The organism is Nocardiopsis algeriensis, from assembly GCF_014203695.1.
In the GTDB taxonomy this organism is placed as follows: domain Bacteria; phylum Actinomycetota; class Actinomycetes; order Streptosporangiales; family Streptosporangiaceae; genus Nocardiopsis; species Nocardiopsis algeriensis.
The window spans coordinates 57,363-167,676 of the sequence record NZ_JACHJO010000012.1 but is presented as its reverse complement, the minus strand read 5'-3'; the positions used below and the strand labels follow the sequence as shown (position 1 = coordinate 167,676).

At 70.3% G+C, this 110,314-nt stretch carries 108 protein-coding genes, 5 tRNA genes and 1 pseudogene (1 of these 114 running past the window's edge); 54 read left to right on the top strand and 60 right to left on the bottom strand.

The window, feature by feature from the left end:
* Positions 1-92 precede the first annotated feature (92 nt).
* Entirely contained in the window at positions 93-566 is a 474-nt protein-coding gene (locus tag FHS13_RS19295; protein WP_343065089.1) for a DUF6188 family protein, read from the bottom strand.
* A gap of 880 nt (positions 567-1,446) precedes the next feature.
* On the opposite strand from FHS13_RS19295, the gene FHS13_RS21215 reads away from it, so the two are divergent.
* Positions 1,447-2,295 (top strand): hypothetical protein, encoded by an 849-nt coding sequence (locus tag FHS13_RS21215; RefSeq protein WP_221443192.1) that lies wholly within the window; start codon positions 1,447-1,449, stop codon positions 2,293-2,295.
* Complete coding sequence (locus FHS13_RS19285; protein WP_184293357.1) at positions 2,292-2,609, top strand: hypothetical protein; 318 nt, start codon at positions 2,292-2,294, stop codon at positions 2,607-2,609. Before FHS13_RS21215 ends, FHS13_RS19285 begins: the two co-directional genes overlap by 4 nt.
* A gap of 414 nt (positions 2,610-3,023) precedes the next feature.
* On the opposite strand, the gene FHS13_RS19280 is transcribed toward FHS13_RS19285, so the two are convergent.
* Positions 3,024-3,440, bottom strand: a complete 417-nt coding sequence (locus FHS13_RS19280; protein WP_184293356.1) for an ATP-binding protein — start codon at positions 3,438-3,440, stop codon at positions 3,024-3,026.
* Between the two features lie 155 nt (positions 3,441-3,595).
* Between FHS13_RS19280 and FHS13_RS19275 the strand changes: the two genes are divergently transcribed.
* Both FHS13_RS19275 and FHS13_RS19270 read left to right on the top strand, forming a co-directional pair.
* Positions 3,596-3,904 (top strand): putative quinol monooxygenase, encoded by a 309-nt coding sequence (locus tag FHS13_RS19275; protein WP_184293355.1) that lies wholly within the window; start codon positions 3,596-3,598, stop codon positions 3,902-3,904.
* Positions 3,901-5,109 carry a helix-turn-helix domain-containing protein gene (locus tag FHS13_RS19270; protein ID WP_184293354.1) on the top strand — a complete coding sequence of 403 codons (1,209 nt, stop codon included), beginning with the start codon at positions 3,901-3,903 and terminating at the stop codon, positions 5,107-5,109. Before FHS13_RS19275 ends, FHS13_RS19270 begins: the two co-directional genes overlap by 4 nt.
* Positions 5,110-5,473: 364 nt before the next feature.
* Here the strand turns inward: FHS13_RS19270 and FHS13_RS19265 are convergent, their stop codons facing one another.
* Both FHS13_RS19265 and FHS13_RS19260 read right to left on the bottom strand, forming a co-directional pair.
* The gene (locus tag FHS13_RS19265; protein ID WP_184293353.1) at positions 5,474-5,797 is read right to left on the bottom strand and encodes a hypothetical protein; all 324 of its coding nucleotides are present in this window, start codon (positions 5,795-5,797) and stop codon (positions 5,474-5,476) included.
* Entirely contained in the window at positions 5,794-6,009 is a 216-nt protein-coding gene (locus FHS13_RS19260; RefSeq protein WP_184293352.1) for a hypothetical protein, read from the bottom strand. Before FHS13_RS19260 ends, FHS13_RS19265 begins: the two co-directional genes overlap by 4 nt.
* Positions 6,010-6,087: 78 nt before the next feature.
* On the opposite strand from FHS13_RS19260, the gene FHS13_RS19255 reads away from it, so the two are divergent.
* Together FHS13_RS19255 and FHS13_RS19250 are read left to right on the top strand one after the other, a co-directional pair.
* Positions 6,088-6,993, top strand: coding sequence for a helix-turn-helix domain-containing protein (locus FHS13_RS19255; protein WP_184293351.1), 906 nt, complete (start codon positions 6,088-6,090; stop codon positions 6,991-6,993).
* A gap of 8 nt (positions 6,994-7,001) precedes the next feature.
* Positions 7,002-7,187, top strand: coding sequence for a DUF397 domain-containing protein (locus FHS13_RS19250; RefSeq protein ID WP_184293350.1), 186 nt, complete (start codon positions 7,002-7,004; stop codon positions 7,185-7,187).
* 384 nt (positions 7,188-7,571) lie between these two features.
* Here the strand turns inward: FHS13_RS19250 and FHS13_RS19245 are convergent.
* From FHS13_RS19245 to FHS13_RS19230, 4 genes are all read right to left on the bottom strand, one after another.
* A tRNA-Phe gene (locus FHS13_RS19245) sits at positions 7,572-7,645 on the bottom strand.
* Positions 7,646-7,668: 23 nt separating this feature from the next.
* Positions 7,669-7,743 (bottom strand) — tRNA-Asp (locus FHS13_RS19240).
* A gap of 84 nt (positions 7,744-7,827) precedes the next feature.
* Positions 7,828-7,900: transfer RNA gene (locus tag FHS13_RS19235), tRNA-Glu, on the bottom strand.
* Positions 7,901-8,128: 228 nt separating this feature from the next.
* Entirely contained in the window at positions 8,129-9,652 is a 1,524-nt protein-coding gene (locus FHS13_RS19230; protein ID WP_343065088.1) for a metallophosphoesterase family protein, read from the bottom strand.
* 121 nt (positions 9,653-9,773) lie between these two features.
* On the opposite strand from FHS13_RS19230, the gene FHS13_RS19225 reads away from it, so the two are divergent.
* Entirely contained in the window at positions 9,774-10,124 is a 351-nt protein-coding gene (locus FHS13_RS19225) for a metallopeptidase family protein (protein ID WP_184293348.1), read from the top strand.
* Between the two features lie 296 nt (positions 10,125-10,420).
* A complete protein-coding gene (locus FHS13_RS19220; protein WP_184293347.1) occupies positions 10,421-11,725 on the top strand; it encodes an MFS transporter in 1,305 nt (434 codons plus the stop codon).
* A gap of 168 nt (positions 11,726-11,893) precedes the next feature.
* Here FHS13_RS19220 and FHS13_RS19215 read toward each other — a convergent pair whose 3' ends face one another.
* Positions 11,894-12,154, bottom strand: coding sequence for a PspC domain-containing protein (locus tag FHS13_RS19215; protein ID WP_184293346.1), 261 nt, complete (start codon positions 12,152-12,154; stop codon positions 11,894-11,896).
* A 102-nt stretch (positions 12,155-12,256) separates the two neighbouring features.
* On the bottom strand, positions 12,257-12,643 hold the full coding sequence (locus FHS13_RS19210; protein ID WP_184293345.1) for a PPOX class F420-dependent oxidoreductase: 387 nt from the start codon (positions 12,641-12,643) through the stop codon (positions 12,257-12,259).
* 239 nt (positions 12,644-12,882) lie between these two features.
* Between FHS13_RS19210 and FHS13_RS19205 the strand changes: the two genes are divergently transcribed.
* Together FHS13_RS19205 and FHS13_RS19200 are read left to right on the top strand one after the other, a co-directional pair.
* Positions 12,883-14,061, top strand: coding sequence for an alcohol dehydrogenase catalytic domain-containing protein (locus tag FHS13_RS19205; protein ID WP_184293344.1), 1,179 nt, complete (start codon positions 12,883-12,885; stop codon positions 14,059-14,061).
* A 28-nt stretch (positions 14,062-14,089) separates the two neighbouring features.
* On the top strand, positions 14,090-15,892 hold the full coding sequence (locus FHS13_RS19200; RefSeq protein ID WP_184293343.1) for a thiamine pyrophosphate-requiring protein: 1,803 nt from the start codon (positions 14,090-14,092) through the stop codon (positions 15,890-15,892).
* An 82-nt stretch (positions 15,893-15,974) separates the two neighbouring features.
* Here FHS13_RS19200 and FHS13_RS19195 read toward each other — a convergent pair whose 3' ends face one another.
* The 12 genes from FHS13_RS19195 to FHS13_RS19140 all read right to left on the bottom strand — a co-directional run bounded on the left by FHS13_RS19195 (position 15,975) and on the right by FHS13_RS19140 (position 28,951).
* Complete coding sequence (locus FHS13_RS19195; RefSeq protein ID WP_184293342.1) at positions 15,975-16,829, bottom strand: SDR family oxidoreductase; 855 nt, start codon at positions 16,827-16,829, stop codon at positions 15,975-15,977.
* Between the two features lie 56 nt (positions 16,830-16,885).
* On the bottom strand, positions 16,886-17,785 hold the full coding sequence (locus FHS13_RS19190; RefSeq protein ID WP_184293341.1) for a glycosyltransferase family 2 protein: 900 nt from the start codon (positions 17,783-17,785) through the stop codon (positions 16,886-16,888).
* Positions 17,782-18,651, bottom strand: coding sequence for a glycosyltransferase family 2 protein (locus FHS13_RS19185; protein WP_184293340.1), 870 nt, complete (start codon positions 18,649-18,651; stop codon positions 17,782-17,784). Before FHS13_RS19185 ends, FHS13_RS19190 begins: the two co-directional genes overlap by 4 nt.
* Positions 18,652-18,734: 83 nt before the next feature.
* Positions 18,735-19,724: a UDP-glucuronic acid decarboxylase family protein gene (locus tag FHS13_RS19180; RefSeq protein ID WP_184293365.1), complete on the bottom strand. Its 990-nt coding sequence runs from the start codon at positions 19,722-19,724 to the stop codon at positions 18,735-18,737.
* Between the two features lie 74 nt (positions 19,725-19,798).
* Positions 19,799-20,485: an SDR family oxidoreductase gene (locus FHS13_RS19175; RefSeq protein ID WP_184293339.1), complete on the bottom strand. Its 687-nt coding sequence runs from the start codon at positions 20,483-20,485 to the stop codon at positions 19,799-19,801.
* Between the two features lie 39 nt (positions 20,486-20,524).
* Entirely contained in the window at positions 20,525-21,925 is a 1,401-nt protein-coding gene (locus FHS13_RS19170) for a PfkB family carbohydrate kinase (protein ID WP_184293338.1), read from the bottom strand.
* Positions 21,922-22,506 (bottom strand): D-sedoheptulose-7-phosphate isomerase, encoded by a 585-nt coding sequence (locus FHS13_RS19165; protein WP_184293337.1) that lies wholly within the window; start codon positions 22,504-22,506, stop codon positions 21,922-21,924. Before FHS13_RS19165 ends, FHS13_RS19170 begins: the two co-directional genes overlap by 4 nt.
* Entirely contained in the window at positions 22,506-23,765 is a 1,260-nt protein-coding gene (locus FHS13_RS19160; protein ID WP_184293336.1) for a glycosyltransferase, read from the bottom strand. The genes FHS13_RS19165 and FHS13_RS19160 overlap by 1 nt, the downstream gene beginning before the upstream one ends.
* A complete protein-coding gene (locus FHS13_RS19155) occupies positions 23,762-24,802 on the bottom strand; it encodes a glycosyltransferase (protein ID WP_184293335.1) in 1,041 nt (346 codons plus the stop codon). Before FHS13_RS19155 ends, FHS13_RS19160 begins: the two co-directional genes overlap by 4 nt.
* Entirely contained in the window at positions 24,799-25,815 is a 1,017-nt protein-coding gene (locus FHS13_RS19150) for a glycosyltransferase family 9 protein (protein WP_184293334.1), read from the bottom strand. The genes FHS13_RS19155 and FHS13_RS19150 overlap by 4 nt, the downstream gene beginning before the upstream one ends.
* Positions 25,812-27,302, bottom strand: coding sequence for an HAD-IIIA family hydrolase (locus FHS13_RS19145; protein ID WP_184293333.1), 1,491 nt, complete (start codon positions 27,300-27,302; stop codon positions 25,812-25,814). Before FHS13_RS19145 ends, FHS13_RS19150 begins: the two co-directional genes overlap by 4 nt.
* Entirely contained in the window at positions 27,299-28,951 is a 1,653-nt protein-coding gene (locus FHS13_RS19140) for a carbamoyltransferase family protein (protein WP_184293332.1), read from the bottom strand. The genes FHS13_RS19145 and FHS13_RS19140 overlap by 4 nt, the downstream gene beginning before the upstream one ends.
* A gap of 269 nt (positions 28,952-29,220) precedes the next feature.
* Here FHS13_RS19140 and FHS13_RS19135 point away from each other — a divergent pair, with 269 nt between their 5' ends.
* From FHS13_RS19135 to FHS13_RS19115, 5 genes are all read left to right on the top strand, one after another.
* Complete coding sequence (locus tag FHS13_RS19135) at positions 29,221-29,643, top strand: CBS domain-containing protein (RefSeq protein WP_184293331.1); 423 nt, start codon at positions 29,221-29,223, stop codon at positions 29,641-29,643.
* Positions 29,644-29,716: 73 nt separating this feature from the next.
* Positions 29,717-30,682 carry a glycosyltransferase family 9 protein gene (locus tag FHS13_RS19130; RefSeq protein ID WP_343065087.1) on the top strand — a complete coding sequence of 322 codons (966 nt, stop codon included), beginning with the start codon at positions 29,717-29,719 and terminating at the stop codon, positions 30,680-30,682.
* A gap of 561 nt (positions 30,683-31,243) precedes the next feature.
* Complete coding sequence (locus FHS13_RS19125) at positions 31,244-32,086, top strand: SigB/SigF/SigG family RNA polymerase sigma factor (RefSeq protein WP_184293329.1); 843 nt, start codon at positions 31,244-31,246, stop codon at positions 32,084-32,086.
* Between the two features lie 16 nt (positions 32,087-32,102).
* On the top strand, positions 32,103-33,287 hold the full coding sequence (locus tag FHS13_RS19120; RefSeq protein WP_184293328.1) for an FUSC family protein: 1,185 nt from the start codon (positions 32,103-32,105) through the stop codon (positions 33,285-33,287).
* 76 nt (positions 33,288-33,363) lie between these two features.
* Positions 33,364-34,182 carry a thioesterase family protein gene (locus FHS13_RS19115; protein WP_184293327.1) on the top strand — a complete coding sequence of 273 codons (819 nt, stop codon included), beginning with the start codon at positions 33,364-33,366 and terminating at the stop codon, positions 34,180-34,182.
* 3 nt (positions 34,183-34,185) lie between these two features.
* Here FHS13_RS19115 and FHS13_RS19110 read toward each other — a convergent pair whose 3' ends face one another.
* On the bottom strand, positions 34,186-34,842 hold the full coding sequence (locus FHS13_RS19110) for a phosphatase PAP2 family protein (RefSeq protein WP_184293326.1): 657 nt from the start codon (positions 34,840-34,842) through the stop codon (positions 34,186-34,188).
* A 699-nt stretch (positions 34,843-35,541) separates the two neighbouring features.
* Between FHS13_RS19110 and FHS13_RS19105 the strand changes: the two genes are divergently transcribed.
* A tRNA-Lys gene (locus FHS13_RS19105) sits at positions 35,542-35,614 on the top strand.
* A 511-nt stretch (positions 35,615-36,125) separates the two neighbouring features.
* Here FHS13_RS19105 and FHS13_RS19100 read toward each other — a convergent pair.
* Complete coding sequence (locus tag FHS13_RS19100) at positions 36,126-36,602, bottom strand: TrmO family methyltransferase domain-containing protein (RefSeq protein WP_184293325.1); 477 nt, start codon at positions 36,600-36,602, stop codon at positions 36,126-36,128.
* Here FHS13_RS19100 and FHS13_RS21780 point away from each other — a divergent pair.
* Positions 36,592-36,720 carry a hypothetical protein gene (locus tag FHS13_RS21780; RefSeq protein WP_281388853.1) on the top strand — a complete coding sequence of 43 codons (129 nt, stop codon included), beginning with the start codon at positions 36,592-36,594 and terminating at the stop codon, positions 36,718-36,720. The two genes, FHS13_RS19100 and FHS13_RS21780, sit on opposite strands and share 11 nt — an antisense overlap.
* 115 nt (positions 36,721-36,835) lie before the next feature.
* Here the strand turns inward: FHS13_RS21780 and FHS13_RS19095 are convergent, their stop codons facing one another.
* From FHS13_RS19095 to FHS13_RS19085, 3 genes are all read right to left on the bottom strand, one after another.
* Complete coding sequence (locus tag FHS13_RS19095; protein ID WP_246405477.1) at positions 36,836-37,276, bottom strand: MFS transporter; 441 nt, start codon at positions 37,274-37,276, stop codon at positions 36,836-36,838.
* 259 nt (positions 37,277-37,535) lie between these two features.
* Positions 37,536-37,847 (bottom strand): hypothetical protein, encoded by a 312-nt coding sequence (locus FHS13_RS19090; RefSeq protein WP_184293323.1) that lies wholly within the window; start codon positions 37,845-37,847, stop codon positions 37,536-37,538.
* A complete protein-coding gene (locus tag FHS13_RS19085) occupies positions 37,844-38,449 on the bottom strand; it encodes an ATP-grasp domain-containing protein (protein WP_343065086.1) in 606 nt (201 codons plus the stop codon). Before FHS13_RS19085 ends, FHS13_RS19090 begins: the two co-directional genes overlap by 4 nt.
* Between FHS13_RS19085 and FHS13_RS19080 the strand changes: the two genes are divergently transcribed.
* Complete coding sequence (locus FHS13_RS19080; protein WP_184293321.1) at positions 38,417-39,010, top strand: GNAT family N-acetyltransferase; 594 nt, start codon at positions 38,417-38,419, stop codon at positions 39,008-39,010. The genes FHS13_RS19085 and FHS13_RS19080 overlap by 33 nt on opposite strands.
* Before the next feature lie 415 nt (positions 39,011-39,425).
* Positions 39,426-41,447 carry a hypothetical protein gene (locus FHS13_RS19075; RefSeq protein WP_184293320.1) on the top strand — a complete coding sequence of 674 codons (2,022 nt, stop codon included), beginning with the start codon at positions 39,426-39,428 and terminating at the stop codon, positions 41,445-41,447.
* Between the two features lie 58 nt (positions 41,448-41,505).
* Here FHS13_RS19075 and FHS13_RS19070 read toward each other — a convergent pair whose 3' ends face one another.
* Together FHS13_RS19070 and FHS13_RS19065 are read right to left on the bottom strand one after the other, a co-directional pair.
* A complete protein-coding gene (locus FHS13_RS19070) occupies positions 41,506-42,270 on the bottom strand; it encodes a YqjF family protein (RefSeq protein ID WP_184293319.1) in 765 nt (254 codons plus the stop codon).
* A gap of 23 nt (positions 42,271-42,293) precedes the next feature.
* Positions 42,294-43,208, bottom strand: coding sequence for a manganese catalase (locus FHS13_RS19065; protein WP_184293318.1), 915 nt, complete (start codon positions 43,206-43,208; stop codon positions 42,294-42,296).
* Between the two features lie 475 nt (positions 43,209-43,683).
* Between FHS13_RS19065 and FHS13_RS19060 the strand changes: the two genes are divergently transcribed.
* The 7 genes from FHS13_RS19060 (at position 43,684) to FHS13_RS19030 (ending at position 49,514) form a co-directional block, all read left to right on the top strand.
* The gene (locus FHS13_RS19060) at positions 43,684-44,121 is read left to right on the top strand and encodes a hypothetical protein (RefSeq protein WP_184293317.1); all 438 of its coding nucleotides are present in this window, start codon (positions 43,684-43,686) and stop codon (positions 44,119-44,121) included.
* A gap of 297 nt (positions 44,122-44,418) precedes the next feature.
* The gene (locus FHS13_RS19055) at positions 44,419-45,258 is read left to right on the top strand and encodes an ABC transporter ATP-binding protein (protein ID WP_184293316.1); all 840 of its coding nucleotides are present in this window, start codon (positions 44,419-44,421) and stop codon (positions 45,256-45,258) included.
* A 15-nt stretch (positions 45,259-45,273) separates the two neighbouring features.
* Positions 45,274-46,128, top strand: a complete 855-nt coding sequence (locus FHS13_RS19050) for an ABC transporter permease (RefSeq protein WP_184293315.1) — start codon at positions 45,274-45,276, stop codon at positions 46,126-46,128.
* A 33-nt stretch (positions 46,129-46,161) separates the two neighbouring features.
* A complete protein-coding gene (locus FHS13_RS19045) occupies positions 46,162-47,262 on the top strand; it encodes an ABC transporter substrate-binding protein (protein ID WP_184293314.1) in 1,101 nt (366 codons plus the stop codon).
* A gap of 46 nt (positions 47,263-47,308) precedes the next feature.
* The gene (locus FHS13_RS19040) at positions 47,309-48,403 is read left to right on the top strand and encodes an LLM class flavin-dependent oxidoreductase (RefSeq protein ID WP_184293313.1); all 1,095 of its coding nucleotides are present in this window, start codon (positions 47,309-47,311) and stop codon (positions 48,401-48,403) included.
* Positions 48,400-49,077 carry an isochorismatase family protein gene (locus FHS13_RS19035; RefSeq protein WP_184293312.1) on the top strand — a complete coding sequence of 226 codons (678 nt, stop codon included), beginning with the start codon at positions 48,400-48,402 and terminating at the stop codon, positions 49,075-49,077. Before FHS13_RS19040 ends, FHS13_RS19035 begins: the two co-directional genes overlap by 4 nt.
* A 101-nt stretch (positions 49,078-49,178) precedes the next feature.
* Positions 49,179-49,514 (top strand): DUF2795 domain-containing protein, encoded by a 336-nt coding sequence (locus FHS13_RS19030; RefSeq protein ID WP_184293311.1) that lies wholly within the window; start codon positions 49,179-49,181, stop codon positions 49,512-49,514.
* A gap of 20 nt (positions 49,515-49,534) precedes the next feature.
* Here the strand turns inward: FHS13_RS19030 and FHS13_RS19025 are convergent, their stop codons facing one another.
* From FHS13_RS19025 to FHS13_RS19005, 5 genes are all read right to left on the bottom strand, one after another.
* Positions 49,535-50,293, bottom strand: a complete 759-nt coding sequence (locus FHS13_RS19025; RefSeq protein WP_184293310.1) for an iron ABC transporter ATP-binding protein — start codon at positions 50,291-50,293, stop codon at positions 49,535-49,537.
* A complete protein-coding gene (locus FHS13_RS19020) occupies positions 50,290-51,339 on the bottom strand; it encodes an iron chelate uptake ABC transporter family permease subunit (protein WP_184293309.1) in 1,050 nt (349 codons plus the stop codon). The genes FHS13_RS19025 and FHS13_RS19020 overlap by 4 nt, the downstream gene beginning before the upstream one ends.
* Positions 51,326-52,345: an ABC transporter permease gene (locus FHS13_RS19015; RefSeq protein WP_343065085.1), complete on the bottom strand. Its 1,020-nt coding sequence runs from the start codon at positions 52,343-52,345 to the stop codon at positions 51,326-51,328. Before FHS13_RS19015 ends, FHS13_RS19020 begins: the two co-directional genes overlap by 14 nt.
* 6 nt (positions 52,346-52,351) lie before the next feature.
* Positions 52,352-53,311 (bottom strand): ABC transporter substrate-binding protein, encoded by a 960-nt coding sequence (locus tag FHS13_RS19010; protein WP_184293308.1) that lies wholly within the window; start codon positions 53,309-53,311, stop codon positions 52,352-52,354.
* A gap of 240 nt (positions 53,312-53,551) precedes the next feature.
* Positions 53,552-54,430 carry an alpha/beta fold hydrolase gene (locus FHS13_RS19005; RefSeq protein ID WP_184293307.1) on the bottom strand — a complete coding sequence of 293 codons (879 nt, stop codon included), beginning with the start codon at positions 54,428-54,430 and terminating at the stop codon, positions 53,552-53,554.
* Between the two features lie 408 nt (positions 54,431-54,838).
* On the opposite strand from FHS13_RS19005, the gene nhaA reads away from it, so the two are divergent.
* Positions 54,839-56,113 carry a Na+/H+ antiporter NhaA gene (gene nhaA, locus FHS13_RS19000; protein ID WP_184293306.1) on the top strand — a complete coding sequence of 425 codons (1,275 nt, stop codon included), beginning with the start codon at positions 54,839-54,841 and terminating at the stop codon, positions 56,111-56,113.
* A gap of 102 nt (positions 56,114-56,215) precedes the next feature.
* Here the strand turns inward: nhaA and FHS13_RS18995 are convergent, their stop codons facing one another.
* Complete coding sequence (locus tag FHS13_RS18995) at positions 56,216-56,680, bottom strand: DoxX family protein (protein WP_184293305.1); 465 nt, start codon at positions 56,678-56,680, stop codon at positions 56,216-56,218.
* Between the two features lie 209 nt (positions 56,681-56,889).
* The gene (locus FHS13_RS18990; RefSeq protein WP_184293304.1) at positions 56,890-57,396 is read right to left on the bottom strand and encodes a MarR family winged helix-turn-helix transcriptional regulator; all 507 of its coding nucleotides are present in this window, start codon (positions 57,394-57,396) and stop codon (positions 56,890-56,892) included.
* A gap of 417 nt (positions 57,397-57,813) precedes the next feature.
* Here FHS13_RS18990 and ybiA point away from each other — a divergent pair, with 417 nt between their 5' ends.
* The 3 genes from ybiA (at position 57,814) to FHS13_RS18975 (ending at position 60,257) form a co-directional block, all read left to right on the top strand.
* Positions 57,814-58,380, top strand: a complete 567-nt coding sequence (gene ybiA / locus FHS13_RS18985; protein ID WP_184293303.1) for a riboflavin biosynthesis intermediates N-glycosidase — start codon at positions 57,814-57,816, stop codon at positions 58,378-58,380.
* Between the two features lie 367 nt (positions 58,381-58,747).
* Entirely contained in the window at positions 58,748-58,990 is a 243-nt protein-coding gene (locus FHS13_RS18980; RefSeq protein ID WP_184293302.1) for a hypothetical protein, read from the top strand.
* Between the two features lie 136 nt (positions 58,991-59,126).
* A complete protein-coding gene (locus FHS13_RS18975) occupies positions 59,127-60,257 on the top strand; it encodes a hypothetical protein (protein ID WP_184293301.1) in 1,131 nt (376 codons plus the stop codon).
* A gap of 110 nt (positions 60,258-60,367) precedes the next feature.
* On the opposite strand, the gene FHS13_RS18970 is transcribed toward FHS13_RS18975, so the two are convergent.
* Complete coding sequence (locus FHS13_RS18970; protein ID WP_184293300.1) at positions 60,368-61,672, bottom strand: Ig-like domain-containing protein; 1,305 nt, start codon at positions 61,670-61,672, stop codon at positions 60,368-60,370.
* Between the two features lie 275 nt (positions 61,673-61,947).
* Here FHS13_RS18970 and FHS13_RS18965 point away from each other — a divergent pair, with 275 nt between their 5' ends.
* Both FHS13_RS18965 and FHS13_RS18960 read left to right on the top strand, forming a co-directional pair.
* On the top strand, positions 61,948-62,271 hold the full coding sequence (locus FHS13_RS18965; protein WP_184293299.1) for a DMT family transporter: 324 nt from the start codon (positions 61,948-61,950) through the stop codon (positions 62,269-62,271).
* 16 nt (positions 62,272-62,287) lie between these two features.
* Positions 62,288-62,866 (top strand): TetR/AcrR family transcriptional regulator, encoded by a 579-nt coding sequence (locus tag FHS13_RS18960; protein ID WP_343065084.1) that lies wholly within the window; start codon positions 62,288-62,290, stop codon positions 62,864-62,866.
* Positions 62,867-63,051: 185 nt separating this feature from the next.
* On the opposite strand, the gene dacB is transcribed toward FHS13_RS18960, so the two are convergent.
* From dacB to FHS13_RS18935, 5 genes are all read right to left on the bottom strand, one after another.
* On the bottom strand, positions 63,052-64,632 hold the full coding sequence (gene dacB / locus FHS13_RS18955) for a D-alanyl-D-alanine carboxypeptidase/D-alanyl-D-alanine endopeptidase (protein WP_184293298.1): 1,581 nt from the start codon (positions 64,630-64,632) through the stop codon (positions 63,052-63,054).
* Positions 64,633-64,850: 218 nt separating this feature from the next.
* On the bottom strand, positions 64,851-67,091 hold the full coding sequence (locus FHS13_RS18950) for an ABC transporter ATP-binding protein (protein ID WP_184293297.1): 2,241 nt from the start codon (positions 67,089-67,091) through the stop codon (positions 64,851-64,853).
* Positions 67,088-68,008: an ABC transporter permease gene (locus FHS13_RS18945; RefSeq protein ID WP_184293296.1), complete on the bottom strand. Its 921-nt coding sequence runs from the start codon at positions 68,006-68,008 to the stop codon at positions 67,088-67,090. Before FHS13_RS18945 ends, FHS13_RS18950 begins: the two co-directional genes overlap by 4 nt.
* Positions 68,001-69,011: an ABC transporter permease gene (locus tag FHS13_RS18940; RefSeq protein WP_184293295.1), complete on the bottom strand. Its 1,011-nt coding sequence runs from the start codon at positions 69,009-69,011 to the stop codon at positions 68,001-68,003. The genes FHS13_RS18945 and FHS13_RS18940 overlap by 8 nt, the downstream gene beginning before the upstream one ends.
* A gap of 84 nt (positions 69,012-69,095) precedes the next feature.
* A complete protein-coding gene (locus FHS13_RS18935) occupies positions 69,096-70,799 on the bottom strand; it encodes an ABC transporter family substrate-binding protein (RefSeq protein ID WP_184293294.1) in 1,704 nt (567 codons plus the stop codon).
* Between the two features lie 643 nt (positions 70,800-71,442).
* Between FHS13_RS18935 and FHS13_RS18930 the strand changes: the two genes are divergently transcribed.
* On the top strand, positions 71,443-71,916 hold the full coding sequence (locus FHS13_RS18930) for a hypothetical protein (RefSeq protein ID WP_184293293.1): 474 nt from the start codon (positions 71,443-71,445) through the stop codon (positions 71,914-71,916).
* Positions 71,917-72,082: 166 nt separating this feature from the next.
* A complete protein-coding gene (locus FHS13_RS18925) occupies positions 72,083-72,694 on the top strand; it encodes a rhomboid family intramembrane serine protease (RefSeq protein WP_184293292.1) in 612 nt (203 codons plus the stop codon).
* Between the two features lie 262 nt (positions 72,695-72,956).
* On the opposite strand, the gene FHS13_RS18920 is transcribed toward FHS13_RS18925, so the two are convergent.
* The 4 genes from FHS13_RS18920 to dcd form a co-directional block, all read right to left on the bottom strand.
* The gene (locus tag FHS13_RS18920) at positions 72,957-73,901 is read right to left on the bottom strand and encodes a glycine betaine ABC transporter substrate-binding protein (RefSeq protein WP_184293291.1); all 945 of its coding nucleotides are present in this window, start codon (positions 73,899-73,901) and stop codon (positions 72,957-72,959) included.
* 52 nt (positions 73,902-73,953) lie between these two features.
* Complete coding sequence (locus FHS13_RS18915) at positions 73,954-75,183, bottom strand: ABC transporter permease subunit (protein WP_184293290.1); 1,230 nt, start codon at positions 75,181-75,183, stop codon at positions 73,954-73,956.
* Positions 75,180-76,178 (bottom strand): quaternary amine ABC transporter ATP-binding protein, encoded by a 999-nt coding sequence (locus FHS13_RS18910; RefSeq protein WP_184293362.1) that lies wholly within the window; start codon positions 76,176-76,178, stop codon positions 75,180-75,182. Before FHS13_RS18910 ends, FHS13_RS18915 begins: the two co-directional genes overlap by 4 nt.
* Positions 76,179-76,611: 433 nt before the next feature.
* The gene (gene dcd / locus FHS13_RS18905) at positions 76,612-77,193 is read right to left on the bottom strand and encodes a dCTP deaminase (RefSeq protein ID WP_184293289.1); all 582 of its coding nucleotides are present in this window, start codon (positions 77,191-77,193) and stop codon (positions 76,612-76,614) included.
* 159 nt (positions 77,194-77,352) lie between these two features.
* Here dcd and FHS13_RS18900 point away from each other — a divergent pair.
* Positions 77,353-77,426 (top strand) — tRNA-Gly (locus FHS13_RS18900).
* A 131-nt stretch (positions 77,427-77,557) separates the two neighbouring features.
* On the opposite strand, the pseudogene FHS13_RS18895 reads toward FHS13_RS18900, so the two are convergent.
* A pseudogene (locus FHS13_RS18895) lies at positions 77,558-78,196 on the bottom strand (tyrosine-type recombinase/integrase); the annotation flags it as partial.
* Positions 78,197-78,337: 141 nt separating this feature from the next.
* On the opposite strand from FHS13_RS18895, the gene FHS13_RS18890 reads away from it, so the two are divergent.
* Complete coding sequence (locus FHS13_RS18890) at positions 78,338-79,075, top strand: DUF5919 domain-containing protein (protein WP_184293288.1); 738 nt, start codon at positions 78,338-78,340, stop codon at positions 79,073-79,075.
* Positions 79,076-79,091: 16 nt separating this feature from the next.
* Positions 79,092-79,592, top strand: coding sequence for a Clp protease N-terminal domain-containing protein (locus FHS13_RS18885; RefSeq protein WP_184293287.1), 501 nt, complete (start codon positions 79,092-79,094; stop codon positions 79,590-79,592).
* Between the two features lie 270 nt (positions 79,593-79,862).
* Here FHS13_RS18885 and FHS13_RS18880 read toward each other — a convergent pair whose 3' ends face one another.
* The 3 genes from FHS13_RS18880 to FHS13_RS18865 form a co-directional block, all read right to left on the bottom strand.
* Positions 79,863-80,339, bottom strand: coding sequence for a hypothetical protein (locus FHS13_RS18880; protein ID WP_184293286.1), 477 nt, complete (start codon positions 80,337-80,339; stop codon positions 79,863-79,865).
* Positions 80,340-80,668: 329 nt separating this feature from the next.
* Positions 80,669-81,568 carry a hypothetical protein gene (locus tag FHS13_RS18870; protein WP_184293284.1) on the bottom strand — a complete coding sequence of 300 codons (900 nt, stop codon included), beginning with the start codon at positions 81,566-81,568 and terminating at the stop codon, positions 80,669-80,671.
* Positions 81,569-82,363: 795 nt separating this feature from the next.
* Complete coding sequence (locus FHS13_RS18865) at positions 82,364-82,846, bottom strand: ATP-binding protein (RefSeq protein WP_184293283.1); 483 nt, start codon at positions 82,844-82,846, stop codon at positions 82,364-82,366.
* A 1,326-nt stretch (positions 82,847-84,172) separates the two neighbouring features.
* Between FHS13_RS18865 and FHS13_RS18860 the strand changes: the two genes are divergently transcribed.
* From FHS13_RS18860 to FHS13_RS18810, 11 genes are all read left to right on the top strand, one after another.
* The gene (locus tag FHS13_RS18860) at positions 84,173-84,748 is read left to right on the top strand and encodes a hypothetical protein (protein ID WP_343065083.1); all 576 of its coding nucleotides are present in this window, start codon (positions 84,173-84,175) and stop codon (positions 84,746-84,748) included.
* 50 nt (positions 84,749-84,798) lie between these two features.
* On the top strand, positions 84,799-85,281 hold the full coding sequence (locus tag FHS13_RS18855) for a hypothetical protein (RefSeq protein ID WP_184293281.1): 483 nt from the start codon (positions 84,799-84,801) through the stop codon (positions 85,279-85,281).
* A gap of 397 nt (positions 85,282-85,678) precedes the next feature.
* Positions 85,679-86,347 (top strand): GntR family transcriptional regulator, encoded by a 669-nt coding sequence (locus tag FHS13_RS18850; protein ID WP_184293280.1) that lies wholly within the window; start codon positions 85,679-85,681, stop codon positions 86,345-86,347.
* A 71-nt stretch (positions 86,348-86,418) separates the two neighbouring features.
* Positions 86,419-87,390, top strand: a complete 972-nt coding sequence (locus FHS13_RS18845) for a tripartite tricarboxylate transporter substrate binding protein (RefSeq protein WP_184293279.1) — start codon at positions 86,419-86,421, stop codon at positions 87,388-87,390.
* A gap of 5 nt (positions 87,391-87,395) precedes the next feature.
* Entirely contained in the window at positions 87,396-87,914 is a 519-nt protein-coding gene (locus FHS13_RS18840) for a tripartite tricarboxylate transporter TctB family protein (protein WP_184293278.1), read from the top strand.
* Positions 87,911-89,416 (top strand): tripartite tricarboxylate transporter permease, encoded by a 1,506-nt coding sequence (locus FHS13_RS18835; RefSeq protein WP_184293277.1) that lies wholly within the window; start codon positions 87,911-87,913, stop codon positions 89,414-89,416. The genes FHS13_RS18840 and FHS13_RS18835 overlap by 4 nt, the downstream gene beginning before the upstream one ends.
* Positions 89,417-89,476: 60 nt before the next feature.
* The gene (locus tag FHS13_RS18830; RefSeq protein ID WP_184293276.1) at positions 89,477-90,346 is read left to right on the top strand and encodes a dihydrodipicolinate synthase family protein; all 870 of its coding nucleotides are present in this window, start codon (positions 89,477-89,479) and stop codon (positions 90,344-90,346) included.
* A gap of 34 nt (positions 90,347-90,380) precedes the next feature.
* Positions 90,381-92,090 (top strand): dihydroxyacetone kinase family protein, encoded by a 1,710-nt coding sequence (locus tag FHS13_RS18825; RefSeq protein ID WP_343065082.1) that lies wholly within the window; start codon positions 90,381-90,383, stop codon positions 92,088-92,090.
* Positions 92,091-92,265: 175 nt separating this feature from the next.
* Positions 92,266-93,012 carry a hypothetical protein gene (locus FHS13_RS18820; protein WP_184293274.1) on the top strand — a complete coding sequence of 249 codons (747 nt, stop codon included), beginning with the start codon at positions 92,266-92,268 and terminating at the stop codon, positions 93,010-93,012.
* 107 nt (positions 93,013-93,119) lie between these two features.
* The gene (locus FHS13_RS18815; protein ID WP_184293273.1) at positions 93,120-93,833 is read left to right on the top strand and encodes a hypothetical protein; all 714 of its coding nucleotides are present in this window, start codon (positions 93,120-93,122) and stop codon (positions 93,831-93,833) included.
* A 114-nt stretch (positions 93,834-93,947) separates the two neighbouring features.
* Positions 93,948-96,533, top strand: coding sequence for a glycoside hydrolase family 9 protein (locus FHS13_RS18810; protein WP_184293272.1), 2,586 nt, complete (start codon positions 93,948-93,950; stop codon positions 96,531-96,533).
* Between the two features lie 119 nt (positions 96,534-96,652).
* Here the strand turns inward: FHS13_RS18810 and FHS13_RS18805 are convergent, their stop codons facing one another.
* Complete coding sequence (locus FHS13_RS18805) at positions 96,653-97,774, bottom strand: PQQ-dependent sugar dehydrogenase (protein WP_184293271.1); 1,122 nt, start codon at positions 97,772-97,774, stop codon at positions 96,653-96,655.
* A 172-nt stretch (positions 97,775-97,946) separates the two neighbouring features.
* On the opposite strand from FHS13_RS18805, the gene FHS13_RS18800 reads away from it, so the two are divergent.
* Positions 97,947-98,384, top strand: coding sequence for a hypothetical protein (locus tag FHS13_RS18800; protein ID WP_184293361.1), 438 nt, complete (start codon positions 97,947-97,949; stop codon positions 98,382-98,384).
* 49 nt (positions 98,385-98,433) lie between these two features.
* Here the strand turns inward: FHS13_RS18800 and FHS13_RS18795 are convergent, their stop codons facing one another.
* On the bottom strand, positions 98,434-98,964 hold the full coding sequence (locus FHS13_RS18795; RefSeq protein WP_184293270.1) for a DUF1360 domain-containing protein: 531 nt from the start codon (positions 98,962-98,964) through the stop codon (positions 98,434-98,436).
* A 32-nt stretch (positions 98,965-98,996) separates the two neighbouring features.
* Positions 98,997-100,835, bottom strand: a complete 1,839-nt coding sequence (locus tag FHS13_RS18790) for a glycoside hydrolase family 15 protein (protein ID WP_184293269.1) — start codon at positions 100,833-100,835, stop codon at positions 98,997-98,999.
* 155 nt (positions 100,836-100,990) lie between these two features.
* On the opposite strand from FHS13_RS18790, the gene FHS13_RS18785 reads away from it, so the two are divergent.
* Together FHS13_RS18785 and FHS13_RS18780 are read left to right on the top strand one after the other, a co-directional pair.
* A complete protein-coding gene (locus FHS13_RS18785; RefSeq protein WP_184293268.1) occupies positions 100,991-102,016 on the top strand; it encodes an SDR family oxidoreductase in 1,026 nt (341 codons plus the stop codon).
* A 31-nt stretch (positions 102,017-102,047) separates the two neighbouring features.
* Positions 102,048-102,410 carry a DUF3140 domain-containing protein gene (locus tag FHS13_RS18780; RefSeq protein ID WP_184293267.1) on the top strand — a complete coding sequence of 121 codons (363 nt, stop codon included), beginning with the start codon at positions 102,048-102,050 and terminating at the stop codon, positions 102,408-102,410.
* Between the two features lie 356 nt (positions 102,411-102,766).
* On the opposite strand, the gene FHS13_RS18775 is transcribed toward FHS13_RS18780, so the two are convergent.
* From FHS13_RS18775 to FHS13_RS18755, 5 genes are all read right to left on the bottom strand, one after another.
* Positions 102,767-103,351 carry a hypothetical protein gene (locus FHS13_RS18775; protein ID WP_184293266.1) on the bottom strand — a complete coding sequence of 195 codons (585 nt, stop codon included), beginning with the start codon at positions 103,349-103,351 and terminating at the stop codon, positions 102,767-102,769.
* 693 nt (positions 103,352-104,044) lie between these two features.
* On the bottom strand, positions 104,045-104,830 hold the full coding sequence (locus FHS13_RS18770; RefSeq protein ID WP_184293265.1) for a hypothetical protein: 786 nt from the start codon (positions 104,828-104,830) through the stop codon (positions 104,045-104,047).
* Positions 104,827-105,096, bottom strand: coding sequence for a hypothetical protein (locus tag FHS13_RS18765; protein ID WP_184293264.1), 270 nt, complete (start codon positions 105,094-105,096; stop codon positions 104,827-104,829). The genes FHS13_RS18770 and FHS13_RS18765 overlap by 4 nt, the downstream gene beginning before the upstream one ends.
* Positions 105,093-105,323: a hypothetical protein gene (locus FHS13_RS18760; RefSeq protein ID WP_184293263.1), complete on the bottom strand. Its 231-nt coding sequence runs from the start codon at positions 105,321-105,323 to the stop codon at positions 105,093-105,095. Before FHS13_RS18760 ends, FHS13_RS18765 begins: the two co-directional genes overlap by 4 nt.
* Complete coding sequence (locus FHS13_RS18755; protein WP_184293262.1) at positions 105,320-105,511, bottom strand: hypothetical protein; 192 nt, start codon at positions 105,509-105,511, stop codon at positions 105,320-105,322. The genes FHS13_RS18760 and FHS13_RS18755 overlap by 4 nt, the downstream gene beginning before the upstream one ends.
* 229 nt (positions 105,512-105,740) lie before the next feature.
* On the opposite strand from FHS13_RS18755, the gene FHS13_RS18750 reads away from it, so the two are divergent.
* From FHS13_RS18750 to FHS13_RS18740, 3 genes are all read left to right on the top strand, one after another.
* Positions 105,741-106,625 (top strand): helix-turn-helix domain-containing protein, encoded by an 885-nt coding sequence (locus FHS13_RS18750; RefSeq protein WP_184293261.1) that lies wholly within the window; start codon positions 105,741-105,743, stop codon positions 106,623-106,625.
* Positions 106,607-106,789 (top strand): DUF397 domain-containing protein, encoded by a 183-nt coding sequence (locus tag FHS13_RS18745; protein WP_184293260.1) that lies wholly within the window; start codon positions 106,607-106,609, stop codon positions 106,787-106,789. The genes FHS13_RS18750 and FHS13_RS18745 overlap by 19 nt, the downstream gene beginning before the upstream one ends.
* A 375-nt stretch (positions 106,790-107,164) precedes the next feature.
* Positions 107,165-107,434: an AbrB/MazE/SpoVT family DNA-binding domain-containing protein gene (locus FHS13_RS18740; protein ID WP_184293259.1), complete on the top strand. Its 270-nt coding sequence runs from the start codon at positions 107,165-107,167 to the stop codon at positions 107,432-107,434.
* A gap of 289 nt (positions 107,435-107,723) precedes the next feature.
* Here the strand turns inward: FHS13_RS18740 and FHS13_RS18735 are convergent, their stop codons facing one another.
* Positions 107,724-108,887, bottom strand: a complete 1,164-nt coding sequence (locus FHS13_RS18735) for a VWA domain-containing protein (protein WP_184293258.1) — start codon at positions 108,885-108,887, stop codon at positions 107,724-107,726.
* On the bottom strand, positions 108,884-110,314 hold the 3' portion of the coding sequence (locus tag FHS13_RS18730) for a DUF5682 family protein (RefSeq protein ID WP_184293257.1). Its footprint extends 924 nt past the window's final position; the window shows 1,431 of its 2,355 coding nt (coding positions 925-2,355); its start codon lies beyond the right edge, outside the window — the gene reads right to left on this strand; the stop codon is at positions 108,884-108,886. Before FHS13_RS18730 ends, FHS13_RS18735 begins: the two co-directional genes overlap by 4 nt.

Below are 110,314 nucleotides of genomic sequence, written 5' to 3'. Positions count from 1 at the left end.
CCACACCACGATGAGCCCGTCCAAAATTGGCGCGATCGTGCAAGCCGCGTTGGCTCTGACCAATATCGAGAAGCAAACTCACTGAGATCACCTCACTGCCATCCGGACTCCCCTCCCGGCCCCACCAGAACGGGATCGAGCCCGAGACCGGAGAGGCTCCACGACTCGTAGTCGGGATCAGGGTCGACGCTCAGCCCGGTGCCGTCGTCGAAGCCGAGCCGCAGAGTGCCGCGCCCCGTGACCTCCACCTCGGTGACGGTCCTGGTGAACAGATCGAGCAGCGGGGCCAGGCGGCTGCCGGTCCCCGGAACCAGGAGCACCTGTCCGCCGTCCGCGTCCGTCATGGACAGCTCGGTTTCGACGACCAGCTCAGCGCCGAGGCGGACCCGCCCGTCGGGGCCGTGAGCGGTGAAGGTGATCCGCACCTGGTGGTCGAAGGCGGTCCGTGTGACCTGGGCACCGACCAGTTCCACAGGGATCCCCACCGCACCTCCGACCGTGCTCCACCGCGCGCCGATGGCAGCGACGACGCTGCCTGCGGGGTCGGAAGCAGTGTAGGCAGACACACGGGCACGGACGCCGTCGCCTTGGCCCCCGCAGCCCAGCGCGGCGGCTTCGCGGCCACACCAGCGGCCTCCCCCCAGCCTCGGACCCAACTGCAAGATTTGGCGCTACTTGCAGTTCGCTGGCAGTTCGCAGACACAGCGAACAGGTACCACGACCTCACTTCCCCGCAAAGGGGAGGCCGAACGGATCACCCCTCAGCAAGTCCGCTCACAGAAGCGGCGAGGGGCCCGCACGGCTGCCCGGGCGCGCCGGCCGTCGTGGTGACACCAAAAACGCCCGGAGCCAAAGGCTTCCAGGCGTCGGTACTGCTCAGTATGTGTGGCTCGGGGCGGGGGCGATCCGCTGACCTTCCGCTTTTCAGGCGGGGTAGGTGGTGGGTCGCCGTGCTGGCCCGCGGGGTGGATGTCCGCTTGGGTCCGGGTGAGTCCAGCCCCGGCCACGGGCCTTCGGCAACCACGGTTCCGGGCCGAGGCGCCCGATATCGACGCGACGGTCACCCGGGACAGTCGCACTTCGCTATCGGGTGCCTCGGGATCTGAGCACGTCATCGACCTTTGGGACCAAATGCCCTGACAGGCGTGTATGCCCTACGTCACCATAGATGTGTCGGACAGCTATGGCCCCGCTCGCCGTACGGATCTGTCCAACAGTTGCTGCGCACGGCCGTAGGCCGCTGCGACGGTGCTCGTGCCGTCGCCTTGATTCCATACAGCTCAACTCGGCAAAGGCAGGATCCTGAAACCAGGTTTTCTATAACATTAGAGAAGACAAATTTTTCAAAAACCTACCCAGATTCGACCACCCGAGCAAAAAACTTAACACAGAACATACAAGACCAGCAGCATCAGAGAAAAGAAATTATACAACAGGAGTAGAAAATTGGAAAATGAAAAGAAGAGCACAATTGAGCTAAATAATGAAATTATTTTGATCGAGAATTACATCGACTCCGCAAAAAGGAAATCTCTGTACGGAACGTTGCTGATAACACTTGGCGCATTGGGCGCCCTGGCTTTCGCCGTTGACTACTTCGCCATAAAATGGGATGGGATCGCTCCTTTTTTTAAATTCGTCATCCTTGCTTCTTTTGCGGTCGTGCTTTTTTGGGGGTCAGCGCTCAGGGCTAATCCAGGAGTAAAGATTCACGAGCCGCAGGTTGCCAACTCCATGGTGACCACAGCGAAAGATGGCTACAGGACCGTCCGCCAGCTTGAGATCGAGCTAAGAAGGGTTAGAGATGAGAAGAAAAAGAAAGCATCCACCAAAGAAACGAATGTCCAGGAGAGAAGAAAATCTTACAGGGAAGACGCAGCATTCTACGTGGAAGAACTGCGGCGGGAAAGTGCGTTCTACCGCCGGGTAAGCAATCTAGTTCAGGCTGTTGTAATCGTTGGCTCCCTGGTAGGTTCTTTTGCGGCAGCTAGTTCGTTTTTTGTAAGGGAGTATTCTTGGTTTGTTGCTGCAAACAGCTTGGCCATCGGCATCGCCTCTGGCTTTGCAGGATATTGGAAGTACAAGGAACGAAGCTTCTATGCCCAGCAAACCGCAGACCTAGTCGAGCATGAAATTGAGTCATTTGATTTGGAAGTTGGCAGGTACGAGAGTGGGGAAGAGGACAGCAAAGTTCTCACTTTTTCCAAAGAAATAATCCGCTTAAGGCAGGATCAGAAGATGAGGGAACAGAATCTCGACCAACCCTCCTCTGGCGGAGAGGAGTCTAAGAAGTGAGTTTCTCCACTATGGGGCGCTTCGGTTCCCTGTTAATGCTATTTTTCATCGTAGGCTGCAATGCAAACTATGGTGACAAGGTCAGTTATTTAGAAGAGGTTGCGCAACGGGGCGTAGAATTTCACAAGATCATTGAAGACACAGAAGGAGAAGAGGCAACCGAAGAGCGGTGTATAGAAGCAAGCAGGCTCCTAAATAGAGATCAACCCTCAATCGAAACTCGGCAAATCGAAGATAGGGAAGAGCTCAAGGAAGACTGGGAAAATCTTATAGAAAGAGTTTTCGTCGGCGCCTGCACATCTGGAAAATATTAGGGGGCGGTTGCCGTGCGCACTAGTTTTCCAACCAGAGTTTTTCTTGCACTGATTTCTTCTGCAATCACCACTGGCTGCGCCGCAGATTATGATGACAGAAGTGCATATCTACTCGAGATGGCACAGAGAGGCGTTGAGACGAACAAGCTTTTCAGGGGACAAGGACAAGAAATAACAGAAGATCTGTGCCTGGCTGCAAACTCTGCACTGAATGACGATATTCCCTCAAACAGATCATGGGGATACGGCCCTACACCCGAGTGGGAGGAACTAGTTCGCGAGACTTTCGTTAATGCGTGCGTCTCTGGCGAATACTAGGAATTCCCGAGTCACCCAGGCCCCCATCTCGCTAGATGGGAATTTAGGGATTAAGGTTTCTGCAATCCGATTCATCTATACAGATTGACCAAAAACTTACTCGTCAATAAGAAACCAGGTCTTGCGGCCGGAGAGAGTGGCGTGGCTGCCCCATGAGGTGGCCAACACGTCAACGAGGAACAGCCCTCGACCGTGTTCGGCGTCGGGTTCGGGCTGTGCCACATACGGGGCGTCCAAATAAGAACCGCCGTCGTGGACGGTTATGCGCACGCTGCGGCCGTGCTCGTGCTCGATGAGGACGCCGAATCCGGCCTCGGGCAAGCCGGACGGCGAGTGTTGAATCGCGTTGGTCGCGAGCTCGCTCGTGAGTAGCACCGCGTCGTCCACCACCGGGCAGCCGCCCAGGCGATCGGCGACGAACGCGCGCACGGCCGCGACCTGGTCGGGACGGCCGTAGAACCACCCGTGGTGGACGGTCACCGTGCTGTTGGACCTGTCTGCATGGAGGGGCATGGGGTTTCACCTCGTGCTCTAAGCGCAGAGGGCGGGCACCGAGCTGCATGACTAGTACTATTAGTGCGGCTACCGTACATGGGATGCGCTTGTGGTGCATCCGTTTGCACGCACAATAAGTACGGGTCTTGTAGTCGAAGTGAGGAGAGCGCCCCATGTTCGGACTGTCTGTGCGGTTCACGCTCAAGGACGAGACCGCCGCCGACGGCTTCGACGCCCTGGTGGCGGAGACGCTTCCGCACATCCGCCGGAGCGAGCCGGGCACGCTCGTGTACGCGGTCCACACGGTGGAGGACAGGCCGCTGGAGCGGATCTTCTACGAGCTGTACGCCGACCGCGCCGCCTTCGAGGCGCACGAGGAGCAACCGCACGTGAAACGCTTCCTGGACTCTCGCGGCGCGTTCCTGGCCTCGGTGGACGTGGACTTCCTGGACCTGGTGGACGCCAAGGGTGTGCAGGAGTGAGTACGGACTACCAGAAGGCGCTGGGCCGCAAGGTCGCCAAGCATCGCAGGCAGCGCGGACTCTCCCAGCGGGAGTTCGCCGGGCTCGTCGGCCGTTCCGAGACCTGGGTGTCCCAGGTCGAGCGCGGGGTCCGCAAGGTGGACCGGATGGTGGTCCTCGAAAAGCTGGCCGAGGTCCTGGATGTCCCTGTCTCCGAACTCGCCGCCGAGGCCCCTGTCGTCGCCGCCTCCAACGCAGAACCTCCGGGCATCAACCGCCTGCGCCTGGTCCTGAGCGAATCGCACGCCTTGGCCGCGCTGCTGAGCCGCAATCCGGTGACGGTCGATCCGGACGACCTCCGCCGGCGGGTCGATCACGCCTGGGAGCTGACACACGCCGGCGCCTGCACGGAGCTGACCGAGGTCCTGGAATCACTGATCCCCGACCTGGAGTCGGCCGCACGTTCAGTTCCCGACAGCGAGCGTCCGGAGCTGTTCCGGTTCCTCAACGCCGCCTACGGAGCCTGCTCCTCCGTGCTCTGCTGCCTGGGTGAGCACGAAGCCGCGTGGATCGCCACCGACCGCGCCATCACGGCGGCCGAGCGCGCGGAGGACCCGCTCCTCATGGCGGCCGGCGAGTTCCGCCTGTGCCTGACCTTCCAGGGCGCACAACGCCACGACCAGGTGGAGGCCACCGCGCGGACCGCGTGCGAGGCGCTGGGTGACCTCGTTGAGAAGGGCAACCCCGAGGCCATGTCCGTCTACGGGGCTCTGACGCTGCAACGGGCGGTCGCCGCAGCCCGAAGCGACAAGGCGACGATCGCCTACCGCCACGTGGCCGAGGCCAAGCGGATCGCGGATGCCGTCGGCGGAGGACGCAACGACTTCAACACCGAGTTCGGTCCGGCGAACGTGGGCCTGCACGAGGTGTCCGTGGCCGTGGACCTGGGCGACGCCGGGATGGCTCTGCGAGCGGCGGAAGAGGTGGATGTGTCGGCCCTGTCGCCCGAACGCCGGAGCCGCCTCCTGATCGATGTCGCCCGCGCCCAACTCCAGCGCCGCAACGTGGACGATGCCGTGGCCGCTCTGGAGGAGGCCGAGCGGATCGCCCCTGAACAGGTCCGCTCGCACCACCGCGTGCGGCAGGTCGTCGGTGACCTCATGGTGATCCAGGACCCCGCCGGTACGGCGCTCACCGGGCTCGCAAGGAGGATGGGCGCGCTCTGAGGAGCAGGCGGCCCCGCTGCCTCCCCGGTCCCTGTCCCGGAGCGCGGCACCCTCCCTGCTCCCCAGTGACGTAGGAGCCGCGAGGGGGTGTGAGCGGGGCGCCCCCTGTCCCTCATCGGGGCGCCCCCGCGCCGCGGGGGTCTCCACTCCCCCACGGTGCGCTTCCGCGCCGGCACAACCGGACCGGCGCGGAAGTGGGTCCCGCGCGCCCGGGGCCGGGGCTCACCCGGGCGCGCGGGGGATTGTGGGGACTATCCCTCCCGCAGCAGAGGGATAGCCCCTCCCCCCGGGTCTCCCTGCCGGGGGGTGGGGCCCGGCGGCTCCCCTGCCGCCTGGGCCCCTGGGATGCACCTGAAGGTGCGGGTCATCGGGGGGCGGGGATGGTCGGGGGGCTGCCCCTGTGGCGGAGGCGGTCCTCCAGCTGAGCCGGGGTCGGTTCGATCTCGGTCCTCCAGGGCGCGGCCTGGCTCCGCGCCGTGGCGATCCACAGGGTCCCGGTCCACGCGATCCGGTGGGTGCCGCCCCAGGTGTCGCGCAGGCGCCGCAGCGCCACGCCCGGCGGCTCCCACCGGTACCCGGCCGCGTCCTCGTGGTCGCCGTCGTGGCCGCGGTCCAGCCAGCAGACACAGGGCCGCCCCTGGGGGGTCCGGGCCTCTTCCCGACAGGTGGGGGTCGGTCGCCAGATCATGCCGCCACCTCCCCGGCGGGACGGTGGTGGCGGCCCTGGGCCGCCGGCCACAGCAGCGGGCCGGGGACGGCCGCCGCCGGGGGGAGGGGGTTCTGCGCGTAGCGGCGGACCCGGGCGGAGCGGGTACGGCGCGCGGTCGGGTAGCGCACGAGGCGCCTCCTCGATCTCGGATGCCGCTGGATGAGGGCGGCGCGGATGAGTACAGTGCCCATGCTGTATTTAAAACTTTCGATTCGCAAGACCCAGAACGATAACCGCCATAGAGAGTGTTTCGATAGAGGAGTTGCGAAATGCCCAGTTCCGGATCATCGGCGATACGATCAGCGACGTCCCTACAGGAGGTCGACGTGAGCAGCCCACCAGTCGCCAGACGCCAGCTGTCCGCGCAGATGCGAGCAAAGCGCCTGTCCGCGGGCATGACCGCAGAGCAGGCCGCCGCGGCTCTGGAGTGGTCCACTACGAAAATCTCCAACATCGAGACTGGCCGCTCAAAGCATCCGGCCGTGACCGACATCAGGCTTCTCCTGGAGCTGTACGGCGTCACCGACACGCGCGAGCGCGACGCCATCCTCGACCTCACCCGGCAGTCCCGGCACCGAGGCTGGTGGGCCCGCTACGATGACGTCCTCACTGGCGCGTACACCGCTCTGGAGGCCGGGGCGACCCGGCTTCGACTGTGGGAGCCCCAGTTCATCCCCGGCCTGCTCCAGCTCCCCGAGTACGCCGCTGCGGTCGCACAAGCGACCCTCATCCGCGACCCGGACGCGGTCGCCCGAGTGGTTGAGGCACGCGCGCACCGGCAGGAGCTCCTCACCCGCGAGGACCCGCCCGAGGTGTGGGCGATCATCGACGAGCACGCCGTCAGGCTCCTCGCGGCGACCGACACGTCTCTCTACCACCGGCAGGTGGGGCACCTCGCTGATCTGGCCGAGGACACAAACTCGGTCACGATTCAGATTCTCCGGTCCGAACGTCTGGGGTTGCACCCCGGGATGGGCGGTCCGTTCGCCATCCTGGAGCATGACGACCCTGCAGGCCCGGGGATGGCGACGGTGTTTCTGGAGACGGACACTGATGGCCTGTATCTCGACAAGCCACCGGAGATCGATCGGTACCGGGCGCTGTTCGACCGGCTCACGGCGAAGGCGATGGATCCGGACAGCGTAGGTGCCTACCTACGGTCCCTGATCAGCTAGGAGACAGCATGTACTCATCCGAAAGCGATTTGCAGTTCCGCAAGAGCAGCTACAGCAACCCGCAGAACTGTGTGGAGGTCGCCGACCTGCCCGGCGGCGACGCGGCCGTCCGCGACTCCCAGAACCCCGAGCTGGGGCACTTCACGATCCCGGGGGCGGAGTGGTCGGCGCTGCTGGGTGCCGTGCGCCGGTAGAGGGTCCAGGCAGCAGAGAGGCCCCGGGGGTGATCCCCCGGGGCCTTCCGCGTACTCATCCGCCGATGACTCTACCTGTCCGGGGCGGCCGAGACCACCCCGGGCAGCGCCGGGGACAGCAGGGAAACACCGCGTTTTACAACGTCTCCCAGGCGCCCACCGCACCGCATCCACCAGGCGAGGCCATGACGATCGGTGTGCGGTGGGCAGCACGGTCCTCCGGCCCCCTGCTGCGGAGGGGCGCGATCCACCACACACTCTTCGCCTGCGCCCACGGGAGCGAAAAGAAGCCCGCACAGCTGTCCGGGGCGCGCCTACCGCCGTGGTGACACCAAAAACGCCCGGAGCCAAAGGCTTCCGGGCGTCGGTACTGCTCAGTATGTGTGGCTAGGGGCGGGGTCGAACCGCCGACCTTCCGCTTTTCAGGCGGACGCTCGTACCAACTGAGCTACCTAGCCGCGTTCGCCGTTGCCGGCGACGGCGGTCCTGACGGGATTTGAACCCGCGGCCTCCACCTTGACAGGGTGGCGAGCACTCCTAACTGCTCCACAGGACCTTGCTTGTCGCACCAGGTTTTCGGCCTCGTGCTCCGTTGCGGTTTCCATTCTGCCAGACGTCCGACAGTGGTTGAACCGCTTCGTACCCCCAACGGGATTCGAACCCGCGCTACCGCCTTGAAAGGGCGGCGTCCTAGGCCGCTAGACGATGGGGGCCCGTGTGACAGACCAAGCATAGGGGAGGAACACCACCAACACCAAAGGGGATTCCCCGGAGGTGTCGGATCCCTCTCCGCCTGCGGGGATCCTCCCGGAGAGCCGGCCCGGGAGACCCGCCGTGATCTTGCTCCTGGTGGCACGGTCGACGACCGACGCTGCCACCAGGAGCAAGATCACGCGCAGATCGAGCCCCGTCCGCCCCCGCCCCACCCCTCCCGCGCCGCGTCAGTCGGTCGGGGCCTCCTCGGACGGCTCCTCCTCCGACTCGCCGACCGGGCGGTCGGGGTCCGCCTCGATGTGGCGCTCCACCTGGGCCGACGTCAGGCCGAGGCCGCCCAGGTCGATGTCGTCGCGGGCCTGGAGACGGCCGGTCTCCGCGTCGAAGTACAGCACCGACGCCTGGTACGGGGTGGGGCGGCCGCTGCCGTGGTCGAGGCCGCTCAGTCCCGCGCCGCCGGTGGAGCCCTGGATGAGGAAGCGCGTGCCCAGGGAGGAGAGCTCCGTGGAGCGCAGGTGCTCGTCTCCGGTCAGCACGAGGGGCACCATGCCGTCGAAGGCGTTCGCCTGCGTGCGGGTGTGCATCAGGACCACGTCGACCTCGTCGCCGGAGTCGGCCAGTTCCTCCGCCTGCTCCTCGCCGAGGGCCGCCACGCCCTCGGCCGTCGGGTTGAGCCGTGTCGCGTCCGGGGTGAAGCGCGGATCGCCCGCGCCGTAGACGGTGAGGCCCGCCACCTCGCGGACCTCGTCGTCGAGCACGACCGCGTTCGGTTGGGCGGCCACGGCGCGCTGGGTTCCGGCGGAGTCGTGCTGTCCCCGCACCCACACGTAGGGGACGTCCAGCTTGCCGATCTCGTCGGCGAAGGCGTCCTCCGCCGCGCTGCCGCGGTCGGTGAGGTCGCCCGAGTCCAGGATCAGGTCGACCCCGTACTGGTCCATGAGGGTGCGGATGATGCTCCACGACGCCGGGTTGAGCTGGATGTCGGACACGTGCAGCGCCCGGACGACCGTCTCGTCCTCGTCGTAGACCGGCAGGGTGGACGTGGCCTCGTAGAGCATGGAGACATTGCCCACCAGCCCGGCGAGCTGCTCCTGGTACTCGCTGAACCTGCCCACGACCTCCTCCGCGCTGCCCACCACCTGCGGGGCTCCCGCGATCAGACCGGTGTACCGGGGCTCGGCGATCGCGCTGGGGTTGAAGGTGTTGACGGCGAGGAGCCCCGAGCCGGCCAGCACCGCCAGGGAGACGGCCGCGCTGCCGAGGGCGCGCCACACGCTGCGGAACAGCAGCAGCCCCATCAGGGCCGCGCCGACCCCGGCGGCGACCAGCGCGCGCACGACGAGGGCGATGACTCCCGCTTTCAGGTCGGCGCCGATCCCGGCGGCCATCCGGTTGATGGCCTCGGGGTCGGCGAACATCTCCTGGGCGGCGGAGAGGCGGATGTCGGTGATCGTCGCCTCCAGGCGCAGCGGGGCACCATGGGTGTCGAAGGCGAGCCGTCCCAGGGGCGCGACGTCGACGACGGTCTCACCGTGCCACTGCGGGCTCAGCGTGAGAGTGACGTCGGCCGGCCCGATGGGGGTGACGACCTGGCCGGCGAGGGCCAGGCCGAGCCATCCGCCGACCAGGCCCGCGGCGGCGACGCACGTCCACCTCCAGGCCCGGCCCCGGCGCAGCCGCGCCAGGCGCCCCCGGAGGCGTCCGGCCGCCCCCCGGTAGTCGTACCCGCGGATCGCTTCCCAAGAGAACACTCCCCCATCATGCCGCTGACGGGGACCGTTCCCCATGTTTCCTCCCCATCCAGAGTGTTATGTCGCCTCTCCTCACATTGTTTCCACAGGCCGCTACCGCCCGAACCGGCCAGGCAGCACAATGGCAGACGTGGTGGAACTGACACGCAGGGAGTTCGAGGAGCTGGTCGCCGACGCCCTGGACGAGATCCCGGCCGAACTGGCCGCCCTCATGGACAACGTGGTGATCACCGTCCAGGAGGAGTCCCCGGAGGGCCTCCTCGGCCTGTACGAGGGAATTCCGCTCACCGAGCGCGGCGACTCCTATTTCGGCGTCCTTCCCGACCAGATCTTCATCTACCGGAACAACATCTGCGCGATCTGCGAGACCCGGGAGGAGGTGGTCGAGGAAGTGCTCGTGACCGTGGTGCACGAGGTGGCGCATCACTTCGGTATCGACGACGAGCGCCTGCACCGGCTCGGCTGGGGGTGATTTCGGTTCCCGAACCCAGGATGAATACTCTCCGCACACAAGCAGGAACTCAGTGCGCACAAAGCCTGTCCACATATTTCCCGGAAGCCCCAGCAGAGACTGCCCCGACCTGGGGAAACGCGCCTTTTCGCAGGTCGTTCGCCCCTGGCGCCCTTCCCTTTTTTCCACTACCCATAGCAACGAATCAGACACGAATTTGCCGCGACGGCTTGCGAGCCAGGCCACATTCCGGGACGGTTGGTCATTGAGACACGACACAGAGTGATTTCAACCCTGTAACAGTAAGGGAGTGCCGGATGGCCAATCCGCGCCTCGACAACGCGTCTGACAACGAGGGCTCCGAGCCCTCGGGGTCCACCCCCCAGGGCGACTGGCGCAGCAGTTACCGCGACGTCATGTCGATCGGCGAGTTCCGTGCCGTCTGGCTCGCCCACGCACTCTCGATGATCGGCGCCAACCTGCTGAACATCGCCACCAGCCTTCTCGTCTTCCAGCTCACCGGCTCCCCCCTGGCGGCCGGGATCACCATCGCCGTCACCTTCCTGCCCCCCGTCATCGGCCCCTTCCTCTCCGGGCTGGCCGACCTCTTCCCCCGGCGCCGGGTCATGATCGTGTGCGACATCGTCCGGGCCGGGTTCATCGTGCTCATCGGCATCCCCGGAATGCCCGTGTGGGCCATCTGGGCACTGCTCGTCTGCTCGGTCCTGCCCTCGCTGCCCTTCGCCGCGGCCCGGGCGGCGATGATGACCGAGATCGTCCAGGGCGAGCGCTACGTGGCCAGCACCGCCATCATCCAGCTCACGTCCCAGGTCGGAATGCTCATCGGCCTGGTGGCCGGCGGTGTCGTCGTCGGCCTGGTCGGCCCCCACCTGACCGTCATGTCCAACGGCGTGCTGTTCTTGCTGTCCGCGCTCATCGTGCTGATCGGGGTCCGCGCGCGTCCGGCACCCGACCCCGAGGGCAGGGAGCACACCGGGTTCCTGGCCATGGCCGTCGGCGGCGCCAAGCTGGTCTTCGGCCGGGCCGACCTGCGCACCCTGGCGCTGATGGCCTGGCTCGCCGGCCTGTACATGATCCCCTACGGGCTCGCCACGCCCCTGGCCGCGGAGGCGGGCGGCGGTGAGGCCTCCGCCGGTCTCATCATGGCGGGTTCGTCGATCGGCGCACTGGTCGGCGGTCTCGTGCTCACCCGCCTCGTCGCGCCCACGACCCGGATCCGGCTGCTCGGCCCGCTCGCCGTGTTCACCTCGGTCCCGCTGCTGCTGTGGCTGACCGACCTGCCGCTGTGGGCGATGGTGGGTGCCCTGATCCTGTGCGGCGCCGCGGGCTCCTACCAGTTCGTCGCCAACGCGGCGTTCGTCCTGTGCGTCCCCAAGGAGGGCCGCGCGCTCGCCTTCGGCCTGGTCGCCGCCGGGCTCCAGGTCGTGCAGGGCATCGGGATCCTCATCGCGGGCGCCGCCGCCGAGTACTTCGGGACGAGCGCCGTCGTGGTGGCGGCGGGGGTCGGGGGCATCTCCTGCGCCCTGCTGCTCGCCGTCCAGTGGTCGCGGACGGCCGCGGACACGGCCCGCATGATGGAGGAGACCGAGGCGTCGTCCTGACGGCCCGAACCACGCCGGGAGCGCCGGCACCGCCCTCCATCGGCGGAGGTCAGCGCTCCCGGCGCCCCTGCTCGCGCCCGTCCTCGCGGGGCCGCCCGTCCCCGCGGTCCCCGCCCGGGGCCGGCAGGTCGCGCCTCTTCCATCCCGGGTGCGCCCTGAGGCTCCACATCAGCTCTGCCCCGGCTTCCCCTGGAAGCTGCGGACGATCTCCTCCAGCAGGGAGTACTGCTCGCCCTCGGCCGGCATGATCAGCCAGGCGAGGATGTAGACGAACACCCCGCTGAAACCGAGGAGCGTGAGGACCACGAAGACCAGCCGGACGACGGTGGCGTCGATACCGAGGTAGTCGGCGATGCCGCCGCACACGCCGGTCAGCATGCGGCTGTCGTTGCTGCGCCTGAAGCGCTTGCCCTGGAAGTTCTGGTTCATACCTCCACACTGCCCGCCGGACACCGCACCGCACATCCGGGAACGCCCCTGGAGCGCCCCTGACATCACCCCCGAGACCCTCCGGTCCCCGGGCCTGAGGGGTCAGCGTCCGACGAACCTCTCCGGGCGCACGTAGACGATCACGCGGGTCTCGTCGTCGCTGTGCCACGGGTAGTCGGTGCCCAGGTACTTCCTGGCCATCCTGTCGATGAAGGACTTGTCCGGGTCGTCCTCCACCCGATCCACCACCCCGCGCACCTCCACGTACATGTAGGGGTCGTCGGGGTCCGTCGCCGAGACGGAGATCCGGTTGTCCCGCCTGAGGTTCTTCAGCTTCTGCCGGGTGGTGGTCTGGCTGAACACGAGGAACTCCCCGTCCCAGTCGATCCACACCGGGCTCACCTGGGGTTCCCCGTGCGGACCGAGCGTGGCCACGTGCCCGAACGAGGGCTTGCGCAGCACCGCCAGCTGCTTCTCCGTACCCACCATGCCTCCTCCTCTCGCGACGCGGACCGGGCTCGGGCCGCGATGCGAGTACACCAACCCGCCGCGCCCCCGCCAAGCACTGCGGCCGCGACGTGTCGCCCGGCGTTTCCGCGGGGGCGGCTCGGGTAGTGGCGGTTCCACGGCTGCCTCGGGGCAGCTCGGTTCTCCCCGGGGCAGTTGTCCATGACCGGGCTCCTGCGGCTCCGCGGGTGCGTCCGGAGAAGACCACACCTGGGGGAGACATGAAGGCAGTCGTGTGGAACGGGACGAGGGACGTCCGGACGGAGACCGTCCCCGACCCGCGGGTGGAGGAGCCGGGGGACGCGATCATCCGGGTGACCAGCTCGGGCCTGTGCGGATCGGACCTGCACCTGTACGAGGTCCTCACCCCCTTCATGAAGGAGGGGGACATCCTCGGCCACGAGCCCCTGGGCATCGTCGAGGAGGTCGGCCCGGAGGTGACCTCCCTGGTACCGGGGCAGCGGGTGGCCGTCCCCTTCCAGATCTCCTGCGGCCACTGCACGATGTGCGGGTCGGGCCTGCAGACGCAGTGCGACAACACCCGGGTGGACGAGCAGGGCACGGGAGCCTCGCTCTACGGCTACAGCGCGCTCTACGGTTCGGTGCCCGGCGGGCAGGCCGAGTACATGCGGGTGCGGCGCGCGGACGCCAACGCGATCCCGGTCTCCGACATCGGGCCCGACGACCGCTACCTCTACCTGTCCGACGTGCTGCCGACCTCCTGGCAGGCCGTCAAGTACGCGGACGTGCCCGAGGGCGGTTCGGTCGCGGTCCTGGGGCTCGGTCCGATCGGCGACATGTGCTGCCGCGTCGCCCGCCACCTGGGCGCCGGCAAGGTGTTCGGTGTGGACCCGGTCCCCGAGCGCCGGGCGCGCGCGGAGACCTGGGGCGTGGAGGTGTTCGACCCCGCCGACGACGACTTCGCCGAGCAGATCCGCGACCGCACCGACGGACGCGGCCCCGACGCCGTCATCGACGCGGTCGGCATGGAGGCCTCCGGACACGGCACGGCCAAGGCGCTCCAGAAGATGGCATCGCTCCTGCCCAAGGGCGTCGCCGCCAAGTTCATGGAGACGGCCGGCGTGGACCGCCTCGACGCGCTGCACACCGCCGTCGACCTGGTGCGGCGCGGCGGGACCGTGTCCCTGTCCGGCGTGTACGGCGGTATGGCGGACCCGATGCCGATGCTGACGCTGTTCGACAAGCAGATCCAGCTGCGCATGGGCCAGGCCAACGTCCTCCGCTGGGTGCCCGAGATCCTGCCGCTCCTGGACGACGCCGACGTCCTCGGGGTCGACACCTTCGCCACGCACCACGTTTCGCTGGACGACGCCCCGCGCGCCTACGAGATGTTCCAGAAGAAGCAGGACGGCGCCGTGAAGGTGCTCTTCCAGCCCTGACCCGATCGGCCCGAGAGAGGAAGTACAGATGGCGCAGAACGTCGCCAACCACCTCCTGCGGAGGCTGTCGCAGTGGGGTGTCACCGAGATCTTCGGTTACCCGGGGGACGGGATCAACGGCCTGATCTCGGAGATGGGGCGGATCGACGACGGCCCGCGGTTCGTCCAGAGCCGCCACGAGGAGATGTCCGCCTTCCAGGCGGTCGGCCACGCGAAGTTCGGCGGACGCCTGGGCGTGTGCCTGGCCACCAGCGGGCCGGGGGCGATCCACCTGCTCAACGGCCTCTACGACGCCAAGCTCGACCGGGTCCCGGTCCTGGCGATCGTGGGCCAGACCGCTCGCACGGCCATGGGCGGCAGCTACCAGCAGGAGGTGGACCTGCACAGCCTGTTCAAGGACGTCGCCGGCGCGTACCTGGAGACGGTCAACGTCCCCGAGCAGCTGCCGAACGTGCTGGACCGGGCCGTGCGCACGGCCCTGGGCGAGCGGGCTCCCACGGCCGTCATCCTCCCGGCCGACGTGCAGGAACTCGACTACGCGCCGCCCCGGCACGAGTTCAAGCACGTCCCCTCCAGCGCTCCGCAACCGGGCCCCTGGCTCGGCACGGCGCTGCCGCCCGGGTCCGAGCTGGACCGGGCCGCCGAGGTGATCGGGTCCGGTGAGCGCGTGGCGATCCTGGTGGGGCAGGGCGCCCGGGGCGCGGCCGAGGAGGTCCTGGAGCTCGCCGACGCCACGGGTGCCGGAATCGCCAAGGCCCTGCTGGGCAAGGACGTCCTTCCCGACGACCTGCCCCAGGTCACCGGTTCCATCGGGCTCCTGGGCACGCGCCCGTCGTGGGAGATGATGCGCGACTGCGACACCCTGGTCGTCGTCGGCTCGAACATGCCCTACTCGCAGTTCCTGCCGCCGTTCGGGCGGCGGGCGGTCCAGATCGACATCGACCCGTCGGTGATCGGGATGCGCTACCCCACCGAGGTCAACCTGGTCGGCGACGCGGCCGCCACGCTGCGGGCGCTGCTGGACCGGCTCCCGCAGCGGCCGGACCTGGCCGGGGCCCGCGAGAGCTGGCGGAACACGATCACGGAGAACGTCTCCCGCTGGTGGGAGGTCCTGGATGCCCAGGCCCGGGTGGAGGCCGCTCCCGTCAACCCGATGCTGGTGGTCCACGAGCTCTCCCCGCGGCTGCCCGACGACGCCGTGGTCACCGCCGACTCCGGGTCGGCGACCAACTGGTTCGCCCGGTTCCTGAAGGTGCGGCCGGGGGTGCGGGCGTCGCTGTCGGGGACGCTCGCGACGATGGGGTGCGGCGTCCCGTACGCGATCGGTGCCAAGTTCGCCCTGCCCGACCGCCCGGCGATCGCCCTGGTCGGCGACGGCGCCATGCAGATGAACGGGCTGGCGGAGCTGCTGACGGCACGGCGCTACCACCATCTGTGGGAGGACCCGAGGCTGATCGTGTGCGTCTGGCATAACAACGACCTCAACCAGGTGACGTGGGAGCTGCGCGCCATGGGCGGTTCGCCCAAGACGCCGTTCTCCCAGGACCTGCCGGAGATGTCCTACGCGGAGTTCGCCGCGAACATCGGGCTCGTCGGCATCGAGGTCGACAGCCCCGGCCAGGTCGGCGCCGCCTGGGACCGCGCCCTGGCCTCGGACCGCCCGGTCGTGATCGACGTGCGGTGCGACGCCGACGTCCCGCCCATTCCCCCGCAGGTGGAGCGGGACCAGCTGGTGGACACGGTCAAGGCCCTGCTGAGCGGGGACCCCGACCAGCGCGAGGTGATCGAGAGGGGCCTGGCCGTCAAGGCGCAGGAGTACCTCTCCCGCTGACACGCGGGCGCGCGGAACGGGTGGGGCCTCCGGCCCCACCCGTTCTCCCTTCCGCCTTCTCCCCGTGGCCCCGCAGGTCCTCTCAGCTGGGCTGGATCTCCCCGCCCACCGGTGCCAGCGTCTGCCCCGTGTAGAACGACGACAGCCGGTCGCTGGCGAAGAAGACGTAGGAGGGCGCGATCTCGTCGGGCTGGGCGGCACGGCCCATCGGGGCCTGCTCGCCGAAGCCCTGGCTCCCCTCCTCGCCGAGGGTGGCGGGGATCAGCGGGGTCCACACCGGCCCCGGTGCCACGCAGTTCACGCGGATCCTGCGCTTCATCAGCGACTGGGACAGGGACTTGACCAGGTTCATCGCGGCGGCCTTGCTCGCCGCGTAGTCGATGAGCGTGTCGTTGCCCCGGAGCCCGTTGATCGACCCCGTGACGATGATCGACCCGCCGTCGGGCATGTGCGGCAGCGCCTCGCGCAGGGTCCAGAAGACCCCCATCACGTTGACGTCGAAGGTGCGCCGCAGCTGTTCCGTGGTCAGGTCGGCGAAGTCGTCGACGGGCTTCTGCGTCCCGGCGTGTTCGACGACGATGTCGATCCCCCCGAGCTCCTCCACCGTGCGCCGGACCAGGTGCGCGCAGTCGGACTCCTCGGCGAGGTCGCCCCGGATCCCCACTCCGCGGCGGCCCTCCTCCTGGATGAGATCGGCCGTGCGCTGGGCGTCGGCGTCCTCGCTGAGGTAGCCGAACACCACGTCGGCCCCCTCCTTGGCGAAGGCGACCGCGACCGCGCGGCCGATGCCCGAGTCACCGCCGGTGACGAGCGCGCGCTTGCCCTCCAGGAGTCCCTTCCCCTGGTAGCCGCGCATCTCGTCGCTGGGATGCGGCTCCATGGGTTCGGTCCGCCCCGGATAGGGCTGGCTCTGGGCAGGAGGCTGCTTGTCCGTCATCGTGTCCTCTCCCTTCCTCTGCGGGTGCAACTGCCCATGTCGCCCCGCTCCACGCGTCATCCCACGTAGCTGCGGGCCGACGAGCGCTTCCTGGGGCCGGCGAGGGCGCGCAGCCCCCGCTCCACCCGGGGCGGCACGGGTGAACGCTCGCGCAGCACCCAGGGGAGCCCGCCCACCGCCTCGGCGACGGCCAGCGCCGTGGCAGCGTCGCACGGGGAGGAGCGCAGGACCCACCAGGTGTGGCCGAGCGCAGCCGGGAGCGGGCGGCGCAGCCACGCGGTCCACAGCGTGTTGCGGATGCCCGAACGGCGGCGCCGGCGCGGATCGCGTACGGGTGAGGCGGCGTGCCGCACGACCATGTCCTCGTTCCAGCACATCCACCATCCGGCGGCGGCCATGTCCAGGGCGAGCAGCTCCTCCTCGCCGCCCAGCAGCAGCCGCCGCGAGAAACCGCCGGCCTCCTGGAAGGCCCGGGTGCGGAACACCGTCGCGCCCGCCAGCACCCCCAGGAGGGCGGGCCCGGGGAGCCAGTCGGGCCCCTCCACGGGCGAGTACCGCAGCTCGGGGGTGATCGGGTCCTCCTCTCCCCCGGGCTCGACGAGGATCCGTGCCGTCACCGAGCCCAGCCCGGGGTGCGCGTCCAGGAGCGAGGCGGCCAGGGCCAGGGATCCGGGTTCCCACCACGTGTCGTCGTCGCAGAACGCGACGTAGGGGGTGCCCAGCGCCTCCACCGCGACGTTGCGGCCCACGGCGCCCAGGTTGGCTCCGGCCCGGATGAGTCCGACGCCGGGGTGCTCGCGCGCCACGGCCTCCGCGGTCCCGTCGGTGGAGGCGTTGTCCACGACGACGACCGGCGGGTCCTCTGGCAGCTCCTCCAGCCGCCGCAGCGTCCGCAGCAGCTCGTCGCGGCGGTCGCGGGTGATGACGGCGACGCCGATCCTGTTCTCCGTGCTCATGTCCGCTCCAGCAGCGCCAGGTCCCGCTCCACCCGTTCGGGGAGCCGCGTGCGCCGGGCGACCGCGCGCGGCAGCCGGAGCACGGCTCCCGCCAGCGCCCTGCGGCTGACGGGGTCGCGCAGGGAGCGGCCCGCGGTCCGGGCCGTGCGCTCCCACGCGACGGCGGGGCTGCGGCGCAGCCAGGCGGTGAGCAGGGCGTTGCGTTCCTGGAGGGACCTGCGCCACAGGTCGGGCGGGCGGGCCTCGGAAGGGTGGTGGTGAACGACCGCACGGGGCAGGTGGCGCAGTTCCCAGCCCCGTGCGGCCAGGTCCAGGGCGAGCAGCTCCTCCTCGCCCGCGAAGAACAGCAGCGGCTCGAACCCTCCCGCCTGTTCGAACGCCGAGCGGCGCAGCACCGCGGCGCAGGCCAGGAAGCCCAGCACGCGCGGTCCGGGCCGCCCGCCGTCGGACAGGGGGCTGCGGGCCATCTGCTCGTTGACCGGGTCGGGCCGCTCCTCGCTCCCCACGAGCACGGAGGCCGCCACCAGGGCCAGCCGCGGGCAGGCGTCGAGCGCGTCGGCCGCCGCCTCCAGGGAGCCGGGCGCCCACCAGGAGTCGTCGTCGCAGAAGGCGACGTAGGGCGTCCGCGCCAGGGCGGCGCCGGTGTTGCGGGCCACGCAGCCGGTGTTGTGCTCCTGGCGCACCAGCCGCACCCACGGAAACCTCGTCCGGACGGCCTCGGCGGTGCCGTCCGTGGAGCCGTTGTCCACGACCACCACCGGCGGCCGCGGCTCCAGCCCGCCCAGGCGGCCGAGGGTGCGGCACAACTCCTCCGCCCGGTTCCTGGTGGCCACCACGACCGTCACCCGGGGTTCCCCGCTCCCCATCTTCCTCCGCCCTTCTCCTCGGCCCTTCTCCCGGGCGCGGGGTGCGCCGGGAAGGGCTCTTCCCGGCGCACCCCGTCGGCCCGTCAGTACAGCTCGCGCACGGCCTCCGCGTTCAGGTCGCGTCCGCTCCGCAGGTCCGCGAAGTAGGCGACCGTGCGCCGCAGCCCCTCCGCCAGGCGCACCCGCGGTTCCCAGCCCAGCTGCTCGCGGGCCAGGCGGATGTCGGGGCGCCGGAAGCGCGGGTCGTCCTGCGGGCGTTCGACGAAGGTGATGCCCGACTCCGACCCGGTGGTGTTCAGGACGACGCGCACCAGCGACAGGACGCTCAGCTCCTCGTCGCTGCCGATGTTGACCGGCCCGGTCACCCCGCTGTCGGCCAGGGCCATCAGCCCCCGGACGGTGTCGTCCACGTAGCAGAGCGACCGGGTCTGCATCCCGTCGCCCGCCACCGTCAGAGGTTCGCCGGCCAGCGCCTGGTTGACGAACGTGGGGACCATGCGGCCGTCGTCGGCGCGCATCCGCGGCCCGTAGCTGTTGAAGATGCGGGCGATCCCCACGTCGGTCCCGTAGGCGCGGTGGTAGGCCATCGTCAGCGACTCGGCGTACCGCTTGGCCTCGTCGTAGACACTGCGCGGGCCGACGGGGTTGACGTTGCCCCAGTAGGTCTCGCGCTGCGGGTACTCCAGCGGGTCGCCGTAGACCTCGCTGGTCGACGCCAGCACGAACCTGGCACCGTACCGGCGCGCCACCTCCAGCGCGTTCCTGGTGCCCAGGCTGCCGGCCTCGAGCGTCTCGACGGGCAGCCGCAGGTAGTCGGGCGGCGATGCCGCCGACGCCAGGTGGAACACCGTGTCGACGGGCTCCCCCGGGTCGAACGGCCGGGTGAGGTCGGCCTCCCTCAGCTCGAAGCCGGGCAGGTCGGCCAGGTGTGCGAGGTTCTCCGCGCGTCCGGTGGCGAAGTTGTCCACGCACACCACGCGCATGCCCTCGGCCATCAGCCGCTCGCACAGATGGGAGCCGAGAAACCCGGCGCCTCCGGTGATCAGGGCGACCCCTCTCGCGGGTTCGCGCATGTCGTCCACCTCCTCGGAATGGTCGGACAAGTGGGCACCCCGGAACCGGTGCCGCCGGTGGGCCCTGCGGCCGCTCAGGGCCAGGAGGTCTCCTCGGAGGGGCACACCACCATCTCGCGCACCTCGCACCCGCGCGGCTGGCTCAGCGCGAAGACGACGGCCGCGGCCACGTGCTCGGGGTCGTTGAGCTTGGCGTCGGCCCCGGGCTTGTACTGCTCGGGCCGGCCGTCGAAGAACGACGTGCTCATGCCGCCGGGGATCAGGGTGGTCACCCCGACCTCCCCGGCCAGCTCCGCGGCCAGGGCCCGGCTGAAGCCCACCACGCCGAACTTGGAGGCGCAGTAGGCGGTGGCGTCGCTGAGCGCGCGCAGGCCCAGGGTGGAGGCGCAGTTGACGACCGTTCCACCGGAGTCCCTCAGGTGGGGCAGCGCCGCGCGGGTGACGGCCACCGTGCCGAGGAGGTTGACCCGGACGACCCGCTCCCAGTCCTCCGCCGACACGTCCTGGAGCTTTCCGCAGGCGTCGATCCCGGCCGCGTTGACCACCGCGTCGATGCGCCCGTGCTTCTCCACGACCCGCTGGACCGCCACCTCCACGTCCTCGCGGTGGGCGAGGTCGACCTGCTCGAAGGGCAGATCCGTGCCCGGGTGCTGCCGGTCGAGCACGATGGGCTTGCCACCCGCGGCCTCGACCGCCCTGGCCGTGGCCGCCCCCAGTCCGGAGGCCCCTCCGGTGATGAGCGTGTTTCCCAGTGAGCGCATGTGTTTCCCTTCTTCGCCCTCGGTTGTTGCGCGGAGTCCTCAGCGGGCGCGGAGCCCGTCGCGGCCCCGGTCCTGGATCCGGGTGATCAGACCGGTCGTGGAGTGGCCGGGCACCAGCGGCACGGTCACCACCGCTCCCCCGGCCCGTCGCACCACGGGTGTCTCCGGCAGGCTCTCGACGTCGTAGTCGCCCCCCTTGACCCAGACGTCGGGCCGCAGCCTCTCCAGCGCCCGCACCGGCGTGGTCTCGTCGAAGACCTCGACCGCGTCCACGCAGTCGAGCGCGGACAGGACGCGGGCCCGGTCGTAGGCCCCGACGACCGGACGGCCCTCGCCCTTGAGGGCGCGCACGGACGCGTCGCCGTTGATGAGCACCACCAGGCGGTCGCCGAGCCGGCGGGCGCGCCGGAGCAGGTCGATGTGGCCGGCGTGGAGCAGGTCGAAGCAGCCGCCGGTGGCCACGAGGCGTTCGCCCCGGCGCCGCGCCCGGTCGGCCACCTCGGCCGCGTCGGGGCCCTGGCCGGGCAGGGGTCGGACACTCCCCAGACCCGGGTCGGGAAGTGCGTAGGCCCCCGCCCCGCCCTCGGCGACGAAGGCCGACGCCGCCGCCACGCCGGCCCGCACCGCCTCGCCGGCACTGCCGCCGTCGGCGAGCGCGGCCGTGCAGGCCGCGGCGAAGGCGTCGCCCGCTCCGCAGGTGTCGACGGGGCCGGGGACCGGCTCGCCCGGCACGTGCCCGCGCCCGCCCGACCCGTCGGCCCAGGCCGCCCCGTTCCCCCCGAGGGTGACGGCGACCGAGCGCACCCCCCAGCGGCCGGCCAGTTCGCGGGCGCGGTCCAGTGCCTCGTCCGGCAGGTTCCCTCCGACGCCCGCCTCGGCCGCGTTGGGCGTGGCCAGGTGCGTCCCGAGCACCGGGTCGGCCCCGCGCGGGTGCGGATCCCACACGACCGGCACGCGTCCGACGCACTCCGCCAGCACGTCGCGGACGGCGCGCTGGCCGACCAGCCCGTACCCGTAGTCGGACACCAGGACGGCGGAGGCCTGCCGCAGGACGCGTTCGAGGACCTCGGCCGGCGCGGGCTCGGCCCTGCCCCCGCTGCCCTCGTCCATCCTGGCCACGGTGCGGCCGTTGGCCTGGATCCGGGTCTTGACCGGGGTCCGTTCGAGCAGCGGCATCCCCACCAGTCGGATTCCCGAGCCGAGGATCCCCGCGAGGGTCTCGGCCGCGGGATCGCGGCCCAGGGCGGTCACCAGGACGACGTCGCGGCCGTCGCTGCGGGCCCGGTGCGCGGCCAGGGCGGCGCCTCCGGGGCGGTACCAGGCCGAGGTGCCCTCCAGCACGGGCGCGGGCGCGTCGGGGCAGTCGCGGAAGGACTCGCCCCGCAGGTCGGCGTCGAGCAGCGCGTCCCCGACCACGACCACCGGTCCCCGGGCGGTCACGACCTGGCCCCTTCCCTCGGCGAGGGCACCGCGCGGGCGGCCACCTCCCGGTCCACCGCCGCGCAGAACACGTGGACGAGCGCCAGGTGCACCTCCTGCACCGTCGAGGTGCTGTCCGCCGGGACGGCGACGGTCTCGTCGCTGATCGACTCCAGGACGCTGGGCTCGGGCCCGGTCAGCGACCAGCAGGTGACCCCGAGCTCGTGCGCGGCCTTGGCCGCGGCGACGACGTTCCCGCTGGTGCCGCTGGTGGACAGGCACACCAGCAGGTCGCCCGGACGGGCGTGGGCACGCAGCTGGCGCGCGTACACCTGCCGGTAGCCGTAGTCGTTGGCGACCGCGGTGAGGCTGGAGGTCTCGGCGTGCAGCGCGATGGCCGACAGGGGCTCGCGCTCGTCCTCGAAGCGACCGGTCAGCTCGGCGGTCAGGTGCTGGGCCTCGGCGGCGCTGCCCCCGTTGCCGCACGCGAACAGCCTGCGGCCGTCCAGCAGCGCGCGGGCGGCGCGGCGGCCCCACTCCTCGACCCGGGAGGTCTCGGTCAGCTCCAGGGCGGCGCAGAGCTTCCTCAGGTGCTCGTGCATCAGTCCTCCCCCCTCCGGGGCGCGGTGGCGACGGACTCCTCCGATTCCCGCCGGGGCTCGGGAAGGCTCACTTCCTCTCCTCCGACGACCCGCAGGAAGCACTCCTCCGTGAGCCGGGCGACCTCGGCCCACGAGTACCGCTGCTGCGCCCTCGCGGCGCTGGCGGCGGCGAAGGCCCGCCGGGACTCGTCGTCGGACAGCAGCCACCGGACGGCGCGGCCCAGGCGCTCGGGGTCCCTGGGCGGCACCAGCAGTCCGGTCTCTCCGGGCACCACCGTGTCCAGGTGGCCGCCGACACGCGAGGCGACGACGGGTGTGCCGCTGGCCATGGCCTCGATCGTGGAGATGCCGAACGGCTCGTACCAGGGGACGTTGACCGCGACGTCGACCGAGCGCAGCAGCGCGGGGACGTCGGAGCGGTCGACGCAGCCCAGGAAGCGGACCCGGTCGTCGACGCCGAGCCGCTCGGCGAGCATGCGCAGGCGGACCGCCTCGGGCTCGGTCCACAGGCGCCCGGGCCGGGCGCCCCCGGCGACGACGAGTTCGGCCCCGGGCACCTCGGCCAGGGCCTCGATCACGGTCTCCACGCCCTTGCGGCGGACGAGCCGTCCCAGGCTGAGGATGCGCGGCCGGCTTCCGCGGCCGGCGGCGGGCCCGTCCGGTGAGAAGCGCTCGGTGTCCACCCCGCAGGGGACCACGGCGACCCTGTCCGGACTCACCCCCCACGAGGCGAGCTCCCTGCGCTCCTCCGTGGAGGTGGCCACGACCAGGTCGCAGCGGCGGGCCACGGCCCGCTCCACCGCGATGCGCTCCACGGGGCTGGTGTCGGCGATGCCCTGGTGGCGGCGCTTGACGACGCCCAGGGCGTGGAAGGTCTGGAGGACCGGCAGGTCCAGCGGGCCGGCCGCCTGGAGCGAGGCCAGGCCGCTCATCCAGAAGTGGGCGTGGACCACGGTGGGCCGGTCGGCGCGCCAGTAGGCGCGCAGCCGCCGCGCGAACTCGGGCATGTGGCGCGGCAGGTCGTCCTTGGGCACGGGCGCCGCCGGTCCGGCTCGCACGTGTTCGACCCGCACACCCGGACCGAGCGAGACGGTGTCGGGCCGCCACGGGTCGCTGCGCCGGGTGTAGACGGTCACCTCGTGCCCCCGGTCGGCGAGCGCCAGGGCCAGCTCGGCCACGTGTACGTTCTGTCCTCCGGCGTCCTCTCCGCTGATCGCCGCCAGCGGGCTGGCGTGCTCGGAGACCATGGCGATCCTCATGACGTCACCTCCTCGATCACCCGGTCCCAGTCGTCCAGGAACCGGGTGAGTCCGTAGCGGCTCAGGGCGGCCCTGCGGGCCGCCGCGCCGGTGCGGAGGGCGAGGTCTCGGTCCTCCACGAACGCCCGCAGCGCCTCTGCCAGTACCCCCGGGTCGGTGGAGACGGCCCCCGCCTCCGGCGGCACCGCCCGGTAGGCCTCGGTGGTTCCCAGGACGACCACGGGAAGGCCGAGCATCATGGCCTCGATCAGGGAGAGTCCGAGCGAGGTCCACCGGATCGGGTGCGCGTAGGCGCGCAGCCGGGCGAGCCCGTCGTGCATCGCGTCCTGCGGAAGGTCCTCGTGGACCCGCAGCCGGGACGGTGGCAGCCCCAGCCGGTCGGGCACCCCCTCCACGGACATGCCGAACAGGTCCAGGGGAGCCCGTTCCGCCAGGGCGGGGAGCAGGTCGGTGCCGGTGACACGCCATCGGCGCAGGGGCTCGTTGAGCACGACGCCGGCCCGGGCCTCCTCACCGGTGAAGCGGTAACCGGGATCGGGGACGCCGTGCTCGACCACGCGGACGGGGGCGCGTCCGCAGTCCCAGAAGAGCGCGTTGAAGTGGGTGACGTGGACGACCGGGATGTCGCTGCGGTCGGCCACGGGGTGGCGGGTGGCGGGCACGTCGCCGCGCGGGGTGTTGTGCTCGACGTAGACGGCGGGGACGTCCCGGCCGAGGCGGCGGCCGAGCAGGCGCTCGGCCAGGTCGATCTCGTGGGGGCGCTGGAGCACCACCAGGTCGGGTTCCCCGTCGCGGATCTCGTCGGGGGCCAGCTCGACGGCGTTGGCGGGCCAGTCCCAGGTGCGGGCGCGGCCCCGGCCGTCGGGTCCGCGGTCGGGCGTCACCGGCAGCAGGCAGGTGTGCCCGCCGTGGACGAAGGCCGTCGTCCACGATCCGTGGACGTGCCAGAGCAGGATGCGCCGCGTACGTGCGGGAACACGCGCGCCGCCCTCCTCCCCGTCGAGGATCGCGGCGGCGGAGCTGTCGTGTACGGTCATCTCTCCTCCAGCAGGTCGTCGACGGCGGACAGCACCTCGTCGGAGGTGACAGAGGCCAGGCAGGGGTGGCCGGGAACGGGGCACCTGCGGGCACGGGTCCCGGCGCAGGGCGCGTCCTGGTCGCCCAGGACGCGGACCCGGGGGCCGTGGGGGGCCCACGCGGACGCGGGCACCACGGGGGAGAAGAGCGAGACGACGGGGGTTCCGACGGCGGCGGCCAGGTGGGCGGGGCCGGTGTTTCCCGCGACCGCGACGGCGGCGCGGTCGAGCACGTCGGCCAGCTCGGCGACGGTGGTGCGCCCGGCCAGGCTCACCCCGCCCGCCTCCGCCACCTCGGCGGCGCGGTCGGCCTCCCCCTCGGTTCCGGTGACGACCACCCGCATGCCGCGCTCGGCAAACGCGACCGCGGTCTTGACCGCCAGTTCCTGCGGGAGCTCGCGGGAGGGCGCGTCGGCGCCGACGTGGACGACCGCGTAGCCGTCGGGTCCGGTCAGGTCCCTGGTGTCGGGCAGGGGGCGGCGGACGGCGGGCAGCCCGTCGTCGCCGGGCGGGAGCGGGAAGCCGCAGGCGTCGGCGAGCGAGAGCATCCGCCGCGCCTCGGGGATCCCGTGTTCCACGTGGTGGCGCACGTCCAGCAGACTGCCGGGGTAGTCCTCGCTGACCGCCCCGATCCAGGGGACGCCGGCCATGCGCAGGAGCAGTGCCAGCGGCAGCGGGGACTGGTGGAAGGAGGTCAGGACGACGGCCCGGTCGATCTCCAGCCCCGCCAGCAGGCGGACCAGCCGCTGCACCCGTGCGGGGTCGACCGGCGGCGGGTCGGCGACGACCCAGGGCGCGAGCCAGGTGACCACGCGGTCCACGCCCGGCAGCAGCCGCGCGGCCTCGGCGCCGCGCGGGCCGGCGAGGTAGACCAGCCGGTCGGCCGTGTGCGCGGCGGCGCGCACGGCCGGGCCCGACAGCAGGACGTCGCCCATGCTGTCCAGGCGGGCCACCAGTACGGTTCCACCGCTCACAGGCGCCCTCCCAGCCGTCGGACGGCCGACTCCAGGTCGGGGGCGGTCTCGGGGGCGGCCCGGCGTTCCTCGTCCAGGGTCACGGCGGTGGGGACGAGCACCCCGCGTGCCCCGGCGGCCGCGGCCGCGGCCATGTCGGAGCCGATGTCCCCGACGAAGGCGCACTCCGCGGGGTGCACCCCCAGGCGCTCGGCGGCCTCCAGGACCATTCCGGGCAGCGGCTTGCGGCAGTCGCAGCCGTCCTCCTCGCCGTGCGGGCACACGCACCACACGTCGAAGGGGCCGAGGAGCTCGTCGACGCGCCGGTTGACGGACTCCACCTGCTCTGCGTCGATGAGGCCCCGGGCGATGCCCGACTGGTTGGTGACCACTCCCACGGCGAGCCCCGCCCTCCGGGCCAGGGCCACGGCCCGCTCGGCGGTGGGCCGGGCCCGCACCTTGTCGGGGTCGCCGTTGTAGGGGACGTCCTCGACAAGGGTGCCGTCGCGATCGAACAGGATGGCGCGGATGCCGGGGCGCCGGCGGGCCCTCGCATGGCGGACCTCTCCGGCGATGCGGTGCCAGACGGCCAGGGGCGGGATGAGCGCGCTCGTCACCGCCATGTCCGCGACCTCTCCCGGCGTTGCGGGCCCCGGGCGGATGCGGCGGCGGGCGAACGCGGCGGTGCGGCCCAGCCACGCGAGGCCGAGGACGGCGGCCTCGGTCCGGTGCCCGGTGATCCCGGCCGCGGCGGCCCCGGCCAGGAGCCCCGCGGTGACAGCATGGCCGCGCAGTCCGCCGGGGCCCTCCCCGACCCGGGCGCGCCAGTCCCTCCCGTGGAGGCGGCGCATCAGCGCGTTGTCGGCGTTGCCGCGCTGGGCGGCCAGGCTGACGAGGCGGCCGCCCTCCTTCAGCGGGTGCACGCACTCGCGGTCGCCGACCGTGAGGGAGAACCCGGCGTCGAGGACGCGCAGCGCCAGGTCGGTGTCCTCGCGGTAGGCGCGCGGGAAGCGGGTGTCGAAGCCGCCGACCGCCTCCAGGGCGGTCCGGCGGTAGGCCATGTCGGCGGTGATCCACCGCGCGCCCTCCAGGCCGAGCGTGGCCCGTTCGGCGTCGGTGGGTGCCCGGCCCTCGGGGCGGGGCACCGTGATACGGCCCTGGCTGCCGCCGGTCGCGGCGGGCAGGCCGGACAGGTCGGCGCACAGCCTCTCGGGCCAGTCCGGCGGCGGTGCGACGTCGTCGTCGAGGAAGGCGATCCACTCGGCGAAGCAGGAGTGCCACCCGGCCTGGCGCGCGGTGGCGGGCCCGGCTCCGCCGGTGCGCAGGACGCGCACGCGGGGGTGGTCGGCCCCCGGCAGGGGCCCGGTCGCGCCGGGCCTCCGGTCGTCGACCACCACGACCTCGCGCGGGGCGACCTCCTCGGCCGCCTCCAGCAGCGGCCGGATCGCGCGTTCCAGGCAGGGACGCCCCACCGTGGGCACGACCACCGCGTAGTCGGGGCGGTTCATCGGCCGCTCCGTCCGCGGCGGCGGACCAGGAACGGTCCGAGGGCCAGGACGTCCACGGGCGCCGACCCGAAGCACTCCAGTGCGTCGCGCGGCGAGTCCACCATGGGGCGCCCGGCGGTGTTGAGGCTGGTGTTGACCAGGACGGGCAGGCCGCTGCGCCGCTCGAACTCCTCCAGGAGGCGTGCGGTGAGCGGGTCGTCCTCGCCGTTGACGGTCTGGACGCGGGCGGTCCCGTCCACGTGGACCACGGCCGGGATGCGCTCGCGCCATTCCGGTGCCACCTCGTGGACGAAGAGCATGTAGGGGCTGGGCAGGGGGCCGCCGGAGAAGATCTCCTCGGCCCGGTGCTCGGCCACCATGGGGGCGACGGGCCGGAACTGCTCGCGGCCCTTGACCCGGTTGAGCCGCTCGAGGTTCTCGGCGCGGGACGGGTTGGCCAGCAGGGACCGGTGTCCCAGGGCGCGCGGCCCGTACTCGGCCCGGCCCTGGAACCACGCCACCAGCGCGTCCTGGTCGAGCGCCTCGGCGACCGCGGCGGCCAGGTCGTCCGGGCGCTCGTAGGCGACCTCGGCCTCCTCGAGGACGGCGCGCAGTTCGTCCTCGCTCCACGAGCGGCCCAGGTCGGCACCGCGCATGGGCTCGACCCGGTCCCCCGCGCGGACCGCCACCTCCAGGGCGGCGCCCAGAGCGGTGCCCGCGTCGCCGGCGGCCGGCTGCACCCAGATGTCCTCGAAGGGACCCTCGCGGAACAGGCGGCTGTTGGCGACGCAGTTGAGGGCCACGCCGCCGGCCATGGTCAGGCGGCGCATGCCGGTCCGCTCGTGCAGCCACCCCGTGATCTCGAGCAGGACCTCCTCCATCACGGTCTGGAGACTGCACGCGAGGTCGGCGTGCTCGGGGCCGGGCTCGGCCCCGCGGGCGCACGGTGCGGTGAGGGACTTCCAGTCCACGCCGGAGGCGCGGATGAGGCCCTCGCCCTCGTAGCGGACGTACTCGCGCAGCCGGTCGGCCATGGAGGGCTTCCCGTAGGAGGCCAGGGCCATGACCTTGTACTCGTCGCTGGAGCGGTGGAAGCCCACGTGCTCGGTCAGCTCCTCGTAGACCAGGCCGAGCGACTCGGGCAGCGGCTGGCGCGCCAGCACGTCGAGCTTGCCGTCGACATAGACGCCCGCCAGGTGCGAGGCCGCCTCGCCCCGCCCGTCCGCGACGAACACCGCGCCGTCCCGCTCACCGCGGAAGGGCGGCGCCGCCAGTCCCGCCGACGCCGCGTGCGCGACGTGGTGGGGGACGTGGACGACCTTGGCCGGATCCAGTCCGGGAAGGGCCGTGACGAGGAAGTTCGGGACGCGCTCCACGTAGAAGACACGCAGCTGCTCCCAGTGGGAGTCCTGGCCGGGCCCGTCGGGGTCGGCCAGCGCCGGGTCGTACGAGTAGGCGACCGCGTCGAGCTCCTCCGGACGCAGGCCCGCCTTCTCCAGGCACCAGCGCATGGACTGCACCGGCAGCTCCCATGTGGAGAAGGGCACCGCTTCCTTCCCGTGCTTGCGCCGGGAGAACCGCTCCTCCTCCGCCGCGGCCACCGTCCTGCCGTCGACGACGAGCGCCGCGGCCGGATCGTGGAAAACGGCGTTGACACCGAGGACGCGCATGGCACCGGCCTCCTTCCCCTGGGGTGGTGTACTTCAGTGCGGAACGCATTGGACCGACTACCAGGCGAAGCGTTGACTAAACATGGGCGCGGGCCCGCGAAGCCCGCGTGAACAGCCGCGACACCGCTGTCCGCGATGCCTTCCGCGCGCGGGACGCGCCCTGCCCGGTGCCCGTGCACAGCGCCTGCGATTCGATGTTTGCGCTGCGGTCTCCGGGCAAGAGGGGCGGGAGAAAGGATGAAGTGACATCCGTTCACGGGGGGAACAAGATGGCAGCCAGAAGCATCGCCGACGTGATGAGCACGTCCGTGCGCACCGTCACGCCCGACGCCACACTGCGCGAGGTCGCCGAGATCATGCGCGACTCCGACATCGGTGACGTGATCGTCGCCGAGGGCGACAACCTGGTGGGGATCGTGACCGACCGGGACATCGTCGTCCGCTGCGTGGCCGAGGGCGGCGACCCCGCCACGCGCACCGCCGGAGAGGTCCGCAGCTCGCAGATGGTCACCGTTCCACCGCAGAGCGGGATCCGCGACGCGGCCGACACCATGCGCAAGAACGCGCTCCGCCGCCTGCCCGTGGTGGAGGGCGAGAAGGTCGTGGGCGTGGTCTCCATGGGCGACCTGGCCGAGGTCGCCGACCAGGACTCGGCGCTGGCCGATGTCAGCGAAGCCGAACCGAACCGCTGACGGTACTCGGGGGGGCCGGTCCGTCCCCCCGCCCGGGCACGGGGGCCCGGACGGGAACGGACCGGCCCTTCTCGTGTACCGGGTGCTGAAGCTGGGCGACTTCGCGACGGCGGTCCCGGCTCTGCGCGCCCTGGAGCGGGCCCGGCCGGAACGGCGCCGGGTCCTGGCGGGGCCTTCCTCCTACCGGAGCCTGGTCCGGCTCGCGGGGCTGGACTGGGAGGTCCTGCCCACGCCGGAGCTGCACACCCCCGCGTGGGACCGCCGGCGCCCGCCCGAGCTGGCGGTCAACCTCCACGGCCGGGGTCCCCGGAGCATCGAGGCGCTCGACGGTCTCCGGCCCCGGCAGCTGTGGACCCACGGGCACCCGTCCCTGCCGGATCGGCCCGGGCCGCCCTGGCCCGGCGACGTCCACGACGCGGACATCTGGTGCCGCCTGCTGGAGCACCACGGGGTGGCGGCCGATCCGCGCGACCTGTACTGGCCCGTACCGGAGGACGTCTCCCGGGAAGAGCGGGTGGTCCTGCACCCGGGCGCCTCCGCGGAGTCCCGCTGCTGGCCAGTGGAGCGCTTCGCCGCGGTCGCACGGCACCTGTCCCGGCTGGGGCTGGAGGTCGTGGTCACCGGTTCCTCCGAGGAGGAGGGGCGCGCCCGGCGGGTGGCGGAGGAGGCCGGGCTCGCTCCGGAGTCCGTGGTGGCCGGCCGGACCTCGCTCGAGGAGCTGGCCGCGCTCGTGGCCGGCGCACGCCTGGTCCTGTGCGGGGACACCGGGATCGCGCACCTGGCCACCGCCTACGCGACGCCGTCGGTGCGCCTCTTCGGCCCGGTACCGCCGGCGCTGTGGGGGCCGCGGGTGGACGGGGACCTGCACGCGTGCCTGTGGGCGGGCCGCCGGGGGGATCCGCACGCCGCCGCTCCCGACCCGGGCCTTCTGGCCCTGGAAACGGACGAGGTCGTGAAGCGCTGCACCGAAATACTGAGTCGGACGGAGCCGGGGTCCGCTGCGGAAGGAATTCTCTTTCCCTCCTCTGAGGTGGGATAACAGCGACTCAGGCAAAGAGATCGCCAGGATTTCTCCATGAAGGTGTTTAAGGCGCTCTCCCACAGGTAGATGGTGAAGTACCGGAGCGGCCCAGCCGCCCGGAACACAGGGGGATATGGCCGTCGCGCCCAGGTTGACCTGCAGGGGGAAGGGTCCCGGGTGCGGCGGCCTTTGTGTTCCCCGACACTCTTCTTGCTTTCCTTAGATGCTCTTTACATCCCAGGGCAAGGCTGCGTATTACCGACATTCCCCTCGGGGAAGCCAGCTATCTTCAATAGTTTCCGAAATCACACTGTGACCGCTTTTGAAGTGTTCTCAGTGGGCACGTAGAAGCAGAGCCGTCACCACCGGTCGCCGAGACGGCACCGACAGGTGACACTGCCGGCCCGGAGAGGCCCGACGGAGCGCACCGGCCCGAGCGGAGCGCACCGCGGCCCCACGGACCGGCAGACAGGGGAGACGACGAGCAGGACAGGAGCAGTGGCCATCGCCCAGCGAACCGAACCATGTGGCTCCTGTGACAAGAGTGACGGATTTTCATCAACGACACGGAGGACCTTGATGTCCGCAGTGATCGACGCCCAGCCGAGTGCCCCGACGGTTGTCCCGCAGCACCGCCCCGACTTCGGCGAGGACCAGCCGGCCGAAGAACTCCTCCGCATCATGAAGAACCTGCCTGAGGGCCACCCCTCGGCTGCCGCCCTCCAGGAGCGGGTCATGGAGCTCTACCAGCCCCTGATCCACAAGATCGCCCGCCGTTACAGCGGCCGCGGCGAGCCCTACGAGGACCTGCGCCAGACCGGCCACCTGGGCCTGGTCAAGGCCATCCGGGGCTTCGACCCCGACCGCGGCAAGAAGTTCATCTCCTACCTCCTGCCCATGGTCACGGGTGAGATCAAGCGCCACTTCCGCGACCACACCTGGGCCGTCCGTGTGCCCAGAAGACACCAGGAGAACCGCAACCAGCTCAACCGCATCAGAGGCGAGTTCCAGCAGGAGCACGCCCGGCCTCCGAAGATCTCCGAGCTGGCCGAGGCCATGGGCCTGCCCGAGGCGGAGGTGCTCGAACTGGTCCAGGTGTCGGAGTCCTACAACACGCTGTCCCTGGACGTCCCCGACCTGGGGGACGACGACGGCTCCACCTTGGAGGACCGACTCGGCCAGGAGGACGCGTCCTACGACCTGGTCGTGGAGCGCGAGTCGCTGAGGCCCGCGCTGACGTGCCTCGACTCCCGCGAGCGCACCATCCTGCACCTGCGCTTCTTCGGCGACTGCACCCAGGCGCAGATCGCCGAGGAGGTCGGCTGCTCCCAGATGCACGTGTCCCGTCTGCTCGCCGCCACCATCGAGAAGCTGCGGCAGCGGATCGGCGAGGAGGTTCCCTCCGGCTCCGGCCGTTCCTGAGAGGTCGGCAAGCGCGATGGGGAAGAGCAGGGACGGGCACCTCGCACGCGCCCGGAAACGGCTGGCCGGGGTGGCCGAATCGAGCGGACGCGAGCGCGGCGCGCTCGCGGTGGTCCTGAAGGGGACGCTCGCGGCCACCCTGGCCTGGGCCGCCTCCTACTACCTCATCCCGTCCCCCGCCCCGGCCTTCGCCCCCTTCACGGCCCTGATGATGGTGCAGGCCACCGTCTACCAGTCGGTCGTCCAGTCCCTGAGCTACGTGCTCGCGGTGGTGCTGGGGATCGCGCTGCAGGCCGTGCTGGCCGTACTCGCCGGCCCCGACATCGTGACGTTCGCCCTGGTCTCCGCCGCCGCCCTGGTCATCGGCCGGTGGCACATGCTGAGGGACCAGAGGAAACAGGTCGCCACCGCCGCCTTCTTCGCCTTCTCCGTCTACGTCGGCGCCTCGGGCCTGGAGCAGCGGCTCCTGGAACTGGGGCAGATCGTCCTGGTCGTCCTCGCGGGGTGCGCGATCGGCGTCGCCGTCAACCTCACGGTGTTTCCTCCCCTGCGCCTGCGCGGCGCGCGCTACGCGGTGCAGACACTGGCGGAGACCCTGCGCCGGCTGTGCGAGGAGATCGGGCAGGGACTGCGCGAGGGGGATCTGGACGAGTCGTCCACGTCCGACTGGATGCGCCGGACGAGGGAGGTCGAGTCCATCACCCGGCAGGCGAGGGCCGCCGTGGCGATGGCCAGGGAGAGCACCTACTTCAACCCGCGCAGGCTGCTGCACCCGATCCGGGGGCCGGGCTACGACGGGTACGACCAGATCATCGACTCCCTGGAGAGGGTCACCCACCAGGTGACGTCGCTGACCCGCAGCCTCGTCCGCTGGCGCGAGGACGACCGCAGCGACCCCTACCGGTCCTTCCTCGTCCGCTGCGGCGAGTTCCTGGGAAGGGCGTCCGAGGCCATGGGGATCCTGGAGGAGCTGAACCCCGAGCACCTGGCGCGGCAGTCGGAGGAGTTCCGCTCCGTCGTGCGGCGCGCCCGGCGCCTGGAGGAGGGTCTGGAGGAGACCGGCGGCGAACAGGGGGCCGTTCCGCTCGGCGACCCCTGGCGCCCCTATCCGGTCCTGCTCATCGAGGCCAGCCGCCTCATGGACGAGCTGGAGGGCCTCGACGACCTCCTCGCACACCACCGGGGAACGCGGCCCACCTGAACCGGCCCGGCCGGGCCGGGCATACCGAACGCCGTTCGCTATATTCGGGGGTCATCCCACCTCCGGAGGACTGCGCATGAGCGAGACGACGTTCTACCACCGGGTCGACTCCCCCGGACCGGAAACCGGCGCGGAACGCTTCCGCCCGACCGAGCACACGGTCAGCACCTGGGCCGACACCATGCAGCACGGGGCCCCGCCCTCCGCGCTCCTGGTCCGCGCGCTGGAGCGCTGCGAGCCCCGGACCGACACGCGCCTCTCACGCTTCTGCGTGGAACTCCTCGGCCCGGTCCCCATGTCGGAGATCGAGGTCCGCGCCAGGGTGGAACGCCCCGGCCGCCAGATCGAGCTGCTCACCGCCGAGCTGTGGGCGGAGGGACCCAAGGGGCCCAGGGCCGTGGCCAGGGCGAACGCCTGGCGGCTGCAGACCCTGGACACGTCCGAGGTCGCCCACGCCTCGGACGCCTCGCTTCCGGCCCCCGCCCCGGACGCGGCCCCCGGCGAGGAGATCAACGAGCTGTTCCGGGCCGCCGGCTACGTGCAGACCGTCGACTGGCACGTGGTCACCCCGCCGGGCTCCCCCGGCCCGGCCTCCGCCTGGATGCGCACGCGGGCGTCGCTGGTCCACGGCGAGGAGATGACGCCGCTGCAGCGGGTGTTCAGCGTGGCCGACGCGGCCAACGGCGTCGGGGCCCGCCTCGACGCGACGCGGTGGACCTTCATCAACACCGAGCTGACCGTGCACCTGTTCCGCGCACCGCGGGGCGAGTGGACGGGGGTGTCCGCCGAGTCCTCCGTCGGACCCGACGGCATCGGCATGACGGCGGGCGTGCTCCACGACGTGCACGGCCCGATCGGGCGCATCCACCAGAACGTGCTGGTGCGTCCGAGGTAGTCCTCAGGCCTCCTTGACGGGCAGCGCCAGGGGATCCGCCGGCGGCACCGCGAGCAGCGGCCGCAGCGCGGACCTCTCCCGCAGGTGGACCACGGCCGCCCCCACCGGCCCGCGCGCGAGCGGAACCGCCACGGCGGCGACGAGGGCGCCCACCACCAGGCCGGCGAGGACGTCGTGGGGGTAGTGAACCCCGACGAACACCCGTGAGAAGGCCTCCAGCAGCGCCAAGGGGGCGGCGACCAGCGCCCACACCCCCCGCACCAGGACGACCGCGACCGCCGCGGCCCCGGCCACGGCGGCGTGGTTGCTGGGGAAGGACCAGTCGCCCGGCGGCGGGCAGGAGGCGATCGCCGCGGCGACGTCGGCCACCACCGAGCACGGCCGCTCCTGTTCGAACACGCCCTTGAGCGAGCGGCTGACCGCGTACGCGACGGTGGTGACGGCAGGGGCCAGCAGCGCCGCGGCCATCACCCCCGCGCCCTCTCCCCTGGCCCGCCACCATCCCGCCAGGAACAGCAGCGCGAAGCCGAGGAGCAGGAGGTCCGTCCCCGCCTCGGCCGCCTCCCGCAACCATCCCGGTGCCCCGTGCGCCAGCAGCGCGACCTCCCGGTACAGGCGCTCACTGGCCGCGAACACGGCGCCCGTCTCCGTACCTTCCATCTCCCCCGCCCCCATGCGTCGTATCCCCGAGGGCCACCCGCTCCCGAAAAGGGAGCAAAGCAGAAGGAAGGGATTTCTTCCCCCTCAGGAAATTTCTCCCGGGAGCCGAGATCATAAAAGATGCGCATGCACAGGAGAAGCGAAGGCACTGTTTTTTAGGGCTCAATCAAAAAATAAATGACACACCGAGACAGCAGATCTGAACAGGCAAAACACGATAATCTCCCCTAAATACACACCGACCCAGGCCCACCCGAAATAATAGAAGGAGAGATATTCTTCCCCGACTCGCAGCGATGCCCACAAACGGGGAACGCGCGGAATGCATACGCGCAGCCGACAGGGCACGCGACGAGGGATCGGGGGGCCGATGGCCCGAACAGCGGCGCGGCTCCTCCGATGCATCACCCCCGCCGAGGGCGTGCCCCGGCCCCGCCGGCCCGGCACCTGCCTTCGGACAGCACCCGAGGATCCGGTCGGTTGCCGAACCGGAGGGGTCCCGCCGGGGCGAGGAGCCGGTGATGACTCGCGGACGGTGGCTGCGCCGTCTCCGCAACGCCTTACCGGGACGGGGAGCGGGCGCGTGGGAGCGGCGAGCGGCCGCGGGTTCCGCCGGACTGCACCAGCCACCGAGACCCCGTGTGCCTACGGTAGAGTTGGCTCCGGCGACGGCCAGGACCACACTCCGAGCCGCATCGCGGGCCTCTAGCTCAATTGGCAGAGCAACGGACTTTTAATCCGTGGGTTCAGGGTTCGAGCCCCTGGGGGCCTACCCTTACCCACCTGGGCGTTCCTCTTCTGCAAGGAACGCCCTTCGTCATCCTTCGGGTCCTTGGGAGCCCACAGGGAGCCCGGGGGTGCGGAAAGTGTTCCCGGCAGCCGCGCGACGGGAGAGCCCGCAGCAGCGGCTTCGGCTTCGCGCTTGACCACCTCGATCACCATCAGCGTGCGCATGTCCGCCGTGATGATGATCGAGGAGTACCACAGCATCGCCTGAACCACCTTCATGTCCACCCCCGCGGCAAGGGCGATCGCAAGCTCGTGGGCAGGTCTTCGCCGCTGCGGCCATCGAGCACCCGGACCTTGGCGGACACCCTGTTCAGAGGACCTTCCTACCGCACTCGCGGCACGCTCGAAGGCCGGCCAGAAGACAAGGAGTCCGCCAGGACACGGCCGGTGGAGGATAACGAAAGCCCTGATCACAAGAGGTGCCGATCCCTTGTGACCAGGGCTTCGAGAACCACGAGAGGCCCATCAGGCAAGCAATGGTCGTGATGCCTCTACTACGTGCCCGAGCGCTTCTCCCAGTACCGGCTGAGCATTTCCCCGGGCCAAGAGGGCTGGGTGGTCCCTCCGCGCGGTCCGAACTCGGTGAACCACGGAGCGATGTCGTAGACCGGTGTGCCGTCAATCGCGTCCAGGTCCTCGACATGGAGGTCGCGGCCTTCGATGCCCAGCAGGCGGGGTCGGGAGATCGCGATCCTGGCCGGGCGCCGGTGGTTGCGGTGGACGAACGTCCCCGTCTCCGGCCAGTCCGGGTTGTTCCGCGGGTGACGGGAACCGAGATGCACATCGGCATCAGAGCCTTTGCTGAAGTGCCACACGACCTCGAGGTGGCTGAACTCCTCCAAGCCCTTCAGCGCGGCCAGGGGCAGATCCTCGTTGAGGCGGATGACAGACCGAACACCGCCCCAGTAGTCGTCGCTGACCTCGGACCGGCCGCCGATGACGGTGGCAATGGGGGAGAGCGTGATCTCCACGGTGTTTCCCTTCGCGCTGGAGGCCGGATCAGGGTATATCGCGCAGGATCTCGGCCACACGGCGATCGAGCTCGCCGACCGCACGAACACCTCGGTCCCGAAACGTACCGAGGGTTGACCTCATGGTTCGTACCGTGTTCATCGCCCGACCGGAACGCACCCCTTGCATGGCATCCAGGGCTTGCGACCATGTCGAGCAGGCAGTCTCGATCTCACCCCGGGCCGCCTGGACCTCACCGAGATACCCGAGCGTCACCGCGTGAGTACGTGAGAACGCGGTCACGCAGGACGTCCCGGTAGCCGCCGGAGGGAACCGGCCGGTCTGCGTTCCTCGGTTCGTCGGGAGGCAGCCGCCACCAGATCATCAGACCGAACATCACGCAGACGACGGCGTCGACCCAGAACAGGAGCGTGAAGTCGCGTTGGGCGAGGGCCCCGCCCAAGACAGCCGCCACGGAAAAGCCGATGTTGACCGCCCAGTAGAGCAGGCCGTAGGCGCGGGAACGACGCTCCTTGTCCACCACATCCACGACGATCGCGCCAGCCGCAGGTTGGTAGAGCTGGCCAGGAACGCGGCTGCCAGGGTCGCGAAGGTCCCCTGTACGTAGCCCAGGGTCAGCAGGGACCCGCCCGTGGCGACGGGGCCAATGGCGAAGGCGACCCGGCGTTCCCAGACATCGGTCAGCACCCCGCCGACGACCTGGGAGCAGGTACCGCCCAACCCCAGAACCGCCACCACCGTACCGGCCATGGCGACGGACATGTCCTGCTCGCTGGACAGGAAGAGTGCCAGGAAGGGAACGACCATCGTTCCGGCGCGGCTGATGAGGACACCACTCCAGACGACCCAGTCGGTTCGGGGCAATCCACCGAAGAGGCCGCTGAAGACGGTGGAGAACCCTTTCCGGGGTCCGTGTGTAGCCTATTTCTCGCTCACCACGGCAACTCTCTGGGCACGGAGTGTGCGAGTTCGGAGTGGGACACGTGGATGGAACCGGGGTCCAGACAGGCGAGGAAGGGTTCCGCCCGGGGCTCCTCGCGAATCGCCCGCGCCGCCTCCTGTGCCGATTCCAGGTCCTTCCACCACACGAGGTCCATTCGTCCGCCGTCCTCCGCCGTCATGACCTGGCGGGCCAGAAAACCGGCCTGTTCCGCCAGGAACTCATCGACGGAGCGGACGGCCGCAGAGAAACGTTTCTCGGACACGTCGTCCATGAGCCGAAAGGTGACCAGTTCGAGAATCAACTGTCGTCCTGCCAATCGTTGTCCAGCTGAGCGGCGAAGCCCTCCGCATCCTCGTGGCTCGGCGCAGTGAACACGATGAGGCCGTAGCGCTGGTTGGGGATGCGGATGTTGTCCAGCGCACCGGGTTCGTGTCCGTCGCCTCCACCGACCACCATTTCCGCCCGAACCCCGTGTGGGGGCCTGGGGATCCGTAGACCCGCGTCTTCGAGGGGACGGCAGAGGAAGCGCACCCCCGCCACACGTGCGGGACCGGAGGGGGGTTCCGGCAACCGACCGTACAGTAGCGCGTCGTAGAAGTAACCGAAACCCCTGATATCCAAGGCCTTCTCCATAAGGGCGGGGACGAGGTCCCCGCCGAACCGCGTGTGAATCTCGATGAGTTCGATGGCGTCGTCACTCGCCTTGACCTCGGCATGGACGGGAGCGGTGTCGATTCCGAGGGCGGACACTATTTCCTGGAGATACGTCCCGAACCGGGAGCCGCTCTCCTGGGCGGGGTCCGGCAGCAGGTGACCGGTTTCGTAGAAGTAGGGGAATCCGCTGGTCCGCTTTCCCGTCACGGCAAGCAGATGGAAGGTACCCCGAACACAAATACCCTCCACGCTGCACTCGGCACTGGGAATGAAATCCTCCACCAACAGAGGTCGGCCCCGCCCCGCTTCAAGGGAGGGATCGTCGAACTGCTCGGTGTAGGCAGGGCCCCGGAGTTCTCATGTTTCAGATCCATAACCGAATACCTCGGCGGCCCGGAGACGGAGGAGCAGCTCATCGAGCGGCATCGGAGCTACCTCGGCCCCGATGCGAACGGAAACATGTTCCGGGTCGTGCTGCTGCCGGAAGGCCAGGTCGTGGGACTGACCGGCTTCTGGGACCGCGAATGGAACGGAGAGCCGGCCTACGAGACGGGCTACGCGATTCTGCCGGAGTTCCAGGGGCGCGGCCTGGCGGTGGCTGCGGCCCTGGCAGCCGCAGACAAGGCCAAGGCCGACGGCAGTCATCGCCTGCTGTATGCCTTTCCCTCCATCCACCACCTCGCATCGAACGCGGTCTGCCGGAAGGCCGGGTTCGAGTTCGCCGAAGAGTGCGATTTCGAGTATCCGAGGGGACACTTCCTCCCCTCGAACGTGTGGCGGATGGATCTCTCGGCGGCCGATGAGCGGTAGCCGCCTTGATGTACCGGTGGCACTGCACCACCCCGAGGTTCCCCGATATTTCCGAGCAGCGGTCTCACCGCGGACAGCGACACCTGAAGACCGTATCCGCAGTGATCCGAGGACCGCACCGAATGGTCCTGAGCACCTGAGACGAATATCCCCAGGTGGAAGGGCGTGGCGTTAACCACGTCAGCATTCTCGGGTAAATATCGTTTCCGCGTGGGATACGATGGCGCCTGCGCTTCCATGGGTCATGGGAGCAGTTCTCCGCCCGTTCATGCCGGAAAAACCGAGCATCAGCAGATCGGCCCCTCGGTCGGATCGGATCCGCTCGCGCCCCCTCCTCCGGAAGAAATCCATGCCGATCCGCGGTATCGCCCTCGCACACACGGCCTTTCTCGTGCTCTCCGCACTCTTTTCCTTCTTGGTTTCCAGAGAGCTGCTGGAGGCCACACCGGATCCGGGGGCGACGCTCGTGCAGGTGCGGGGCGACAGCACATCGGCCGGGCAGGACGGGATCTCGGAGGCGATCGCGTCCTTCGCCGCGGAACACCGGGTGAACATCGCTCTGGAAACCGCCGACGTGCGCGATCCAGGAGGCCTGCGCCACCTCCACATGGTCGTGGGAAACCCCGAACAGCCCGGCGCCTCCTGGCTCGGCGAAGGCTATCCCGGCCTCTCCCTGGACCATCGGACCGAGGTTCACCCGTGGCACGAGGCCGCTGACCTGGATCCGCGCGGTACCTACCACCTCTTCGGCGAGGAAGCCCACGCGACGGCCTTCCTCGACGCCCTGTCCGTGTACGGGCTGGACGGCCAGATCGCTCCGGAGTACCGGACGGTCGAGTGGTTCGAGGTCGTCCGGGACGCCACCCTGTTCGACGCCTTCACCGTCGCCCTCCTGTGCGGAGTGGCCGGTATCGCCACCAGCGTGCTGCTCGGCGCCCGCTCCTACGCCGTCCTGCGGTTGCACGGCGTACCGCCGTCCCGCATCCTTCTGCGTGATCTGGGGAAGCTGGCACCGTACTGGTCGGCCGCCGCCGTGACCATCGCGCTGGTCATGGCGGGGCTCCTGCATACCCACGGGGCTCTGCCTCGCTGGGGGCTGCTTCTCGAGGTGTCCTTGTTCTATCTCTCGGTGTTCAGCACCGCGGGGATCGCCGCACATGTCGCCGCGCTGGCCCTGGTGCACGCCACCGGCATCCTTCCGGCTCTCAAGGGCCGGCTGGCCGTGCGTTCGGCCGTTGTCTCCACCTACGCCGTCCGGGTTCCGGCCCTGGTCCTCGTTCTCGGGCTGACGGCGAACCTGGCGCTGAGCCTTCAGCTTCTCCATGGCCGGGGTCAGGCTCATGAAGCCTTCACCGAGGCCGGTGACATCTCCCGGTTCCACTTCTCCGAGTCGGTGGACGAACTGCAGGAGCAGGAGACCACGCGGGCGTTCGGCGAGTCGCTCCGCGCTCTCGACGCGCACGGGCAGCTTCTCCTCGCGGCTCCCGGTGAGAGCGGTTCCGTCCTGGGTCCGACGGCCGTACCCGAGGACCTGCTTCTGATCGTCGTCAACGACACGTACCTGCGAAGGCATCCTGTCCTGGACGCCGGGGGAAGTCCGTACGGCCCCTCCTCCGACGGCGGCGAGGTGCGCGTCCTGGTCCCCGAGGTCCACGCCGACCTGGCCGACGTCCTCGAGGAGGAGGTAGGACTGTGGCTGCGTGAGTCCTGGGAGGCGGACAGCGGCGTGCCCCCGCGTATCCGGGTGGAGACGGCACCCAGCCAAACCGGGCAGCGGCTGTTCACCTATGGCGCCACACCTCTGGGGACCCAGAGCGGGGTGCCCTTCGCCCAGGATCCCGTGGTGGTCGCCGTACCCAACGGTTCCGCGGCTCTGCATCCCTTCGTCCACTACCACTCCTACGCCACCATGGGTGCGGCTCTTCTCCTCGACCGGGAAGGGGCCGTCCAGGCCGTGGAGGATCAGGCACTGCCTGCCTACGTCGACAGCGTCCAACCGGTGGCACTGGCCGCCGCCGACGGGTACCGGGAGATCTCCGCCCAGGTCCGCATGGAAGCAGCGACCCTCGTCGCCGCGTTCTGCGTCCTCCTCGTCACCGGAGTCACCGTGTGCGTCGTGTATGCCCGGGCACACGGCCAACGGGTCCTGGCCCGGCACCTCCACGGTTGGCGTTTCCTGTCCACACACCGGTCGCTGGTGGCGCTGGAAGCGGCGCTCGCCGTCTCCTTCGTCGGGTGGGCCGGGTGGAACACGATGGGCAACCTGGCGTTCTTCGAGACCTCGCCAACGGCGGTTCCGAGTGGCATCGCCGTGCGGGCCGTGGTCCTGGAGCCCTTCATGGCAGCGGGGATCTCCGTGTCGGGCTTGGGGCTGATGTTGGCGGTGCTGGCCCTCTTCCATCACCGCATCGTTCGCGAGACATCGGCCGCCGCATAGCCGGGTGCCGTGCTGCGCCGGTGTCCGGTACCCGTGGGCGCCGAGCGGAGCGCAGCCCTCAGGGCCCCTCCCCTCCTGCGGGGGCGGGAACCGTGGAGGGGGTGAAGCCCGTCTCGGTGCCCGGGGACCACAGGACGGACAGCGGCTCCTCCGTGAGGGGGCTCAGCCCCGCGCTCCGGAGCAGATTCCCCTCGTAGTGCAGCAGTTCCGCCCGGTACAGCGGCCACGGGCGGTGGCGGTTGCGGATCCACAGCGTGGCGCCCAGGTGGCGGACGTGCAGGCCCCAGCGCGCGGTGAGGAACTCCTCCAGGGGCGGGGTCTCCTCCAGCCGCTCCCCCACTCTGAAGGACCACCGCGCGGCCGCGCCGGCCGGAAGGCGGCGGCGCACCGCCCCCGCGTGCCGCTCGGGCCCCTGGCGGAGGGAGACGTCGGCCCACAGGTAGGGCACACCCGCGATCGCTCGGCCGGCGGCGGCGATGTGGGCGGAGCTGACGTCCATGGTCAGGAAGACGGTGCTGCGGCGCCCGTGGCCGTCGACCGCGTAGACCCGGACGTTGACCTCGTCGAAGGAGCCCGCGGGAAGCACCCCGGCGACACGGGTGCCGGGGACGTGGAAGGCGACCAGGCCGACGTGGGCGGCGCCGTCCAGCGTGTCCGGGCGGGTGTGCGGAGGCAGGAGCGGCGCGACGTCCTCGGGGTCCACCGGCCAGTGGACGAAGAGGACGTCGCGCCAGGACTGGTGCATCAGGGCGGGGCCCGGCAGCGGAGGGGCAGGGGCCGTGTCACCCGGTTCCTCGGACCGCCACAGCCGGTGCACCCTCATACCGCTCCTCCCGCCCCTGTCCCCTAGTCCAGGGCGTCCTTGATCTTGCCCATCATCCCTTCTCCTTTGGCCGGCTTGGTGGCCTTGGACGGGCCCTGGACCGATCCCTCACCGATCCTGCCGTCGACGCTGCCGTACAGCTTCGGGTCGGGCGGCGGGGCCGAGGCCGGGCCGCCGAGCGGGTCGGGCTGGTCGAGGTAGCGCAGTTCGTGCTGCCCGTCCGGGGCGGGCCTGTGCGCCCACCGGCCCTGGGCGGCCTCGGTGCCGTCGGAGAGCCCCCAGATGGTGTTGGCGTGCTCCTGGTTCTCCTCGTCGAAGAGGGCCGTCGGGGCGATCTCGCCCTCGATGCCGTCCTCCTGGAGCTCCTCGATCGCGGCCAGCCACATGTTCTGGTGGACGGTGTCCCTGGCCAGGTTGAACTTGAGCATCTCCTTGACGCCGGGGTCGTCGGTCATGTTGTACAGGCGGGCGGTCTGGAGCCTGCCCTGGGCCTCGGCCGCCACGTTCGCGCGGAAGTCGGCGAGCAGGTTGCCGCTGGCCACGATGTACTTGCCGTTCCACGGCGTTCCGACGGAGTCGGCCAGGGTGGCGCCGCCACCGCTGACGATGGCCTGCTGGGGGTCCATGCCGCCCACGACGGCGGCCACGGCCGGGTCCTTCACGGCCTTGGCCACGGTTTCCGAGGGCGCCCCCTCCAGCAGGCGGGCGACCATGGTGGCGAGCATCTCGACGTGGCCGATCTCCTCGGTGGCCACGTCCATGATGAGGTCCTTGTACTTGCCCTCCATCCGGCAGTTCCACCCCTGGAAGAGGTACTGCATCGTGACGGTCATCTCCCCGTAGGCGCCGCCGATGAGCTCTTGGAGCTTCTTGGCGAAGAGAGCGTCGGGTGCCTCGGGTCTGGCTTCGAACTGAAGGTGCTTCGTGTGACGGAACATGACTGTTCCTTTCCGCGGCGGCCCTTCCACCGCTGGCCTCCTGCTACCCGGCGTTCCGGGTCGGACACGCTGCTTTGCGAGCTCTTGAAGCAGCTCAGAGGCCTGGCCACAAGTCCCGAAAAAGAGGACCGAAAGTCCCTTCACCCTTCTCCGGACAACTCCCCGCGGACCCGGATCCAGGAAATTCCTCGGTTCCGCCTGCGAAATACCTGAGCAGGGATCTGGTCAAAATACCCGCCGAACAGGCAAAAGACGGAACCAGGGCCTCGCCCGGGCAGCCGCGGCGGCCGGGGCTCGGGAACGCCTACCCCGTAGGGGTTTCTCCTCCGGCCACCCCCACACCTCAAACCTGTGAATAAGGTCACACCTCGATCCGACAAAGCCCAGGTAAAGACATACCGGAACGGCCGCAACAAGAGGTGCACCGCGCTCACCAGACACGAACGCCCTACATATGCACTAAAGTCTCGGTGACATGGGGGAACCAGCGACACAACCGTCCACGGACACCCTCGCCCGGCCCTCGCGCTCGGACAACTCCGAGCTGGCCCGCGTACTGTCCGCACAGCTCGGCATCGACCTGACGCCGCGAGAGTTCACTCTCGCCGACGGCACCAGGGTCGGGGTCGACGCTGCCGACGGCAACCCTCCGAAGCTCCTGGTCCAGTGCTCACCGGTACAGGGCCAGGTGAAGTCGGCGCAGCGCAACAAGGTGATCGCCGACGCCTTCAAGCTCTCGTGGCTGCGAGACACGCACTTCCCCGACGCACGCCTGCTGTTGGTCCTCGGCGAACCCCTCGCCAGGCTCTTCGGCCGCGGTGCCTGGCTGCCAAGTGCACTCGCCTCCCACGGGATCACCGTCGCACTCGTCGACGAGGGCCAGAACGTGCGGATGCTCGATATCGGTACGTGACGGAGCCTTCATGACGGGTTAACCCAAGCCCCCTAACTTCACACATCGTCCCAAGACTCCCGCGGGCCGTCGACACGTCTTCCACCCGCTCTCCACACCACTGTCCCTGGTGCAAGGTGCCCACGGACTGATCCTTGGAGGGTGTTGCCGTGGAACTCCACACCCGCGGAGCGGTGAGCTTCCGCGTCTCCCGTTCCCTTTTCCGGCGCCTCTCGGGCTGATCCCCGTGCCGGCCGAAGACATGCCTCCAATGAACACGCTGTGCAATTATGCGTTCACACAAGACGAGGAGCGGGCATGACACCCTTCCCTACCAACAGCGGGGAGAGCCGCCCCGCAAGCGACCTGATCCGGGTACGCGACCTCACCAAGACCTACGCCGGCGGGGACCCCAGCCGGCCGGCGCTCGACCGCGTCAGCATCGACATCCCCCGCAGGCACTTCGTGAGCCTCATCGGTCCCAGCGGTTGCGGCAAGTCCACCCTTCTCCGGGTCATCGCCGGCCTGGAGGGTTACGACAGCGGTGAGGCCACCGTCTTCGGCACCTCGCCCAAGGCCATGTGCGCGAACAAGGCCGTCGGTCTGGTCCCGCAGACCCCCGCCCTGCTGCCCTGGAAGAACGTCCGGCGCAACATCGCGCTTCCCCAGAAGGTCAACCGCCGCGCGGGCCGGGGCGGCGAGGACCCCGACGACCTGCTGCGCATGGTCGGCCTCGGGGAGCTCGGCCACCGGTACCCGCACGAACTCTCCGGCGGTCAGCAGCAGCGCGTCGCCATCGCCCGCGCCTTCGGCATGCGCCCCGAGGTTCTCCTCATGGACGAGCCCTTCTCCGCGCTCGACGAGTTCACCCGCGAGTCCCTCCAGCTCCAGCTTCTCGCCATGTGGGAGCGCATGGCGACCACGGTCGTCTTCGTCACCCACTCGGTGCGCGAGGCGGTCACCCTCTCCGACGAGATCGTCGTCATGTCCGCCCGTCCGGGCCGCATCCACGAGGTCCTGCCGGTCGACCTCCCTCGCCCCCGGGACACCGCGCTGGTCAACAGTCCGCGCATGCACGCCATGGAGGACCGGGTCCGAGCCTCGCTCGAGTCCGCCTGGCAGGCCGGTGCCGCCCCCGACGACCTCGTAGCGCTCTGAGCGGAAGGCAGCCACATGACCACCCAGACCCCTGCCAGGACCGTGCCGGCCCCCTCGCGTCCCGCACCTCCGGCCCGCCGTCCCCGGCGCCGGGGCAACCGCTCCCCGTTCCACCCCGCCACGTGGACGCCCGCCGTCGCCGTGCTCCTCCTCCTCGGCGCCGCCTGGACCGCGGTCGCGGCGGAGCACCCCTACATCCTCCCCGAACTGGGTGAGGTGGGCACGGCGCTCGTCACCAGCCCCCTGGTCTTCCTCGAGAACGCCTGGCGGACCCTCCGCATCGCCCTGCTCGGTGCCCTCATCGGAGCGGGAAGCGCGTTCGTGCTCGCGCTGGTGATGTCGGAGATCCCCGTCGTCCGCCGTGCCCTCATGCCGTTCGCCGTGGTCCTGAACGTGACACCGGTCGTGGCGCTGGCGCCTCCGCTGGTGGTCGCCTTCGGGTTCGGCATGACCCCCAAAGTCGTGGTCACCGCGATCATCACCTTCTTCCCGGTGCTGATCAACGTGGCCACCGGGCTGCGCTCCGTTCCTCCGCCGGTCCTGCATGTCTTCGAGACACTGCACGCCTCCCGCCTCGAGGTGCTCCTCCGGCTCAGGATCCCCAGCAGCCTCCCCTACACCCTCGCGGCGCTGCGAGTGGTCCTTCCCCTGTCCATCGTGGGCGCCGTGGTCGCCGAGTTCGTCACCGCCGGGTCCTCCGGAGGCCTCGGCACGGTGATCAGCAACGCCGCCTCGACCGCCCGCCTCGACTTCGTCTACTCGGCGATCTTCTGCCTCGCCGCGCTGGGCGTGCTCCTGCTCGCTCTCGTCACCGCGATCGAGCACCGACTTCTCTTCTGGCACGAGTCGCAGCGCCGCGCCTCGTCCTGAACCGTCCCTCCCTCATCACGAAGGAATCCCCTTATGACCTTCCCCACCACTCGCCGCCATCTGGGTGCGGCGGCAGCCACAGCCGCGGTACTGCTCACCGCCGCCTGCGGCGGCACCGCCGAAGGGGACCAGACCCCGGTGGCCACCGTCATCGACGACGAGCGCTGCGCGGCCAACGAGGAGGCCGGGAAGCTCACCTACATCTCCGGCTACTTCTACCAGGCGTCGGTGACCCAGCTGGAGGTCTTCGCCGCCGAGAGCCTCGGCTACTTCGACGCCGTCTGCCTGGACGTGGAGATCCAGGGCGGCACGGGCGACGTCATGGCCAACGCGCAGCTGGTGTCGGCGGGCACCGCGCACTTCACCGCGCTGAGCAACGAGGCCGAGGTCGTCCAGGCCTCCGAGGCCGACCACAACATCATCGGCATCGCCACCTACGGCCACGTCCCGATCTCCATCCTGCTCACGAGCCCCGAGGTCGAGGACCTCAAGGAGCTCGAGGGCCAGATCATGGGCCACCAGAGCATGACCCCCGCTCCGCTGGAGGCGATGCTGATCTCCGAGGGCGTCGACCTCGACAAGATCGAGCAGGTCGACGCCGGCTACGACCCGAGCATCCTGCCCCGGGACGAGGTCCAGGCCCTGACCGCGTTCCGCTCCAACGAGCCGCACCAGCTCGCCGCCATGGGCGAGGAGTACAAGGAGTGGCTGCCCGAGGAGTTCGGCGTCGTCGGTTCCTTCGGCGTCATGACGACCAGCCCCGAGTTCGCCGAGGCGAACCCGACCGTCGTCGAGGACTTCCTGCGGGCTCTGGCCAAGGCCTCGGACTACTGCCAGGGCGAGGGCAACGCCGAGGAGTGCGTCGGTTACGCCGCCGAGCTGGACGAGAGCGGCACCTACGACGCCGAGCACAACGCGAAGGTGTGGGCCACCGAGAGCGAGCTGGTGCGGGCCTCCACCCCCGACGACGCCATCAACGGCTACATCGACCTGAACCTGACCGAGGCCGAGGTGCAGAACCTCGTGGACAACGGCGCCCTCGAGAGCGTGCCCGACCTGGAGCCCCTCTTCGACCCGCGCTACCTGGAGGCCGTCCACGTGGCCGGCGACGTCCTCTGGTCCAGCGACGAATAGACCTGCCCCCCAGCCACACAGCACAGAAGCGAACGAGGAACCCACGTTGTCAGCACAGAGCGGGACACCCACCGCCGAAACCGAGTACGGGATCTTCCTGCCGATCGGCAGCGGCGGCTGGATCGTCTCCGAGACGGCCCCGCACCCCGAGGCGTCGTACGAGTACAACCGCAAGGCGGCGGTCCTCGCCGAGTCCTACGGTCTCGACTTCATCATGTCCATGGGCAAGTGGCGCGGCTACGGAGGCACCACCGCCCACTGGGAGCACACCCTCGAGTCCATCACGATGATGTCGGGACTGGCCGAGGCCACCGAGCGGGTCAAGGTGTGGGCGACGATCCACACCAACCTGTTCAACCCGGCCATCGCGGCCAAGATGTACACCACGATGCAGGAGATCAGCGGCGGCCGGGCCGGGATGAACATCGTCGTCGGCTCCTACGCCGACGAGTTCCGCCAGATGGGCATGTGGCGCGAGGACCTCGCACACGCCGACCGGTACCGGTACACCGAGGAGTGGACCTCGCTCCTCAAGCGCCTGTGGACCGAGCCCTCGGTGACCCACGACGGCGAGTACTTCCAGCTGGACGACTGCCGGTCGCTGCCGCACCCGTCGCCGATGCCGACCCTCATCAGCGCCGGCCGCTCCGACACCGGGCTGAACTTCCAGGCCCGGCACTGCGACGGTTCGTTCCTCACCGCCGAGACCCTGACCGGCCTGCGCGACGCCAGCCGCGACGTGAAGAAGCGGGCGGAGAAGCAGGGCCGGAGCATCCGCACGTACTCGATGCTCACCGTGGTCATGGACGAGACCGACGAGAAGGCCGAGGAGCGGCGTCTGCGGTACGGCCGCGGCGCCGACATCGAGGCCCTCGTCAACATGAAGCGCTCCTGGGGCCTGCCCCTGGACAAGGCGCTGTCCCTGACCTCGGAGCGTCCCGAGGACGAGGCCTTCCAGGCGCCCTTCGCGACCGGCTCCCCCGAGACGGTCGCCGGGCGCATCCGCGAGATCGTCGAGTCGGCCGAGCTCGACGGCCTGATGCTGATCTTCCCCGACTACCACGCCGACCTCGCGGCGTTCGGGGAGGCCGTCATGCCGCTGCTGCGTCCCGGAGGAGCCACCGGGGTGTCCGCGGAGTGACGGAGCACATCTCCGATGTGACGGGCCGCCCGCGGCCCGTTCCCGGTCCGCCGGGGGAGGCCGCGCTCGTGGTCGTCGACGTCCAACGCGACTTCGCCGACCCGGCGCACCTCCCCTGGCTGTCCCCGGCCGACCGCGACCGCGTCCTCGCGGCGGTGGAGCGTACGGCCGATCTGGTCGGGCGCGCACGCGCCGCGGGGGTGCCCGTGGTGTGGGTCCGCCTGGAGCAGGACCTGGCCGAGCCGTGGGGGTCCTCGCGGTGGCACCGGGGACTTCTCGATGCCGACCCCGACACGCTCCTGAGCCGGGAGCCGTGCGTGGCGGGTACCTCCGGGGCCGAGTGGTTCGGGGTGGAGCCGGAGCCGGAGGAGCCCGTCGTGGCCAAGCGCCGCTACTCGGGCTTCCACGGCACGGACCTGGAGCGTGTCCTGCACGGGATCGGCGCCACCTGGGTGACGGTCTGCGGTCTGACCGCGGACTGCTGTGTGGACTCCACCGCACGCGACGCCTTCCAGCTGGGGTTCCGCGTGGTGGTGGCCGCGGACGCCACCGCCTCCTACGAGGAGGACCGCCACAGCAGCGCGATGCGGGCCTTGGCCCTGCACGCGGCGGTGGTGGCGGGGTCCGAAGAGACCGCAGCCGCCTGGACCGCTCCCTCCTCCGACCGGGGTTGAGAACGCCGGGCCCGGGTAGTCGCACCTACGTGTCTGCACAGGCCAGGCCGCACGCCACGTCGGTGCGGTCCGGGCCCCACCCGATGCGGAAGGAGACCGGCATGGGCGTCAAGCACGGCATCGAGGGACTCAAGGACATCCTCGGAGAGGTGTCCTTCCCCGTGGGCAAGGAGCAGGTCGTCGAGCACGCCCTGGAGGCGGGCGCGGACAAGGAGTTGATGAGCGCCCTGCGCTCGATCCCGCCGGCGGACTACAACCAGCCCGAGGAGATCCTCCGCTCGGTGCCCATTCCCAGGTCCGACACCGACGCCCGGCCCGAGTCGGCCAAGGCCCAGACGCGGCGGGAGCACACCAAGCCGGGGATGGCCTCCTCGATGAAGGAGACCCGCCCGGTCAACCCCATCGAGGAGGAGACGGGCGAGAACCGCGGCTCCTGACCGGCCCGCCCGGGGCGGGCTCAGCGGTAGTAGACGCCCACCCGGGTGCCGCCGACCTCTTCGATGCGGACATCCAGGTCGAACACCTCCTTGAGCACCTCCGGGGTCATGATCTCCTCGGGGGTGCCCGTGTGTACGACCCGGCCGTCCCGCATCGCCACGATCCGGTCGGAGTAGGCCGACGCGAAGTTGATGTCGTGGATGACGATGACGACCGACTTGCCGAGGGTGTCGGCGGCGCTGCGGATCTGCCGCATCATCGCCACGGCGTGCTTCATGTCGAGGTTGTTGAGCGGCTCGTCGAGCAGGACGTAGTCGGTGTCCTGGCACAGCACCATCGCCACGTAGGCGCGCTGGCGCTGGCCGCCGGAGAGCTCGTCGAGGAACCGGTCGGCGAGCGGTTCCAGGTCGAGGAAGCCCAGGGCGGCCTCCACGTGCCGGTGGTCCTCCGCCGTCAGGCGGCCCTGCGAGTGCGGGTAGCGGCCGAAGCGCACCAGGTCGCGCACGGTCAGCCGCGTGGTGAAGCGGTTCTCCTGGCGCAGGATGGACAGCCGCTTGGCCATCTCCCGGCCGGGGGTGCGCTCCGTGTCCAGGTCGTCGACCGTGACGCGGCCGCCGTCGGCCTTGAGCAGGCGTCCGATGATGGTGAGCATGGTGGACTTGCCCGCGCCGTTGGGGCCGATGATCGAGGTGACCCCGCCGCGCTCGATCCGCAGCGAGACGTCGCGCAGGACGGTGTCGTCCCCGTACACCTTGCGGAGGTCGGTGAGTTCGATCAACGGGCGGCCTTTCGGAGCAGGAAGTACAGGAACAGCGCGCCGCCGGTGAACTCGATGACCACGCTGAGCGTGCCGGCGTGCCCGAGCAGGTGTTCGAGGAAGAACTGCCCGCCGACCAGCGCGCACATGCCGATCAGGAAGGCGACCGGCATGACGTGGCGGTGCTCGTGGCTGCCGGCCAGCTGGTAGGCCAGGGTCGCGGCCATGAACCCGAAGAAGGTCATCGGCCCCACCAGCGCGGTGGAGGCGGCGGTGAGCAGCGCGACGATCATCAGGGTCTGCAGTGCCACGCGGCGGTGGTCCACACCCAGGTTGACGGCGCTCTCACGTCCCAGCGCGACCACGTCCATCACCCGGTGCATGCGCCACACGTAGACGGCGACCAGCACGACGGCCGCCGCCACCCACGGCAGCAGTTCGGGGTCGGCCCGGGTCAGGCGGGCGAACAGGCGGCTCTGCAGGGCGGTGAACTCGTCGGGGGTCAGCAGCCGGCGCATCAGCTGCGACAGGCTCCCGAAGAGCACACCGAAGACGATGCCGACGAGCAGGGTCAGGTGCAGGCTGCCGATGCCGCCGGTGAAGAGCCGTTGGAACAGCAGCACCGCGAACAGCAGCATGAGCGCCGTCTGGGCGAGGAACTCCACGGCCGGCGGGAACATGTTCAGCCCCGCGATGCCGAAGACGAACACCAGGCTCGTCTGCACCAGCGTGAACAGCGCCTCCATCCCCATGATCGAGGGGGTGAGGATGCGGTTGTCGGTGACCGTGTGGAACAGGACCGTGGACACCGCGCCGGCGAACGCGACCACGACCATCGTGAGCACGACCGTCGACCGGCGCTCGATGACGTAGGCGACGTTGCCGGTCACGTCGTAGGTCAGGTAGGCGGCGGCGAAGCCGGCGGCGAGCACCGCCAGGAGGGTGATCCGCGCCCACGGCGGCAGGGAGCGGGGCCCGCGTCGGGCCGGGACCGGCGTGCCCTCGGGCCTGGCGGCGGGATCCGCGGAGGCCTCGACGGGGCCGGTGCTTCGTTCATCGAGCGCCATGGGCGTTCCTCCGCAGGAGCATGTACAGGAACACGGCCGCGCCCACGACACCGAGGACGCTGCCCACCGGGATCTCGAACGGCATCCGGATGACGCGCGAGACGATGTCGCACAGCACGAGGACCCCTGAGCCCAGGAGGCACACCCAGGGCACCCCCCGGCGGACGTGGTCGCCGACGGTCATGCTGACCAGGTTCGGGACGACGAGTCCGAGGAACGGCAGCATGCCCACGACCACCACCGTCACGCCGCTGATCACGGCGACGATGCCCACACCCACCGCCATGACGGTCCGGTGGTCGAGCCCCACGTTGACGGCGATGTCGCGGCCGAGCCCGGCCACGGTGAGCCGGTCGGCGATGAGGTAGGCGGTGACGGCGAGAAGGCCCACCAGCCACAGCTGCTCGTAGCGGCCGCGCATGATTCCGGAGAAGTCACCGGACTGCCAGACCCCCAGGCTCTGCAGGAGGTCGAAGCGCAGCGCGATGAACGTCGTGACCGCGCCGATGACGGCGCCGAGCATGATGCCCACCAGCGGCACGATCAGCGAGGACTTGAGGGCGATCCGCTGGAGGATGCCCAGGAAGAGTCCGGTGCCCAGGAGCGCCGCCACGCAGGCCGCGGTGATCTTCACCGTGAGGGGGGCGCCCGGGAAGAAGAGGGTGACGAGCAGGATGCCCAGTGCCGCCGACTCCGCCGTGCCGGCCGTGGAGGGCTCGACGAACCGGTTCTGGGTGAGCATCTGCATGATGAGGCCGGCGACGCTCATCGCCGCCCCGGCGAGCACGAGGGCGAGGGTGCGCGGGACCCGGCTGAGCAGGAAGATCTCCCGGGCCTCGGGGTCCTCCAGGAGGCGCTGGACGGAGATGTCGCTGGCGCCGACGAACAGGCTCAGGACGGAGAGCGCCAGGACCGCGGCGAAGGCGGCCGCCAGGGGCAGTGCGGCCCGAAGGCCCGGGGACCGCGTGCGGTCCCCGGGCTCGGGGCGGGAAAGCGTCGTGGCCACGGATCACTACTCGCTGATGGCGGCGTCGACCGTGTCCATGGCGTTCATGTAGGCCTGGATGCCGCCGACCAGGTAGAGCTCCTGGGAGTCCAGGTAGACGATCTGGTCCTCCTCGGCGGCGGTGGTGCGGTCGACGAGCTCGTTGTCGAGGACCTGCTCGGCCGGGGTGGCGCCCTCGGTGGCGATCGCGGCGTCGCGGTCGAGCACCAGCAGCCAGTCCGGGTCGGCCTCGGCCAGGCCCTCGAAGGACATGACCTCGCCGTGGCGGCCGTCGCTCTCGACCTCGACGGAGGCCTCCAGGCCGAGGGAGTCGTAGAAGAAGCCGTAGCGCGAGCCGGGGCCGTAGGCGCTGAACTCGCCTGCGTTGGTCATGATGACCAGGCCGTCACCGGCCTCGGAGAGCTTGGCGGAGACCTCGTCGACGCGGGTCTCGAAGTCGGAGACCAGCTGCTCGGCCTCCTCGGTCTTGTCGAAGATCTCGCCGTAGGTGCGGGCGCGCTCGGCGAGGCTGCCGGCGAGGTCGGCCGTGTCGACGCTCATGTCGATGGTGGGGGCGATCTCCTCGAGGTCGCCGGTGACCTCGGCGCTGCGGCCGCCGCTGATGATCAGGTCGGGCTCCAGGGCGGCGACGGCCTCGAAGTCGGGCTCGAAGAGGCTGCCGACGTTGGCGACGGACTCGTCCTCGGCGTACTCGGAGAAGAACTCGGGGACGACCTCGGCGCTGGGGATGCCCGCGATCTCGACACCGAGGGCGTCGAGGATGTCCAGCTGGACGTTGTCGAAGACCACCACGGTCTGCGGGTTCTGGGCCACCTCGACCTCACCGTTGGCGGCGGTGACGGTGACGGTACCGCCGGACTCGGCGGACGCCTCCGCCTCCTCGGAGGTGTCCTCGGCGGAGCAGCCCGCCAGGATCAGGGCGGAGAGGGGGATTGCGGAGAGGAAGGCCGCGGAGCGTGGGGACACGACAGGACTCCAGGGGTCGACGAACAAGCCGCACCAAGTTTGGTAAGGCTTCACTTAGTAAGGCAGTCCTAAAGTTACACGTGAGCAAAACGGGACACAACGGCGCCCCTGCTCAAAAGCTGTGGTCGTGTGTCTCCCGGCACAGAAGTCCTGAATCCACCGGCCTTCCCGGTTCCGGCACCGGCTTCCGCACGCGTGGATGTGCCCCTCGGCACAGGGGCCGGGCGGTGCCCCTGACGCTCAGTCCAGCGAGCGGAGCAGTTCGGCGACACCCTCGGGCTGCTCCAGCAGGGACAGGTGCCCCGCGCCCTCCATGACCTCCACGTCGGTGTTCAGCAGCCGGCGGGCGGGGCCGTGCAGACGGGCGGGCGAGTAGAAGGCGTCGTCGGATCCGGTCGCCACGAGCACGGGCGTGTCCTCCCAGGGGCGCAGGCACTCCATCGGCAGAGGCCCCGGCGCCAGGCTGGTCCGGCAGCTCCGACCCACCAGCGTCATCCACGGGGCGAAGGGGTGGACGCCCTCGGTCCTGTGGGCCGGACCGCTCATGTGGTTGAGCAGGCGGGTGCTCTTGTCGTCGCGGGGGTTGACCATCCACGGCAGCGAGACCCGCATCAGTTCGGGTGTCATGGCCGCGGAGGTCAGCCCCGCCGGCCCGACCAGCGCCACGCAGCGGGCCAGGTCCGACGGCTTGGCGGCCAGCACGACGGCGGCTCCGAGGGAATGGCCCAGAAGGATCGCGGGGCGCCCCGTGACCAGGGGCAGGATCTCGTTGAGCCAGCTCCCGTAGGCGTGGGCGCGGGCGGCCCGCGGCCGGACGCCGCAGCTGAGACCGGGCTGGCCGGGCAGGTCGACCAGGATGACGGGGCGGTCCCGGGCCAGGACGCGCGCGGTGTCCACGCAGGTGGCGGAGTTGAAGTTGGTGCCGCTGAGGACGACGACCGGGGTCCTGTCACCGCCCGGGGCGCTGAACGCCCGTGTGGGGCCGAGCTGGGAGTCGAGCTCGGGCAGGGCCCTGAGCTCGGGCCATGAGGCGAGCCGCTCCTCGCACCAGGCGCGGACCTCGCGGGCCCCTGCCTCGGAGCGGTAGATGCGCGCGCCCTGGAGAGTCGTGTCGGGCATCGGGGACCTGCCTGTTTCGCTTGGACGAATACGACCGCCGACCAGTCTTCCCGGCACACCTTCTGAGCACTGTACGTCTGTGCCCCGTGTCGTGCCCTCGCATGGGCACTCTCGCACACGCGTGACCGAATCGTTGTCGCATGTCCGCTTCCGGAGAAGCAGTACGGCCCCGGGTGCTCCCGTTTCCCTCCCGTTTCTCGGAAAACGCACGGGGCGTCCCGACCCGGGCCGGCCGACCGCCCGGCGGAGCCGCCCTGCCTTTGGGGTCCGCAGAGCGCCCCACACCGCGTCTGGACTGGACATTTCACCCTCCTTCCACCACCATGGGCGAGGCGCCGAGAGCGCCACAGGTGTGCCGGGAAGACTGGTCGGCGAAGTCCTCAGCCGTCGTCTCCCGGAAAGCCGTCCATGAGCATCGACCCGTCCTCCAGTGACGCACGCCCGAGTTCCCTGTCCCGGTTCGCCGATGTCCTGCGCAACGACACCGTGGGCGGCTTCCTCCTGATCGCCGCGGCGGTCCTCGGCATCATCTGGATCAACTCCCCCTTCGCCGCCTCCTACGAGGAACTGCGCTCGCTGACCTTCGGTCCCTCCGCCCTGCACCTGGACCTGTCCCTGGAGGTCTGGGCCGCGGACGGGCTGCTGGCGATCTTCTTCTTCGTGGTGGGCAACGAGCTCAAGCAGGAGTTCGTCAACGGCGAGCTGCGCAACCCGCGCCGGGCGATGCTGCCCATCGTCGCCGCCGTCTGCGGCATGGTCGTGCCGGCGGCCATCTACGTCGCCATCAACTTCGGCTCCCCCGAGACGATCAACGGCTGGGGCATCCCGATGGCGACCGACATCGCGTTCGCCATCGCCATCCTCGCGGTCGTGGGCCGCTGGCTGCCGCCGTCGCTGCGCACCTTCCTGCTGACCCTGGCCATCGTCGACGACCTCGGCGCGGTCATCGTCATCGCGGTGTTCTACACCTCCGACATCAACTTCCTGTCCCTGCTGGCCGCCGCGGCCGGGCTGGCCGTCTTCTGGTACCTCCAGCGCGGCCGGGGCGTGGCCGCCAAGCTGAACGCCTCGCCGGTGCCCAACTGGATCGTCTACATCCCCCTCGCCCTGGTGATCTGGTTCCTCGTCCACGAGAGCGGGGTGCACGCCACCATCGCCGGTGTGGCCATGGGCCTGCTGATGCGCACGCGCGCGCTTCCCGGTGAGAAGCAGAGCCCCAGCCACGGCGTCGAGCACGTGCTGCGCCCGTGGTCGGCGGGCCTGGCCCTGCCGATCTTCGCCTTCTTCTCCGCCGGTGTGGTCATCGACGACTTCGGCGCCATCGTCAGCGACCGGGCCTCGCTCGGTATCATCGCGGGCCTCATCCTCGGCAAGGTCATCGGTATCGCCGGCGGTTCGTGGGTGACCACCAAGGTGACCCGGGCCGAGCTCAACCCGAGTCTGAGGTGGATCGACATCGTCGGCATGTCCCAGCTGGCGGGCATCGGCTTCACCGTGTCGCTGCTCATCTCCGAGCTCTCCTTCGCCGACGACCCGGTCCACCTGGCCCACGCCAAGACCGGCGTGCTGGCCGCCTCCCTCATCGCCACCCTGCTGGCCACCGTTGTCCTGGGGGCCCGGTCGCGCCACTACCGCAAGCTCATGCTGGCTCTGGGCGATCAGGAGCAGGGCAAGGCCTCCTGACGCACGCGGGTCGGCACGCACGGGCCGGGGGCGGCTTTTCCCTTCCCGGCGTGGCGGTCCGGGCCGCCCGCCTCCGGCTGCGGGCGGCCCGGGAACGTACGGCTACACGGAGTCGGCCACGCGGGTCCCGCGGCTGCGGCCGCGCCTGCTCCACGGCATGAGGCTGTCGAGGGCGAAGCGGCCGCCCGCGAAGCCGAGGGCCAGGGAGGTGGCGGCCAGCACCAGCAGGAACTCGTATCCCCCGACGAGGGGGTCGCCCAGGTGGGCGAAGAAGTAGGCGTTGGCCATCATGAACGCCAGGGCGAGCCCCGCGAGGGGGAGGGCGAGACCGACGACGAGCGCGATCCCACCCCCGACCTCGATCACCGCGCCCAGCAGCGCGGAGAATCGGGGAAAGGGGATGCCGAGGGCGGCGAACCCCTGGGCGGTGCCCTCGGCGTCGGCGAGCTTGGGCCAGCCGTGGGCGATGAAGACGATACCGACCGCGACCCTCGCGAAGAGGGCGGCGGCGTCGCCGAGCACGGGCGGCAGCGCGGTGGTCCTGGAGGCGATTGACTTCTCGGCCATCGGGTTTCCTGTTCTGTGATCGGGTATCCCGGAAGGACCGCGCTCTCCCGTCGGATCGGGACCCGGCTCCCCGTCCAACATTTGAGACCGCAACCTTTTTCCGGGAAGGCAGATGCTAACCCGCGATCACCCGAGCACATAGAGTGCCGACGCCACCAATTTCTCCCGCTCCGCGTTCCTCCTGCTCAGGGCGCGCAACAGAAAGTGGTTCAGTTCCCACTCTCGGTACGCGGCGGTTCCGCGTACCGCACTTCCTTTCCGCAGGGGTCGAGCACACCGAGCACCGCCTCGGAGATGCGCCGCAACTGGTCCACCTGCTCCTTGTCGAGCACGTCGAACAGCACGCGCCGCACCTCACCGGCGTGCCCCGGCGCGGCCGCCTCCAGCACCTCCATCCCGCGCGGCGTCAGCTCCGCGACGGTGGTCCGGCGATTCCCCTCCCTGCGGGAGCGGCGGATCAGCCCTTCCTCCTCCAGACGGGCCGCCGCGTGCGAGAGGCGGCTCGGCGACGACCGCAGCAACCGGGCCAGCTCGCCCATCGCCAGCGAGCGTCCAGGCGCCTCGGAGAGCATCGCCAGCGCCTGGTAGTAGGTGTGCGGCATTCCGGAGTCCTGCCTGAGCTGGCGGTCGAGCGAGGACTCCAGCAGGCGGACGGCGGCCAGGAAGGTCCGCCAGGCCCGCTGCTCCTCGTCACTGAGCCACACGGGTTCAGCCATCGGTCCTCCGCCTCGGACACGGAAATGCCTGGGGGCACAACTTTTCTCTGGTCACCATCTGACTCTTCCGTGGAGGGCCTGCCATGACACGGCTCCCGGTGGGACCTCCGAGCGATGGGGCGTCCCTGCCCGAGGCACCCGCTCCGACACGTTCCCGACGGTCCCCGCCCACGGCGGAGGACGCCCGGCTCACCGCCGGCACGGCGGCGGACACGGCCCCTGACCTACGACTTCTGGGGTTCCCCGCAACGCTACTACGGAGTTTCCCGCCCTGCCCCGGGAGCACCGCAGCTCGCAGGGCGGGTGTGCCCACCGGCCGCCGGTCGCCGGTCGCCGGTCGCCGGTCGCCGGTCGCCGGTCGCCGGTCGCCGGGAAAAGCGGTACCGGAATGTCGGCGGCCTCTGCCAGGCTGCCCCCATGAGCGAAGGACCCGGACCCGAGGACGCACGGTCGGTGGCGGACCTGCTGGCGGTGCAGGGGCGGATCAAGTACCTGCACTTCTGGGGGCACAGGCCGCCGGCGGCAGGTGGGCTGTCGACAAGCTGCCTCTCCCAGTGGTGGCCCGCGGAGTTCACCGCGGACGGAACCTCCTACCGGACCGCCGAGCACTACATGATGGCCGGCAAGGCGCGGCTGTTCGGGGACGAGGAGATCCTGGAGGAGATCCTCCGGGCGGACCATCCCAGGCAGGCCAAGGCACTCGGCCGCAAGGTGCGCGGCTTCGTCCAGGAGGAGTGGGAGGCTGCCCGCTTCGGGATCGTGGTGGAGGGCAGCGTCGCCAAGTTCGGCCACGACCCCGCACTGCGGGACTACCTGCTGGGAACGGGGAAGCGGGTGCTCGTGGAGGCCAGTCCCCGCGACCGCGTGTGGGGCATCGGTATGGGTGCCGCCCACGACGACGCCGAACGTCCCGAGAACTGGCGGGGGCTCAACCTTCTGGGGTTCGCACTGATGGAGGCCCGGGCCCGGCTCGCCGCGGTCTGAATTCCCGACACCCCCCGACACTTCTCCTGTCGGGGGGTGTTCCGTATTTCTCCCGAGGCAGCCTTGCCGCCCACTCGGAAAACATCGAAAATTCACTTCCCTCTTGTCCGTTTTTCGGCTCGGAGCACCTCCGGACGGAGGTAGAGTCCGAAGACGCGGACAGCACGGTGCCCCGGCACCCGCGCCCGTCCCGGAGCATCCCGGGTCCCGGCTCCACGCTGCCACGGCACTTCTGCGGCCCTTCACGGGCCCCGCCGCGCGCACCGGGCAATTCGCTTCTCCATCGCATGTGTCATGTCTGCTGTTCTGTTCCGGACAGCACCGTTCTTCCCCTTTTCAGAGAACGCAGCGAACCCAGGGAATTCCCATGGCCTATTACCGCATCCAGCTGAGCAACGGCACTTCCCGCACCGTCCAGGCGGTGCGCATGCGCACCGACGCGCGCAGCCTCTACCTGGAGGAGCGCGCAGCCGGGAACTGGCGCGAGGTGCTCGCGGAGCCGCTCGCCGAGGTCCAGCGCGTCCAGCGCCGCTTCACCGAGAACAACGGCACGTGGACCTGGCTCAACGAGCGGCTCCCCGCGCCCGTCGGCGGCATCCGGGCCTGGTGACCCGCACCGTTCCCGGGGCGGCTCCACCCCGGGAACGGCACCGCCCCTTCTCCCGCCTCCCTTTCCGTGACCCGGGGCAGCGCCGTGCTCACCGAGAGCGTAGGCTTCGTGCGGGTGACAAGTGAAGGGAACGCCGATGGACCGTCGTACCGGTACGGGTAGGCGTCCCACCGTGCGGGCCGGACACCTGCGGGACCTGCTCACCGCCGCCGTCCTCCCTCTGCTGCCCGCCGCGCTGCTGACCGCCGCGGCGTCCGCGGCGTTGTCCGCCCACGAGGTCTCCGGAGACGCCTCCGCGGTCCTCACCGCCTTCACCGCTCTCGCGCTGGCGGCCCTGGCCGCAGGTGTGCCCACGGCCCTCAACGCCGCACTGCTGACCGTTGCCGGAGTGCTCCTCGGCCGGCGGGTGGCCCCGCGCGACGCCTGGCGCCGCGCGTGGCGCCTCCTGCCCTGGACCCTTCTGTGGGCGGCTGCTCTGGGCTGCCTCGGCTGGGCCGCGATCGCGTTCGTGCCCCGGCCGGCCGCCGCCGGGGCGGAGTGGGTCCTGCTTCCGGCCGCGGCGGCCCTCGCCGCGATGCTGCCCGCCCTCCTCCTGCCCGTGCCGGTGAGCGTGCTCACCGGTCGCTCCCCGCTGCGGGAGCTCCCCGGCACCTTGGGCCCCCGCCGGGCCGCACGGCTGCTCGCGGGCCTGCCCGGCCGTGTGCGCCTGCCCGAGGCCGCGGTCGCGGAGGGCCCGGTCTCGGAGGGCGCGGTCCCCCTACCGGTCCTGGCTGCCGCGCTGCTCCTCGTTCCCCTGGCCCTGACCGGTCCTCTTCCGGACACGTCGGCCCCCTCCCCCGCGGCGGAGAGCGGCCGGACGACGGTGCACATCGCGGCGGCCGACGGCTCCCGGCACCTCGAGGTCGATCTGGCCGCCCCCGGGCACAGCACCCGCACCCGGATGGGCGATCACGTGGTGGGCGCCTACTGGCGCAGCGGACCGGTGGGCGCGGGCTCCACGCTGTACCTGCGTGTGTGCGCCGCCGACGAGGCCTGCGGCGGCCCCGTGGTCGGAGCGCAGCCCGCCTCGGCGTCCGTCACCGTGGAGGTGGACGGTCCTGACTCCGTGCGCCTGGTCCTGCTCTCCTGCGGCAGCGACCCCTGTCCGGGACACTCCCCCGGCGGGACCGCGGACCTGGCGTCCCCTGGCGGCGAGGAGGCCGGGGCGAAGGCAGCCGGCACGAGGGGCCCCGCCCCGCCCTGCCCCGACTGCGCCTCCGACACCTGAGCGGTGGGGCGGGGCTTCCCCGCCGTTCCACCGGGAACGGAACGAGGGCGCCGGGAACCCTGCGGTTCCCGGCGCCCTCGCGGCGTTCGTTCGGGGTCCTGCCCCGAGGCCTACTGGGCCCCGTGGACCGGGCCGGGGGTGCCGGAGCCGTCGGTCACGTGGGCCTCACCGGTGGCGCTGTTGGCCAGCCACTCGTCCCAGGACATCTGCCAGTAGCCCCAGCCGTTGTGCCACTCCAGCTCACGGGAGGTACCGGTGGTGTCGAGGATGTCACCCATGAGGGTGTTCTCGAAGACCCACCTGGCGTTGACCATGTCCAGGTTGGTGCAGCCGTTGGAGGTGTTGGCGGTGCCGATGTTGCCGTTGTAGGACGCCTCGTGCAGGAACTCGCCGCTGTTGGTGGTGCGGACCGCGTACTGGACGTCCACGTTGTAGGCGCCGGGGGAGTCCTCCGGGATGCCCACGGTGGTGGAGTCCATGGTCAGGCTCTCGTAGCGCTCCATCAGCACGTGGACGCCCGTGGTGGTGGTGTCGAAGTTGCGGCTGCCCTTGCCGTTGCTCACGGGGATCGTGCGCTCGTGCTCGCCGTCGACGGTGACGACCATCTCGTGGTCGGGCACGTGCATGGTCATGATCAGCTCGCGCCCGATCTCGAAGTCGAGCTGGTAGTTCTTCACCCCGTAGACGCCCTCGGAGGCCTCGACGCCCGCCAGGTGCATGTCGACCTGGACGGACTGGTAGGGCTCCCAGTAGGTCTCGGGGCGGAAGACCGCCATGGTGTCGCTCGGCCAGTTCCAGGCGCCCTGGATGCCCTGCTCGGAGATGACCTCCATGGAGTTCTCGACCTCGGCCTTGTTGGTCACCGGGAGGTCGAAGTTGACGACGATCGGCATGCCCACGCCGACGGTCTGCCCCGAGCTGGGGAAGTTGGAGAGGAGCTCCAGGCGCTGCCCGGGGACGGCCTCCTCGGTGGTGAACTCGTGGACGAGCTCGCTGGTCTCACCCTCGGCGTTCTCGGCGGTGGCGGTGACCACGACCTCGGCACCCGGGCGCAGGTTCCAGTCGCTGACCCACAGCGTGCCGTCCTCGTTGAGGCTCCCGGTCATCTCGTAGAGCGACGGGTCCTCGGCCTCGCCGCCCTCGGCGCCGGCCTCGGCGGGGACGACCTGGTCGACCTTGACCTCGGTGATGGTCCCGCCCTCGGCGGTGACCTGGATGGGCGTGTTGGGCGCGAGCGCCTCGGTGCCGTCCGCGGGGGTGATCGCCAGCTGCGCCGCGTCGTCCACCTCGGGCTCGGCGCTGCTGCTGCTCTGCGTCTCCGCGTCGTTGGACGAACAGGCGGTGGCGACGAGCGCGAGCGCCGCCAGTCCGATGCCGAACCGCCGGACCACCGATGGGTGGGACTTGCCCCTCACGTCTGGACCTCCATGTTTCACCTCGAACGCCGTGGGTCTCGGGTACTAGGACGCGTCGGCACGGAAAAGGTTCAGAAATTCCGTACTTCGGTATGGAGCGGTTATCCGGCGCGGAGCACGGGCACCGAGGTCGCCGACGATACACACCTGAGCAAAGGACAAACGCACCGGATACGAGATTACGGCCAACTCCGACCCCGACACGCACGCGGGGGTCCGGTCCCGGCATAGAATCTGGAGCGTTCGCTCAGCTTTCTCTGCAGACGGGTCTCCCCATGGCATGGTTGTGGCTGCTCGGCGCGATCGCCTTCGAGGTGACCGCCACCTCCGCGCTCAAGCTCTCCGAGGGCTTCACCAAGCTCGTCCCCTCGGTCGTCGTCGCCGTCGGCTACATCGGCGCCTTCGTCATGCTCAGCCAGTCCCTCACCCGCGGCATGGACCTCGGCGTGGCCTACGGTGTGTGGGCCGCCGTCGGCATCGCCCTGGTCGCGGTGATCGGCACCGTCTTCTTCGGGGAGTCCCTCACCTGGGTCCAGGTCGGCGGCATCGCCCTCGTCATCGCGGGCGTGATGGCCCTGGAGATGGGCGGACGGCACTGACGCGGGAGGAAAACCGGTGGAGGAACCCGACGGCCGCAGACGCAAGGGGCAGCAGCGCCGGCAGCTGCTGCTGGACGCCGTCATGCGCCTGGTCGAGCGCGGCGGCACCGCCGCGGTGACCCAGCGCCGCGTCGCCTCCGAGGCGGGGGTCCCGCCCAGCGCTGTCACCTACTACTACGCCACCGTCCAGGACATGCTCGTCGACGCGCTCGTCCGGGTCAACGACGACTACGTCGAGGCCGTTCGGTCGCTGCCCGGCGACCCCGCCACCGCCCTGCGCGACTTCTCCGCGCTGCTCACCGCGTCCTCCCCGGGGGACCGGATCCGGCTGACGGCCGAGTGGGAGCTCTTCCTCATGGCCGCCCGCCATCCGGGCCTGCGGGCCGAGGCCGACCGCTGGAACCGCGCCGTGGACGCCTTCCTCTCCCGCTACCTCCCTGATCCCGTGGACCGCGCCGCGGCCGCGGCCGCGGTCGACGGCCTGTTCCTGCGCGCCTGCACCGAGGATCCCCCGCCCGGCGCCGACCAGGTGCACCGCGTCCTCAGGCGCCTGGTGCCCCTTCCGCCGCATAGCGCGCCGGCGGAACCCCGATGACGGCGGTGAACTCGCGGGTCAGGTGCGACTGGTCGGGCGGCGCACCGCGCCGGGCCCGCTCGGCGGCCGCTCCCGGTGGCGGACGCGTGTGAGGCCCGGAACAGCCGCGGCCACCGGTCCTGCGGTGCGCGGGGCCCGGACGAGGCGTCCCGTCCGGGCCCCGCGCCGTCAGGGACGGCCCGCCGTCAGCAGGTCAGCTCCCACGAGCATTCCAGCTCCCCGCCGGGCTGCGGCGCCCGCGCGCTGAGCGGGCTCACGCCCTGGGACGCCGTGTTGCCCAGGTACTCGGCCAGCCGGATCGCCACCGCGTCCTGCACCCCGGTCGGCGCCGGGCCGGTGTGGCCGTTGTTGAGGACGCTGAACACCAGCTCGCCGTCGGGCCCGGAGACGTACCCCGACAGGGCGCTCACCCCCGACATCGTCCCGGTCTTGGCCCGTACGGCACCCTGCGCCGCGGTGCCGCCCATCCGGAACCTGAGGGTGCCTCCCGTGAACTGGTCGGCCTCGCCCGCCACGGGCAGCGCCTCGCGGAACACGGGGTACCAGTCCTCGTCGCGTGCCTCGGCCAGCAGTCCGGTGACGGCGTCGGCGGTGGTGCGGTCGGTGCGCGAGAGGCCCGAGCCGTCGTGGAACACCATGCCGCTGGTGTCCACCCCGAGCCCGGTCAGGGCTTCCTCCACACCGGTGAGCCCGGCCTCCCAGGTGCCCTCCCCCGCGGTCTCCCTGCCGATGCTCTTGATCAGCATCTCCGCGTGGCCGTTGTTGCTGAGCTTGAGGAAGGGGACGAAGATCTCCGACAGCTCGGGCGAGGTGTGGCTGCCCAGGACCTCGGTCCTGCCGCGCCCGGGCACCGCGCCCGCCTCGACGTCCCCCTCCACCGTCACGCCGTGCCGCTCCAGCGCCTGCTCGAACAGGTGCCCGGCCAGCAGGGCCGGCTCCTCGACCGTGCGCAGCGCCGTCACGGGAGAGGCGCCCTCCGGGATCGAGCCGCCGACCACGACGGTGTTGGCCCCGGCCGGGCGGTCCACCCGCAGCGTGTTCGCGCTCCCGGGCGCACCGGTGACGGCCCGGTTGTCCAGCTCCGCGTAGCCCGCGGCCGCGCCGAGGTCGACCCGCGGGGCCTCCCCCCGCGTGCCCGGCGAGACGACGACCTCCGTCACCCCGGTGTCGTACCGCTCCCCGTGGGCGACGGTGAGCGCGGAGATCTGCGCGGAGTAGGCGTAGGGCTCGTCCTCGGGCCACCAGTCGTCCACGAGGCGCTCGCCGTCGAACCACGTGTCGTCGGCGTACACGTCGCCGCGCACGAGGCGGACCCCCGCGTCGGCCACCTCCTCGGCGAGCGCGTCGATGTCGTCCGCGGTCAGCGTGGGGTCCCCGCCGCCGACCAGGTACAGGCTGTCGACCGCGCCGCGGTATCCGCGCCGCTCCCCTGCCACCACCTGTGTGGAGAAGGTGTGGTCGGGCCCCAGCACCTCCAGCGCGGCGGCCGAGGTGAACAGCTTCATGTTGGAGGCGGGCAGCAGGGACTCCGCCGCGTCGCGCTCGTACAGCCGCTCGCCGGTCCCGGGGTCGAGGACGACGACCCCCGACACCGCGAGGGAGGGGTCGGACAGGATCTCGTCGAGGTCGGCGCGCAGCTCTTCGGCCGCCTCGTGGGCGGAGGCGGGCGCGGAGATCAGTGCCAGGGGGAGCACGGCGGCCGCTGCGGCGGCGCGGAGGGCGCCCCTCCGGCGCCCGGAGGAGAAGCCGGGGGCAGCGTTTCTCATGGGTCTCCTACATGTCGTACGGAAGACCACGAACCTAGCCCGATCTCACCTTGTGTCGCCACATCCACACGCGGGGCATTCGGGTCTCTTCCGCACCGTTTTCGCAGGTCACACGAAACGGACAGAAGTTCTTACACCCCGCCCATGACCACAGCTGGACATTCCGGGCACGAAAAAGGGCCGGCCCCGGGACACCCCCGGAACCGGCCCCCTCCGGGTCAGAGCAGCTCGCGCGCCTCCGAGTAGTGGCAGGCGTCGCGGTGGCCCGTGCCCCGGTCGATCAGCTCGGGCGGTTCCTCCACGCACTTGGTGCGCTCGGCCTCCGACAGCACGCCCGCGAACTTCGGGCAGCGGGTCCGGAAGCGGCAACCCGACGGCGGGTCGGCCGGGCTCGGCACGTCACCGGTGACCACGATCCGCTCGCGGGTGCGCTCCTTGACCGGGTCCGGCAGCGGGATCGCCGAGATGAGCGCCTGCGTGTACGGGTGCGCGGGCGCGCCGAACAGCTGGTCCGTCGTGCCCGTCTCCACGATCTTGCCGAGGTACATCACCGCCACGCGGTCGGCGATGTGCTTGACCACCGACAGGTCGTGCGAGACGAACAGGTACGACAGGCCCAGCTCCTCCTGGAGGTCCTCCAGCAGGTTGATGACACCCGCCTGGATGGACACGTCCAGCGCCGACACCGGCTCGTCGAGCACGAGCACCTTCGGGTTGAGCGCCAGCGCCCGGGCGATGCCGATGCGCTGCCGCTGACCGCCCGAGAACTCGTGCGGGTAGCGCGACCCGTGCTCGGGGCTGAGCCCCACCAGGTCCAGGAGTTCCCGGACCCGCGCCCGGGCCTCCTTCGCGTTCCGGCCGTGGATGCGCATGGGCTCGGCGACGATGTCGGAGACCGTCATGCGCGGGTCCAGCGACGCGAACGGGTCCTGGAAGACCAGCTGGAGGTCGCGGCGCAGCGGACGCATCTGGCGTGCCGACAGCGTGTGCAGGGCCTGCCCCTTGTAGGACACCTCCCCCGCCGTCTGCTTGATGAGCTGGAGCATCAGCCGGGCCGTGGTCGATTTGCCGCAGCCCGACTCGCCCACGAGGGCGAGTGTCTCGCGCTCGCGCAGCTCCAGGGAGATGCCCGAGACGGCCTGCACCTCGCCGATCTTGCGCTTCAGGAGGCCCTTGGAGCGGATGGGGAAGTTCTTCACCAGGTCCTGCACGGTGAGGATGACCTCGCCGGCCTTCCCGCTCCTCGCGGCGCCCTCCTCCGCTGCCTTCTCGGCGGATTCCTGGGCGGCGTCCTCGGCGACCTCCTCGAGCGCCTCCGCGGCCCTCTCCTCGGCCTCGGCCGCCTCCTCGACCGTGGCGGCGTCCGCCGCCATGCCCTTGAACAGGTCGCCGGGGCCCATCCCCTCCAGCTCCTCGCTGAAGTGGCAGGCCGCGGCGTGGACGCCGGTCTCCTCCGGGACGGCGGGGCGGCGCTCGCCGCCGCCGGCGGCGGTGAGGAGCCGCGGCTCTTCCTCGCGGCAGATGTCCCGCGCCATCGGACAGCGGGGCGCGAAGGCGCACCCCTTGGGCAGGGCGAGCAGCGAGGGCGGGGTGCCCACGATCGGGGTCAGCCGCTCGTGTCGCTCCTCGTCCAGGCGGGGCAGGGAGCCCAGCAGTCCGAGGGCGTAGGGCATGCGCGGCCGGTAGAAGACGTCCTCCACCGACCCCGTCTCCACGAGGCGGCCGCCGTACATCACACCGACCCGGTCGACGTGTCCGGCCACCACACCCAGGTCGTGGGTGATGAGCACCATGGCCGCTCCGGTCTCCCGGCGCGCCGCCTCCAGGGCCTCCAGGACCTGGGCCTGGACGGTGACGTCCAGGGCGGTGGTGGGCTCGTCGGCGATGATGACGTCCGGCTCGTTGGCCATCGCGATGGCGATGACCACGCGCTGGCGCATACCGCCCGAGAGCTCGTGCGGGTACTGCTTGATCCGCTGCTCGGGGTGGGGGATGCCCACCAGCTTCAGCAGCTCCAGGGCGCGGTCCATCGCGGCCTTCTTGCCGACCTTGCGGTGGGCCAGCACGGCCTCGGAGATCTGGTAGCCGACGGTGTAGACGGGGTTGAGCGAGGTCAGCGGGTCCTGGAAGATCATCGCGATCCTGTTGCCGCGGACCTTGCTGATCTGGGCGTCCTTGAGGCCGAGGACCTCCTGGCCCAGCACCTTCGCCGAGCCCTCGACGCGGGCGTTCTTGGGCAGCAGGCCCATGATCGCCATGGAGGTCACGGACTTGCCCGAGCCGGACTCGCCCACGATCCCCAGCGTCTCGCCCCGGCGCAGCACGTACGACACCTCGCGCACGGCCGGCAGGGGGCCGTCGTCGGAGGGGAAGGTCACGCTGAGGTCGCGCACCTCCAGCACGACGTCGCTGTCGGTCGGGGCCGTGGCCTCTGTGGTCTTCTGGTCAGTCGTGGTCATCGCCGCACCATGGTCTGTCGTGGGTCGAGGGCGTCGCGCAGCCCGTCGCCGATGAAGTTGATCGTCAGGCAGATCACCACCAGCAGCACACCCGGCGGGTAGAAGAGCCAGGGGCGGGTGGCGGCGGCCGTACGCGCGTCGTTGATCATCTGCCCGAGCGAGATGTCGGGCGGCTGGATACCGAACTGGAGGAAGGACATGCCTGCCTCCAGCAGGATCGCCACGGCGATCAGCAGGGTGGCCGCGACGATGATCGGGCCGGCGGCGTTGGGCAGCAGGTGGCGGACGATGATCCAGCCCGGCGATGCGCCGGCGGCCCGGGCGGCCTCCACGAACTCCTGCTCCCGCAGCGACAGGACGACGCCGCGCACGACACGGGCGATCTGGGCCCAGGAGAAGAAGCCGATGATGAAGGCCACCGCGTACCAGGTGGTGCCGGCCTGGGCGTTGCCCGCGACCGCGGAGACCATCACCAGCAGCGGCACGATCATGAACACGTCGACGACGCGCATCATGATCGCGTCGACGCGTCCGCCGTAGTAGCCGGCGGCGGCACCCCACAGGGAGCCGATGACCGTGCCCATGATCGAGACGGTGAACGCGACCTTGAGGGTCTGCTGGGCGCCCCGCATGAGCTGGCCCAGGACGTCGTGCCCGGCGGTGGTCGTGCCGAGGGGGTGGTCCGCGCTCGGCGGCTGGTTCGGCGGGATGTCCAGGTGGATGGTGTGGCCCCACTTCCAGAAGAGGGGGCCGATGAACGCCGTGAGCGCGATGAGGACCAGGACGACGAGGCTGATCATCGCGGCCCGGTGCCGGAGGAACCGGGACAGGATCATCTGCATCTGGGTGCGCTCGGCGCCGCCGACGCTCTCCGCGCCGGTGCTCTCGGGCGCCGCGGAAACCTTCATCTCACTCATAGCGGATCCTCGGGTCGAGCACGCCGTACAGAAGGTCGGCGATGAGATTGGCCACGATGACCATCGTGCCGCTGAGCAGCAGCCAGGCCATCAGCGCGTAGGAGTCGTTCTTCTCCACGGCGGTGATGAAGAACTCGCCCAGTCCGCGCCACTGGAAGACGCGCTCGGTCAGGATGGCTCCGTCGATGACCCCCGCGACCCCGACGGCGACGACCGTGGTCAGCGGGATGAGTGCGGTGCGCAGCGCGTGGCGGCGGATGACGACGCGGTTGGGCAGTCCCTTGGCGCGGGCCAGGCGGACGTAGTCGCTGTTGAGCACCTCCAGCATGGAGGTCCGCTGGTAGCGGCTCCACGAGGCGAAGCTGGTGAGCATCAGCACGATCGTGGGCAGCGTCATGTACTTGAAGGTGTTGCCGATCTGACCCCAGAAGTCCAGACCCTGCGCCTGGAACTGTCCGTCGCCGATCGTGGCGAAGACCATGCTCCCCGCGAGTTCGTTGAAGCCGACGCCGGCCTGCTGGATGATGCCGGCGAACCAGAAGACGGGCATCGCCAGGGCGAGGAAGCCGATGAAGGTGAGGCTGTAGTCGAGCTTGGAGTACTGGCGCATCGCGCTGACGACGCCGGCGATGACAGCCAGGCCGAAGGCGAACACCATGGCGGCCCCGACGAGGCGCAGGGTGGTGCCCAGGCGCATCATCAGGTTCTCGCCGATGTCGTAGGTGGTGCTCTGGGTGGAGGGGCCGAACTTGCCCTGGAGCAGACCGATGTCGCCGTGTCCGCCGATACCGGTCATCCAGAGCCAGTACCGCTCCGGCATGGAGCGGTCGAGGTAGAGCCTTTCCTCCGCCAGCTGGATGACCGACGGGTCCGGCGGTGGCTGCTGCATCCTGAGGTCCGAGAGCGGGTCTCCCGAGACGTCGATCAGGACGAAGGTGAGGACGGACGCGAGGATCAGGATGGGGATCGAGCTCAGGACGCGCCGCACCGTGTAAACGAGCATGGGTGTGATCCTTCAGGGGTGGACGAGGACCGGCCCGGGCCCGGGATGTGTGTGTCCCGGGCCCGGGCCATGGGCCTGGGTCGCCTACTGGGCGATGTCCCACTCACCGATGTTGTAGGTGGCGCGGTAGCTGGACTGCAGGTTGTCCTGGACGTTGGCGAGGCGGTCGTTCACGAAGAAGTAGTTCGGCTCGGCCATGATCGGCAGGACGTAGGCCTCCGGCACGACGGCGGCGACGGCCTCGTTGGCCTTCACCGCTGCCTCGTCGAGCGTGAGGGCGGTGGCGGAGCCCTCCGCGGCCTCGTCCACGTCGTCGTTGGCGAGCCCGCCGAAGTTGCTCTCGCTCTCCGAGTCCCAGAACTGGGCCGCGGAGGTGGCGAAGTAGGGGGTGCCGCTCCAGCCGAACTGGACGATGTCGTAGTCCCTCTCGGCCAGCATCGTGCCGAGGTCGTCGGTCAGCTCGATGGTGGTCTCGATGCCGATCTCGTTGAGCTGGGCCTGGATGAGCTGGAGGGAGTTGTTGCGCACCACGGTGTCGGTGCTGCGCAGGCGGAAGGGGCCGACCTGCTCGCCGTCGAGGGTGAGGGTGCCGTCCTCGATCTCGTAGCCGGCCTCCTCGAGGATCTCGGTGGCGGCCTCGACGTCACCGCTGCCCTGGCCGGACTCGGTGATGTGGTCCTCGAAGTACTGGCTGTCGCTGCCGAAGATGTGGTTGTTCTTCAGCTCGTACTCGGGGTAGGTGGCACCGAAGTTGCGCTCGGCGATCTGGTCGCGGTTGATCGCGGTGAAGATCGCGGTGCGCAGCTCCTTGTCCTTGAGGAACTCGTTGCCGAGGTTGATGTCGACGTGCTCCCAGATGTTGCCCTCGGCGATGGTGAGGGTGACGCCCTCGCCCATGTCCTGGAGCTGGGTGACGATGTCCTCGCTGTACTGGGCGGGGTTGGCGCCGTCGATCTCACCGTTCTGGAAGGCGTTGATGAAGGTGCCCTCGTCGGTGTTGTACGTCATGATGATGCGGTCGAGCTTGGGCTCCTCGCCGAACCACTCGGGGTTGGGCTCCTTGACGACCTGGTTCTCCAGGTCGCCGTCGACGATCATGTACGGGCCGCCGGAGAACTCGGGGCGGGTGTCGTGCAGCCAGGTGTAGTACTCGCCGAGCTGGTCGGGGTCGTCGATGTCCCAGCCGTTCTCCTCGGCCAGGTGCGCCGGGTAGAAGCCGCCCGCGACGTTGTGGGCGTCGAACATGCCCATCCACTCGGGGTCGGCGAGCCCCTCCTTGAGGGTGACCGTGGCGGTCTTGCCGTCGACCTCGATCTTCTCGATCATGTCGGCGGTGGTGGTGCTGCGCGGGTCGCAGGTGGTGCAGTAGCCCTCGTCGGGGGAGGCGCCCATCATCCAGGTGACGCGCAGGTCGTCACCGGTCATGGGGGTGCCGTCGCTCCAGACGGCGTCCTCGGCGAGGGTGATGCTGTACTGGAAGGGCCCGGCGTCGAGGTCGTCGTTGATGACCTTGGGCTCTTCGGCGAGCACGGTCAGGTCGTACTCGTAGGTGCCGTCGGGCTGCCACTGCCCCGTGTAGGGCAGGACGCCGGAGAGCATCTGGACGGTGTAGACGCTGCCGCCGGCGCTGCTGATCGCGGCCCAGGTGGAGGGCAGGCTGTTGATGACCCAGGTGACCTCCTTCGTGCCACCTTCGTCACTGCCGCCGCCACCGCCGCAAGCGGTCAGCGCCAGGACCGCCGAGGTTCCCGCCGCGGCGAGCGCGAGGGCCTTCCTTCGTTTGTGCATCGGTTACACCCTTGATCACTAATACGAACCCATGACGCGAACGGGCAGTTCGCACACGCCCCGTCAAACTTAGGCGATTAGTCGATCAGAAGACCATTGAGCGAAATGTCTGTATAGGCCTAATGCCGGATTCGTGACCCATCCGCAACCGGTTCGCGGCCATCGGCCCCGGCTGTCGACCTGAAACCTCGACCCTCCTGAAAGATAACGGAAAAGACACCGTCCCCACGGGAAGGCCGTCCGGCGCGCGGATCCCGGATACGGACACGTTGGAAAAACATTTTGTCACCCCAGAGAGTAAACGCTGATTACTTCTAAGTAAACGGTGATTAACCACGGAAAGTCGCCAGTCAATCACCGAAAACGAAGCGGACAATACGCTCATCTTCCTACACTGGGAACAAAAGACAACTTTTTTCTCTTCAGCCACTTGCGTGCACACTCACACCTCGGTTTTCCAATACATGGGATGACCGGATGACAGATATCTCTTTCTCCTGGAAGGCCGAAAGGCCCCTCCCCGCCGAACCACCGGCCTCCGGGGCGCCCGGAAGCGCCGTCCGTACCGTGCGGTAGCCGATAGGCTCGTGACAGGCACTTCCCGCCACCCCCGCCATCGCACCCAGTGAGAGAGGCATCCGCCGTGTCCGAGACAGTGCGCCTGGTCTGCCCCGTAGGCCGCAAACACGTAGAGCTGTTCTCCGGTTACGCTCTAGTGGCGCTGGGCGTGGTGGCGATCGCGGTCGACGTCTCCCACTGGGCCAACATCACGCTGGGCGTCCTCCTCGTCCTCCTCGGCGCCGCGGTGGCCGTGCACGGGCACACCATCAAGACGCCCGTCCTGGAGGTCTCCGACGGAGAGTTCCGCTACCGTCGCGGCGACTACGAGATCGGCGTGCCCTTCAGCGACATCGGCTCCTACTACCTGCTGCCCGGCAGCATCCGGTCCCTGGGCCTGTGCGACAGAGCGGGCCGGCCCAAGCGCTTCCCGTCCCTGCAGAGCAGGCGGACCTCGCGCACCTACCTGCCGCTGACCGGTATGACCAGCCCGGCCAAGGTCGAGTCGTTCATGGCGATGGCGGGCATCCCGCCGCGCAAGCGCTCGCTCTCCTCCTGAGCGGCCGGCAGGTCCGGCAGAGCTGACCGAATCCTCTCCGGCCAATCGGCCGAAACCCGGTCCGGCAACTGCGACTACGGCGGAACTTCAGGACAGATCAGACAAATCTGCACCACGCGGTGCACAGACATACCCGTGCAAGGCCGGGTCATCTACCCTCGATGGGGTGACGCAGTCCAGAATCACCGCCATCCTGACCGTAGCGGGGATGCTCGCGGCCATGTGGGTCTTCGAGATCCTCGACACCCTGATGCTGGGGACGCTCGACCATCAGTTCGGCCTGCGCTCCTGGGACACCGACGCGCCCTGGACCGTTCTCACCGCGCCGTTCATGCACGGCAACTTCCAGCACCTCATCGGCAACTCGCTGCCGTTCCTCGTCCTGGGCTCGCTCGTCGCCTTCAGCGGCCTGAGCCGGCTCCTGCTCACCACCCTGATCGTCACGCTCGTCAGCGGCGTGGGCGTGTGGCTGTTCACCGCGCCGCCCTCCGTCACCGTGGGCGCCAGCGGCCTGGTCTTCGGCTACTTCGGCTACACGGTCCTGCGGGGCATCATCGAGCGCAAGACCATCGACATCGTCATCATGATCTGCGTCGTCCTCTTCTACGGGACGATGATCTGGGGGGTCCTGCCCCAGTACCCGGGAGTCTCCTGGCAGGCCCACCTGTTCGGGTTCCTCGGCGGCCTGCTCGCCGCGTACCTGCTGCCCCGCCGCGAGAAGCGGCGCCAGATCAACCCGTGGACGCCCGGCGCCCAGGGCGGCTATCACGCACCCTGACCCGCCGCCACGGCAGAGGGGCCGCTCCCGCGGGAGCGGCCCCTCTCTCTGTGCGGAGGCGGACAGGTGGACCTGTGCCTGCGACGGGCAGGGGCACGATGGCCCGCCCTGTGCGCCGTGACCCTGTACCTACAGCTCACCTCGAAGGTCGAACCGAGCTACAAGTGCAAGATCATCGAGGCCGGGGCCCTCCCGCTCGACCGGTGGGTTTCCCGGCCTGCGGGCTGGGCCGTGCAGCCCGAGACGATCCGAAAGGCAGGGCCTAGAACTCCAGACCCTCGGCGTCGTCGCCCAGGACGCGCTCGACGAACTCGGGGTTCTCCGACAGCCAGACGCGGGCGCCCTCCTCCGGGCTGTCCTGGTACTCGCTGTCCTCCGAGACCGTCAGCGCCTCCAGCGTGGCCAGCTCGTCGTCGCTCATCTCCCAGCCGCCCAGCCACTCGGCGAGCTCCGGGTAGTCCTCGGTGAAGCCGTCGCGGCCCACGGCGTGGACGGTCTCGGCCTCACCCATCAGGCCCTCGGGGTCCTCCAGGTCCTTCAGGTCGTGCTTGGCGTAGGCCGGGTGCGGGCGCCACAGGGTGACGACGATGGGCTCCTCGTCGGCGATGGCCGAGTCCAGCTCGGCGAGCATCGCGGCGGTGGAGGACTCCACCAGTTCGAAGTCCTCCTCCAGGCCGTAGCCCGGCATGGCCTCCTCGCGGGTGACACGGGTCAGGCCGGCGCCGGGGTCGATGCCGACGATGCGGCCGTCCAGCTCCTCCGCGTGGTCGGCCAGGTCGGCGATGCTGTTGACGTCCTCCATGTAGGAGGGCACGGTGATGGTCAGCTTGGCGTTGTCGTACCAGGCACCGAGGTCCTCCAGCTGGTCGCCGTAGTCCTCCCAGTAGTCGGCGTGCGTGACGGGCAGCCAGGTGTCCAGGAACAGGTCCACGTCGCCGTTGGCGGCGCCCTGGTACATGGGGGCCACGTCGACGTCGGTGACCGTGACGTCGTAGCCCTTCTCCTCCAGGATGACCTGCCACATGGCGGTGGTGGCGATCGCCTCCTCCCAGGCGATCAGCGCGATGTTGATCTCCTTGGCGTCCTCGCCGCCGCCGTCGGCGGGGCCGGTCAGGTCCTGGTCTCCGCCGCCTCCGCAGGCGGTCAGCAGGAGCGCGGCACTCATGCCGGCTGCGGAGAGGGCTGTCATGCGCTTGCGGCTGTGCATGGTGGGACTTCCTTCCCTCGGGGAACTTCGTGCTGCGGGATCGGGGGCGGGCTCAGGCGGCCGCGGTCGCGGCGCCGGGGCCCTTGCGGGTGACGGCCGCGGTGAGGCGGTCCAGGAAGATCGCCAGGATGACCACGGCGATGCCGGCCTCGAAGCCGAGGGCGCCGTCGTTGCGGGTGATGCCCTGGTAGACGTCGCTGCCCAGACCGCCCGCGCCGACCATGCCCGCGATGACGACCATGGACAGGCCGAGCATGATGACCTGGTTGACGCCGGCCATGATGGTCGGCAGCGCCAGGGGCAGCTGGATCCCGGTGAGGATCCGGCGGCTGGAGGCACCGAACGCCTCGCCCGCCTCCACCAGTTCCCTGTCGATCTGGCGGATGCCGAGCTCGGTCAGGCGCACGCCGGGCGGCATCGCGAACACGATCGTGGCGACCACACCGGGGACGGCGCCGATGGAGAAGAAGAAGATGGCCGGGATGAGGTAAACGAAGGCGGGCAGCGTCTGCATCAGGTCCAGGACCGGCTTGACGATCTTGCTCACCAGGTCGCTGTAGGCGGCGAGGATGCCGATGGGGATGGCAATCACGACGGCGATCGCGCTGGCCACCAGCACCAGTCCGAGGGTGTCCATGGCGTTGGACCACTGGCCGACCGAAGCGACGAGGGAGAGCGCGAGCAGGCCGAACAGGCCCAGCCGCCACCCGGCGACCGCGAGCGCGAGCAGGCTCATCAGCAGGATCATCAGCAGCGCCCGGGGCTGGGTGACCAGCGCGGGCAGGAGGAGCCAGCCGAGCACGACGGCGATCAGCCAGCCGCCCGCCACGGCCGCGGTGCGCACACGGGCGGGCGCGTCCAGCAGGCCGATCACGGTGACGGCCGCCAGGAAGAGCAGGGAGATGCAGAACCAGGCGTCGACGTACTGCTGGTCGAACAGGTTCATCGCCCACAGGAAGAGCTGCGGCGGCAGGCTGTTGATGATCGTGTTGCCCAGTGCGAACAGGGCGTGCGCCAGGTACAGGAGCACCGCGGCACCCACGGTCACCAGCACCGGCAGGCGCCGGGTCCGCAGGAGCGGCACGGCGATCAGCGCGGCGGCGATGACGGCCAGCTGGCCGGCGGCGGGCTCGGTGAAGAACCCGGAGAGGGCGGCGACGGCCCAGCGGACGAAATCACCGACGGCGTCGAAGAACCAGGCGAAGTTGTCCTTGAGCCAGGCGTTGAGCGCCTCGAAGCCCTCACCGACGGGCAGGGCGGGCGGGAAGTCGACGGGGTTCACCGCTCACCTCCGCGCGCTCCGGAGAGGGCGGCCATGACGGAGGCTCGGGACACAGATCCGATCACGCTGCCGTCCTCGTCGACCACGCGGAGGTGCTCGGCCTCGGCCATGCCCGTGCACAGGTCGGCCAGGGTGGTGTCGGCACCGACCTCGGGGCAGTCGTCCCCGGCCTCCGCCCCCGGTTCGAGGGCGCTGGCGGCGGTGAGCACGCGGGTGCGGTCCACGTCCTCGGTGAACCGGGCGACGTAGTCGTTGGCGGGCTCGTCGAGGATCTCCTGGGCGGTGCCGATCTGGGCGACGCGGCCGTCGCGCAGCACGCAGATGCGGTCGCCCAGGCGCATGGCCTCGTTGAGGTCGTGCGTGATGAAGACGATCGTCTTGCCGAGGCTCGCCTGGAGTTCCAGGAGCTGGGTCTGCATGTCGCGGCGGATGAGCGGGTCGAGCGCGCTGAAGGCCTCGTCCATGAGGACGATGTCGGTGTCCGCGGCCAGCGCGCGGGCCAGGCCGACGCGCTGCTGCATGCCGCCGGAGAGCTGGTGGGGGTACTTGTCCTCCCAGCCGGCGAGCCCCACGAGCCCGAGGGTCTCGCGGGCCTTCTCGGCCCGCTCGCCGCGGGACAGCCCGCGCAGTTCGAGGCCGTAGGCGGCGTTCTCCAGGACCGTGCGGTGCGGCAGGAGCGCGAAGTGCTGGAAGACCATGCTGATCCGCTCGCCCCGCAGCTTGAGCAGCTCCTTGCGGCTCAGGCCGGTGATGTCGGTACCGGTGACCTCGACGGTTCCGGAGGTGGGCTCCAGGAGTCCGTTGAGCATCCGGATCAGCGTGGACTTGCCCGATCCCGACAGGCCCATGACGACGAAGATCTCGCCGGGCTCGACCTCGAAGGAGACGTCGATGACGGCGGCGGTCACGTCCAGGTCGGCGACGGTGTCGCGGTGGCTGCCGTCGGCGAGCCGCTTCACGGCGGCCGGGGCCTGTCTGCCGAACACCTTGTACAAGTGGTCTGCGCGTAGTGCTGGCACGGTCTCCTCAACGGGGCTGGTCCCGACCAGGCCCGAAACGCTGCCGGCCGGACCCCGGTCTCCTCAGGCAACCGGTCCGCGCAGAGCCCCTCTGCATGCACCCCACAGGGCGTGACCAGCACCTTGGTTCACATCGGGGCGCAACCTTACCGAGATCCCCTCGACAAGGTCGGAGACTGTGTCACTAGCAGATAACAGGTTTAAACCTCATAAAAACGGTCATCCGACCGCACAGCACCTTCCTGACCACACATAACGCATAAATGTGATCTATACCACCCATCCTTGAGGGGTGATATCGGTCACATAGTGAGGACAGGAGCGCTTTGTGACCGTATGCTGCCGCGACCGAACCGAGAGTGCCCGTTTTCGGGCATGGCAAACTCCGTCCTTCACGGAGAAGTTCGGTTCAGGACTCGATCCGGGTACGGGCGAAATTGAGGTGCGACCTCGACGGCGTCGGCCCCCGCTGCCCCTGGTAGCGCGAACCGTAGACCGCGGAGCCGTAGGAGTGCTCGGCCGGCGAGGACAGCCGGAACATGCACAGCTGGCCGATCCGCATGCCGGGGTAGAGCTTGATGGGCAGCGTCGCCACGTTGGACAGCTCCAGCGTCACGTGCCCGGAGAACCCGGGGTCGATGAAGCCCGCCGTCGAGTGCGTCAGCAGTCCCAGACGCCCCAGAGAGCTCTTGCCTTCCAGCCGGCTCGCGATGTCGTCGGGGAGTGTGACCGCCTCGTAGGTGGACGCCAGCACGAACTCGCCCGGGTGCAGGATGAACGCCTCGTCGGCGTCGGCCTCCACCAGCCGGGTCAGGTCCGGCTGCTCGACCGAGGGGTCGATGTGGGGGTACTTGTGGTTCTCGAACACCCGGAAGAAGCGGTCCAGCCGCACGTCGATGCTGGACGGCTGCACGAGCCCGGGATCGAAGGGGTCGAGTCGAACCCGGCCGGCATCGATTTCGGACTTGATATCGCGATCGGAGAGCAACACGCTCCGAACCTACCGGCACCCGCCACCGCACGGGCCCACCGCGTCGGCCACAGCCCCCCGAACCAGCGGGAACGTCCGGTTCCGGTCACCGAGTTGCCCGAGCGACCGCAAGTTGGGCTAGGATGGCAGCGTTGCAACCGGTCCCCACCGGTGGACAGCGCGGATGTAGTTCAATGGTAGAACTTCAGCTTCCCAAGCTGATAACGCGGGTTCGATTCCCGTCATCCGCTCCAGAAGGAGAACGGCCAGGTGACTCGGTGAGAACCGAACACCTGGCCGTTCCGCTTTCCCCGGGTGGGTGCCGGAGTCCGTGCCACATACGTGCGACAAGCCCGTCAGGGAACCGCTGCGGCGACCGGCGGAGGGGGTCGTCGCCGTCCCGGTTCCGCCGCTTGGCCCGTAGTTCCTCGGCGGCCCTCTCCCCCAGCCGGTCGGCGATCTCGCATTCGCGTTCGTCGCGCGCGTGGAGGTAGATCATCGCCGCCCTCGAGCTGGAGTGCCCCATCCGCTTCATCAGCTCCGGGACGGAGGCCCCGGCCTCGGCGTCGAAGGTGTTGCCTGTGTGCCGGAGGTCGTGGAGGTGGACGTCCTCCAGGCCGACGCTGTGAAGGGCGTCGGCCCAGTACTTGGAGAAGTTGCTCCGGCGCAGTTGGTTGCCGCGCACCCCGACGAACACGAACCCGTTCGGCCCCGGGGCAGCGTACTCCTCCAAGTGGCGGCGCAGGTCCGGAACGACCAGCCCCGGCAGGAAGACCGTCCGGTATCCGGCCTTGGACCTGGGCTTGCCCTTGTAGAGTCCGCCCACGTCGGTGACCGTCTCACGCACGGTCACGGTCCGGGCTTCGAGGTCGAAGTGTCGGCGGTGCAGGCCAGCCAACTCGCCCCACCGCATACTGCCGAACGTCGCCGGCAGCACGAGCGCCCGGTAGCAGGGTTTGATGGCGTCGGCCAGCTCGAAGACCTCGGCGACGGACAGCACCGGGCGTTCCTCGCTGTCCTCCAGGCTACGCCGCGCCGCCACCGGATTTCAGGAGCTTGCGAACGGTTCCACAGTCCCTCAGGAGCACGGGGCGAGATCACTACATGGCTGGACGTCTCGATAATGTGAGCGCGTCCCCAGACATCCAGCGAACCCCCGAGGTCCATGCCGAACGAGAGGTTGCGAGCCGCGTTGCTCCAGCGCGGGGCCACCCCGGGCGACCTGGCCGAGGAGATCGGCGTGGACGCCAAGAGTGCGGAGCGCTGGATCACCCAGGGGCGCACCCCCTACCGGCGCCACCGGTACGCCGCCGCGGCCTTTCTCGGCGCGGAGGAGACGTACCTGTGGCCGGAGGCACTGACCCCGGAGCAGAGCAAAGCCGCCTCACAGAGCGAGATCATCGAAATCTACCCCCACCGGGGGAGCATCCCGGCAGAGCTGTGGAAGCGCATCTTCCAGGAGGCCAGGGAAGAGATCTCCATCCTGGTGTTCAGCGGGTTCTTCCTGGCCGACGACCCGAGCATGATCCGGCTACTGGCTGAGAAGGCCAAGGCCGGCGTTCGTGTGCGCATCCTGTTGGGAGACCCGGACAGCGAGGCCGTCGCCCAGCGCGGCGAGGACGAGGGGTTGGGCGAGCTGTTCGCGTCCAAGATCCGGAACGTCATCCTGCTGTGCCGCGGACTGCGCGAGGTGGAAGGCGTGGAGTTCCGGCTCCATGGGACGACGCTCTACAACTCGATCTATCGGGCAGATGACCAGGTCATCGTGAACACCCACGTCTACGGTGCGATGGCGTCCGAGGCCCCGGTGTTCCGCCTGCGCAAGATCCCCGGCGGGACCCTGGTCGGCACCTACCTGGAGAGCTACGAGAAGGTGTGGGAGCAAGCGTCCCCTTTTGAGTGATCCAGGAGCCCAGGCCATGTTCGAAAGGTTCACCGACCAGGCGCGGAACGCGGTCGTGCATGCGCAGAACGAAACGGTCGCGCTCAAGCACAAACGCATCGGCAGTGGACACTTCCTGTTGGGGCTAGCTCAGGAGGGCAACGGTCTGTCCGCCAGCACGTTGGCAGCTCTCGGCTTGGAGTACGCGGCCGTTCGCGCACAGGTAGCGCAGCTCGGCGGACGGCAGAAGCGGATTCTTCGTCCCTACCGCAAATTCGATCGTGAGACCAAGAAGGCTCTGGAAGATTCTCTCACTGCCGCGCTGAAACGAGAGCACAACTTCATCGGGACAGAGCACATGCTTCTGGGGCTGCTGAGCGGTAAGGGCAACACTGCCTGCCAAGTCCTCCAGAACCTCGGGGTCCCTCCGGAGCAGGTCGTCCAACATGTGAACAGGACCCTCGATGAGCTGGCGAAGCACACGCAGGACCCTGGCCAGGGGCATGAAACCCTACCCAAGCTGATGGGTGAGCAGTGACCCTCATGTCACCGCACCTGGGGTGACCCTGCCGACTGAATCCGAGGAAGATTCCATGGGAAAGCGGATGGGATCAAGGCGGCGGCGCAAGCGCCGCCGGTGGTGTCAACTCGTTGAAGCAACACCCTGGCCGACCATGAAGGGAGAAGCGAACAGTCCCTCCCTGATCGAGGCTCAACGCAGCTACCGGAGCTTCGGACAACCCCTGCTCGACCTGGCGTCACAGGTCACGCCCCGAGATCCGGTTGGTCTCCTGAGGTTCCCTGCGGGTCAGGCCCTCTCACCCAGGGCTTCCAGGACTTCTTCGACCGGAGGCAGGGACAAGCGCTTGCGCAGCGCCTCGGCCTCGTCGTCGGGGACGACCTTGCGATCTGAGATCGGGTCGGTGAACCGGTCCTCCTCCCAGCCGAGGGGGATGGTGGTGAAGCTGGCGGGGCCGATGTCGTCGTAGTAGGAGAAAGGGCCGTAGTGGGCGTACCACTCACCGGCGATCAGGGGCTCGGGGCCGGGAAGAGCGAGATCCTTCTGGAGAATCGCGGCCAGCTCCGGCACACGAGTGACCAGGCCCGTCTCCATCGGGTTCGACTTGATCTCGGTGAGCACGTACACGTCACGCGCCAGCTTGCCGCCCGTGAAGATCTGGACGAGACCCCGTCCTTCACCCAAGAACGTGGGGAACCCCAGGATGAACGCCTTCATCCTGACTCCGTCGCGGGTTTCCTCGTCGATGATCCTGCTGACGATCAAGGCTTCCTCCAGTAACAGGGGGACATGTCACGGCCATCGGATTCGGCCACCTCACCCAGGCCTATACCGAGGCCTTGCAGTCCCGGCACAACGTCCTCGGTCCTGAACACCTGCTCCTGGGGGCGCTGCACGACGAGCGTCGGGCTGTCCCGGTACACCCGTGAGTAGGCACGCGGACCCTGAGGCCGCATAATCGGCGCACGAACTCAGGGCGTGTTCCACGTGCCCTTGAACAGCGGTGATCTTGCTCCCGGGGTGACCTCGGCGGGGGTCCCGTCCACCGGGAGCAAGATCGTCGACGACCGGCCGGCGTGCGCCGGAGAGTTCGGTCAGTCGAAGAGGTCCTCGGGGGCCTGGACGGTGACGGCCTTGGGCACCCAGGCCTCCAGCACACCCAGGTCGGTGCAGGACCGGATACGGGCGCGGACCTGGTCGGAGACGGTGAACCCGCGGGCCTCCAGAACCCCGATCACACTACGGGCCACCCCCTGGGCGCGGCCCTCTTCCCGGCCTTCCTCACGGCCTTCTTCGCGGCCTTCCTCACGGCCGATGCCGACGTACTTGCGGGCGAAGTCGCTCTGCCATTCGTAGGTTTCCACGGACATCAGGCCCTCCAGTTCCCGGCGAGCCGCCTCGTTGAGACCGCTCAGCACATAGTCATAGTAGAACGCACGGTTACGGTCAGCAGTGGCATCCAACGCCTCCACCAGCGCCTTCAACGTGCGCACATCACCACTGCCATGGGCACGGGCCGACAGCACCGCCAGCTCCGGCAGCTCCCGTGCCCGCTCCACCTCGGCCACCACCGGCAGGTCATCGGGACCGATCACCAGCGGACGCAGCACGAAGCCGGGATGGCCCACATCCACGGGCCGGGCACACCAACGAGCAGCGGCCTCATCGGGGCACAGCACCACCAGCACCACCGGACAGCGCAGCCTTCCCCGCAGCAGTCCCAGATAGGCGGGCCAGCTGTAGTGCTTGTCGGGATCGGCCCGGCCCTGGCTCTCGACCGCCACCCCCAGAACAGTGCGGGTCCCCTGGCGCAGCACCACCGCGCTGTCGACGTTCCATTCCTTGGGGTCGCAGTTGGTCAGGGCCTCGGAGGTGGAGGCCACCTCCGAGTATTCGGGCAGCGGATAGTCCAGGACCTCGCGCAGCAGCACCGGGGCCAGGGCGGGTTGGTTCTGGACCAACCGCAAAGGGATCTCATGGGATCGGCTGGGCATACAACTCCTTTTCTGGAAGAGAGGACCAAAGTAGGGACCAGGGCCCAAGTAGAGGTGCGGATGCGAACGCAGGATCCGAGCACGGGCGCAGGAATGGCCAAAGGTTTCCGTCTATTCCACCCTGGCCAGCGACTTTTCTCCCCGTGATCTTGTACCTACGGACACTTTCACTGCATGCGAGAGGGCAGAAAAACAGGGTGAAGTTGACCCCAGGTACAAGATCACGGGAAATAAGACACAGCCAAGAGAGAAAGCGCCGACTTCCCAGTCGGTTCGAGATCCCAGGCGCCTCAAGGGTCTCAGACCTACCCCCTGGCTGGTTCGGTTCGGGACCTTCCTCACCTCGACCAAATTCAGCCTTCCCCTCTGGCCAGCGGATTTTCTTCCCGTGATCTTGTACCTACGGACACTTTCGCTGAATACGGAAGGACAGCAGGGTGGGGTGAGGTTGGCGCTAGGTACAAGATCACGGGAAATAAGACACAGCTGAGAGAGGGAGCGCGGGTTTTCCGGTCGGATCGAAGACTCAGGTCTACCCCCGGGTTGGTTCGGTTCGGGGGCTTCCTCGCCTCGGTCGGAATTCGGCCTTCCTCTCTAGCCAGCGGATTTTCTTCCCGTGATCTTGTACTTACGGACACTTTCGCTGCATGCGGGAGGGCAGGAAAACGGGGTGAGGTTGTCGCTAGGTACAAGATCACGGGAAATAAGACACATCCAAGAAAGGGAACGCGGGTTTTTCTGGGTGTGGAGGAGGGGGTGGGGGCTCCTCGGAGAGGTCGAGGAGTCCCCACCGTGTCAGCGGGTGAAGATGTAGGGCCTCAGGCCCGGCGGAGGTGTGGTGCCGCTGGGCAGGGGGACCAGGGCCCAGGTGGAGGTGCCCAGGTCAGCCCAGGGGCAGGTGCGTGAGTATCCCCAGGCTGTGGACAACTCCTGGATCATGAGGAGTCCGCGCTGGCCCTCGGCCTCGTCCCACTCGTCATCGCTGCGCTCGGTAGGGATCTGCGGAGCACTGCCGCTGCCTCCGTCGTCAGTGAAGCCCAGGCGCAGCAGGCGTCCCCGGCGCAGGCACAGCGTGCGGAGAACCTGGCCGTCTTTCTGGCCGGAGGCGGTGTACTTGCAGGCGTTGGCGAACAGCTCACTGGCGCACAGGGCGAGGGTTTCGACCGCCTCGTCGGGGAAGCCGGCCAGGTCGGCGGCCAGATCGCGGCGGACCTGCCTGAGCTGGGCCAGGTCACCCGGGTAGGTGCGGTGTTCCCAGAAGGCACGGCGCACGCTCATGCGGGCACCCCCATCCGGAGGTTCTGCCGCTGGACGTGCCACATGCGGGTGAGCCGGGCCAGTTCACGGTCCAGCTCGGCCTCGTCCACACGGTGGTGACGACCCCGCGCAGGAACGGGCGCAGGGACAGACACCGGCACAGGGGCGGACGCAGAGCCGGACTCAGGCTTGAGCTCGGGTACAGGCGCGGACACGGGTGCAGACGCAAGTGCGAGTGCGGGCTCGGGGAGGGGGCGGTTTCGCAGGCGAGCAGGTCGCCCTCCAGGACGCGCGGCTCGGGTAGCTGGGGAAGCTGAGGTGCCTGGGGCTGCTGGGGTGCCTGGGGGAGCTGGGGCGGGCGAGACGGTTGGGGCTTCTGCTCGGATCCGATGTCTGCCTGGAAGGCGGCGCGCATGCGGGCCACGTGCTTTTCGTGGGCCTCGTAGTAGGGCCGCACCAACGCCACATCGTCGGCGCTCAGCACCTGGCGGGGCTCGGACAGACGAGGCTCGGCCAGACGGGGCTCGGCCGGACGGGGCTCGGCCGGACGGGGCTCGGCCGGACGGGGCTCGGCCGGACGGGGCCGGGACTGGGACTGGGAAGGCGCGGGGGTGTGTCGCGAAGCGGTCGCCGGGGCGGGGCCGGCCACGTAGCGGCGGACCCGCGTCGACCTGCGGCGACGGGAGAGAAGACCGGAACCGCAGTGGCGGCCGCGGGGCGGGAAGATCAACGCCAGGAGCGTACCGAGGGTACGGCTCACAAGCGCAGCACTAAACTGGTGCACGCTGGCAATCCTGTTCTTCAAGTGGTGAGTTGCTGGCCACGACCCCGGGCGCTTGATGGCGTCGCGGGGTCACGTGTTCAGTTGTTGGATTCGAATAAAGAATAGAGGATCCAGGGAGCGCTATGGAGAGATAGCGGGAAAAAATTTCGGGAAGACGCATCTCCCCAGGCCAGAACTTCGCCGAGAACATCCCTGGCGAATGCCATCAAAGTCATTTGATTGGACATTTCACCGCTAAACGGCGCCCCCCTTGGACCCCAGCACCCGACCGAACATCCGGCCGACCACACCGTGCGCGGGAGCGACCCGCACCCTCCGGCGCCCTGGTCAGGAAGCCCTCTCCCCCTTGGCGGCCTCAGATGTGAAACAGATAAAGGTCGAGGTCAGCACCGGAAAACGGACAAGTCCCATGGCTCACCGAGGGCCCCGACGCACTCCCCGGCCCCTGTCTTCCCTCCCCGGCGAATGGAAACCGAGCGTGTTTCGAAATGGCTTCCATGGGCAGAGGGGCCTCCACAGGAGGTGCCCCCTTGGAAACATCAACCATAGTTCTCATAGCTGTAGTGGTACTGGCCGTCATCGCCATCGGATTGGCGATCGCCGCGTACCTCAACCTTCTCCCCGGCAGCAGGTCCGGCAAGCTGAAGAAGCACTTCGGTGACGAATACCAGTACGCCGTGGAGTCCCACGGGGACAGGGAAGCCGCCGAGCGCGACCTGTCCGAGCGGCTCCGGCGGCGCCGGGGCATGAAGCTCCGCGACCTGACCAGCAACGAGGTCAAGGCCCACGACGACGCCTGGGCCGCCGTCCAGCAGGAGTTCGTGGACAACCCCGTCCGCGCCGTCCGCGACGCGCAGGCCGTGGTCGAGTCGGCCATGGCCGACCGCGGCTACCCCGACGTCCGTCCGGGTGCCGAGGGTGGTGCGGGCTTCGAGCAGCGCATCCGCGACCTGTCGGTGGACCACCCCGCGGCCGTCGCCGCCCTGCGCCGCGCCCAGCGCGCCGGGCGTACGGCCGACCAGAGCGGTACCGAGCACCTGCGCGAGGAGCTGGTGGCCTACCGCGGTCTCGTGGACGCCCTGGCCGGCGGACTGCCGGCGGCCCACGGCACGGCCGAGCACTCGGGGAGGAGGCTGTGATCAACCCCGGAGACAACCCGCGACAGCACGCACGAGGTGAGGAGGACCGCATGGTGGACCACACGAACGGCACCGGCGAGACCCGGCACGGCGAGCACCGCTGGGAGACCGGCTCCGCCGAGACCCGTCCCGCCCACGGCGACGTGTCGGTGGTGGACGCCGAGGTGACCGACCCGGGCGCGTCCACGGGACACCACGGCGGCGCCGGCAGCCAGTACGCGAACATCCCGGGGCAGCGCAGCTCCGACGCGGAGGGGCAGTGGCAGCTGCGTCCGCGCGGGTTCGAGCCCGAGGAGCTCCAGCTCCGCTGGCGCGAGGCCCAGGGCGAGTTCGTCGACGACCCGCAGCGGGCCGTGCGCGAGGCCGACGCCCTGGCCGAGAAGGTCGCCGGCGCGCTGGTCTCGGAGATCGAGTCCCGGCAGGCCGCGCTGCGCTCCGCCTGGGGCGACGGCCGCAACGACACCGAGTCCCTGCGCGTGGCCCTGCAGGACTACCGCTCCTTCCTGGAGCACCTGACCGGCAGCCGTGTCTGACCGCCCTCCACCGCATCCGGACAAGCGAAGGCCCTGACCTCCCGGTCGGGGCCTTCGCCATGTCCGCCCCGCGTCTCCGGGACATCCGCTCCTGCGCCTGGCCCGGTTCCCGTGGCCGCGTGAATCCTTGTGACATCTCGGGTGCGGCCCCCGACGCACGGGACCCGCGCACCTCTCCAGAGGGCTCCGGAGCTCTCCCGGACACCTCATGGGCCCTCCGAACAGGGAGGACACAAAAAATTTTTGCCTCCGTTGGACCTCCCGGAACCCCTGCGGTTACGGGGCTCTGACCCAGTGCGGGCCCAAGGTCCCGAAGTTCTCTTGTGTTCCATCCGTTGACACGTGTCACATAATGACTCAACCTGGTCAACAGTTAACCGTTAACCGAAGGGAAGCCATGTCGGAGATCCTGCCGATCAAGCAGCAGGCTCTCGGCGACAAGGTCGCCGGCGAGCTCCGGCGCCTGATCGTCACCGGGCGCTACGCGCCCGGGACGGCCCTGGTCGAAGGCCACCTGGCCGAGCAGTTCGACCTGAGCCGCGGCCCCATCCGGGACGCACTGAAGATCCTGGCCTCGGAGGGCCTCATCGACACCAACCGCCGCAGCGCGACCGTGGTCGGGCTCGACGGGGACGACATCGACGAGCTCTTCTCCCTCCGGGAGTCCCTCGAACGCCTGGCGCTGGAGATCGGTCTCCAGCGCGACCGCTCCGCCCTCGTGCAGGGCCTGCGCGGTCCGCTCCAGCAGATGCGGAGCGCGGGCGAGTACGGGGACGCGGACGGCTTCACCGTCGCCGACGTCCGCTTCCACTCGGTCTTCTACGAGGTCGCCGGTCACCGCCGTCTCGCCGACGTGTGGGCGCAGTACCGGCCGACCATCGAGGTCCTCCTCCTGGCCTCCAACGAGCGCTACGAGGACCTCGAGCCCTCGGTCACCGCCCACGAGGTGCTGGCCGGGCTCATCGAGTCGGGAGACCCCGACGCCGTCTTCGCCGAGCTGCACGACCACCTGGACAACGCCCGGCTGAGGCTCCGAGCCCCCTATTCCCGTCCCGGGTCGGACTGATCCGGCGGGAACCACACCCATTCACCGAGGCACGGCCCCGTGCGGGCCGGCACCGAAACACCGGAGACAACATGCGCCCCACATTCTTCAAACTGGCAGCCGTCGCGACAGGAGCGGTGCTCCTCACCGCGGGTTGCGCCGACCGCGGGGGCGTCACCGAGGACTCCTCCGAGTACCCGAGCGAGGACGTCACCCTCGTCGTCCCCTACGACGCCGGAGGTGCCTCCGACCTCGCCGCGCGCACCCTCGCCGCGGAGATGGAGGAGACGCTCGGGCAGAGCATCATCGTCGAGAACCGCAGCGGCGGCGCCGGCTCCGTGGGCCTGGAGTACCTCGCGGGCCGCCCCGCCGACGGCTACACCATCGGCTACCTGCCGGTCGAGACCGTCATGCTCGGCCACCAGGGCTACGACGTGGACCCGGCCGACTACGACCTGATCGGTCAGATGGTCTCGGTTCCCGCGACCGTCGCCGTCCCCGCGGACAGCCCCTACGAGACCCTGGACGACCTGGTCGAGGCCGCCAAGGAGGACCCGGGCTCCATCACGGTCTCCAACTCCGGCGCGGGCTCCATCTGGGAGGCCGCCACCACCGAACTGGGCAACGCCACCGGCAGCGAGTTCAAGCCCGTGCCCTTCGACGGTGGCGCCCCCGCCGTGACGGCGGCCGTCGGCGGCCAGGTCGACGCGGTCGTCGCGGGCATCTCCGAGACCGCCCCGTCGCATTCCGAGGGCCAGCTGCGCGTCCTGGCGGTGTTCGACTCCGAGCCCTCCGAGTCCCTCCCCGACGTGCAGACCGCCGCCGAGCAGGGTGTGGACGTCACCATCGGCGGCTGGGGCGGCATCGGCGCGCCCGCCGGCCTGCCCGAGGACGTGCTCCAGAAGCTGGAGGAGGCGTTCGCCGCGGCCGCCGACTCCGAGGAGTTCACGACCATCATCAGCGACTCGGGCAACATCCCGGTCAACGTGCCCGCCGCCGAGTACGCGCAGTTCGTCGAGGACGAGCACAAGCGCTTCGGTGAGCTGCTCGGGAACCAGGACTGACACCCGTGTCCCCGGAAGCACCCGGCACCGGCGCGCCCTCTCCCGCCGAGGAGGGGGCGCGCTCCGCCCACCCGCTGCGCGACCTCGTCCCCGCCGCCGCGGGTGCCGCGCTCGCGGTCGGCGCGTTCGTCCTCACCCTCGGCATCCCGGTGAGGGAGGGCCTGACCCAGATCGGTCCCCGGTGGTGGCCCGAGGTCCTGTCGGGGGCGCTGCTCCTGCTGGCCGTCCTGCTGGTCGCAGGCACCCTGCGGAAGCGGTCCGCGAAGGCGGTCGCCGCCGACACCGACATCCCGGACCCGGCCACCCGCGAAGGGGCCTGGCGGCTGGTCGCCATGCTCGGCTCGATCCTCGGCTACGGCGTGCTCTGGTACTTCGTCGACTTCCGGGTCTCCACGGCGCTGCTGTTCGCTGCACTGACCTGGATCGGCGGCGGCCGGGGATGGAAGGCCCTGCTGCTCTTCCCCGTGGTCGTGACCACGGTCCTCCACCTCTTGTTCGGCGTCCTCCTGAGAGTGCCACTATGAGTCCGATCGTCGAGGGTTTCGGCGCGCTGCTGGACCCCACCATCCTCCTGTGCATCGGCGCGGGCGCCCTCCTCGGAATGCTGGTCGGAGCCTTCCCCGGTGTGACCGCGACCATGGCCGTCGCCCTGGCCAGCAGCTTCACCCTGGCCCTGGACCCGCTTCCGGGCCTGGCCGTGCTGCTGACGATCTACGTGTCGTCGAACTTCGGCGACCGGGTGCCGGCGATCCTCGTCAACACCCCGGGGACCCCGGCCTCGATCGCGACGACCTTCGACGGCTACGCCATGGCTCGCAAGGGCCAGGCCGGCCTGGCCCTGACCGCATCGGCCTTCGCCTCGGCCTGGGGCACCGTGGTGGGGCTCGTCCTGCTGATGGTCGCGGCGATCCCGCTGTCGCGGCTGGCCCTGAACTTCGGCCCCGCCGAGATGTTCGCCCTCGTCGTCTTCGGTCTCACGATGATGATCGGCGTCTCGGGCGGCAAGATCGTCAAGGGGCTGATGGCGGGTGCCCTGGGTCTGCTGCTGGGCGCCGTCGGGCGCGACCCGATCACCGGCACGCCCCGCTTCACCTTCGGCATTCCGGAGCTCTCGGACGGCGTCCCGTTCATCGCGGCCATCATCGGCCTCTTCGGCATCGCCGAGGTGCTGAACCAGATCCTCACGCACCGCCGCGGGCACAAGGTCGAACCGATCAAGGAATTCGGCCGCTGGTTCCCGAACAAGAGGGACTGGCGCACCATGCTCAAGCCGCTGGCGGTCGGCAGCGGGGTGGGCGGTGTGGTCGGCATCGTCCCGGCCACCGGCGGCGACATCGCCGGCATCCTCGGCTGGGACCAGGCCCGCCGTGTCTCCAAGCGACCCGACAGGTTCGGCAAGGGCTCCCTGGAGGGCATCACCGCCGCGGACACCTCGTCCAACGCCACCCTGGGCGGCTCCGTGACGACGACGCTGGCGCTCGGCCTTCCCGGTGACTCGGTGATGGCCGTGATGATCGGCTCCATGGTCGTCTGGGGCATCCAGCCCGGCCCGTCCCTGTTCACCAACCAGCCCGACCTCGTCTACAGCATCGCCGGCATCATGCTGATCGCCACGGTCGTGGCCCTGCTGGCCAGCATCATGCGGATGCGCGGTGTGGCCAAGCTGCTGGAGCTGCCCCAGCACTTCCTGTGGGCGGTCATCCTCGTCTTCTGCATGGTCGGCACCTACGCGGTGAGCAACAACGTCTTCGACGTCGGCGTCATGCTCGTCCTCGGCCTGGTGGGCCTGTTCCTGAAGCGCTTCGGCATCCCGCCGGGGCCGGTCGTCCTGGGTCTGATCCTGGGCTCCCTCGCCGAGGGCAACCTCCGCCGGGCGCTGGAGATCGGCGGGCCCGCGAACATCCTCACCAGTCCCATCGCCGTCGGTCTGCTGCTGGTGAGCCTCCTGGCTCTGGTGGGTCCGCCGGTGCGCACGGCCCTGCGCAACCGCCGTGCGAAGAAGGCCCTCGAGACCCCCGCGCCCTGATCCGGCCGGCGGCCGGGCGCACCCGGCCGCCGCCTCCCCACTTCCCTTCCAAGGAGAACCATGCCTGCGTCCGCCAAGGTGATCACCGCACTGCCCACCCCGTTCCTGGCCAACGAGTACCTCGACCCCGCGGGTGCGGCCGAGCTCTTCACCGCGGTGCGGGACAAGGGCGTGGACGGCGTGTTCGTCGCGGGTACCACCGGTGAGTTCACCGCGCTGGACGACGAGGAGCGCCTGGAGACCATCCGGACCGCTCTGGAGGTCTTCGGCCCCGAGGGCGTCTACGCCCACGTGGGTGCGGCCGCCCCCCGCCAGGCCGAGGGCCTGGTCCGCAGGGCGGTCGAGGCCGGCGCGGTCCGCCTGGCCGCGATCACCCCGTACTTCCTCCCCGCGCCCGAGGACGCGCTGCTGCGCTACTACGAGCGGCTCGTCGCTGCGGCCGGGGACGCGGAGGTGTACGCGTACCTGTTCCGGCTGCGCTCCACCACCCCGGCCGCGCCCTCCGTGCTCGACCGCCTGGCCGGCATCGGCGTGCGCGGTGTGAAGATCAGCGGCGAGTCCGACGCGTCGGTGGCGGCCTACCTCGCCGCGGCGCCGAGGGGCTTCTCCGTGCTGTCCGGCAACGACATCGCCTTCGAGGAGTTCGTGCGGGCCGGCGGCGCGGGCGTCGTCTCGGGTGTCTCCTCCGTGTTCCCCCGCCCGTTCGTCGCGATGCGCGACGCCCTGAACAGCGGTGACGCCGAGGGCGTGCGGGCGGCCCAGCCGCTGATCGAGCGGGCCGTCGCCGCCGTTCGGGCCGGGAGCATCCCGCACCTGAAGGCGGGCCTGGCCCTCCAGGGCCTGGCCGCGGGCCCGGCCCGCGTGAGCGAGGGCTCCGTCTCCGAGGCGGACCTGGAGGTCCTGCGGGAGACCGCCGAGGCCCTGGCCTGAGACCTGTTCCGAAGGCATGCCCGAGGAGGCGGCAGTGGTACTGAAGAAGATCATCAACCGGCCCGAGGACTTCGTCGACGAGGTGACCGAGTCCCTGCTCATGGCCCACCCCGACCGCCTGCGGGCGGTGACGGCCGACCGGCGTGCCCTCGTGCGCGCCGACGCGCCGGTGCCGGGCAAGGTGGGCATCGTGACGGGAGGCGGCTCGGGCCACCTGCCGCTGTTCCTGGGATACGTGGGGCAGGGCCTGGCGACGGGGGTCGCCGTGGGGAACGTCTTCTCCTCCCCCTCCTCCGAGCAGATCGCGGCCGCGACCCGGGGCAGCAACGGGGGCGCCGGGGTGCTCTACCTGTACGGAAACTACGGCGGCGACGTCTACAACTTCGACCTGGCCGCCGACGTCGTGGCGGCCGAGGGCATCGGGACGGCGACGGTGCTGGGCACCGACGACGTGCTCTCGGCGCCCCGCGGCAAGGAGTCGACCCGGCGCGGTGTGGCGGGGCTGTTCTTCGCCTACAAGACCGCGGGTGCCGCCGCCGAGCGCGGTGACGACCTGGAGGCCGTACGCGCGGTCGCCCAGCGCACGGTGGACCGCACCCGGACGATGGGTGTGGGCCTGTCCCCCACGATCCTGCCCGCCGCGGGAGAGCCCACGTTCACGCTCGGCGAGGGCGAGATGGAGGTGGGAATCGGCATCCACGGCGAGCCGGGGAGCCACCGGGGCGCCCTGGAGACCGCGGACGAGATCACCGACCGCTTCCTGACCGAGATCCTCGGCGAGCTCGACCCGAAGCCCGGGGAGCGGGTCGCCGTCCTGGTCAACGGCCTGGGCGCGACGCCGCTGGAGGAGCTCTACCTGATCTACCGGCGCGTGCACCAGGTGCTCGGCGAGCGGGGCGTGGTCATCCACCGCCGCTACATCGGCGAGTTCGCCACGAGCCTGGAGATGGCGGGGGCCTCGGTGTCGCTGCTGCTGCTCGACGACGGCCTCGCCGAGCTCCTCGACGCGCCGGCCGCGTCCCCGTTCTTCTCCCAGGGCGACACGGGTGCGGTCCCGGAGGCGGCTGTGCGGGATGCGGAGGACGGTGCTCCCGGGGCGGTCGGCCGGGCACCCGAGCCGCGCCGCACCGGCACGCCCAGCGCTCTGCGATCCCTGATCGCCGACGTGCTGGAGCGCATGCCGGCGCACGCCGACGAGCTGCGCGAACTCGACTCCAGGCTCGGCGACGGCGACCTGGGCATCACGGTCTCCGCCGGGGCCGCCGCCGCCCGTGAGGCGCTGCTGGCCCTGCCCGAGGACGTCCACCACGCCGACGCGCTGAGGGCCGCCGCCTCGGCGTTCGCCGCGGCGAACCCCTCGACCTTCGCCGCGCTGGTCGGCACCGGCCTCCTGGCCGCGGCCGCCGCGTCGGAGGAGAGCGAGCGGCTGTCGGCGGCGGACGCCGCGCGCCTGACCTCCGCCCTGACCGCGCGGGTCCGCGAGCGCGGCGGTGCCCGGCCCGGGGACAAGACGTTCGTCGACGTCCTGCTGGGTGTCGAGCGGGCCCTGGAGGGAACCGCCGGCGCGGGAGCCGCCGCCGCTGCCGCGGCCGGGGCCGCGGAGCGGACCGTGGAGGAGACCCGCGGCCTGACCTCCTCGCGCGGCCGGGCCGCCTGGGTCGGCGAGCGCGGCGCCGGCGAGCGCGACCCCGGCTCGGTGGCCGTGCTGCGCTTCCTGGAGGAGCTGCGCGACCGCCTGGCCTGACCGGACCGCCCCCGCCCCGCCGTGCCGTCCTCGCGGCGGGGCGGGGGCCCGAAGCCCTGTGTACCAGGCCTGTTCCCGCGCGGGCACCTGTAGCATCGACTTCCGGAATTCCCCTGTACCCCGGTCTCCCATGACCGTGCGGCAGGTTTTTCGGCACACACGGGAGCGGATGTTCATGGACACTGAAGACACCCAGGTCATGACCAGGACGGGCGAGTTCACGACCACCCTGAGCTGGCAGGAGTCCGTCCGCAGCCGGGTCGCGGCCGCGATGGACCGCTTCGCGGGCCCGCTGGCCGAGCTCGCCGAGCGCGATGCCAACGACGGCGACACCCGCATGCTCGTCGCCGACTTCTTCAGTGTGGCGCTGAACTTCAGCAAGTACCAGGACCTCACCACGGAGTACCGCACCAGCGGCGACTCCAACGACTACGCGATCCTGATGGACGAGAAGCTGTTCGCCCCCATCGAGGTCCGCCGGATCAACCAGGAGCTGGACCAGCGCAGCATCCAGATGGCCCGCCGCCTGGCCAACAAGGAGGGGGCCGAGTGGATCTACCTGACCAACGGCCGGGTCTGGAAGGTCTACCACCTGCCCGAGGGCAAGAACAACCGCCCGGTCGAGGTGGTCAGCGCCGACCTGGGCGACCCCGAGGCCTACTACCGCAACCTCGACCAGATCTTCCACATCACCCGTGAGTCCATCGTGCACGGCCGTCTGGAGGCCCTGCGGCGCTGGCGCGAGGCGGTGAACGCCGACCCGATCACCGAGGCCCTGACCGGTGACGCCGTCGTCGACACCGTGCTGCGCGAACTGCGCGAGGCCACCGGCCACCCGGGGCACGCGGGCGACGCCGACGAGGTGCGCCGCGCCCTGGCCGAGCAGGTGGTCGCCCGGACCCCGGCGTCCGAGGAGGAGTAACGGGGGAACGGCCCGGAGCGGGGCCGGGGACGCCGTGCCGACGGCGTTCCCGGCCCCGTTCGCGTGATTCCCCTGAGGAAAGCGAAAACCCTGGTTAACCTGGGGTTATGGGCACCCGCACCTCCCCCGTCACCGAACTCCTCCGGGCCGACACCGAGGGGGTCCTGCTCCCCCTCGTCGACGCCGCGCTCCCCTGCGGTCCGACGGAGGTCGATCCCGGTACCGCCGGGCGCATGGTCCGTCCGTACACGTGGCTGGTGGAGCACGTGGGGCCGGACGGCCTGCGCCTCACCGGTTCGGGCTACCTCCCGCCCGCCAGCGTGGCCGCGGCGGCCGAGGAGTTCGGTCTGAGGCGCACGTGGACGGGCTCGTTCGCCCGCGAGGAGACGGCGCTGCCCGTCCTGGTCCTGCGCGAGTCCGCACAGCAGCTGGGTCTTCTGCGCAGGCGCGCGGGCGTGCTGCGGCGCTCGGTCCCTGCGGCCCGGGCCCTGGGCGATCCGGTGGCGCTGTGGCATCTGGTGGCCGAGGGGCTGCCGCTGCGGTCTTCGGGCGAGGACGGCGGCCGAGCGGGCCTGCTCCTGCTGCTGGCCGTGGCGGCGGGCTCGGACTCCCCCTACCGCGACGTCGCCGCGGGCCTGTCCGCACTCGGCGGTTCCGGAGGAACGGCGGTGACCGCCAGAGCGGCCGCCGACCTGTGCGCCGCGACCGCCTGGGTTCTGACCTGGACGGGCGCGATCCGCGGCAACGACCTCCTGGGCACCCTGCGCCCCACACCGGACGGAACCCTGCTGGCCCGCGCGGCTCTCGGGCACCTTGCCTGATTTCCGACGTACTCTCCGTGCCCCCATTGACACCTGTGAGCGAGGACACAAGAATGGTCACACTTTTAGTGGGAGCGCTCCCAGCTTCGCCCCCCAGCGGAAGGACGACCCCCCTTGAGCCCGCAACGAACCACGGCCGTATCGCTGAGCGCCACGGCGGCGCTGGCGCTGGGCCTGCTGCATCCCCCTGCTGCCACGGCCGACGACGCACCGGTCGAACAGATCACCAACGGCGACTTCGCCGACGGCACCACCGGCTGGTGGGGCACCGAGCAGCTCACCCTCGACGCCTCCGACGGCGTCCTGTGCACCGACGTCCCCGGCGGCACCGGTGACCCGTGGGAGGTGATCGTCGGCCAGAACGACGTCCCCCTCGTGGCGGGCGAGACCTACGCCTTCTCCTTCTCCGCCTCGGGACTCGAGGGCCGCCCGGTGCGGGCCCTCATCCAGGAACCCGTCGACCCCTGGCGCACCGAGCTCGACGAGCGGCCGATCCTCGGCGCGGAGACCACCCGCTACGAGTACGTCTTCACCGCCACCACCGACCGGGAGGACGGCCAGGTCGCCTTCCAGATCGGCGGCTCCGACGAACCCTGGACCTTCTGCCTGGACGACGTCTCCCTGCTGGGCGGGGCCGAGCCCCCCGTGTACGAGCCCGACACCGGTCCGCGCGTGCGCGTCAACCAGGTCGGCTACCTCCCCCACGGCCCCAAGGGCGCCACCGTCGTCACCGACGCCGAGGACCCCCTGCCCTGGACCCTGAACGCCGCCGACGGCTCGGTCGCCGCCGAGGGTGAGACGACCCCCTACGGCACGGACGACACCTCGGGCCAGAACGTGCACACCGTCGACTTCGGCGGCGTGACCGCCGAGGGCGACTACACCCTGACCGCCGACGGCGAGACCAGCCACCCCTTCGCCATCGCCGCCGACCCCTACTCCGCCCTGGCCGCCGACGCGCTGGAGTTCTACTACACCCAGCGCAGCGGCATCGAGATCCTCGACGAGATCGCCCCCGGCTACGGGCGAGAGGCAGGGCACGTCGGCACCGCCCCCAACCAGGGCGACACGGACGTCACCTGCCACCCCTCCCACCCCTGCGACTACTCCCTCGACGTGTCGGGCGGCTGGTACGACGCGGGCGACCACGGCAAGTACGTGGTCAACGGCGGCATCTCCGTGCACCAGCTCATGAGCATCTACGAGCGGGCGCACACCGCCCCGACCGGCGACCCCGACCGGTTCGGCGACTCCACCCTCGCCCTCCCCGAGCAGGGCAACGAGGTCCCCGACGTGCTCGACGAGGCCCGCTGGGAGATGGAGTTCCTGCTGGCCATGCAGGTCCCCGAGGGCGAGGAGCTCGCGGGGATGGCGCACCACAAGGTGCACGACGAGCGGTGGACCGGACTGCCGCTGATGCCCGCCGACGACCCGCAGCCGCGCTACCTGCACCCGCCGTCGACGGCCGCCACGCTCAACCTGGCCGCGACCGGCGCCCAGTGCTCGCGGGTGTTCGCCCCGTACGACGCCGACTTCGCCGCGACCTGCCTGGCGGCGGCCGAGACCGCCTGGGACGCCGCGGTCGCCCACCCCGACCGCCTCGCCACCGCCGGCGGCGAGGGCGGCGGCCCCTACGACGACGACACCGTGGCCGACGAGTTCTACTGGGCGGCCGCCGAGCTCTACCTCGCCACCGGGGACGCCGCCTACGAGGAGGCGGTGACCTCCTCCGAGCTGCACACCGGCGACGTCTTCACCGAGGGCGGGTTCGACTGGCGCTGGACCGCGCCCCTCGGCCGGCTCCAGCTCGCCACCGTCCCCAACGGCCTGGAGGACCGCGGCGACGTGCGCGCCTCGGTGGTCGAGGCCGCCGAGGAGTACCTGGCCAACGTGGCGGAGCACCCGTACGGGCTGTCCTACTCCCCCGACAGCGGCGTGTTCGCCTGGGGCTCCAACGCCCTGGTGCTCAACAACATGGCGGTCATGGCCACCGCCTACGACATCGGCGGCGACGTCCGGTTCCGCGACGGCGTGCTGGAGGGCCTGGACTACATCCTGGGCCGCAACGCCCTCAACCGCTCCTACGTGACGGGCTACGGCACTGCGGACACGGTCAACCAGCACAGCCGCTGGTACGCCCACCAGCTCGACCCGGCCCTGCCCAACCCTCCGGCGGGCACCCTGTCGGGCGGGCCCAACTCCGACGCCGCGACGTGGGACCCCGTCGCCCAGGCCAACCTCGCCGGGTGCGCGCCGCAGTTCTGCCACATCGACCACATCGACTCGTGGGCGACCAACGAGCTGACCATCAACTGGAACGCGGCCCTGGCCTGGGTTGCCGCGTTCGCGGCCGACCAGGGTGACGCGTCGGCGCCGGCCTCCTCCAGCTGCGAGGTGGAGTACACGGTGCACGACTCCTGGCCGGGCGGGTTCAACGCCCAGGTGACGGTCCGCAGCACGGGCGGCGGGCTTCCCGAGGGCGGAGAACTGGTGTGGTCCTTCCCCGGCGGACAGGCGGTGTCCGACTCCTGGAGCGCCGAACTCGCGCAGTCCGGCCGGGTCGTGACCGCCGGTTCCCTCGGCTGGTACTCCGGGAGCAGCGACAGCAGCGAGGCGACCTTCGGATTCCTCGGGTCGACGGGGCCCGGGCCGAACGCCTCCCCCGAGCGGTTCACGCTCGACGGGTCCGTCTGCGGCTGATCCCTTCCGGCGGCAGGGTGTCCCGGTGCCCTGCCGCCTCCCGGAGCGGGTGTCCTCCCACCGCGCTCCTTCCGGGAAGGGCGGGGCCCCGTTTGGAGAGCACGGGGCCCCGCCCGCACTCATTCCAGGGGCACGTGCAGGATCCGGTCGTCGCCCTCCGCGGGGTCGCCGCGCCCGTCGAGGTTGCTGGTGGCGACCCACAGGCCGCCGCCCCCCGGTGCGGGGAGCACGGTGCGCAGGCGCCCGTACTCGCCGGTGAGGTGCGCCACCGGCTCCCCGAGCTCACCGTCCCCCTCCAGCGGTATCTCCCACAGGCGCTCGCCGGCCAGCCCGGCCACCCACAGGGAGCCGCCCGCGACCGCCGCCCCGCTGGGCGAGGCCTCGTCGGGCTCCCAGGTCACCAGCGGGTCGGTGTACTCCTCGCCGCCGCCCGGGCCCTCCACCTCGGGCCAGCCGTAGTTCGCACCGGGTTCGATCAGGTTGACCTCGTCGAGGCGGTCCTGGCCGAACTCGGTGGCGTACAGGTTCCCCTCGCCGTCCCAGGCCAGCCCCTGCACGTTGCGGTGTCCGTAGCTGAGGACCGGGCTGTCGAAGGGATTGTCCTCCGCCGGCTCGCCGTCGCGGTCGACGCGCAGGATCTTGCCGCCCAGGGAGTCGCGGTCCTGCGCCAGTCCGGGCCGCCCGCCGTCGCCGGTGGCGACGTACAGGAACCCGTCCGGTCCGAACGCGATGCGCCCGCCGTTGTGGTTGCCCGCCGAGGGGATGCCCTCGACCAGGACCTCGGGCTCTCCCAGATCGCCGTCGGCACCGTACTCCATGCGCACGACCCGGTTGTCCGCATCCGTCGTGAGGTAGGCGTACACGTAGGGCTCGTTGGGGAAGGCCGGATCGAGCGCCAGGCCCAGCAGGCCGCCCTCGCCCGTGGCGTCGACGCCCTCGACCTCTCCGACGGAGGAGGTGTCCCCGTTCGCGGCCAGGCGGACGATCTCTCCGCCCCGCTCGGAGACGAGTGCCGACCCGTCGGGCAGGTGGGCGATGCCCCAGGGGACCTCCAGACCGGTCACCACGGTCTCGGGGGTTCCCGCGTCCAGCTGCTCGGGCGCGGGATCGCCGTCCTCGGCGGAGGGCGGTGCGCCGCCGCCCGGCTCCTCCCCGCCCTCGCCGGAGCAGGCGGCCGCCAGGGAGAGGGCGGAGGCCGCGGCCAGGAGGCGTGCTGCGGTGGTGGCGTTCCTCGGTCTCATGCCGTCCCCTTACCCGGTTCTCGGGGCGCCACGTGTGAGGCGGGGCGTTCGGGCAAGGGGGAAGAGCACTGTCACCACCGGGAGGGAGAGGGACATGGGCAGGAGCAGAGGCAGCGGTTCCCCACCTCGGCGCCCCTGGCTGCGGGGCGCGATGAGGGGTGCCGTGGGTGCGATGGCGATGAGCGGTATGCGCCAGGCGTCGGTGGGGCTGGGGCTGATCAAGCGCACACCTCCCGAGGCGATGCTGAGGGAAGGGGTGCCGGCGCTTCTGGAGATGGTGCCCCCGAAGCGGAGAATGGCCGCCATCGAGCTGGCCCACTGGGGGTACGGGGCCGCGGCGGGCGCGGTGTTCTCGGTCCTGCCGCGCAGGCTCCGCCACTCGCGGCTCACCGGCCCCGTGTACGGGCTTCTCGTGTGGGGGGCGTTCGAGCTGGTCGCCGCCCCCGTCCTCGGGCTCGAGCACGCCCGGCGCTCGCGGCCCGAGGACCGCTGGGCGCTGCTGGTCGACCACGTGTTCTTCGGGTTCGTGGTGGGGGCGCCTCCCGAGGTGACCGTCGCGCGTTCCGCCGACGAAGGCTCCCCCGACGACGAGGCCGCACCGCAGGGCTGAACCCGGAGCCGCGGGGACGGGAGCCGCCCCCGCGGCCGACGGGTCCGGTTCAGGAGGCCTGGGCCTTCTGCAACCGCACGTAGGCCAGCTGGAGCCAGTCCGAGACGGCCACGGCGCTGAACACCGCGCCCGCGCTCCGGGTGAAGCGGGGGGCCAGGACCAGCCCGAAGGCGTAGCCGGTGGCGATCCACTGCGCGGTGCAGAAGGGGCAGCTGATCAGCTCGCCGACCGCCTTGCGACCGCCCTCGCCGCGTACCTCCTCCTTCAGTTCGGAAGGGGCCGACACCCCTTGGAACCGTGTGAAGAACGCCCTGAGAGGGCTGGTGATGGGGTCCTTGGCCACCATCCGGGACAGCTTGTGCGTGGACAGGCCCATGAGTGCCAGGTCCCAGGGGCTCACCGTGCCGGTCGGGCGCCGACCGGACAGCTTCACCGCGGCCAGGCCCGCGGCCACCAGGGCCCCGTAGACCGAGACGGTGGCGACGTATCCGCCCAGCGGCTGGTCGCTGCCGTCGCGATAGGCCTCCGCCTCCTGGGCCAGGGTCTCCTTGATGTCGCCGTTTCCGTTGCCGTCGCCCATGTCTCCTCGTTCCTCCGCTCGCGGATGTGCGTCTACTCGTCGTCGATCCTGTGTTCGGCCCAGGCGTGCAGGGCCTCCACCTCGCTCGCGTCGTCGAGGTTCAGGGCGGCCTCGATGAGTGCCAGGTGGGTGAAGCTCTGCGGGAAGTTGCCGAGCATGGTCCCGTCCTCGGTCATCTCCTCGGCGTACAGGCCGAGCGGACCCGAGCGTGCGCACAGCTCGTCGTACCGCCGGCGGGCCTCGTCCCTGCGTCCGGCGAGGACCAGCGCGGAGACCATGTCGAAGGAGCAGAGCAGGAAGGCGCCTTCCGGGGTGCCCAGGCCGTCGTCGGTCCGGGCCGGGTCGTACCTGCGGACGAGGAAGCCTCCCACGCCGAGTTCGGCCTCCACCCGCTCCAGGGTTCCGACCACCCTCGGGTCGTTCCCCGGAAGGAAGCCCAGGAGCGGGATGCACAGCAGCGACCCGTCGGTGTTCGCCGACCCGTAGGTCTGGCGGAACGATCCGGTGTCCGGGTCGTAGCCGAGTTCGAGGATCTGTGCGCGGACCGCGTCGCGTTCGGCGCGCCACCGGTCCAGGGGAACCTCGTCCTCCACCCCGAGGGCCCGGGCCAGGCGGACGGCCCGGTCCAGGCAGGCCCACGCGTACACCTTGGAGCTGGTCCAGTGGCGGCGCTCGCCGCGCACCTCCCACATGCCCTCGTCGGGTTCGCGCCACAGCCGCACCGTGGCCTCCACGAGCGGGACGAGCTGGTCGAACTCCGCGCGGTCCAGGTCTCCCGTCACCTGCTGGTAGGCCAGCGTGGCGTCGAGCACGTGCCCGTAGACGTCGAGCTGGCGCTGCCCCCGGGCGTCGTTGCCGATCCGGACCGGTCGGGAGCCGGCGTATCCGGACAGGTGGTCGAGCTCCTCCTCACTCGGCGGGTCCTCCAGTCCGAGCGTCTGGACCGGTGGTATCCACTCGGAGCGGCTGCTGCACATGCTCAGCACGAACTGCCCGTGCCGCCGGGCCTCCGCCAGGTGGCCCAGGCGCAGGAACGCCAGCACCACGAGGGCGGCGTCCCGGTACCAGACATAGCGGTAGTCCCAGTTGCGGGGCCCGCCCGGCCATTCGGGCAGCGAGGCCGTGGGGGCGGCGATGAGACCGCCCGTCTCCTCGTGGAGCAGGCCGCGCAGGACGATGGCGCTCCGCCGCACCTGGGCGGCGCCCAGGCCGTCGTAGTCGGTCCGGTCGGACCACTCCTGCCAGGCCGCGATGGTCTCCGCCGTCAGGGTGTCGGCCCCGCTGCGGTCGACGGTGCGCTCCCCGTTCAGATGGTCGAGGGCCAGGAACGCGCTCTCCCCCGCGGCGAGCTCCATCCGGAACTCCGGGTCGCCCTCCTCCGTGAGGACGGGGGCAGGGTCCCCCGACAGCATCAGCCCCGAGGCCTCGCGCAGCCCGCCCTCGACCGGCTCCCAGGAGGGAGCCGAGCGGGCGTAGTCCGGCCGGGCCGCCAGCCGCGACCGCACGAAGGCCCGCCCGGCGCGGCATTCCACGATCCTCAGCAGGAACCCCTCGCGGTACAGGCCGGTGCCCCCGTCGTAGCGCCGCAGGGCCATCAGGTCGCGCACGGCCACCTCCGTGCCACCGCCCCGCCAGACCGTCTCCAGGACGAGGGTGTCACCGACGTAGGCGCGTTCCTCGACGCGGGCGCCCTCGACCTCGACCGTCCACGCGCCGCCGCGACCGGTGTCGAGGAGGTCCGTCAGGAACGCGGGTCCGTCGAAGGCAGGGGCGCACATCCACACGATCGCCCCGTCGGGAGCGGTGATCGCCGCGGTGTGGCAGTCGGAGAGGAAACCGTGCTCCCCGATCCCCGCTTCCGCACGCTCCATACGCCCCCCTGACACACTCCGGTTCCCGTGGCTTCCCGACTGCCCGTGGAGGCCGGTGGCGAAACGGCAGGTGGGGCGCGCGCCGCCGTACATGAGAGGGACCGCTCCGGGGTAGCGGGAAGGCGAGGAGCACGCCGAGCACCGAGGGGGAGCCGATGGCGGAGAAGGTCGCGGTGGTCTGCGGGGCCAGTGCGGGCGTGGGGCGGGCGACCGCCCGGGAGTTCGCCCGCCGGGGGTACTCCGTGGGCCTGATCGCACGCGGCCGGGCAGGGCTCGACGCCGCGGCGGCGGAGGCCCGCGCCGAGGGGGTGGAGGCCGTCGCGATCGAGGCGGACGCGGACGACGCGGCGGCGCTGCGCGCGGCGCTGGAGCTCATCGAGGACGAGCTGGGGCCCGCCGACGTGTGGGTCAACTCGGCCTTCGCCTCGGTCATGGCGCAGTTCACGGAGATCGAACCGGAGGAGTACCACCGGGTCACGGACGTCTGCTACCACGGCTACGTGCACGGCACGTGGGCGGCGCTGGAGCGGATGCTCCCCCGGGACCGCGGGGTGATCGTGCACGTCGGCTCGGCGCTGGCCTACCGGGGCATCCCGATGCAGTCGGCGTACTGCGGTGCCAAGCACGCGATCCGGGGCTTCACCGACTCCCTGCGCGTCGAGCTGATCGCGCGCGGTTCCAAGGTGAGGGTGACCGAGGTGCACCTGCCCGCGGTGAACACGCCGCAGTTCACGTGGGTGCGCACGCGCTTGGACGGCCTTCCGCAGGAGCTGGGCGGCAGGACGCGCCCGGTGGCGCCGGTCTACCAGCCCGAGGTGGCGGCCCGGGCGATCGTCTGGGCGGCGGAGCACCCGAGGCGCCGGCGGTCCTGGGTCGCGCCGTCGACGGCGGGCACGGTGCTGGCGCAGCGGTTGGCACCCCGGATCCTCGACCACTACCTGGCGCGTACCGCTTTCAAGGGCCAGCTGCGCGATGCCCCGCCGCCCGAGCGGGACAACCTGTTCGAGCCGCTGGACACCGACCGCGACTTCGGCGCGCACGGCGAGTTCGACGGGGAGTCGCGCGACCGCAGCCTGTCCACGGAGCTGAGCAGGCACCGCCGGACCCTGGCGCTCGCCGGGCTCGCCGGGCTGGCCACGGGCGCGTGGGGGCTCGCGGCCGTACGGGCCGCCCGTACCTGAACACCTTTTCCGGCACACACGAGGAGGAGAGATGGCCGAGTACAACGAACGCCTCGACGAGGTCTGGGACAGCTTCCACACGGTGGTCAACATGAACAGCGAGGAGCTGCGGGAGTGGCTGCTCACCGAGGCTTCGGGGGAGACGGCCTTCGACGCGTCCTCACCCGACCTGGGGGTGCCGCGCCGGGGCGAGGAGATCGTGGAGGTGCTGGGCAAGCGCCGCACGGACGTCACCGACGACGACGTGGACCTCATGGAGGACGTGACCGAGTTCGTCCGCAGCCGGCTCGTCCAGCCCCGGCGCGAGGACCCGGAGTGGCGCCGCGAACTGATGTCGGTGGGCCACGACCCGCTGCGCCCCGACTCCGTCCGCCCGGACGAGGAGGACCTCTAGGGCGTGTCGGAAAGGCGCTGCCCGCCGTGAGCGTTGCCCCGGTGCGGCAGGACCGGAGGAAGGGGGGCTCCTACGGTCGCCGGCGGGGACGCGGCGGGGCCCGATCCCGACTCCTCGGACGGGGGCCGTCACCGGGTGGTGACGGCCCCCGTCCGGCTTTTCCGGGCCGCTGGGCGACGTGGATGAAGTGGGCGACCACGGGAAGCCTTCCCGGCGGCGGTGCGTGGAGCCCGGCCCTGTCGGGGAGGCCGGGCCGGACGGGGTCGGTGGTCATCGGACCGACCGAGTGGATATCCACAGCCTGTGGACAATTTCCCCGGCGAGGCCTCGGAGGAATCCGGTGGAGACACCGCCCGTCACCCCGCCCCGGGCTCGGCCTCCGCGGAGAGCAGGTGGTCGGTGAGGGCGCCCTCGGCCGTCCGGACCCGCACCTGGAGCAGCAGTCCGCGTTCGGGGTCCAGGAGCATGTCCAGAGTCCGCCCGTCGGGCACCGCCAGGCCCTGGTAGGACGGCGTCCGGTCGCCTCGGGGCAGGGCGCCGAGGCGCATTCCCACGCCGCAGGGCCCCTCCTCCACCGAGGTGACCCGGATTCGGGCCAGGAGATCGGCCGGGCGCAGCATCTCCACCAGCCAGGTGTCGACAGCCTCTGTCCAAGGGGAGCGGCAGAAGTCGTCGACGCCGCCGCGCCTGGGCGCCGGAACGCCCAGGGAACCGTCCGTGGACGTCCTCGCCGCTTCCTGCCCCTCACAGAGCTGCCGGAACACGGTGGTTCCGCCCTCGGTGACGGTGTACTCCCAGTCCAGCAGGCCGCGTGCCGCCAATCGGTGCCGGCGCGTGGATCCCGAGGCACGACCCCCGTCTTCCGTACGCATGACCAGACCACACGCGCGGGCACTCTCACGCGTCATCGGGCCCAGCAGCAGGGCAACGTCCATACTCACGGTTTCCTCCCCCGAGGTTCGATTTCCTGGCAGCCGGGAACCCGGCACAGAGCCCGCCCCGCCCCGCCACTTCCGGCCTGGCCGGCCGTCCGCGCCGGCCGGGGACGTCACATGCTCCGGTCGCACCGGCGCGAGAAGGAGGACCGGAGCTGTCGACACGGCCATCGCGCGGAAAAGAATGCGCGCCACACGTCTTCCGGACTCTCAGACAATTCCCTTCGAATTATCCATGAGACCAGGGAGAAAGGAAAAATCGTAAATTCCCCAGGACATGGGAAATCATGGCAAATCATCAGAAAATTCTTCAGTCGGGACCGACCTCGGACAGGAGATGCCCAGGCCAGGAGACACACTTCCCCCTGGCAGGCAGCGGCATCGAGGTGTTCCGCAAGGCGGCCGGCCATCACCTCGACCCTCCAGGGCGGCGCAGAACGGCACGTGCTTTTCCCTTCAGAGATTCAGCTCCGGAACCGGACGCGACGGCGTTTCTCCGGAAAAAGACCACAGGAATTCTGTGGCTCGGGAGTGCTCCCACGCCCTTCTGACACATCGCACGCCTGTGGGCTTCCGGGCTCCGCGTGGCGGCGTCAAGGGGTTCGCCGAGCCTGCCTTCGTCCGGTTGGCCTGCTCGCCCGTTTCCGAGCCGCGGGCGGAACAACCGAGTCTCTCCGCCCGCGGGATAGCCGTCGGAGGTTACAGCAGCCCGTAGAGGTGGTGGCCCAACGCACCGAACGCCGAAGCGAGGACATAACCGGCCAGGGTCAGGCCCGTGCGCCGCTTGCGGGGCTTGCGGTGGCTGGCCGGGCGAGGCGGCCAGTCGGAGCGGCGGCGGCCGGACCTGCGCGGCAGTGGCGGGGCCGGCTTCTGCTCACGCCGGGGCCGGGGGATGCGCACGGGCTCGGACGGAGGGCCGTCACCAGGGCCAGGGGCAGGGGCTTTGCGTGGACGCAAATCTGGCGGCTCGACCAGCTCGGCCTCAAAGGTGACGTTGTCCATCCACGCCGGCAGCTCGCCGTGGATCAGGCGGCGGCGCACCCGGGGGTCGTCGGGCATCTGCGCCAGCAACGCACGCTCGCGGGGGGTGCGGCCCAGGCACACCAGGGGGATGTGCCCGTGCCGTGCCGCTTGCGGCGACTGTGCTTCAGGAGCTGTGGCCGTCGGGTTGGCCGAGCTGCCGGAAGGGCGGTAGCCGGGCTGGGAGGCCGGACGCGAAGCCAGCCGGGAAGCAGCCGGACGGACGCCGGTCCGGTCGGACTGTGCAGCGCTTTGGGCTGCTGTGCGGGCGCCGGGCCGGGCGAAGCGCCGCCCGCGCGGAGCGTCGAAGACCCGGCGCAGCTCGGCAGTGGTGGTGGCCGCTGCGGTGTCGGGGGGTTCCGTGGCAGCGGGAGGGGTGAGGGTCCGTGCGGCCCGGTCGCCGCTCAAGGCGGCCGGGGCTTTGGTGTCCAGGCGGAGTCCCTGTCGGGAAAGCGTGGCGCTCATTCGCCCATCACCCCGCCCAGGGTGGGGAACTGCCGTCCGATGCCGCGCAGCGTGGGGGTGGTGTCCTCGCTCTCGTGGCGCCGGGTGAGCAGGCGGTGCATGGCGGCGTGGTCGTCGGCCACCAGCCGCTCGTACGGGTCGCCGGGGCCGGTCCAGCCCACGGGGCGGCGGGCGACGATCTTTTCGTTGCCGTTGCCGTCATCCTCCAGCGTGAGGATCCACTGTCCGGCGATGAGGGCTTCCAAGGCCCGGTCCAGGCCGCTCACCGCTCCTCCTTCAGGTTCTCCAAAGGGCTGACCCACACCAGCGGGCACAGGTGGGGGTCGCGCTCGGGCACAACCGCGACCCGGGTGACGTGACCACGCGTGGCGGCGTAGACGGGGTGGCGCTCCAGGGTGGGGCCCAGATAGCGCACGCGGGCCCCGTGGCTGCGGGCCCAGACGCGGAGGGCTTCCAGGTCAGGAACCTGGCGGATGTCGCACACGCGCTTCATGCCGCCGCCGTCCCGCCGTGGGTGAGGGCGGCCTGGCGCTTGGCCAGGGCCGGGGAGGCCAGGTCCCCTGCCGGGTGGGTGATGTAGGGGCGGGGCCGGGCCGCGCGGCGCGGCCTGCGCCAGGGAGGTGCATCAGCGACCGAGCGGCGCACGGCCGCCGGCACCGGGGAAGCCAGGTAGGACGCCACGAGGCGACTCCTTCGAGACGTGCCGGATGGGAGGTCCGGCGGGATTGACCAGGTGAGCCCCATGTTCACCCGACCAAGCAAAAAATGCAAGACCAACTTATAGATTAGTCAGGAGGCAAGTTCGGCGTGACTTAGCTTTAGGTTGGTGATGGGCGTAATGTCCGAAAACCCAAGGACAGACGTAGGATCAAGTTCTGGAAAGAGGCGAGCCTCGGAGCAAGGAGTCCTGATGGCCACTTCACCTCCCTTGAGCAAGCGACGGCTCTCACGTCTGCTACGGGAAAGTCGAGAAGCGGCAGGACTGACGGCGGACCAGGTCACCAGCAAGGCTCGCGAGTTGGGTGCTGCCCGGTGGTCGGCATCCAAGATCACGAGGCTGGAACGTGATGAGTGGGTGCGCCCCAAGCTGGAAGACGTCGAGGTCCTGCTCGACATCTACGGCGTCACCGAACTGGCTGAGCGCGAGGAATACATCCGCCTGGCCAAGGAAGCCAGGCAGAAGGGCTGGTGGTCCTCCTACACCGATGTCCTTGGGCAAGGGGAACTCACTGGCCTGGAGCCTGGCGCCTCACGCATCCGAGAAGTTGCCCTGACAGTCGTTCCCGGTCTGTTGCAGACTCAGGGTTACGCTCGTGCGGTCGTTGTCGGTGGCGGTATAGCCGATCAGGAGGAAGTCGAGCGGCGAGTTGAGGCACGCATGCTCCGCCAAAGGATCCTGGACCCTCAGGCAGAAGGGCCTACGTACTGGTGCATTCTCGACGAAGCCGCTCTGCGCAAGATCCCTGAGTCGGTGCGCGAGCAGCAGATCCGCCACCTGGTCAGCGTTCAGCGCCCGAACCTACGAGTACAGATACTCCCTGACAGCGCCGGTCTCCATGCTGCGGTGAGCGGCGGGTTCACGATCCTTGACTTCGCCGAGGACTCCGGCTTGGTCTACACAGAGAACGCTGCCAAACAGCAGGTGTACGAAGACATGGAAGACACCGAGGCTTTCGAGCTCGTATACCAGTACGTGAGTGCATCTGCTCTGAGTGTCCAGGAATCCACCGTGTTCCTGGAGAGTGTCCTGGCCGACTCATCCAGCAAGGAATCCGTATGCAAGCCCACGACCTGAAGTTCCGTAAGTCCAGCTACAGCGGGGCACGCACCGAAAACTGTGTGGAGGTCGCCGACCTGCCGGAGGGAGCTGCTGTGCGCGACACCCAGAACCGCGATCTGGGCATGCTTGCCTTCCCCGGCGCCGAGTGGTCCGCGCTGCTGCGAGTCCTCCGTTCCTAGGTCTTGAAGTACGACAGAGGCCCCAGCCGATCGGCTGGGGCCTCTGCGTGCATTACCTGATGCAATCCCACCACCACTATAGCTGTGTATTCCTCCGCTGTACTGACAACGATGGTCGACCAGGGCGTCGATCACCGTGCTCCAAAGAATGTCGAAGTAGCTGCCCAGACCTCTGATGTGTGGTCCGAGCAGTCGGCGACCCGTGTGAACAGTGCCTTGTCTGCGCCTAGGGCAAAGCTTCAGTTGGAAAGCTGAACTCTCCGCCTGCCGGAGTCATCCTGGAACCGTGCCACCGGGGGAAGGGAAACCCTCGGATCACCCCTACCAGGAGGCGATAACTTGGGTGAGATGAGAGTGAGGCATCGGCGTGCGGTGATGCGTCGCAAGAATCAGATCACCCTGCCCCGCGAGGTCGCTGAGGCCCTTCACATCCGTGAGGGGGACGAGGTCGAGTTCGACATCACCGACAGCGGCCAGGTGCTGCTTCGGGGCATGATCGCCGTGTCGGCCGACCAGGCGTGGTTCTGGGACCGTGACTGGCAGCAGGGTGAACGGGAGGCTGGCGAGCAGATCACCGCGGGCCGGACCGAGGAGTTCGAGGACGCGGAGTCGATGTTCGACGCTCTGGAGAATGAGAAGCGCTGAGTCCTGGCCACGTTCGCTACCACCCCTGGTTTCGAGCCGACTTCAAGAAGCTGACCCGCCGGCAGGCGGAACGCTTCCGTGCGGTGGTCACCACCAAGTTCGCTCCCGAGGTGTAAAAGGGAGAATTTCTTCTCTGCCTGCGGGTCAAAGGAGTTCAGGGAGCTCCAGGGGTCTATGAGATGACGTGGGCGGAGGACGGGCGGGGACCGCCACGGCCCCGCCCGTCCGGATCGAGTATCCCGGCTGTGAAGGGTGGATGAACACCCCAGGCCCAACCAGGTGGCCGGGTTCAGGCGTCCTGCTCCTTGTCCACCCACGCCGTGAGGGGCTGCCCCTGGATCGCCGCCGCCATGAGCTCGGGGAACATGTCCGGGGTGCAGGCGAACGCCGGGACGTCCATCGCGGCGAGTGCGGCGGCGTTGTCCCGATCGTAGAACGGCGCGCCCTCGTCCGAGAGCGCCAGCAGCACCACAACCTGGACGCCGGCGGCCTTCATCGACGCGACACGGCGCAGCATCTCCTCTCGGACACCGCCCTCGTACAGGTCGCTGATCAGGACGAAGATCGAGTCGTTCGGCTTGGTGATCAGGCCCTGGCAGTAGGCGATCGCCTTGTTGATGTGCGTGCCTCCGCCCAGCTGTGTGCCGAAGAGCACCTCGACCGGGTCGGTGAGCTGCTCCGTCAGGTCCACCACGGAGGTGTCGAAGACGACCAGGGACGTACGCAGCGTCTTCATGGAGGCCAGAACCGCGCCGAACACGCTCGCGTACACGACCGAGGACGCCATCGAACCGCTCTGGTCGATCGCCAGCACGACGTCCTTCTGCACGCCGCGGCTGCGGCGGCCGTAGCCCACCAGGGTCTCGGGCACGACCGTGTTGTGCTCGGGCAGGTAATTGGCCAGGTTGCGGCGGATCGTGGCGTTCCAGTCGATGTCGGCGACCCGACGCGGACGGTGGGTGCGCACCGAGCGGTCGATCGCGCCCTGCACCAGGGAGCGCGTCTTCTGCTCGACGCGGCGCTCCAGGTCGTCGACGACCTTGCGCACCAGGGCGCGGGCGGACTCGCGGGCCTCGTCGGGCATCACCTTGTTCAGCGACAGCAGGGTGCCCACGAGGTGCACGTCCGGTTCGACGGCCTCCATCATCTCGGGTTCGAGGAGGAGCTGGTGCAGGCCGAGCCTGTCCATGGCGTCCTTCTGCATGACCTGTACGACCGAGGTCGGGAAGTACTCCCGGATGTCGCCCAGCCAGCGCGCCACCTTGGGGGCGGAGCCGCCCAGGCCGGCGCCGCGTTCGCTGCCGCCCCGGTTCCGGCCGAGGCCGCGGTCGTTGTACAGCGCCGCCAGGGCGTCGTCCATGCCCCGGTCCGCGGCGCCGAGGCCGCCCGTGCAGCGGGCCTCGCGGCCCAGGACCAGACGCCAGCGGCGCTCCCGCTCGTCCACGCCGTTCATGCGCCCTTCCTTCCGTTGGTGAGGAGTGCCAGTGCGGTGGCCAGGGCCGGGGCGGCCCGCTCGGCGTCCACCGGCACGTGCACCTTCTCGGCGGCGGGCTCCGAGGTCCCGAGCCGGGCCGCCGCCTCGCCGATCTCGCGGCGCTCGGCGCCGTCGAACCCGCCGAACGTGCGCCGCAGCAGCGGCAGCACTGCGGTGAAGCGCTCCTCGGGCAGCCCGAGCAGCCAGGTGTCGATGAGGCCGAGCATCTTGTCGTCGTGCACGAGGATCAGCCCGCTGCCCTGGAGGAAGCCCTCCAGCCAGGCGGCGGCCTCGGCGGGCTCCGTCCCCTGGGACATCGCCAGCCCCAGACGGCGCCGCAGCTCCTCCGGTGCCAGGTGTCCGGCGTCCGACAGCATCCGGTTGACCCGGCCCGCGATCCGGCCCGGCAGGGTGTCGCGCAGCGCCAGGGCGCGCAGGGCCGACTCCCACTCCGCCAGGGCGTCCCCGCCCAGGAGGGTGGCGGCGGTGTTCGTCCGGTCGATGTGCCGGACGAACGCGGCCGCCGCGTCGTCGTCCAGCCCGTGCGTCGCCGGCGCCAGTCCGACGCACACCCGGCGCAGGATCTGCTCGGCGACCGTCCGCAGGTGGCCGGAGTCGGTGCCGCGGACGTCGCCGTAGCGGGCCGAGCGCGCCAGCGGCAGGAGGGCCTCCATGAGGTGGGTGACGTCGCTGTCGGTGGCCGCCCGGTCGGTGATCAGGGCCAGGATCCGGGGCAGGGCCTCACCGAGGTCGGCCATCAGGCACTGTTCGGTGACCGCGGTCAGCACCGGGAGCTCGGCGCCCTCCGCCTTCTCGACGGCGCGGGCCGTGGCCGCCGTCTCCACGGTGGTGCCCCACCTGCTGGCCTCGATGAGCGCCACGTCCAGCTCGGGCTCCCAGACCAGCCGCCACGCCTCGCGGAAGGTGCCCTTCTTCCCGGTCTCGGACACCATGGGCGATCCCCACGGAACGCCGAGGATCCGGAGCCTGTGCAGCAGGACGCTCCGCTCGCGCTGGCCCTCCTTGCGCAGGTCCAGTTCGAGGTCGCGGGCGAGCGGCTCGGGCTTGAGCCGCATCCGCTTCTGCGCGGCGATGACGTCGCGCTGGAGCGGCACCATGGGCGTGGACGGCGGGACCGAGCCCATCCGCTCACCGATCGCCATCCTGCCGTGCACGAGCGCGGCCGGGGCGGGCTCCCCCTCGCACAGGACCGCGGTGAGCGCCTCGGCCACCTCGTCCAGACCGGCGAGCGGGCGCCCGCGCAGCACGGCCAGGCTCTCGGCCAGGCGCACACCCTCGATGACGTGGGAGGACGACACGTGCCGCCCCTCGTCGCGCAGTTGCCGCGCGGCCTCGGTGAGCCACCGGTGCACCGGCAGGTCGGGCGCGGTGTAGAGGTGGTAATA

Bases quoted from the DNA above. Each gene is read 5' to 3' on its own strand.
- FHS13_RS18995 (WP_184293305.1), bottom strand. From the start codon at position 56,680: ATGGCCGAGAAGTCAATCGCCTCCAGGACCACCGCGCTGCCGCCCGTG.
- FHS13_RS18740 (WP_184293259.1), top strand. From the start codon at position 107,165: ATGCGTCGCAAGAATCAGATCACCCTGCCCCGCGAGGTCGCTGAGGCC.
- FHS13_RS19080 (WP_184293321.1), top strand. From the start codon at position 38,417: ATGGAAGGTACCCCGAACACAAATACCCTCCACGCTGCACTCGGCACT.
- FHS13_RS18890 (WP_184293288.1), top strand. From the start codon at position 78,338: ATGCCGAACGAGAGGTTGCGAGCCGCGTTGCTCCAGCGCGGGGCCACC.
- FHS13_RS18790 (WP_184293269.1), bottom strand. From the start codon at position 100,835: ATGGAGCGTGCGGAAGCGGGGATCGGGGAGCACGGTTTCCTCTCCGAC.
- FHS13_RS18870 (WP_184293284.1), bottom strand. From the start codon at position 81,568: ATGCCCAGCCGATCCCATGAGATCCCTTTGCGGTTGGTCCAGAACCAA.
- FHS13_RS19220 (WP_184293347.1), top strand. From the start codon at position 10,421: ATGGCCAATCCGCGCCTCGACAACGCGTCTGACAACGAGGGCTCCGAG.
- FHS13_RS18965 (WP_184293299.1), top strand. From the start codon at position 61,948: ATGGCATGGTTGTGGCTGCTCGGCGCGATCGCCTTCGAGGTGACCGCC.
- FHS13_RS19225 (WP_184293348.1), top strand. From the start codon at position 9,774: ATGGCAGACGTGGTGGAACTGACACGCAGGGAGTTCGAGGAGCTGGTC.
- FHS13_RS19125 (WP_184293329.1), top strand. From the start codon at position 31,244: ATGTCCGCAGTGATCGACGCCCAGCCGAGTGCCCCGACGGTTGTCCCG.
- FHS13_RS18795 (WP_184293270.1), bottom strand. From the start codon at position 98,964: ATGGGCGACGGCAACGGAAACGGCGACATCAAGGAGACCCTGGCCCAG.
- FHS13_RS18820 (WP_184293274.1), top strand. From the start codon at position 92,266: ATGGACACTGAAGACACCCAGGTCATGACCAGGACGGGCGAGTTCACG.
- FHS13_RS19070 (WP_184293319.1), bottom strand. From the start codon at position 42,270: ATGAGGGTGCACCGGCTGTGGCGGTCCGAGGAACCGGGTGACACGGCC.
- FHS13_RS19175 (WP_184293339.1), bottom strand. From the start codon at position 20,485: ATGCGCTCACTGGGAAACACGCTCATCACCGGAGGGGCCTCCGGACTG.
- FHS13_RS19200 (WP_184293343.1), top strand. From the start codon at position 14,090: ATGGCGCAGAACGTCGCCAACCACCTCCTGCGGAGGCTGTCGCAGTGG.
- FHS13_RS19185 (WP_184293340.1), bottom strand. From the start codon at position 18,651: ATGGGGAGCGGGGAACCCCGGGTGACGGTCGTGGTGGCCACCAGGAAC.
- FHS13_RS18745 (WP_184293260.1), top strand. From the start codon at position 106,607: ATGCAAGCCCACGACCTGAAGTTCCGTAAGTCCAGCTACAGCGGGGCA.
- FHS13_RS19155 (WP_184293335.1), bottom strand. From the start codon at position 24,802: ATGACCGTACACGACAGCTCCGCCGCCGCGATCCTCGACGGGGAGGAG.
- FHS13_RS18950 (WP_184293297.1), bottom strand. From the start codon at position 67,091: ATGACCACGACTGACCAGAAGACCACAGAGGCCACGGCCCCGACCGAC.
- FHS13_RS18975 (WP_184293301.1), top strand. From the start codon at position 59,127: ATGGACCGTCGTACCGGTACGGGTAGGCGTCCCACCGTGCGGGCCGGA.
- FHS13_RS19215 (WP_184293346.1), bottom strand. From the start codon at position 12,154: ATGAACCAGAACTTCCAGGGCAAGCGCTTCAGGCGCAGCAACGACAGC.
- FHS13_RS18850 (WP_184293280.1), top strand. From the start codon at position 85,679: ATGTCGGAGATCCTGCCGATCAAGCAGCAGGCTCTCGGCGACAAGGTC.
- FHS13_RS19045 (WP_184293314.1), top strand. From the start codon at position 46,162: ATGACCTTCCCCACCACTCGCCGCCATCTGGGTGCGGCGGCAGCCACA.
- FHS13_RS19005 (WP_184293307.1), bottom strand. From the start codon at position 54,430: ATGCCCGACACGACTCTCCAGGGCGCGCGCATCTACCGCTCCGAGGCA.
- FHS13_RS19255 (WP_184293351.1), top strand. From the start codon at position 6,088: ATGCCCAGTTCCGGATCATCGGCGATACGATCAGCGACGTCCCTACAG.
- FHS13_RS19195 (WP_184293342.1), bottom strand. From the start codon at position 16,829: ATGACGGACAAGCAGCCTCCTGCCCAGAGCCAGCCCTATCCGGGGCGG.
- FHS13_RS19280 (WP_184293356.1), bottom strand. From the start codon at position 3,440: ATGCCCCTCCATGCAGACAGGTCCAACAGCACGGTGACCGTCCACCAC.
- FHS13_RS19250 (WP_184293350.1), top strand. From the start codon at position 7,002: ATGTACTCATCCGAAAGCGATTTGCAGTTCCGCAAGAGCAGCTACAGC.
- ybiA (WP_184293303.1), top strand. From the start codon at position 57,814: ATGAGCGAAGGACCCGGACCCGAGGACGCACGGTCGGTGGCGGACCTG.
- FHS13_RS19055 (WP_184293316.1), top strand. From the start codon at position 44,419: ATGACACCCTTCCCTACCAACAGCGGGGAGAGCCGCCCCGCAAGCGAC.
- FHS13_RS19110 (WP_184293326.1), bottom strand. From the start codon at position 34,842: ATGGAAGGTACGGAGACGGGCGCCGTGTTCGCGGCCAGTGAGCGCCTG.
- FHS13_RS18750 (WP_184293261.1), top strand. From the start codon at position 105,741: ATGGCCACTTCACCTCCCTTGAGCAAGCGACGGCTCTCACGTCTGCTA.
- FHS13_RS19115 (WP_184293327.1), top strand. From the start codon at position 33,364: ATGAGCGAGACGACGTTCTACCACCGGGTCGACTCCCCCGGACCGGAA.
- nhaA (WP_184293306.1), top strand. From the start codon at position 54,839: ATGAGCATCGACCCGTCCTCCAGTGACGCACGCCCGAGTTCCCTGTCC.
- FHS13_RS18785 (WP_184293268.1), top strand. From the start codon at position 100,991: ATGGCGGAGAAGGTCGCGGTGGTCTGCGGGGCCAGTGCGGGCGTGGGG.
- FHS13_RS18885 (WP_184293287.1), top strand. From the start codon at position 79,092: ATGTTCGAAAGGTTCACCGACCAGGCGCGGAACGCGGTCGTGCATGCG.
- FHS13_RS18920 (WP_184293291.1), bottom strand. From the start codon at position 73,901: ATGCACAGCCGCAAGCGCATGACAGCCCTCTCCGCAGCCGGCATGAGT.
- FHS13_RS19135 (WP_184293331.1), top strand. From the start codon at position 29,221: ATGGCAGCCAGAAGCATCGCCGACGTGATGAGCACGTCCGTGCGCACC.
- FHS13_RS18735 (WP_184293258.1), bottom strand. From the start codon at position 108,887: ATGAACGGCGTGGACGAGCGGGAGCGCCGCTGGCGTCTGGTCCTGGGC.
- FHS13_RS18780 (WP_184293267.1), top strand. From the start codon at position 102,048: ATGGCCGAGTACAACGAACGCCTCGACGAGGTCTGGGACAGCTTCCAC.
- FHS13_RS19275 (WP_184293355.1), top strand. From the start codon at position 3,596: ATGTTCGGACTGTCTGTGCGGTTCACGCTCAAGGACGAGACCGCCGCC.
- FHS13_RS18865 (WP_184293283.1), bottom strand. From the start codon at position 82,846: ATGAGCGTGCGCCGTGCCTTCTGGGAACACCGCACCTACCCGGGTGAC.
- FHS13_RS18815 (WP_184293273.1), top strand. From the start codon at position 93,120: ATGGGCACCCGCACCTCCCCCGTCACCGAACTCCTCCGGGCCGACACC.
- FHS13_RS18845 (WP_184293279.1), top strand. From the start codon at position 86,419: ATGCGCCCCACATTCTTCAAACTGGCAGCCGTCGCGACAGGAGCGGTG.
- FHS13_RS18855 (WP_184293281.1), top strand. From the start codon at position 84,799: ATGGTGGACCACACGAACGGCACCGGCGAGACCCGGCACGGCGAGCAC.
- FHS13_RS19165 (WP_184293337.1), bottom strand. From the start codon at position 22,506: ATGCACGAGCACCTGAGGAAGCTCTGCGCCGCCCTGGAGCTGACCGAG.
- FHS13_RS19140 (WP_184293332.1), bottom strand. From the start codon at position 28,951: ATGCGCGTCCTCGGTGTCAACGCCGTTTTCCACGATCCGGCCGCGGCG.
- FHS13_RS19260 (WP_184293352.1), bottom strand. From the start codon at position 6,009: ATGGGCACTGTACTCATCCGCGCCGCCCTCATCCAGCGGCATCCGAGA.
- FHS13_RS18945 (WP_184293296.1), bottom strand. From the start codon at position 68,008: ATGAGTGAGATGAAGGTTTCCGCGGCGCCCGAGAGCACCGGCGCGGAG.
- FHS13_RS19190 (WP_184293341.1), bottom strand. From the start codon at position 17,785: ATGAGCACGGAGAACAGGATCGGCGTCGCCGTCATCACCCGCGACCGC.
- FHS13_RS19030 (WP_184293311.1), top strand. From the start codon at position 49,179: ATGGGCGTCAAGCACGGCATCGAGGGACTCAAGGACATCCTCGGAGAG.
- FHS13_RS18835 (WP_184293277.1), top strand. From the start codon at position 87,911: ATGAGTCCGATCGTCGAGGGTTTCGGCGCGCTGCTGGACCCCACCATC.
- FHS13_RS18990 (WP_184293304.1), bottom strand. From the start codon at position 57,396: ATGGCTGAACCCGTGTGGCTCAGTGACGAGGAGCAGCGGGCCTGGCGG.
- FHS13_RS19145 (WP_184293333.1), bottom strand. From the start codon at position 27,302: ATGAACCGCCCCGACTACGCGGTGGTCGTGCCCACGGTGGGGCGTCCC.
- FHS13_RS18770 (WP_184293265.1), bottom strand. From the start codon at position 104,830: ATGAGCGCCACGCTTTCCCGACAGGGACTCCGCCTGGACACCAAAGCC.
- FHS13_RS19265 (WP_184293353.1), bottom strand. From the start codon at position 5,797: ATGATCTGGCGACCGACCCCCACCTGTCGGGAAGAGGCCCGGACCCCC.
- FHS13_RS18760 (WP_184293263.1), bottom strand. From the start codon at position 105,323: ATGAAGCGCGTGTGCGACATCCGCCAGGTTCCTGACCTGGAAGCCCTC.
- FHS13_RS19205 (WP_184293344.1), top strand. From the start codon at position 12,883: ATGAAGGCAGTCGTGTGGAACGGGACGAGGGACGTCCGGACGGAGACC.
- FHS13_RS18935 (WP_184293294.1), bottom strand. From the start codon at position 70,799: ATGCACAAACGAAGGAAGGCCCTCGCGCTCGCCGCGGCGGGAACCTCG.
- FHS13_RS19210 (WP_184293345.1), bottom strand. From the start codon at position 12,643: ATGGTGGGTACGGAGAAGCAGCTGGCGGTGCTGCGCAAGCCCTCGTTC.
- dacB (WP_184293298.1), bottom strand. From the start codon at position 64,632: ATGAGAAACGCTGCCCCCGGCTTCTCCTCCGGGCGCCGGAGGGGCGCC.
- FHS13_RS19050 (WP_184293315.1), top strand. From the start codon at position 45,274: ATGACCACCCAGACCCCTGCCAGGACCGTGCCGGCCCCCTCGCGTCCC.
- FHS13_RS19060 (WP_184293317.1), top strand. From the start codon at position 43,684: ATGGGGGAACCAGCGACACAACCGTCCACGGACACCCTCGCCCGGCCC.
- FHS13_RS19065 (WP_184293318.1), bottom strand. From the start codon at position 43,208: ATGTTCCGTCACACGAAGCACCTTCAGTTCGAAGCCAGACCCGAGGCA.
- FHS13_RS18980 (WP_184293302.1), top strand. From the start codon at position 58,748: ATGGCCTATTACCGCATCCAGCTGAGCAACGGCACTTCCCGCACCGTC.
- FHS13_RS19160 (WP_184293336.1), bottom strand. From the start codon at position 23,765: ATGAGGATCGCCATGGTCTCCGAGCACGCCAGCCCGCTGGCGGCGATC.
- FHS13_RS19020 (WP_184293309.1), bottom strand. From the start codon at position 51,339: ATGGCGCTCGATGAACGAAGCACCGGCCCCGTCGAGGCCTCCGCGGAT.
- FHS13_RS18830 (WP_184293276.1), top strand. From the start codon at position 89,477: ATGCCTGCGTCCGCCAAGGTGATCACCGCACTGCCCACCCCGTTCCTG.
- FHS13_RS18940 (WP_184293295.1), bottom strand. From the start codon at position 69,011: ATGCTCGTTTACACGGTGCGGCGCGTCCTGAGCTCGATCCCCATCCTG.
- FHS13_RS19180 (WP_184293365.1), bottom strand. From the start codon at position 19,724: ATGCGCGAACCCGCGAGAGGGGTCGCCCTGATCACCGGAGGCGCCGGG.
- FHS13_RS18805 (WP_184293271.1), bottom strand. From the start codon at position 97,774: ATGAGACCGAGGAACGCCACCACCGCAGCACGCCTCCTGGCCGCGGCC.
- FHS13_RS18800 (WP_184293361.1), top strand. From the start codon at position 97,947: ATGGCGATGAGCGGTATGCGCCAGGCGTCGGTGGGGCTGGGGCTGATC.
- FHS13_RS19120 (WP_184293328.1), top strand. From the start codon at position 32,103: ATGGGGAAGAGCAGGGACGGGCACCTCGCACGCGCCCGGAAACGGCTG.